Source organism: Paraburkholderia phenazinium (assembly GCF_900100735.1).
Taxonomy (GTDB): Bacteria; Pseudomonadota; Gammaproteobacteria; order Burkholderiales; family Burkholderiaceae; genus Paraburkholderia; species Paraburkholderia phenazinia.
In genome coordinates, this window is sequence record NZ_FNCJ01000006.1 from 276,927 (window position 1) to 392,269 (window position 115,343).

Annotated in this window: 90 protein-coding genes, 1 tRNA gene and 1 pseudogene (2 of these 92 cut by a window edge); 33 read left to right on the forward strand and 59 right to left on the reverse strand. The window is 62.7% G+C overall.

Annotation, left to right across the window (positions count from 1 at the left end):
* Positions 1–48, forward strand: partial view of a phasin family protein gene (locus BLQ92_RS16305; RefSeq protein ID WP_090685565.1) — the 3' end only. Its footprint begins 525 nt before the window's first position; the window shows 48 of its 573 coding nt (coding positions 526–573); its start codon lies off the left edge, out of view; the stop codon is at positions 46–48.
* Positions 49–533: 485 nt separating this feature from the next.
* Here BLQ92_RS16305 and lpdA read toward each other — a convergent pair whose 3' ends face one another.
* The 3 genes from lpdA to aceE form a co-directional block, all read right to left on the reverse strand.
* Positions 534–2,321: a dihydrolipoyl dehydrogenase gene (gene lpdA / locus BLQ92_RS16310; protein ID WP_090685566.1), complete on the reverse strand. Its 1,788-nt coding sequence runs from the start codon at positions 2,319–2,321 to the stop codon at positions 534–536.
* Between the two features lie 305 nt (positions 2,322–2,626).
* Positions 2,627–4,288: a dihydrolipoyllysine-residue acetyltransferase gene (gene aceF / locus BLQ92_RS16315; RefSeq protein WP_090685567.1), complete on the reverse strand. Its 1,662-nt coding sequence runs from the start codon at positions 4,286–4,288 to the stop codon at positions 2,627–2,629.
* A gap of 86 nt (positions 4,289–4,374) precedes the next feature.
* A complete protein-coding gene (gene aceE / locus BLQ92_RS16320; protein ID WP_090685568.1) occupies positions 4,375–7,071 on the reverse strand; it encodes a pyruvate dehydrogenase (acetyl-transferring), homodimeric type in 2,697 nt (898 codons plus the stop codon).
* Positions 7,072–7,346: 275 nt separating this feature from the next.
* On the opposite strand from aceE, the gene fixL reads away from it, so the two are divergent.
* The 3 genes from fixL (at position 7,347) to folD (ending at position 11,689) form a co-directional block, all read left to right on the forward strand.
* On the forward strand, positions 7,347–9,860 hold the full coding sequence (fixL, locus tag BLQ92_RS16325) for an oxygen sensor histidine kinase FixL (RefSeq protein ID WP_090685569.1): 2,514 nt from the start codon (positions 7,347–7,349) through the stop codon (positions 9,858–9,860).
* Positions 9,857–10,501 (forward strand): oxygen response regulator transcription factor FixJ, encoded by a 645-nt coding sequence (fixJ, locus tag BLQ92_RS16330; RefSeq protein WP_090685570.1) that lies wholly within the window; start codon positions 9,857–9,859, stop codon positions 10,499–10,501. The genes fixL and fixJ overlap by 4 nt, the downstream gene beginning before the upstream one ends.
* A gap of 330 nt (positions 10,502–10,831) precedes the next feature.
* Positions 10,832–11,689 carry a bifunctional methylenetetrahydrofolate dehydrogenase/methenyltetrahydrofolate cyclohydrolase FolD gene (gene folD, locus BLQ92_RS16335; RefSeq protein WP_090685571.1) on the forward strand — a complete coding sequence of 286 codons (858 nt, stop codon included), beginning with the start codon at positions 10,832–10,834 and terminating at the stop codon, positions 11,687–11,689.
* Here the strand turns inward: folD and BLQ92_RS16340 are convergent.
* A complete protein-coding gene (locus tag BLQ92_RS16340; RefSeq protein WP_090685572.1) occupies positions 11,686–12,786 on the reverse strand; it encodes an acyltransferase family protein in 1,101 nt (366 codons plus the stop codon). The two genes, folD and BLQ92_RS16340, sit on opposite strands and share 4 nt — an antisense overlap.
* 256 nt (positions 12,787–13,042) lie before the next feature.
* Between BLQ92_RS16340 and BLQ92_RS16345 the strand changes: the two genes are divergently transcribed.
* Positions 13,043–15,145 carry a M3 family metallopeptidase gene (locus BLQ92_RS16345; RefSeq protein ID WP_090685573.1) on the forward strand — a complete coding sequence of 701 codons (2,103 nt, stop codon included), beginning with the start codon at positions 13,043–13,045 and terminating at the stop codon, positions 15,143–15,145.
* Positions 15,146–15,220: 75 nt separating this feature from the next.
* On the opposite strand, the gene BLQ92_RS16350 is transcribed toward BLQ92_RS16345, so the two are convergent.
* Both BLQ92_RS16350 and dinB read right to left on the reverse strand, forming a co-directional pair.
* Positions 15,221–16,510, reverse strand: coding sequence for an amidohydrolase family protein (locus tag BLQ92_RS16350; protein ID WP_090685574.1), 1,290 nt, complete (start codon positions 16,508–16,510; stop codon positions 15,221–15,223).
* Between the two features lie 36 nt (positions 16,511–16,546).
* Positions 16,547–17,734: a DNA polymerase IV gene (gene dinB / locus BLQ92_RS16355; RefSeq protein WP_090685575.1), complete on the reverse strand. Its 1,188-nt coding sequence runs from the start codon at positions 17,732–17,734 to the stop codon at positions 16,547–16,549.
* Between the two features lie 15 nt (positions 17,735–17,749).
* Between dinB and BLQ92_RS16360 the strand changes: the two genes are divergently transcribed.
* Both BLQ92_RS16360 and BLQ92_RS16365 read left to right on the forward strand, forming a co-directional pair.
* Positions 17,750–18,133, forward strand: a complete 384-nt coding sequence (locus BLQ92_RS16360; protein ID WP_090685576.1) for a hypothetical protein — start codon at positions 17,750–17,752, stop codon at positions 18,131–18,133.
* A gap of 126 nt (positions 18,134–18,259) precedes the next feature.
* On the forward strand, positions 18,260–18,982 hold the full coding sequence (locus BLQ92_RS16365; protein ID WP_090685577.1) for an aspartate/glutamate racemase family protein: 723 nt from the start codon (positions 18,260–18,262) through the stop codon (positions 18,980–18,982).
* A gap of 27 nt (positions 18,983–19,009) precedes the next feature.
* Here the strand turns inward: BLQ92_RS16365 and BLQ92_RS16370 are convergent, their stop codons facing one another.
* The 3 genes from BLQ92_RS16370 to BLQ92_RS40010 form a co-directional block, all read right to left on the reverse strand.
* Positions 19,010–20,365 carry an ABC transporter ATP-binding protein gene (locus BLQ92_RS16370; protein ID WP_090685578.1) on the reverse strand — a complete coding sequence of 452 codons (1,356 nt, stop codon included), beginning with the start codon at positions 20,363–20,365 and terminating at the stop codon, positions 19,010–19,012.
* A gap of 92 nt (positions 20,366–20,457) precedes the next feature.
* Positions 20,458–22,209: an ABC transporter permease gene (locus BLQ92_RS16375; protein ID WP_090685579.1), complete on the reverse strand. Its 1,752-nt coding sequence runs from the start codon at positions 22,207–22,209 to the stop codon at positions 20,458–20,460.
* A gap of 212 nt (positions 22,210–22,421) precedes the next feature.
* On the reverse strand, positions 22,422–22,562 hold the full coding sequence (locus BLQ92_RS40010) for a hypothetical protein (protein WP_171029870.1): 141 nt from the start codon (positions 22,560–22,562) through the stop codon (positions 22,422–22,424).
* A 1,010-nt stretch (positions 22,563–23,572) separates the two neighbouring features.
* On the opposite strand from BLQ92_RS40010, the gene BLQ92_RS16380 reads away from it, so the two are divergent.
* A complete protein-coding gene (locus BLQ92_RS16380) occupies positions 23,573–23,818 on the forward strand; it encodes a hypothetical protein (protein WP_090685580.1) in 246 nt (81 codons plus the stop codon).
* A 91-nt stretch (positions 23,819–23,909) separates the two neighbouring features.
* The gene (locus tag BLQ92_RS16385) at positions 23,910–25,427 is read left to right on the forward strand and encodes a carbohydrate porin (RefSeq protein ID WP_090685581.1); all 1,518 of its coding nucleotides are present in this window, start codon (positions 23,910–23,912) and stop codon (positions 25,425–25,427) included.
* 111 nt (positions 25,428–25,538) lie between these two features.
* On the opposite strand, the gene BLQ92_RS16390 is transcribed toward BLQ92_RS16385, so the two are convergent.
* The 3 genes from BLQ92_RS16390 to BLQ92_RS16405 form a co-directional block, all read right to left on the reverse strand.
* Positions 25,539–27,437, reverse strand: a complete 1,899-nt coding sequence (locus tag BLQ92_RS16390) for a potassium transporter Kup (protein WP_090685582.1) — start codon at positions 27,435–27,437, stop codon at positions 25,539–25,541.
* A gap of 590 nt (positions 27,438–28,027) precedes the next feature.
* Positions 28,028–28,104 (reverse strand) — tRNA-Met (locus BLQ92_RS16400).
* Positions 28,105–28,173: 69 nt separating this feature from the next.
* The gene (locus BLQ92_RS16405) at positions 28,174–28,461 is read right to left on the reverse strand and encodes a hypothetical protein (protein WP_090685584.1); all 288 of its coding nucleotides are present in this window, start codon (positions 28,459–28,461) and stop codon (positions 28,174–28,176) included.
* Between the two features lie 122 nt (positions 28,462–28,583).
* Here BLQ92_RS16405 and BLQ92_RS40015 point away from each other — a divergent pair, with 122 nt between their 5' ends.
* Positions 28,584–28,754 carry a hypothetical protein gene (locus BLQ92_RS40015; RefSeq protein ID WP_175772576.1) on the forward strand — a complete coding sequence of 57 codons (171 nt, stop codon included), beginning with the start codon at positions 28,584–28,586 and terminating at the stop codon, positions 28,752–28,754.
* Positions 28,755–29,088: 334 nt separating this feature from the next.
* Here BLQ92_RS40015 and BLQ92_RS16410 read toward each other — a convergent pair whose 3' ends face one another.
* Together BLQ92_RS16410 and BLQ92_RS16415 are read right to left on the reverse strand one after the other, a co-directional pair.
* Entirely contained in the window at positions 29,089–29,820 is a 732-nt protein-coding gene (locus BLQ92_RS16410) for a nucleotidyl transferase AbiEii/AbiGii toxin family protein (protein ID WP_425194937.1), read from the reverse strand.
* Between the two features lie 128 nt (positions 29,821–29,948).
* Positions 29,949–31,028, reverse strand: a complete 1,080-nt coding sequence (locus tag BLQ92_RS16415; RefSeq protein WP_090685585.1) for a type IV toxin-antitoxin system AbiEi family antitoxin — start codon at positions 31,026–31,028, stop codon at positions 29,949–29,951.
* A 294-nt stretch (positions 31,029–31,322) separates the two neighbouring features.
* Between BLQ92_RS16415 and xth the strand changes: the two genes are divergently transcribed.
* Complete coding sequence (gene xth, locus BLQ92_RS16420; RefSeq protein ID WP_090685586.1) at positions 31,323–32,099, forward strand: exodeoxyribonuclease III; 777 nt, start codon at positions 31,323–31,325, stop codon at positions 32,097–32,099.
* Between the two features lie 84 nt (positions 32,100–32,183).
* On the opposite strand, the gene BLQ92_RS16425 is transcribed toward xth, so the two are convergent.
* The 4 genes from BLQ92_RS16425 to glnA form a co-directional block, all read right to left on the reverse strand.
* Positions 32,184–34,322, reverse strand: coding sequence for a prolyl oligopeptidase family serine peptidase (locus BLQ92_RS16425; protein ID WP_090685587.1), 2,139 nt, complete (start codon positions 34,320–34,322; stop codon positions 32,184–32,186).
* An 82-nt stretch (positions 34,323–34,404) separates the two neighbouring features.
* Positions 34,405–35,919 (reverse strand): nitrogen regulation protein NR(I), encoded by a 1,515-nt coding sequence (gene ntrC, locus BLQ92_RS16430; protein WP_090685588.1) that lies wholly within the window; start codon positions 35,917–35,919, stop codon positions 34,405–34,407.
* Between the two features lie 34 nt (positions 35,920–35,953).
* Positions 35,954–37,096, reverse strand: coding sequence for a nitrogen regulation protein NR(II) (gene glnL / locus BLQ92_RS16435; RefSeq protein WP_090685589.1), 1,143 nt, complete (start codon positions 37,094–37,096; stop codon positions 35,954–35,956).
* Positions 37,097–37,287: 191 nt separating this feature from the next.
* Positions 37,288–38,703 carry a type I glutamate--ammonia ligase gene (gene glnA / locus BLQ92_RS16440; protein ID WP_090685590.1) on the reverse strand — a complete coding sequence of 472 codons (1,416 nt, stop codon included), beginning with the start codon at positions 38,701–38,703 and terminating at the stop codon, positions 37,288–37,290.
* 444 nt (positions 38,704–39,147) lie between these two features.
* On the opposite strand from glnA, the gene BLQ92_RS16445 reads away from it, so the two are divergent.
* Positions 39,148–39,612, forward strand: a complete 465-nt coding sequence (locus tag BLQ92_RS16445; protein WP_090685591.1) for a rhodanese-like domain-containing protein — start codon at positions 39,148–39,150, stop codon at positions 39,610–39,612.
* Between the two features lie 302 nt (positions 39,613–39,914).
* Here the strand turns inward: BLQ92_RS16445 and BLQ92_RS16450 are convergent, their stop codons facing one another.
* From BLQ92_RS16450 to BLQ92_RS16465, 4 genes are all read right to left on the reverse strand, one after another.
* Positions 39,915–42,866, reverse strand: a complete 2,952-nt coding sequence (locus BLQ92_RS16450) for a GH92 family glycosyl hydrolase (protein WP_090685592.1) — start codon at positions 42,864–42,866, stop codon at positions 39,915–39,917.
* A 404-nt stretch (positions 42,867–43,270) separates the two neighbouring features.
* Complete coding sequence (locus BLQ92_RS16455; protein ID WP_090685593.1) at positions 43,271–44,074, reverse strand: competence/damage-inducible protein A; 804 nt, start codon at positions 44,072–44,074, stop codon at positions 43,271–43,273.
* A 19-nt stretch (positions 44,075–44,093) separates the two neighbouring features.
* Complete coding sequence (locus tag BLQ92_RS16460) at positions 44,094–44,927, reverse strand: EI24 domain-containing protein (protein ID WP_090685594.1); 834 nt, start codon at positions 44,925–44,927, stop codon at positions 44,094–44,096.
* 289 nt (positions 44,928–45,216) lie between these two features.
* Entirely contained in the window at positions 45,217–46,230 is a 1,014-nt protein-coding gene (locus BLQ92_RS16465) for a YVTN family beta-propeller repeat protein (protein ID WP_090685595.1), read from the reverse strand.
* A gap of 558 nt (positions 46,231–46,788) precedes the next feature.
* On the opposite strand from BLQ92_RS16465, the gene BLQ92_RS16470 reads away from it, so the two are divergent.
* Positions 46,789–50,244, forward strand: coding sequence for a YadA-like family protein (locus tag BLQ92_RS16470; RefSeq protein WP_090685596.1), 3,456 nt, complete (start codon positions 46,789–46,791; stop codon positions 50,242–50,244).
* Positions 50,245–50,360: 116 nt separating this feature from the next.
* Here the strand turns inward: BLQ92_RS16470 and hrpA are convergent, their stop codons facing one another.
* Positions 50,361–54,701 (reverse strand): ATP-dependent RNA helicase HrpA, encoded by a 4,341-nt coding sequence (hrpA, locus tag BLQ92_RS16475; protein ID WP_090685597.1) that lies wholly within the window; start codon positions 54,699–54,701, stop codon positions 50,361–50,363.
* A 23-nt stretch (positions 54,702–54,724) separates the two neighbouring features.
* Between hrpA and argA the strand changes: the two genes are divergently transcribed.
* From argA to proP, 3 genes are all read left to right on the forward strand, one after another.
* The gene (argA, locus tag BLQ92_RS16480) at positions 54,725–56,113 is read left to right on the forward strand and encodes an amino-acid N-acetyltransferase (protein ID WP_090685598.1); all 1,389 of its coding nucleotides are present in this window, start codon (positions 54,725–54,727) and stop codon (positions 56,111–56,113) included.
* 143 nt (positions 56,114–56,256) lie between these two features.
* The gene (locus tag BLQ92_RS16485) at positions 56,257–56,532 is read left to right on the forward strand and encodes an oxidative damage protection protein (RefSeq protein ID WP_090685599.1); all 276 of its coding nucleotides are present in this window, start codon (positions 56,257–56,259) and stop codon (positions 56,530–56,532) included.
* 1,591 nt (positions 56,533–58,123) lie between these two features.
* On the forward strand, positions 58,124–59,626 hold the full coding sequence (proP, locus tag BLQ92_RS16495) for a glycine betaine/L-proline transporter ProP (RefSeq protein ID WP_244106293.1): 1,503 nt from the start codon (positions 58,124–58,126) through the stop codon (positions 59,624–59,626).
* Between the two features lie 82 nt (positions 59,627–59,708).
* On the opposite strand, the gene BLQ92_RS16500 is transcribed toward proP, so the two are convergent.
* Positions 59,709–60,188, reverse strand: a complete 480-nt coding sequence (locus BLQ92_RS16500) for a metallophosphoesterase family protein (protein ID WP_090685600.1) — start codon at positions 60,186–60,188, stop codon at positions 59,709–59,711.
* A gap of 233 nt (positions 60,189–60,421) precedes the next feature.
* On the opposite strand from BLQ92_RS16500, the gene BLQ92_RS16505 reads away from it, so the two are divergent.
* Positions 60,422–61,330, forward strand: a complete 909-nt coding sequence (locus BLQ92_RS16505) for a LysR family transcriptional regulator (RefSeq protein ID WP_090685601.1) — start codon at positions 60,422–60,424, stop codon at positions 61,328–61,330.
* A 91-nt stretch (positions 61,331–61,421) separates the two neighbouring features.
* On the opposite strand, the gene BLQ92_RS16510 is transcribed toward BLQ92_RS16505, so the two are convergent.
* The 8 genes from BLQ92_RS16510 to BLQ92_RS16545 form a co-directional block, all read right to left on the reverse strand.
* Entirely contained in the window at positions 61,422–64,274 is a 2,853-nt protein-coding gene (locus tag BLQ92_RS16510; RefSeq protein ID WP_244106292.1) for an ATP-binding protein, read from the reverse strand.
* A gap of 295 nt (positions 64,275–64,569) precedes the next feature.
* Complete coding sequence (locus tag BLQ92_RS16515; protein WP_090685603.1) at positions 64,570–64,941, reverse strand: cupin domain-containing protein; 372 nt, start codon at positions 64,939–64,941, stop codon at positions 64,570–64,572.
* Between the two features lie 92 nt (positions 64,942–65,033).
* Positions 65,034–66,428, reverse strand: a complete 1,395-nt coding sequence (locus tag BLQ92_RS16520) for an FAD-containing oxidoreductase (protein WP_090685604.1) — start codon at positions 66,426–66,428, stop codon at positions 65,034–65,036.
* Between the two features lie 93 nt (positions 66,429–66,521).
* Positions 66,522–66,710, reverse strand: coding sequence for a hypothetical protein (locus tag BLQ92_RS16525; protein ID WP_090685668.1), 189 nt, complete (start codon positions 66,708–66,710; stop codon positions 66,522–66,524).
* 156 nt (positions 66,711–66,866) lie between these two features.
* Positions 66,867–67,481 carry a glutathione S-transferase family protein gene (locus BLQ92_RS16530; RefSeq protein ID WP_090685605.1) on the reverse strand — a complete coding sequence of 205 codons (615 nt, stop codon included), beginning with the start codon at positions 67,479–67,481 and terminating at the stop codon, positions 66,867–66,869.
* Positions 67,482–67,554: 73 nt separating this feature from the next.
* On the reverse strand, positions 67,555–69,876 hold the full coding sequence (locus BLQ92_RS16535; RefSeq protein WP_090685606.1) for a putative bifunctional diguanylate cyclase/phosphodiesterase: 2,322 nt from the start codon (positions 69,874–69,876) through the stop codon (positions 67,555–67,557).
* A 136-nt stretch (positions 69,877–70,012) separates the two neighbouring features.
* Positions 70,013–70,999, reverse strand: a complete 987-nt coding sequence (dapD, locus tag BLQ92_RS16540; protein ID WP_090685607.1) for a 2,3,4,5-tetrahydropyridine-2,6-dicarboxylate N-succinyltransferase — start codon at positions 70,997–70,999, stop codon at positions 70,013–70,015.
* Between the two features lie 138 nt (positions 71,000–71,137).
* On the reverse strand, positions 71,138–71,911 hold the full coding sequence (locus tag BLQ92_RS16545; RefSeq protein WP_090685608.1) for an SH3 domain-containing protein: 774 nt from the start codon (positions 71,909–71,911) through the stop codon (positions 71,138–71,140).
* Between the two features lie 229 nt (positions 71,912–72,140).
* Between BLQ92_RS16545 and BLQ92_RS16550 the strand changes: the two genes are divergently transcribed.
* Positions 72,141–72,848: a lysozyme inhibitor LprI family protein gene (locus BLQ92_RS16550; protein WP_090685609.1), complete on the forward strand. Its 708-nt coding sequence runs from the start codon at positions 72,141–72,143 to the stop codon at positions 72,846–72,848.
* A 210-nt stretch (positions 72,849–73,058) separates the two neighbouring features.
* On the opposite strand, the gene BLQ92_RS16555 is transcribed toward BLQ92_RS16550, so the two are convergent.
* From BLQ92_RS16555 to BLQ92_RS16595, 10 genes are all read right to left on the reverse strand, one after another.
* Complete coding sequence (locus BLQ92_RS16555; RefSeq protein WP_090685610.1) at positions 73,059–73,655, reverse strand: PqiC family protein; 597 nt, start codon at positions 73,653–73,655, stop codon at positions 73,059–73,061.
* Complete coding sequence (locus BLQ92_RS16560) at positions 73,655–75,301, reverse strand: PqiB family protein (protein ID WP_090685611.1); 1,647 nt, start codon at positions 75,299–75,301, stop codon at positions 73,655–73,657. The genes BLQ92_RS16555 and BLQ92_RS16560 overlap by 1 nt, the downstream gene beginning before the upstream one ends.
* Positions 75,294–76,580, reverse strand: a complete 1,287-nt coding sequence (locus tag BLQ92_RS16565; protein ID WP_090685669.1) for a paraquat-inducible protein A — start codon at positions 76,578–76,580, stop codon at positions 75,294–75,296. Before BLQ92_RS16565 ends, BLQ92_RS16560 begins: the two co-directional genes overlap by 8 nt.
* A gap of 50 nt (positions 76,581–76,630) precedes the next feature.
* The gene (locus BLQ92_RS16570) at positions 76,631–77,293 is read right to left on the reverse strand and encodes a DUF3313 domain-containing protein (RefSeq protein WP_090685612.1); all 663 of its coding nucleotides are present in this window, start codon (positions 77,291–77,293) and stop codon (positions 76,631–76,633) included.
* Positions 77,294–77,533: 240 nt separating this feature from the next.
* Positions 77,534–78,154 (reverse strand): TetR/AcrR family transcriptional regulator, encoded by a 621-nt coding sequence (locus BLQ92_RS16575; protein WP_090685613.1) that lies wholly within the window; start codon positions 78,152–78,154, stop codon positions 77,534–77,536.
* A 172-nt stretch (positions 78,155–78,326) separates the two neighbouring features.
* Complete coding sequence (locus BLQ92_RS16580) at positions 78,327–79,874, reverse strand: efflux transporter outer membrane subunit (RefSeq protein ID WP_090685614.1); 1,548 nt, start codon at positions 79,872–79,874, stop codon at positions 78,327–78,329.
* Complete coding sequence (locus BLQ92_RS16585; RefSeq protein WP_090685615.1) at positions 79,871–80,938, reverse strand: HlyD family secretion protein; 1,068 nt, start codon at positions 80,936–80,938, stop codon at positions 79,871–79,873. The genes BLQ92_RS16580 and BLQ92_RS16585 overlap by 4 nt, the downstream gene beginning before the upstream one ends.
* 25 nt (positions 80,939–80,963) lie before the next feature.
* Positions 80,964–82,580: an MFS transporter gene (locus BLQ92_RS16590; RefSeq protein WP_090685616.1), complete on the reverse strand. Its 1,617-nt coding sequence runs from the start codon at positions 82,578–82,580 to the stop codon at positions 80,964–80,966.
* Positions 82,577–82,729 carry a hypothetical protein gene (locus tag BLQ92_RS40020; protein WP_176860757.1) on the reverse strand — a complete coding sequence of 51 codons (153 nt, stop codon included), beginning with the start codon at positions 82,727–82,729 and terminating at the stop codon, positions 82,577–82,579. The genes BLQ92_RS16590 and BLQ92_RS40020 overlap by 4 nt, the downstream gene beginning before the upstream one ends.
* Positions 82,730–82,841: 112 nt before the next feature.
* On the reverse strand, positions 82,842–83,768 hold the full coding sequence (locus BLQ92_RS16595) for a LysR family transcriptional regulator (protein ID WP_090685617.1): 927 nt from the start codon (positions 83,766–83,768) through the stop codon (positions 82,842–82,844).
* A gap of 159 nt (positions 83,769–83,927) precedes the next feature.
* On the opposite strand from BLQ92_RS16595, the gene BLQ92_RS16600 reads away from it, so the two are divergent.
* Both BLQ92_RS16600 and BLQ92_RS16605 read left to right on the forward strand, forming a co-directional pair.
* Positions 83,928–84,422: a universal stress protein gene (locus tag BLQ92_RS16600; protein WP_090685618.1), complete on the forward strand. Its 495-nt coding sequence runs from the start codon at positions 83,928–83,930 to the stop codon at positions 84,420–84,422.
* Entirely contained in the window at positions 84,415–85,062 is a 648-nt protein-coding gene (locus tag BLQ92_RS16605; protein WP_090685619.1) for a flavin reductase family protein, read from the forward strand. Before BLQ92_RS16600 ends, BLQ92_RS16605 begins: the two co-directional genes overlap by 8 nt.
* A gap of 32 nt (positions 85,063–85,094) precedes the next feature.
* Here the strand turns inward: BLQ92_RS16605 and BLQ92_RS16610 are convergent, their stop codons facing one another.
* From BLQ92_RS16610 to BLQ92_RS16630, 5 genes are all read right to left on the reverse strand, one after another.
* On the reverse strand, positions 85,095–85,655 hold the full coding sequence (locus BLQ92_RS16610) for a shikimate kinase (protein WP_090685620.1): 561 nt from the start codon (positions 85,653–85,655) through the stop codon (positions 85,095–85,097).
* Entirely contained in the window at positions 85,640–86,563 is a 924-nt protein-coding gene (locus BLQ92_RS16615) for a hypothetical protein (protein WP_090685621.1), read from the reverse strand. The genes BLQ92_RS16610 and BLQ92_RS16615 overlap by 16 nt, the downstream gene beginning before the upstream one ends.
* Positions 86,547–87,719 carry a prephenate dehydratase gene (pheA, locus tag BLQ92_RS16620; protein WP_176860758.1) on the reverse strand — a complete coding sequence of 391 codons (1,173 nt, stop codon included), beginning with the start codon at positions 87,717–87,719 and terminating at the stop codon, positions 86,547–86,549. The genes BLQ92_RS16615 and pheA overlap by 17 nt, the downstream gene beginning before the upstream one ends.
* Positions 87,720–87,762: 43 nt before the next feature.
* A complete protein-coding gene (locus BLQ92_RS16625; RefSeq protein WP_090685623.1) occupies positions 87,763–88,929 on the reverse strand; it encodes an acyl-CoA dehydrogenase family protein in 1,167 nt (388 codons plus the stop codon).
* Between the two features lie 76 nt (positions 88,930–89,005).
* Entirely contained in the window at positions 89,006–89,416 is a 411-nt protein-coding gene (locus BLQ92_RS16630; RefSeq protein ID WP_090685624.1) for an acyl-CoA thioesterase, read from the reverse strand.
* A 276-nt stretch (positions 89,417–89,692) separates the two neighbouring features.
* On the opposite strand from BLQ92_RS16630, the gene BLQ92_RS16635 reads away from it, so the two are divergent.
* Both BLQ92_RS16635 and BLQ92_RS16640 read left to right on the forward strand, forming a co-directional pair.
* Positions 89,693–90,784, forward strand: coding sequence for a 3-deoxy-7-phosphoheptulonate synthase (locus tag BLQ92_RS16635; RefSeq protein WP_244106291.1), 1,092 nt, complete (start codon positions 89,693–89,695; stop codon positions 90,782–90,784).
* A 637-nt stretch (positions 90,785–91,421) separates the two neighbouring features.
* Positions 91,422–92,255, forward strand: coding sequence for an autoinducer binding domain-containing protein (locus BLQ92_RS16640; protein ID WP_090685625.1), 834 nt, complete (start codon positions 91,422–91,424; stop codon positions 92,253–92,255).
* Between the two features lie 107 nt (positions 92,256–92,362).
* On the opposite strand, the gene BLQ92_RS16645 is transcribed toward BLQ92_RS16640, so the two are convergent.
* Together BLQ92_RS16645 and BLQ92_RS16650 are read right to left on the reverse strand one after the other, a co-directional pair.
* Positions 92,363–93,019, reverse strand: a complete 657-nt coding sequence (locus BLQ92_RS16645) for an acyl-homoserine-lactone synthase (RefSeq protein WP_090685626.1) — start codon at positions 93,017–93,019, stop codon at positions 92,363–92,365.
* A 91-nt stretch (positions 93,020–93,110) separates the two neighbouring features.
* Positions 93,111–94,043: a PAS and helix-turn-helix domain-containing protein gene (locus BLQ92_RS16650; protein ID WP_143016601.1), complete on the reverse strand. Its 933-nt coding sequence runs from the start codon at positions 94,041–94,043 to the stop codon at positions 93,111–93,113.
* Positions 94,044–94,172: 129 nt separating this feature from the next.
* Between BLQ92_RS16650 and BLQ92_RS16655 the strand changes: the two genes are divergently transcribed.
* From BLQ92_RS16655 to BLQ92_RS16665, 3 genes are all read left to right on the forward strand, one after another.
* The gene (locus BLQ92_RS16655; protein ID WP_090685628.1) at positions 94,173–94,499 is read left to right on the forward strand and encodes an antibiotic biosynthesis monooxygenase; all 327 of its coding nucleotides are present in this window, start codon (positions 94,173–94,175) and stop codon (positions 94,497–94,499) included.
* A gap of 107 nt (positions 94,500–94,606) precedes the next feature.
* Positions 94,607–95,827 carry an FAD-dependent monooxygenase gene (locus BLQ92_RS16660; RefSeq protein WP_090685629.1) on the forward strand — a complete coding sequence of 407 codons (1,221 nt, stop codon included), beginning with the start codon at positions 94,607–94,609 and terminating at the stop codon, positions 95,825–95,827.
* Between the two features lie 31 nt (positions 95,828–95,858).
* Positions 95,859–97,466: a flavin-containing monooxygenase gene (locus BLQ92_RS16665; protein WP_090685630.1), complete on the forward strand. Its 1,608-nt coding sequence runs from the start codon at positions 95,859–95,861 to the stop codon at positions 97,464–97,466.
* 76 nt (positions 97,467–97,542) lie between these two features.
* Here BLQ92_RS16665 and BLQ92_RS16670 read toward each other — a convergent pair whose 3' ends face one another.
* The 5 genes from BLQ92_RS16670 to BLQ92_RS16690 form a co-directional block, all read right to left on the reverse strand.
* Positions 97,543–98,640 (reverse strand): 3-deoxy-7-phosphoheptulonate synthase, encoded by a 1,098-nt coding sequence (locus BLQ92_RS16670; RefSeq protein WP_090685631.1) that lies wholly within the window; start codon positions 98,638–98,640, stop codon positions 97,543–97,545.
* A gap of 348 nt (positions 98,641–98,988) precedes the next feature.
* Entirely contained in the window at positions 98,989–99,357 is a 369-nt protein-coding gene (locus tag BLQ92_RS16675) for a VOC family protein (protein WP_090685632.1), read from the reverse strand.
* A 212-nt stretch (positions 99,358–99,569) separates the two neighbouring features.
* The gene (locus tag BLQ92_RS16680; RefSeq protein WP_090685633.1) at positions 99,570–100,199 is read right to left on the reverse strand and encodes a pyridoxal 5'-phosphate synthase; all 630 of its coding nucleotides are present in this window, start codon (positions 100,197–100,199) and stop codon (positions 99,570–99,572) included.
* A gap of 105 nt (positions 100,200–100,304) precedes the next feature.
* A complete protein-coding gene (locus BLQ92_RS16685; RefSeq protein ID WP_090685634.1) occupies positions 100,305–100,640 on the reverse strand; it encodes a hypothetical protein in 336 nt (111 codons plus the stop codon).
* A 67-nt stretch (positions 100,641–100,707) separates the two neighbouring features.
* Positions 100,708–102,162: an FkbM family methyltransferase gene (locus BLQ92_RS16690; RefSeq protein WP_218133038.1), complete on the reverse strand. Its 1,455-nt coding sequence runs from the start codon at positions 102,160–102,162 to the stop codon at positions 100,708–100,710.
* 540 nt (positions 102,163–102,702) lie between these two features.
* Here BLQ92_RS16690 and BLQ92_RS16695 point away from each other — a divergent pair.
* The 6 genes from BLQ92_RS16695 to BLQ92_RS16720 all read left to right on the forward strand — a co-directional run bounded on the left by BLQ92_RS16695 (position 102,703) and on the right by BLQ92_RS16720 (position 109,517).
* Entirely contained in the window at positions 102,703–103,431 is a 729-nt protein-coding gene (locus BLQ92_RS16695; RefSeq protein WP_143016602.1) for an autoinducer binding domain-containing protein, read from the forward strand.
* Positions 103,432–103,524: 93 nt separating this feature from the next.
* A complete protein-coding gene (locus tag BLQ92_RS16700; RefSeq protein WP_143016603.1) occupies positions 103,525–103,929 on the forward strand; it encodes a DUF4440 domain-containing protein in 405 nt (134 codons plus the stop codon).
* A 1,119-nt stretch (positions 103,930–105,048) separates the two neighbouring features.
* Positions 105,049–106,974, forward strand: coding sequence for a S53 family peptidase (locus BLQ92_RS16705; protein WP_425312442.1), 1,926 nt, complete (start codon positions 105,049–105,051; stop codon positions 106,972–106,974).
* 140 nt (positions 106,975–107,114) lie between these two features.
* Entirely contained in the window at positions 107,115–107,411 is a 297-nt protein-coding gene (locus BLQ92_RS16710) for a cupin domain-containing protein (protein ID WP_090685671.1), read from the forward strand.
* Positions 107,412–107,458: 47 nt separating this feature from the next.
* Positions 107,459–107,710, forward strand: a complete 252-nt coding sequence (locus BLQ92_RS16715; protein ID WP_090685639.1) for a hypothetical protein — start codon at positions 107,459–107,461, stop codon at positions 107,708–107,710.
* 265 nt (positions 107,711–107,975) lie between these two features.
* Entirely contained in the window at positions 107,976–109,517 is a 1,542-nt protein-coding gene (locus tag BLQ92_RS16720) for a methyl-accepting chemotaxis protein (protein WP_090685640.1), read from the forward strand.
* A gap of 2 nt (positions 109,518–109,519) precedes the next feature.
* On the opposite strand, the gene BLQ92_RS16725 is transcribed toward BLQ92_RS16720, so the two are convergent.
* The gene (locus BLQ92_RS16725; protein ID WP_090685641.1) at positions 109,520–110,419 is read right to left on the reverse strand and encodes a LysR substrate-binding domain-containing protein; all 900 of its coding nucleotides are present in this window, start codon (positions 110,417–110,419) and stop codon (positions 109,520–109,522) included.
* Positions 110,420–110,570: 151 nt separating this feature from the next.
* On the opposite strand from BLQ92_RS16725, the gene BLQ92_RS16730 reads away from it, so the two are divergent.
* Both BLQ92_RS16730 and BLQ92_RS16735 read left to right on the forward strand, forming a co-directional pair.
* Entirely contained in the window at positions 110,571–111,890 is a 1,320-nt protein-coding gene (locus BLQ92_RS16730; RefSeq protein WP_090685642.1) for an MFS transporter, read from the forward strand.
* Between the two features lie 29 nt (positions 111,891–111,919).
* A complete protein-coding gene (locus BLQ92_RS16735; RefSeq protein WP_090685643.1) occupies positions 111,920–112,762 on the forward strand; it encodes a class II aldolase/adducin family protein in 843 nt (280 codons plus the stop codon).
* Positions 112,763–112,883: 121 nt separating this feature from the next.
* Here the strand turns inward: BLQ92_RS16735 and BLQ92_RS16740 are convergent, their stop codons facing one another.
* The 4 genes and pseudogenes from BLQ92_RS16740 to BLQ92_RS16755 all read right to left on the reverse strand — a co-directional run.
* A complete protein-coding gene (locus BLQ92_RS16740; RefSeq protein ID WP_090685644.1) occupies positions 112,884–113,537 on the reverse strand; it encodes a hypothetical protein in 654 nt (217 codons plus the stop codon).
* Between the two features lie 159 nt (positions 113,538–113,696).
* Complete coding sequence (locus BLQ92_RS16745) at positions 113,697–113,888, reverse strand: hypothetical protein (RefSeq protein WP_090685645.1); 192 nt, start codon at positions 113,886–113,888, stop codon at positions 113,697–113,699.
* A 238-nt stretch (positions 113,889–114,126) separates the two neighbouring features.
* Positions 114,127–114,561: pseudogene (locus BLQ92_RS16750) on the reverse strand (hypothetical protein); the annotation flags it as partial.
* 165 nt (positions 114,562–114,726) lie between these two features.
* Positions 114,727–115,343, reverse strand: partial view of an alpha/beta fold hydrolase gene (locus BLQ92_RS16755; protein ID WP_244106290.1) — the 3' portion only. Its footprint extends 283 nt past the window's final position; 617 of the gene's 900 nt are visible here — the last part of the coding sequence; the start codon falls outside the window, past its right edge; the stop codon is at positions 114,727–114,729.

A 115,343-nucleotide genomic window follows, 5' to 3' on the forward strand; every position in this document is an offset into this window, starting at 1 on the left:
TCGCAAGCTGCAGCTCAAGCTTCGCGCTCGGCCAAGAAGGCTGTTTAAGTTTCAGTTTGATAACGGTTGCAACGCAGGCTTGAACTGAGGTCTCGCAGGTCTCGACGGGAGGCATCAAATCGGGGCTCAACGGAAGTTTCGGATATGGCGGAAACAGCGCCTGGAACAACAGTTGAGATGTCCTGCGCAACCACATGCGCCGGTGGGTTCGCCCCGCTGGCGCATGTCACAGCAACAGCGGCAGCAGCAACGCCGTGCAGTCTCGCGCGTGCTACACGCGCACTGCGCGGCCCAACGCTCCGATACGTTAAACAGCGTATCGTTTGCCCGGCGACGGCCGGGATTTTTTTGCCCGGATGCAAGCGTCCCAATATCCAGGCAGAGGAACGGAGCACGTGATCTGAGCCTGAGAAACAAGCGTGGTGAGTGCCCGGCCCCGCTAAAAAGAAAACGGCGCGCCCTTTGCGGGGCGCGCCGTTTTACTTTGCGGCTGATCGGGGCTTTGCTCTAGCTACGCGCAAGCCCCCACCGCCCTACTTCTTTTTCTGCGGCGGCAGATCGGTACAAACGCCTTCGTACAACTCGGCGGCCATGCCGATCGATTCACCCAGCGTCGGGTGCGGATGGATGGTCTTGCCGATATCGGTAGCGTCCGCGCCCATTTCGACGGCGAGACAGACTTCGCTGATCAGGTCGCCGGCGTTCAGACCGACGATACCGCCGCCGATCACGCGATGCGTTTCTTCGTCGAAGATCAGCTTGGTGAAACCCTCATCGCGACCGTTGGCGATGGCGCGACCCGAAGCAGCCCACGGGAACACGGCCTTGCCGTACTTGATGCCTTCGGCCTTGCACTGGTCTTCCGTCTTGCCGGCCCAAGCCACTTCCGGATCGGTGTAGGCCACCGACGGAATCTGCAGCGCGTCGAAGTATGCTTTCTCGCCGTGCGCAACTTCAGCCGCGACGTGGGCTTCATGCACGGCCTTGTGCGCGAGCATCGGCTGACCGACGATATCGCCGATCGCGAAGATGTGCGGCACATTGGTGCGCATCTGCTTGTCGACCTCGATGAAACCGCGATCGGTCACGGCAACGCCCGCCTTGTCGGCACCGATCTTCTTGCCGTTCGGGCTACGGCCCACGGCGACGAGCACGAGATCGTAGCGCTGCGGCTCAGCCGGAGCCTTCTCGCCTTCGAACGATACGTAGATGCCGTCGTCTTTGGCCTCAGCAGCGGTGGTCTTGGTCTTCAGCATGACGTTAGCGAAACGCTTGCTGTTGTATTTCTCCCAGACCTTGACGAGATCGCGATCGGCGCCGGCCATCAGGCCGTCGAGCATTTCGACGACATCGATCTGCGCACCGAGCGTCGAGTACACCGTGGCCATTTCCAGACCGATGATGCCGCCACCGATCACGAGCATGCGCTGGGGAATCTGACGCAACTCGAGGGCGCCGGTCGAATCGACCACGCGCGGATCTTCCGGGATAAACGGCAGCTTGACCGCTTCCGAGCCGGCCGCAATGATGGCCTGCTTGAACTTGACGACCTTCTTACCGCCGTCCGTGACGACTTCCATGTGATACGGATCGACGAACGAGCCGGTACCGGTGACGACTTCGACCTTACGCGCCTTGGCCATGCCGGCGAGACCGCCGGTAAGCTTCTTGACGACGCTGGACTTGAAGTCACGCAGCTTGTCGAGATCGATCTGCGGCTTGCCGAACGTGATGCCGTGATGCGAGAGCGCGTCGGCCTCATCGATCACGAGCGCCGTGTGCAGCAACGCCTTGGACGGAATACAGCCCACATTCAGGCAGACGCCGCCGAGGGTCGAATAACGTTCGACGAGCACGGTCTTCATACCGAGATCGGCAGAGCGGAACGCAGCCGAGTATCCGCCCGGGCCCGAGCCGAGCACGAGCGTATCGCACTCGATATCGGCCTGGCCGGAGAAGCTACCCGCTTGCGGCGCCGCGGCGGGTTGCCTGGGAGCAGCGGCTTGAGCCGCTTGTGGTTTAGCTTCCGCTGGTGCGGGAGCCTTCTCAGGTTCTTTGGCCGCCTTAGCCGGCGCAGCAGCGGCCGACGCTTCGACGATGGCGATGATGGTGCCTTCGGACACCTTATCACCGGGCTTGACGCGGACTTCCTTGACGGTGCCGGCGGTATCGCTGGGCACCTCGATGGAAGCCTTATCCGACTCGAGCGTCAGGAGAGCTTGTTCGTTCTCGATGACATCGCCCGGCTTGATATTGACTTCGATGACGTCGACATCCTTGAAATCACCGATGTCCGGCACCTTCACTTCGACGAGACTCATAGTGTCCCCTTCTCTTATTAACCATGATGATGAGCGGCGCAACAGAACCAAAAAGTGGCCTAAAAGCAGCGCAAAAGCTGGCAGCGTGGCGGACAGAAACATCCTTTGCCGTCCGCCCAAGGACGCGCCTTTCTTTTGCCTACTTTTCTTTGGAAGACGACCCGAAGGTAGTCCCTATGGGACAAAGAAAAGTAGGTGCCGCCCCGCACAGGGGCAACGCTAATAAACCGACATGAAAACAAGTTCAACGAGAGACGTGGATCACAACCAACCCACGTCTCATCAGCGCCAGCGTCAACGTCCGATTAAAGAATCACACGCCGAAAATCGGCAAGAATCGCACCCAGATACGCATTGAAGCGCGCAGCTTCAGCCCCATCGATGACGCGATGGTCATAGGAGAGCGAAAGCGGCATGGTAAGACGAGGCACGAACTGCTTACCATCCCAAACCGGCTTCATAGCGCTACGCGACAGCCCCAGAATAGCGACCTCAGGCGCATTGATGATCGGCGTGAAGTGCGTACCACCAATCCCACCCAGCGACGAAATCGAGAAGCACCCACCTTGCATCTGATCCGGCTTGAGCTTGCCCTCGCGAGCGGCCTTGGACAGATCAGCCATCTCTTTAGCGATATCAACCAGCCCCTTCTTATCCGCATCGCGAATAACAGGCACAACCAGACCATTCGGCGTATCAGCAGCAAACCCAACGTGGTAGTACTGCTTGAACACGAGGTTGTCGCCATCGAGGCTGGCATTGAACGTCGGGAACTTCTTCAAGGCCGAGACAACCGCCTTGATCACAAACGCCAGCATCGTGAACTTCACGCCAGCCTTTTCGTGTTCCTTGTTCAGTTGCACGCGTAGCGCTTCGAGCTCGGTGATATCCGCTTCGTCGTTGTTCGTGACGTGCGGAATCATGACCCAGTTGCGATGCAGGTTCGCGCCCGAAATCTTCTTGATACGCGAGAGCGGCTTCGGATCGACCGGACCGAACTTGGTGAAATCGATCTTCGGCCACGGCAGCAGGTTCAGCTCGCCACCGCCGGCAGCAGCAGGCGCGGCCACCGGAGCCGCACGCTGGCCCGTCATCACACCCTTGATGAACGCGGTCACGTCAGCCTGGGTAATGCGGTTCTTCGGACCCGTACCCTGCACACGCGAGACATCCACGCCCAGTTCGCGCGCGAACTTGCGCACCGACGGCGAAGCATGGCTTGCCTTGCGCTCACCGCCTTCACCGGCAGGAATCAGCGGCGCCTGAGCCAGCGCGGACGGCTGTGCCGGAGCCGGGCTCGGCACGGCCGGCGCATCGGACGGTTTTTCTGCAACCGGCTTGGCCGCAGGTGCGGGCGCCGCAGCAGCTGCGCCGCCTTCCGCTTCGATCACAACGATCACGGAGCCTTCCGACACCGTATCGCCAATCTTGACCTTCAATTCCTTGACGACGCCGGCGGCCGTGCTCGGCACGTCCATGGTCGCCTTGTCGGATTCGAGCGTGACCAGCGACTGTTCCTTCTCGACGCGATCGCCGACCTTCACCGCGATCTCGATCACGGGAATGTCCTTGTAGTCGCCGATATCCGGAACCTTCACTTCCTGCACGCCGCCACCGCCTGCAGCGGGCGCGGGTGCAGGCGCCGGCGCAGCAGCAGGCGCCGGTGCAGGAGCGGCAGCAGGAGCCGCCGCAGCGCCATTCGGCTTAGCCGCAGCCGCACCGCCCTCAGCGCCTTCCAGCACGACGATCAGCGAGCCTTCCGACACGTTGTCGCCCACCTTGACCTTCACTTCCTTGACGGTCCCGGCAGCCGAGCTCGGCACGTCCATCGTCGCCTTGTCCGATTCCAGCGTGACGAGCGACTGCTCTTTCTCGACGGTATCACCCGCCTTCACCAGCACCTCGATCACAGGGATGTCCTTGTAATCGCCGATGTCCGGCACCTTCACTTCGATCGCTTGACTCATTGTGGGTGTCTCCTGGGCCGCGCACGCCACCTGCCCCTGGTCATCAGGAGCAGGCGCGCACGCCGTGGCACACGGGGAATGATGCCTTAGACGGTCATCGGGTTGGGTTTGGCGGGATCAAGGTTGTACTTCTTGAGCGCCTCGGCGACGACCTTGCGTTCGATCGTGCCTTCATCTGCCAGTGCATTCAACGCGGCAACCGTGACCCAGTAGCGGTCCACTTCGAAGAAGTGACGCAGCTTTTCACGCGTGTCCGAACGGCCGTAGCCGTCCGTGCCCAGCACGACGAACTTCTGCGGCACGAACGCGCGGATCTGCTCGGTCAGCGCGCGCACGTAGTCGGTCGATGCGATGACCGGGCCTTGTGCGTCCTTGAGCAGCTTCTCGACGTGCGAGAGCTTCTTCTCTTCGGTCGGATGCAGCAGGTTCCAGCGCTGCACTTCGTGGCCTTCGCGGGCCAGTTCCGTGAAGCTCGGCACGCTCCAGAGGTCGGCAGCGACGCCCCAGTCGTTCTTCAGCAGGTCGGCAGCAGCGATCACTTCATTGAAGATCGTGCCCGCACCCATCAGTTGAACGCGCGGCGCCTTCGCGTCGGCATCGGCCTTCTTGAACGCGTACATGCCCTTGATGATGTCGGCGGCCACCGAATCACCCTGCGGAATCGCCGGGTGCTCGTAGTTCTCGTTCATCACCGTGATGTAGTAGTACACGTCTTCCTGATCCGCCACCATGCGGCGCAGACCGTCCTGCATGATGACGGCGAGTTCGTAACCGAACGTCGGGTCATAGCTGATGCAGTTCGGCACCGAAGCCGCCCACAGCAGCGAGTGGCCGTCTTCGTGCTGCAGGCCTTCGCCGTTGAGCGTCGTACGTCCAGCCGTGCCGCCCAGCAGGAAGCCGCGCGAACGCATGTCGCCCGCGGCCCAGGCCAGATCGCCGATGCGCTGGAAGCCGAACATCGAATAGAAGATGTAGAACGGGATCATGATCTCGCCGTGCGTCGAGTACGACGTGGCGGCAGCGATCCAGTCCGACATACCGCCGGCTTCGTTAATGCCTTCCTGCAGGATCTGACCGGTTTCCGACTCACGGTAGAACATGAGCTGGTCGGAGTCTTCCGGCACATACTTCTGGCCTTCCTGATTCCAGATACCGATCTGGCGGAACAGACCCTCCATACCGAAGGTGCGCGATTCATCCGGCACGATCGGCACGACGCGCTTGCCGAGCGCCTTGTCCTTCAGCAGGATGTTGAGAATCCGCACGAACGCCATCGTCGTGGAGATCTCGCGGCCTTCGCCCGTGCCCTTCAACAACGGTTCGAACACGTCCAGACCCGGCACCGGCAGCGACTCGGCCTTCTGACGGCGCGCCGGCAGATAGCCACCGAGGTCCTGACGGCGGGCACGCATGTACTCGAGTTCCTTCGAACCTTCTTCGAACTTGAGGTACGGCACGTTGACGAGGTCTTCGTCGGAGATCGGCAGGCGGAACTGGTCGCGGAATTTCTTCAGCTGATCGACGTGCAGCTTCTTCTGCTGGTGGGTGATGTTCATCGCCTGACCAGCTTCGCCCATGCCATAGCCCTTGATCGTCTTCGCGAGGATGACGGTCGGCTGGCCCTGCGAGTTCGATGCTTCCGTGAACGCCGCGTAAATCTTGTGCGGATCGTGGCCGCCGCGATTCAGGTTCCACACGTCTTCGTCAGACCAGTCGGCGACCAGCGCCTTCAGTTCCGGCGTGTTGAAGAAGTGCTCGCGCACGAACGCGCCGGATTCCGACTTGTACGTCTGATATTCGCCGTCCACGACTTCCATCATCCGGCGCATCAGCGCGCCCGACTTGTCGCGCTGGAACAGCGCATCCCAGCGGCTGCCCCAGATCACCTTGATGACGTTCCAGCCGGCGCCGCGGAATTCGCTTTCGAGTTCCTGGATGATCTTGCCGTTACCGCGCACCGGACCATCGAGGCGCTGCAGGTTGCAGTTGATCACGAACACCAGGTTGTCGAGACGTTCGCGGCCGGCCATGCCGATTGCGCCGAGCGATTCCGGCTCATCCGTTTCGCCGTCGCCAAGGAAGGCCCAGACCTTGCGGCCTTCGGTCTTGGTAATGCCGCGCGCCTGCATGTACTTCATGAAGCGGGCTTGATAGATCGCCATGATCGGGCCGAGGCCCATCGAGACGGTCGGGAATTGCCAGAAGTCCGGCATCAGCCACGGGTGCGGATACGACGAGATGCCCTCGCCGCCCACTTCCTGACGGAAGTTGTCGAGCTGGTTTTCGGTCAGACGGCCGAGCAGGAACGCGCGCGAGTAGACACCCGGCGACGAGTGGCCCTGCACGAACACGAGGTCGCCGCCGTGCTTGTCCGAAGCTGCGTGCCAGAAGTGGTTGTAGCCGACGTCATACAGCGTGGCCGCCGACGCGAACGAGGCGATGTGGCCGCCGACGTTGGTGTCCTTGCCCGCGCGCAGCACCATGGCGATGGCGTTCCAGCGCGTGTACGAACGAATGCGGTGTTCGATGTCCTGGTCGCCGGGAATCGGCGCCTGACGCGACACGGGAATCGTATTGATGTACGGGGTGTTGGCGGAGAACGGCAGGTGTTCGCCGTGTACGCGAGCAAATTCGATTTGCTTTTCGATCAGATAGTGGGCGCGATCGGGGCCCACAGCAGAAATCACGCCATCCAGCGCTTCCAGCCATTCGCCGGTTTCCTGGGGATCGTCGTCTTTCTCGGCGGCGACATATTTCATGACTTCGTCGGGTACAGCGGACATGCTCGTCTCCTGGGGATAAGGAACGCTCTTTGAACAGACGACGCGGACGAGGCCCGGCCGCGGCAGCTTCGGGCCGATTGTAATAAGGCGCTCGCGGTCTGCGCAACAAAATTTTCGAATTACGAGATCGTTTCTCATAATGCGGAAAATTGTTGCGGCGCACCCTGGTTTCGCTGCGAATCAACGGATACGTCGGCTAGTTTGCTCCGATTACCGGTCCTTTCAGCGCTTTTTTGCGCCATTTGCTAGTCACACGCTGCGCTACAATGCCAGCCATGTTGACCGAACGGCTTTTCGCACGCTCGGCGCGGCCCGCCGGAACGCCCGCGGATTCGTCGCCGTCCCGCTGGCACCATGGACCATGGTGGTCGAATTCCTATTTGCTGACGCCGCTCCTGTCGATCCTGGTGTTCCTGGTCGTCATGAGCCTGATTCTGTGGAGCCTGAACCGGCGCGAGCAGCAGCAACAGGAAGACACGCTCTACCGTAACGTCGCGTGGGCCCAGCAACAGATTCGCCTGTCCATGACGGGCGCGCAGGAACAGATCCAGGCGCTGGCGCGCGACCTCGCCGCCGGCCACGCCGATCCGCATTCGTTCCAGGTGTCTACCACGGACATCATGCAGGGGCATCCCGAAATCCTCTACATGAACTGGTACACGAGCCAGCAGCAGCCGCGCTGGCCCAATACCGCGCTGCCGGTGGCCGGCCAGCGCCTCGCCAAGCCCAGCGACGAACAGATGGACGAAGCCGTCAAGGCCGCGTTCAACGACGCGCGCACCTCGCGCCGCCAGGTGTACTCCCCGCTCATCTATGACGACCTCGGCAACGGCTATTTGACGCTGCAGACGCCGGTGTACCGCGACCGCGAGTTCCTCGGCTCGATCGCCGCGGTGTTCTCGATCGAAGGGGTGCTCAAGCACGACATCCCGCCCGAGCTGTCGGCGAAGTACAAGATCTCGATCATCGACCTGAACAACCGCGAGCTCGCCACCACTTCGACACGCCCGCGCCTGCCGCGCGACATGTTCTACGACCTGCCGCTCGACCCGCCGGGCCAGGGCATCTCGGTGCGCGTCTATGCGTTCCCGCAGATGACCAACTTCACCAACAACACGCTGGTGTGGCTGGTCGCGGGTTTGTCCTGCTTCGTGTTGTGGAGCTTGTGGAGTCTGTGGAAGCACACCCGGCAGCGCTTCGAAGCGCAGCAGGCGCTGTACGCTGAGGCGTTCTTCCGCCGCGCGATGGAAAACTCCGTGCTGATCGGCATGCGCGTGCTCGACATGCACGGGCGCATCACTCACGTGAATCCGGCCTTCTGCCGCATGACCGGCTGGGACGAAAGCGACCTCGTCGGCAAGCAGGCGCCGTTCCCCTACTGGCCGCGTGACGCCTACCCCGAAATGCAGCGCCAGCTCGACATGACGCTGCGCGGCAAGGCGCCTTCGTCGGGCTTCGAGCTGCGGGTGCGCCGCAAAGACGGGTCGCTGTTCCACGCGCGGCTTTATGTGTCGCCGCTGATCGACAGCTCGGGCCGCCAGACCGGCTGGATGTCGTCGATGACCGACATTACCGAACCGAAGCGGGCCCGCGAAGAACTCGCCGCTGCCCACGAGCGCTTCACCACCGTGCTCGAAAGCCTCGATGCAGCCGTTTCCGTGCTGGCTGCCGACGAAGCCGAGCTTCTGTTTGCCAACCGCTATTACCGCCATCTATTCGGCATTCGCCCCGACGGCCATCTCGAACTGGCCGGTGGCGGCTTCGACAGCGCCCAAGCTTCGTCCGACTCGATCGACATGGTCGATGCCTACGCCGGCCTGCCCGCCGCCGCGCTCACCGAAAGCACGGCCGACGCTCAGGAAGTCTATGTACAGGGCATCCAGAAATGGTTCGAAGTGCGCCGCCAGTACATTCAGTGGGTGGACGGCCATCTGGCGCAGATGCAGATCGCAACGGACATCACCACCCGCAAGCAGGCACAGGAACTCGCCCGCCAGCAGGACGAGAAGCTGCAGTTCACCAGCCGCCTGATGACGATGGGCGAAATGGCCTCCTCGCTCGCTCACGAACTGAATCAGCCGCTCGCCGCAATCAATAACTATTGCTCAGGAACCGTAGCACTGGTTAAATCTGGGCGGACAACGCCTGACAATCTGCTGCCCGTGCTCGAAAAAACCGCGCAGCAGGCGGTGCGGGCAGGCATGATCATCAAGCGGATCCGCGAATTCGTGAAACGCAGCGAGCCGAAGCGCCAGGCCACCCGTGTCGCCGATATCGTGGCGGACGCGGTCGGGCTTGCCGAGATCGAGGCACGCAAGCGCCGCATTCGCATCGTCACGGATCTGCGTTCGCGGCTGCCGGTGATCTACGTGGACCCGGTGCTGATCGAGCAGGTGCTAGTGAACCTGCTGAAGAACGCAGCCGAAGCGATGCATGACGCACGGCCTGACGCGGTCGATCCGGTGATCCGCGTGGTCGTGCGGCTCGACAGCGGCTTCGTGTGCATTAGTGTGGTCGACCAGGGCCCGGGTGTCGACGAGGCCACGGCCGAGCGTCTGTTTGAACCGTTTTACAGCACCAAGTCCGACGGTATGGGCATGGGGCTGAACATCTGCCGTTCGATTATCGAATCGCATCGCGGTCGTCTGTGGGTGGTCAACAACGTCGAGTCCGACGGTCACATCACAGGCGCCACGTTCCATTGCAGTCTGCCTATTGGAGAGCCCGACGGCCCGAGCAACGGCGGGTCAGAGGCGCCGACACCACAAACCGTTACGGGAGAGCTATGAACAGCCCAGTCACCACACAGGAAACAGTCTTTGTCGTCGATGACGACGAGGCCGTGCGAGATTCGCTGCGCTGGCTGCTGGAGGCGAACGGCTACCGCGTGCAGTGCTTCTCCAGCGCCGAGCAGTTCATCGACGCCTGGCAGCCGCACACGCACCCGGGCCAGATCGCGTGTCTGATCCTCGACGTGCGGATGTCCGGCATGAGCGGTCTCGAGTTGCAGGAACGCCTGATCGCCGACAACGCATCGCTGCCGATCATCTTCGTGACGGGCCACGGCGATGTGCCGATGGCGGTGTCGACGATGAAAAAAGGCGCGATGGACTTCATCGAAAAACCGTTCGACGAAGCCGAGTTGCGCAAGCTGGTCGAGCGCATGCTCGACAAGGCGCGCAGCGAAAGCACCAGCGTCCAGCAGCAACGTGCCGCGGCCGAGCGTCTGGGCAAGCTGACCGCGCGCGAGCATCAGGTGCTCGAGCGCATCATCGCCGGCCGCCTGAACAAGCAGATCGCCGACGACCTCGGCATCAGCATCAAGACGGTCGAGGCGCACCGCGCCAACATCATGGAAAAGCTGAACGTCAACACTGTCGCGGATCTGCTGCGACTGGCGCTGTCGAACAAGCCGCAACAGGCGCAGTAACTGGCGCAATAAGAGGCGCAACAAGCGCCTTCGCAAACGCACGACTACGGCATGCGGTACGCGGCTCAACTCGTTGCTGCGTACCATTCAGCAAGATTTGCGCACCAGGGCTCGCCGTTGCAGCGCCCACCCACGAGCCCCGCAAGCTTGCTCGCCTGACTGCCGTGCCGGCATCGATATCCCGCGTCCCGCCGGCACGCACCTCCTCCCGACCGAAAGACCTTCAGGCCGCAACGGTATAATGCTGTCCTTCGTTGCAGCGTCAATTGCGCGCCGCACACTCAGGCGCGCCGCACGCCCCGCATTCCGAACACCCTATCTCGACCGACCATGACAGCCAAACTGATCGACGGCAACGCCCTCTCCAAGACCTTGCGCGCCGACGTCGCGACCCGCGCCGCCGCCCTCGCCGCCCGTGGCCACCAGCCCGGCCTCGCCGTCGTGCTGGTGGGCGACAACCCGGCCAGCGAAGTCTATGTGCGCAACAAGATCAAGGCCTGCGAGGACAACGGCCTGCATTCTTCGTATGACCGCTACCCGGCTACGCTATCGGAAGCCGACCTGCTCGCGCGCATCGACGCCCTGAACAACGACCCGAAGATTCACGGCATCCTCGTGCAATTGCCGCTGCCCAAGCATATCGACAGCCACAAGGTGATCGAAGCCATCGCGCCGGAAAAGGACGTGGACGGCTTCCACGTCGCCAACGCCGGCGCACTGATGACCGGCAAGCCGCTGTTCCGCCCCTGCACGCCGTACGGCGTGATGAAGATGTTCGAGGCCTACGGCATCGACCTGAAGGGCGCGAATGCGGTGGTGATCGGCCGCTCGAACATCGTCGGCAAGCCGATGGCCCTGCTGCTGCTCGAAGCGGGCGCAACTGTCACGATCTGCCATAGCAAGACCCGCGATCTGGCCGCGCACACGCGCAACGCCGACGTGGTGGTCGCCGCCACCGGCCTGCGCAATATCCTGACGGCTGAGATGGTGAAGCCGGGCGCGGCGGTGATCGATGTCGGCATGAATCGCGACGAGGCCGGCAAGCTGTGCGGCGACGTCGATTTCGCGGGCGTGAAGGAAGTGGCGGGCTTTATCACGCCGGTGCCGGGCGGCGTCGGTCCGATGACCATCACCATGCTGCTGGTCAACACGATCGAAGCGGCCGAACGCGCGGCCGGCAACGCCTAAGGGGCCATCGCCACCCCAACCGGGCGCGGGGTGCGGGCGAGCCGCCGCCTAGACCATACCAGCACCGGCCGCTCCACAAAGCGCCACGACAACGCCGCGCACAGCAGGATGAAAGGTGCGGCGATCAGCGCCGCAGTCTGATGGCTCAGATGCGGCGCGATACTCGCCACGCATTGCTGCATCATGAAGCCGTACAGATAGATGCCGTAGGAGTAATCGTTACGCGGCGCGAAGCGGCGCAGCAAGGGCGTCGTGCCGATCCACAGCACGACGTACACGAAGGCGAGATAGAAGAGCGGCTGAGCACCGGCCGTATCGCGGAACACCAGAAACACCATCACCATACCGAGCGCCGCGAGTCCATGAATCGCGATGCGCTCGCGCCAGCCATACAGCAGCATGCCGAGAAAAAAGAACGGCTCCGGCCAGAACGAATAGCCGCCCGGCTTTTCGGCAAAGTCGCGCCAGCCGATTTGCAGATGCGGCGACAGGTGTAGGCGCAGCGCAAAGGCCGCGACAGCGAGCGCGACAGCCAGCAGCACACCCCGACGGCTCGACAGCAGGCCCGCCATCCCTGTCAGCAGCACAATCAGATAGCAGCGCACTTCGATTGGCAGCGTCCATAGCGGCGCGCACACATCGCTCACGAAGCGGTTGTGTTCGAACACGCCGGGCAGGACCCAGCCGGACTTGAGCACGATGGTCGAAAAGTTGTCGAGGTTGGCCCACGTCATGCCGGAGGCGAAATACTCGCGCAGCGGCAGCGTCGTAAAGAGCGGCCCGATCACGAAGATCGTCACCAGCGAGCCGCCGGCCACCGCCGGCCAGATCCGCGCAATGCGCAGGGCGACGAAGCGCGGCGCCGAGCGCTGACGGTCGAAACTGGCGGTCACCAGCATGCCGCTCATCAGGAAGAACGCATAGACGCCGAATGCGCCGAAACCGTCGAAGCCGAGTGCGTTCTGGACCCAGTCAGTGCTGCCATCGGGCAGCTGCACCAGGTAGGAGTGCCCGTAGACCACGGCGATCGCCGCCAGCAGCCGCACCAGGTCGAAGTTATTGCCGTTGCGCGATAACGCGTGCGATAGCGGATTCATCGAAAGCACTCCCCGATCTGTCTGCATGCAACTTGTTGCGGTCGACGACAAAGCACGACGATGCCGCATAGCAGCAAACCTGACCGTTCGCTTTCGCACAATGAGGGCGGAATACGCACAAGACGAACTTCTGATAATTTGTGCCGTAGCCCAATTGGAATCGCAGCCCTCTGCCCCAATAATGTCGATATCGGGCGCCGCCACAAGCCGCGTCCGCCTATTAACGCCTATTCACCCGCGTCAGACAGGAAGCCTTATGTCCACTACACAACCGGCACACGACAACCCGCTCCTCGATTTCTCCGATCTGCCGCGCTTTGGCGACATCCGCCCCGAACACGTCACCCCCGCGCTCGACGTCCTGCTCGCCAATGCGACGGCCGCCGTGGCGCGCGCCGCCGAGCCGGCGACGCCTGCCTCCTGGGCCGACGTCGTCGAACCGGTCGAACGTGTCACCGAACCGCTGTCGCGCGCCTGGGGCGTGATCGGTCACCTGAACGCGGTGGCTGACACCCCGGAACTGCGCGCCGTCTACGGCGAAAATCTGCCGCGCGTGACCGAATTCTGGACGAGCGTCGGGCAAAACCTCGCGCTCTTCGAAAAGTACAAGACGCTCACCGCCAGCAGCGATTTCGCCTCGCTGACCGGTGAGCGCAAGAAGATCCTGCACAACGCACTGCGCGATTTCCGACTGTCGGGCGCGGAACTGCCGGAAGACCAGAAGCCGCACTTCGCCGAATTGCAGGAACGTCAGGCCAATCTGTCGAAGGCGTTTTCCGATCACGTGCTGGACGCCACCAACGCCTACGCCTATCTCGTCGAAGACAAGGCACAACTGGCGGGCCTGCCGGAAGACGTGATCGAAGCCGCGGAAGAAGCGGCCGAGCGCGACGGCAAGAGCGGCTGGAAATTCACGCTGCATTTCCCGTCGTACTTCCCGGTCATGCAATACGCGGAAAACCGGGCCATGCGCGAAACGATGTACCGCGCGTATGTCACGCGCGCCTCGGAACTGGGCGGCACCTATGGCGGCGGCAAGGCCGAGTGGGACAACACCGCCAACGTCGCCGAGCAACTGAAGCTGCGCGCCGAAGAAGCGCACATGCTCGGTTATCGGAACTTCGCTGAAGTGTCGCTCGCACCGAAGATGGCCGAATCGCCCGCGCAGGTGATGAGCTTCCTCGAAGACCTCGCCACCCGCGCCCGTCCGCATGCGGAACAGGATTGGAAGGAACTGCGCGAATTCGCCGCGAGCGAACTCGGCATGACCGAACTGCAGCCGTGGGACATGACCTTCGCGGCCGAACGCCTGCGCCAGAAGCGCTATTCGTTCTCGGAAAACGAGGTCAAGCAATACTTCCCGGAAGACACCGTCTTCAAGGGGCTGTTCAAGGTCACGGAAACGCTGTTCGGCGTGAAGATCCGCCGCGACGAAGCGGCCGTATGGCATCCGGACGTGCGCTTTTTTCGCATCGAGAATCAGGACGGCGCGCTGGTCGCGCAGTTCTACGTCGACCTGTATGCGCGCGAAGGCAAGCGCGGCGGTGCGTGGATGGACGATGCGCGGGCCCGTCACAAGCATGCGCACGGCGGCGTGCAAACCCCGGTTGCGTACCTGACCTGCAACTTCTCCGCGCCGGTCGGCGGCAAGCCGGCCTGCTTCACGCACGACGAAGTGATCACGCTGTTCCATGAGTTCGGCCATGGGCTGCATCACATGCTCACGCGGGTCGATGAACTGGCCGTGTCGGGCATCAACGGCGTCGAATGGGATGCGGTCGAACTGCCGTCTCAGTTCATGGAGAACTTCTGCTGGGAGTGGGATGTGCTGAGCGACATGACTTCGCATGTCGAGACCGCCAAGCCGCTGCCGCGCGACCTGTTCGACAAGATGCTGGCCGCCAAGAACTTCCAGAGCGGCCTGGGCACGCTGCGGCAGATCGTGTTCTCGATGTTCGACATGAAGCTGCATACGGACTTCGACGCAGCCGGTGCACAGAGCGCGAACGATCTGGCTCGCGAGATCAACGAGCGCTTCCATGTGGTGCCGCAAGCGGCCTTCTCGCGCTGGCCGAATACGTTCAGCCATATCTTCGCGGGCGGTTATGCGGCGGGCTACTACAGCTATAAATGGGCGGAAGTGCTGTCGGCCGACGCCTATGCTGCCTTCGAAGAAGCGGCCCAGGCCTCGAGCGGCAGCGTGCTCGACGCGGCGACCGGCACACGGTATCGCAGGGAGATTCTCGAGGTAGGCGGCAGCCGTCCTGCGATGGAATCGTTCAAGGCGTTCCGTGGCCGTGAGCCGAATATCGACGCGCTGCTGCGTCATAACGGCATGACGCCGGCGACGACGCATTAAGCCGTGCGCCTGCGGCGCGACTGGTAAAGAAACCGGTGCCCTGCTCACGCAGGCACCGGTTTTTTGTTGCCTTCCTCAGCCGCGCTGCAGCTTGAAATCGATCTGCTGCGGACGCCCTTCGAGCGCAAGCGTCGCCCGCGCCGCGGGCGAGCGCGCCACCACCTTGCCCCGCCGCACCACCGCGAGCCGGGCCGCACGCAAACGAATCGCTTCGACCGGGTCGCGCGCATCGAGCAGCACGAGATTCGCTTCGCAACCCGGCGCGACGCCATACCCCTCTAGCCCAAGGATGCGCGCCGCATTCACTGTCACGGCGTCGAAGCACGCATGCATCGCGTCGATGCCGGTCATCTGCGCGACGTGCAGTCCCATATGCGCCACTTCAAGCATGTCGCCCGAGCCGAGGCTGTACCACGGGTCCATCACGCAGTCGTGGCCGAACGCGACATTGATGCCCGCCGCCATCATCTCCGGCACGCGCGTCATGCCGCGCCGCTTAGGGTAGGTATCGCTGCGGCCTTGCAAAGTGATGTTGATGAGCGGATTGGCAATCGCCGCCACCCCCGACTCGCGCATCAGCGGCAGCAGCTTGCTGACGTAGTAGTTGTCCATCGAATGCATCGAGGTCAGATGCGAGCCGGTGACGCGTCCCTGCAAACCGAGCCGATGGGTCTGCGCCGCCAGCGTCTCGATGTGGCGCGAGAGCGGGTCGTCCGATTCGTCGCAATGCATATCGACGCGCAAGCCCTGCTCCGCTGCGTATTCGCACAGGATGCGCACCGACTCCGCGCCGTCCGCCATAGTGCGCTCGAAATGCGGAATACCGCCCACCACGTCGACGCCGAGCGCAATCGCCCGCTTCAGGTTGTCGAAAGCGCCCGCGCTGCGCAGCACACCGTCTTGCGGAAACGCCACCAGTTGCAGGTCGAGGTACGGCGCCACACGGCGCTTCACTTCGAGCAGCGCCTCCACCGCCAGCAAGCGCGGATCGCATACGTCGACGTGGCTGCGAATCGCCAGCAGACCGCGCGCCACCGCCCAGTCGCAGTACTGCAGCGCCCGCTCGATCAAGGCCTCCTGGGTCAGTTGCGGCTTCAGTTCGCCCCACAGCGCAATGCCTTCGAGCAGCGTGCCGGACGCATTGACGCGCGGCAGGCCATAGGACAGCGTCGCGTCCATATGAAAGTGCGGGTCCACGAAGGGTGGTGTGACGAGCGAGCCGGCAGCGTCGATTTCTTCCGGCGCGCTCGCCGCCAGATGCGGAACGACCGCGACGATGCGCCCCGCTTCGATGCCGATATCGACCAGCTCTCCATGCTGGGATGCGCTACGCGGCAGGCTGGCACGGCGGATGATCAGGTCCATGTCTCGCTCCTTTGACTGCCATCGATTCTATCGGCGTCAGAAAGCGTTTGGGGAGATCACTTCATCCGCAGGCTCGTCGTCGAACAGCGTGAACTGGCCGTTCTGAGCCAGATGCTCCTCTTCGAGCCGCACGCCCACGCCCAGGAGCCGCACCGGCTGGTTGCGGCGCGCGAAACCCTTCTCCAGCAGCGCGAGCAGCGTCGGCAAATGGGTAACCTCGCCCACGCATTCGACAGTCGTACGCTGAAAATCGGCGAAGCGGATCTTCACGAACAGCTTGCGCACCGCCGCGGCCGCGTCGGCCCGCGCAATGCGCACGTCCAGTTGTTCGGCAAGGCGCCGCAGTTCCGCCGCGCACTCTTCGAGCGTGCGCAGGTCGGTAACATAGGTCGTCTCGACACTCACCGACTTGCGCTCCTGATCGGCGCGCACGGGCCGCTCGTCGATGCCGCGCGACAGCTCATAGAGCCGCTTGCCGAATACGCCGAACTGCCGGTGCAGATCGACCAGCGCCCAGTCGCGCAACTGGGCGCAGGTCGTCAGACCGAGCTTTTCGAGCTTGGCCGCCGTCACCTTGCCCACGCCGAAAATCTTGCGTACCGGCAAGGCGGCAACAAACGCATCGACCTCGTGCGGCCGCACCACATAGAGACCGTCGGGCTTATTCCAGTCGGAGGCAATCTTGGCGACGAACTTGTTCGGCGCCACCCCCGCCGACACCGTCACGCCGACTGTGTCCCGAACCCGCTCGCGAATCTCGTTGGCCATCAGTGTCGCGCTGCCTTTGCAGCGGTCGGTGCGGGTCACGTCGAGATAGGCTTCGTCGAGCGAGAGCGGTTCGACCTCGGCGGTGTAATCGCGGTAGATCGCCATGATCTGGCGCGAGGCAATCCGGTACTTCTCCATCGACGGCGGCATGATCAGCAGCTCGGGACACTTGCGCAACGCCAGCGCCGACGACATGGCCGAATGCACCCCGAAGCGCCGCGCCTCGTAATTGCAGGTGGCTATCACGCCACGATGGTCGGGCCGCCCACCCACGGCCAGCGGCCGACCGCGCAGCGACGGGTCGTCGCGCATTTCGACCGAGGCGTAGAAACAGTCGCAGTCGCAATGGATGATCTTGCGCAAGGACGGTGGGGCTAGAGGAAGATCGAGCAGGTTCACGATGCATATACTGTACAAAAATACAGTAGTATTATCAAGACGCCCACGAACCTTCATGCCACCTTCTCGCCCATGCCATCGTCCATCCGCAACTCGCTCGTCTGGATCTTCGACGCATTCGAGCGCGATCCAACCTACATCGGCAAACGGATGTTCGGCTCCGACGCCGCCTATATCGACGGCTTGCTGTGTCTGATCGCGGCGGACCGCGATCCGCCGTGGAACGGCTTGCTGGTATGCACATCGCAAGACCGCCACGCCGCGCTCGTCGATGAAATACCCGCTTTACGGCCGCATCCGGTGCTCGGCAAATGGCTGTACGTCCCGCAGGACGATCCGGCCTTCGAAACCGTTGCCGAAGAGCTGACGGCGCTCGTGCTCGCGCGCGATCCGCGCGTGGGCGTCGAGCCGAAGCCACGCAAGGGTCGCAGCAAATCCACGCTGCCAAAGACGTAAGACCGGTCTGCCACTTCCACCGGGACCGTACCGGCGCAATCCCGCCGATCCGTACCGCTGCCCGCCTCCCTGCCCAGCCTATACTCGACGCTCACGCAACCGCACCGGCACGTCAGGGACACAGATATGAAAACAATCGGCATCATCGGCGGCATGAGCTGGGAATCTTCCGTCGAGTATTACCGGCTGCTCAATCGCTATGCGAAAGCGCGCCTCGGCGGCCACCACAACGCACGCAATCTGCTGCTGACGGTGGATTTCGCCGAAGTGGAAGCGCACCAGCGCGCCGGCGACTGGGCCGCGCTGGGTACGCAAATGGCCGCAGCGGCACGTCAACTCGAACGCGGCGGCGCGGACCTCGTGATCCTCGCCACCAACACGATGCACAAGGTCTACGAATCGATCGAGCAGGCCGTCGCGGTGCCGTTCCTGCATATCGCCGACCCAACCGGCAGCGCCTTGCGCGCAGCGGGCATCGAACGCGTCGGCTTGCTAGGTACGCGCTACACGATGGAGCAGGCGTTTTATACGGGGCGGCTCGCCGAACGCTACGCACTCGAAACGCTGACGCCGAACGAAGCCGATCGCGCCGATGTGCATCGCATCATTTTCGACGAGTTGTGTCATGGCGTGGTCCACGAGGAATCACGGCGCGTCTATCAGCGCGTGATCGCGGAGCTCGCCGCGCGCGGCGCGCAGGCGGTGATTCTCGGCTGTACGGAGATCACGCTCCTCATCAAGCCGGAGCACGCCGTCTTGCCGGTATTCGACACCGCCGCGCTGCACGCGCAGGCGGCGGTGGACTGGGCAATCGAAGCGGATCGTCAAGGCGCAGCAGCGGCGGACTGATTCCGCCGCGCCCCTGACTGCCCGTGCTTAGGACTCCACGTCTTCCAGGCTGAACAGTTCGGTCTGGTCGTTGTACGAGAAGATCTCGCCGTAGCGGCCCCAGTTGATCACCGCGTCGAGCGTGTCTTCCGCGGCGCTGTCGGTCAGGAAGTCTTCCAGTTCCTGCTCGAAACGCACACGCGGCGCGCGATGGCCCGGGCGCTCGTTGAGCACCTTCTTGATCCGGGTCGCGAGCGGCACGTGGCGCAGCAGATGCTCGGCGAACATCATCTTGCGTTCCTGCGTGCCGAGTTCGGCAAACACGCGCGCCGGCGGCGTCAGCAGGATGTCGCCTTCGCGCACTTCTGCAAAGCCCAGATACTGCAGCACTTCGGCAACCGGGAACAGGTCGTCCACCTCGAGATGCAGCGAGCGGGCGATTTCCGGCATGTCGGCGCGGCCGTTATACGGTGCAGCCGCCAGCATTTCGATCAGACCAGCCATCAGGTTGGTCGACACATGCGGCAGCCAGCTACCCAGCTCCAGACCCTTGCGGGTCGATTCGTCGTGCTGGCGCGAAGTCATCTTCGCGTAGATGTCATCGACCAGCGCGCGAAACGCCGGGTCAAGCCGGTTGCGCGGGTGCTGGAACGGCACCTTGATCTCGGCGATCACTTTGCCCGGGTTCGACGACAGCACCAGAATCCGGTCGCACATGAACACCGCTTCTTCGATGTTGTGCGTGACGATCAGCACCGACTTGATCGGCATGCGGCCCTGGGTCCACAGATCCAGCAGGTCGGTACGCAGCGTTTCGGCGGTCAGCACGTCGAGCGCGGAGAACGGCTCGTCCATCAACAACAGGGTCGGGTCGACCACCAGCGCCCGGGCAAAGCCCACGCGTTGACGCATGCCGCCCGAGAGCTCGCGCGGGTAAGCGTTTTCGAAGCCGTCCAGACCGATCAGGTCGATCGCCGCCAGCGCGCGTTCGCGACGCTCGCGGGCGCCCACGCCCTGGGCTTCGAGACCGGCTTCCACGTTCTGCAGAACGGTCAGCCACGGAAACAGCGCGAAGGTCTGGAACACCATCGCCACGCCCTTGGCGGGACCGTCGAGTGGCTTGCCGAGGTAGGTCACGTCGCCGCCGGTCGGTTCGATCAGGCCGGCGATGATACGCAGCAGCGTCGACTTGCCCGAGCCCGAACGGCCCAGCATGCCGACAATCTCGCCTTCGCGCAGCGACAGGTTCACACCGTCGAGCACCAGCAACTCGTCCTGGTTCTTGTCGAAGCCGCGGCTCACGTCCGTCACGCGCAGCACTTCTTCGCCGAGGCGCGCAGGCGCGGGCTGGGTCTGGGACGCCGTCGGGAGAAGATCGGCCGATACAACTTTAGGATTTAGCATCGTGGTTACGCTCACAATAAAACTACCGGGTCGCCCAATTTTTGCAGGCCCCCTTCACGGGGCCTGGGGCGAAACGTCAGGTATAGGGCCGCTCAGTCGAGCCGCAGCTTGGATTCGGCGTAGGCGTACATCGGACGCCACAACGTGCGGTTGAACAAGGTGACGAACAGGGACATCACCGCAATGCCGAGAATGATCTTCGGGAAGTCGCCCGCGGCGGTGGTCTGAGCGATATACGCACCCAGGCCATGAGCCTGAACCTTGGTATCGCCCCATTGCACGAACTCGGCCACGATACTCGCGTTCCACGCACCGCCCGAGGCGGTAATCGCCCCCGTCACGTAGTACGGGAAAATGCCCGGCAGCATCGCCTTGCGCCACCACTGCCAGCCACGGATGCCGAAGTTGGTGGAGACTTCGCGGTAGTCGTTCGGATAGGCGCTGGCACCCGCAATCACGTTGAACAGGATGTACCACTGGGTGCCGAGCACGATGAGCGGCGACAGCCAGATATCCGGATTCAGATGAAAGCGCACGATGACGATCACGAATACCGGGAACAGCAGGTTGGCCGGGAACGCCGCGAGGAACTGCGCGAGCGGCTGGATCTTTTCGGCGAGCGCCGGGCGCAGCCCGATCAGCACGCCGATCGGCACCCAGATCACCGAGGAGATGGCGATCAGCAGCGCCACGCGCAGCAGCGTGATCAGGCCGAGCACCAACACGTGGCCCACTTCGTCGAGCGTCACACCCGTGCGCACATAGGCCACCACGCGATAGACGACATACACCGTGAGGAGAATCACGAGGATCCCCCAGACGATGTCGCCTGCCAGCGACGGCTTCTGCCGACGCGGCATGCTGAACTTGAGCCGCCCCACGCCCGGCAGACGCACCGGCAAGCGCGCCGCGTTGGCGAAGATCTTGCCCAGCGGCACGAGGCTGCGGTGAATCAAACGGGTGCGGCGAATCAGGTCGAGCAGCCAGGACTCCGGCGCGTTGCCCGAACTGGTGGTTTCCATGCGGAACTTGTCGGCCCACGCCACCAGCGGACGGAACAGAAACTGGTCATAGGCAATGATCACGATCGTCATCGTCAGGATCACCCAACCCACCGCGTGCAGGTTCTTGTCCGAGATCGCCTGGGCCAGATACGCGCCGATCCCCGGCAGCGTGATCGTGTTGTTGCCCACCGTGATCGCTTCCGAAGCCACCACGAAAAACCAGCCACCCGACATCGACATCATCATGTTCCAGATGAGGCCTGGCATCGAGAACGGCACTTCGAGCTTCCAGAAACGCTGCCAGCCGGTCAGGTGAAAGCCGCGCGAGACTTCGTCCAGGTCGCGCGGCACCGTGCGCAGCGACTGGTAGAAGCTGAACGTCATGTTCCAGGCCTGGCTCGTGAAGATCGCGAAGATCGCTGCGAGCTCCGCGCCCAGCACCCGGCCCGGGAACAGCGCGAGGAAGAACGTGACCGTGAACGAAATGTAGCCCAGCACCGGCACCGACTGCAGGATGTCGAGAATCGGCACCAGCACTTTTTCGGCGCGGCGGCTCTTGGCGGCGAGCGTGCCGTAGATCAGCGTGAATGTCAGCGAGGCGACCATCGCCGCCAGCATGCGCAGCGTGGTGCGCAACGCGTACTCGGGCAGGCTCGCCGGGTCGAGCGAGATCACCTGGGTCTTGAGCGTCGACATCGGCGCGAGCGTCTGGTGAAAGCCGATCGCCGTGAAAGCGATCACGCAGATGATCAGCGGGAAGGCGACGAAGTCCCAGCCGTTGGGCAGCAATCGCCACGCTGACGCATTGGCGGTGCGGTTTAGATTGAAACTGAAATTCATCTGGCGTCTCCCCGGTCACGGGTTTCAGGAACATACGGAGCGACGCCTAAGCGATGCGCGGCAGCAGGGTTAAATACTCGCGACGGAAAGCTGAAATGACTCATGGCTAAACATAGGCGAACAAAGGAACAGCACACGCCTGCACCATTGACTCGGGGCACTTCATCGCGAGCGACGAAACGCACCTTGCAATGACGCAAGCGCGAGGAAACTTACGAAACGAGGGACTTCAGGGTGTGCCAGAGCGCGGCGAACCGGTGCGGTTCGCGGGCTTGCAGAGAAAGCATGGCGTCGTAGTGGACGCGCGATTCCTGGACGTGCGGGAGTTGCGACAGGAGGAGGCCGAAGTTCATGGTATTGCTCCGAGCGTTGGCTTAACGCATTCGTTGGAAGCCAGCAGACCCGGAGTGCCCGCGCATCATGCGCGTGGCGGAGAAGATCTACTCGCTTCCTTCAGACAAAGGAAAGGTATGGCGCCATATGGGACAACTGTCAGGGTCTGGCATGGGGTACTCCTTATCGCTGCAAGGCAGCGCGCGTCCGCGACGCACGCTGCCTTGATTTATCCACGCGCAAGGCTGCGCCCCGGATTGCCGAGGCGCGCGCGAGCGCCGCCGCGAGCGAGGCTCGCGACACGGGTGCCGTACGAACGCGCGAGATCGCCGCGTTCTAACGACGCTGATAAAGGTGCACGGAGGGTATGACTACGGCGCGCACCGTCTGCCTGCTGGCAAGACGGCGGCTAGAGAATACAGCGCGGGCGTCCTGCTGGTCAGGCAAAGAAACTGATCGAAGATCGACTACTGCTACTGTCCAAGGCATTAGCCCCATTTGTGACGACGGCAGAATTCTAGACATTTTAAGACTCAAAAGTCAACTTCATTCGCTAAGCAGAGCCAACATAATAAAAATCCCCTCCTCGGCGGCGCCCGGCTGAACGATAAAGCTTCATTGGCCTTTCATCCGGTCTTGAGGGAAAGGTCCGTGCAAGTGACATGTCATGGCCATCAGGCCCCATCGGAGCATGTTGCCTTTACGATTTTTTTACTTGCGGTTTCGCGAGAGAGGCGAATACAATCCGCCCGTCTCATCAAAAGGAGTCCCTCGTGGACGCATGCTCTAGTAGTGGAAGTCCGATGCCGGCCCGTGCCGGCAACACAACCGCGAGTTAGCCGCCGCAGGATCCCTCCTTCGCCGCTAACTCGCCCTAGTCGGGTTAGCGCGCTTCATCTCTGACTGGCACTGCCGCCAGTCCGTCAGCAGCACGCTCCCTTGTTCGACCGCCTTTCGCAAGATTGCTTGCGAGACGCCGTCACGTCTTCGTACGTCGCTTGATCTTGTCAGGCTGGACGGGAGTTGGCCTATGTTCGTCTTTTCGTTTTTCAGCTCGGTTCTGAGCGCAGGGGCCGGCGCCTCGCTGCGCCGCGCCAGCAAGCTGGTTGCGCGCGCCGCGCTGCGGGCCGCTTACGTCGGCAATCCATTGACACCTAGCGGCTACGCGATTCTGGCGATGACTGTTGTCGCCGTGGCGCTGGTCGCAATGTTGTCCACCACATCCGCCAGTACCGAACTGGAGAGTGCGTTACGGGTGAGCTGGTGGTTCTCCTGAACGGGACAGGTTCACAGTCCCGCCTTTTTTGAAGCGTTAGATCGACAAAACATTCAAGCGGCTACGCCGCGATAACTTCGCCCCACTCGCCATGAAAAAAAATCTGAAAACCAAACTGCTGCTGTCCAGCGGACCCATCAGCCTGAGCCTGTTGTTCTCGCTCGGGATCGTGCCGCCGGCGCTTGCCCAGGCGAGCAGCGACGCCACGCCAGCCGCCCCAGCTCCCGCGACCGGACAGAGCGATGCACAACCGGCCGCGCCCGCCAGTCCCGACGCCGCCGCGGCCAAACCGGATCAGACGCCACCCGCGCCGACCGGCTTCTGGGAACGCTCGAATCTGCTCGGCGACATGGGCGGCTTGCGCCCTTGGCTCGGCAACTATGGTGTGACCTTTGGTCTGCAGGAAACCAGCGAGTATCTGAACAACCTGTCGGGCGGCACGCGGCGCGGCGGGGCGTACGACGGCCTGACCCAGTTCGGGATCGGGGTGGATACGCAGAAAGCCTTCGGTCTGCCAGGCGGCATCTTCAACGTGTCGGGTCTGCAGATTCACGGCACCAACCTGACCTCGCGAGACCTGCAAACGCTGCAAACCGCGACCGGCATCGAGGCCAACGCGACGACGCGCCTGTGGGAACTGTGGTACCAGCAGTCGCTGCTCGGCGGCAAAGTGGACGTGAAAGTCGGCCAGCAAAGCCTCGACCAGGAATTCATGGTGAGCCAGTACGCCGGCACGTTCATGAATGCGACCTTCGGCTGGTCGGTGCTGCCGTCTGTCGACCTGCCCGCAGGCGGTCCCGCCTATCCGCTCTCGTCGCTCGGTGCGCGCCTGCGCGTCACACCGTCGGACAACTGGACCGTGCTGGCTGGCGTGTTCGACGGCAACCCATCGGGCAATAGCGTGGGCGATCCGCAGAAGCTGAACGCGCATGGCACCAACTTCAACCTGCATGACGGAGCGCTCTTCATCGGCGAAGTGCAGTACGCGCTCAACCCGGCACCGTCCGATCCGGCCGCGGCAAAACCCAGCGGCCTGCCCGGCACCTACAAGCTCGGCTTCTGGTACAACACGCAGCAGTTTGCCGATCAGGGCTTCGACACCACCGGCCTGTCGCTCGCCAACCCGGCCAGCAACGGCATCGCCCAGAACCATCGCGGCGACTACAGCTTCTACGCTGTGGCCGACCAGATGGTGTGGCGCCCGAGCGTGGACAGCCCGCAGTCGGTCGGCGTATTTGCACGGGTGATGGGCGCACCGGGCGATCGCAACCTGGTGGACCTGGGGATCAATGCAGGGGTGACGCTGAAGGCGCCGTTCAAGGGCCGCGACAACGACGTCGTCGGGCTGGCGGTCGGCTACGCGCAAATCGGCTCGCATGCGCAGGACTTCGCGAGCACGTCGGCCATCTATACGCCGGGATACCCGTCGCGTAGTGCAGAGACAATCCTTGAAGCGACCTATCAGTATCAGGTCACGCCGTGGTGGCAACTGCAGGCGGACTTCCAGTATGCGTTCCGTCCGGCCGGCGGCATCCCCAATCCGGAGAATCCGTCGCAACGCATCGGCAACGAAGCGATCGTCGGCCTGCGCACCAACATCACGTTCTAAGCAGGATGGTATGCGCCGCCGGGGCACCGGCGGCCGTATTGCAACGACACGACGCGGCTGGCGGCTCAGCTAGCAGCCTGCAGCCGCGCCGCGCCGCGCCGCGCAACAAGCCTACAGATTGATCTGCCCGCCCAGTTCGACCACGCGGTTGGCCGGCAAGCTGTAGTACTCGGCCGCTTGCGCCGCATTGCGTCCAAGGAAGGCGAACAGCTTCTCCCGCCACAGCGACATGGCCTTGCTCTCACCGGTGGCGAGCACGGTATCGCGGGCAAGGAAGAACGACGTGTCCGCAGGCTCGTATTCCCAGTCGGGGATCGCCTTGGCGACCAGCAACAGGATGGCCGGCACGTTGGGAATCTCCATGAAGCCATTGCGCACGCTAACCGAATAGCAGCCGTGGCCGAGGTTCTCCACCGTCACTTTCTGGTCGTCATGCACGTGCGGAACGTTATCCGTGATGCCGGCCATGAAGATGTTGATCCGGTGCATCACGCGGTTGTGCTTGAGGTTGTGCATGAACGCGGACGGCGTCATGCCGGCGACACCGCCCGGAAACACCGCCGTGCCGTCGACGCGCGGCGGCGGATGCGAGCCGCCGCATAGCGACTGGATCAGTCCGGCGAGCGGAATATTGTCGCTCTTCATGCGCTCCACCACCACCTCGCGGCCTCGATGCCAGGTGGTCATCACCGTGAACAACACACCGCCAGCCAGCAGCGGGAACCAGCCACCGTCCATCACCTTGCCGATATTGCTCGAGACGAACACCGCGTCGACCAGCGCCAGCGGACCGATTACCACAAAGGTGGCGAGCGGCTTCCACTTCCACAGTGAGTGCGTGATGAAATACATCAGCAGCGTGGTCAGCAGCATGGTCGAGGCCACGGCGATACCGTAGGCTGCGGCCAGATTGTCTGAAGATTTGAAGAACACGACGAGAAACACCACCGCGGCATACAGCGACACGTTGATGAACGGCACATAGACCTGGCCGACCTCATGCGTCGAGGTATGGACCACCGGAATGCGCGGCAGGAAGCCGAGCTGTACCGCCTGCTTGGTCATTGAGAAAGCGCCGGAAATCACTGCCTGCGAGGCGATGATGGTGGCAGCGGTTGCCAGCACGACCAGCGGCACCAGCGCCCAGCCCGGCGCCGACTCGAAGAACGGCTGCTCGATGGTCGACGGCTTGGCGAGCACCAGGGCGGCCTGACCGAAGTAGTTGAGCACCAGACTCGGCAGCACCAGAAGCAGCCAGGCAAGGCGAATCGGTTTTTTACCGAAGTGCCCCATGTCCGCGTAGAGCGCCTCGCCCCCCGTCAAGGCGAGGAACACCGAACCGAGTACCACGAACGCGGTGCCGGGCGCATGAGCCACGAAACTCACGGCGTAAAGCGGCGAGACCGCCTTCATGATCGTCGGGCCGGCGACGATATGCAGCAGACCCAGCGCCGCCAGCGTGATGAACCAGACGATCATCACCGGTCCGAAGACCTTGCCGACCGTTCCGGTGCCGCGCTTTTGCAGCTTGAAGAGACCGGTCAGGATAACAAGCGAGATGGGCACGATCCAGGCCGTCAGCTTGGGGTCGACCAGCGTCACGCCTTCCACCGCCGAGATGACCGAGATGGCCGGCGTGATCATCGAATCGCCGTAGAACATCGCCGCGCCGAATACGCCGAGCGTGAGCAGCACCTGCGACAGGCGTGCCGGCGCGACACGCGAGGCGAGCGCCGTGAGTGCGAGAATCCCGCCCTCGCCGTCGTTGTCGGCGCGCATCACGAAGCTCACATACTTGAGCGTGACCACGATGATGATCGACCAGAGGATCAGCGAGACGATGCCGAACACGTTCTGCTGGGTGATGCCGCCCGCGGCCTTCAGACATTCGCGCAGTGTGTACAGCGGACTCGTGCCGATATCGCCGAACACCACGCCGATAGCGCCCAGCACGAGACTGGGCGCGGCGTTGACAGTCTGAGAGGAAGGACTGGTGACAGTTGAGGACATAGGGTGTCGTAAGTAAAATGAAATTAACGGCATGCCTGACCGTATTGGCGCCTGACGCAAATACGGCCCTCGCACCAGCGGAAGATCTAGCTTCTAGCAGGTTCTTGATACAGCGCGATGAAAATATTGCGCGCCGAGGAGATTTTCGGGGAAGTCACAGTCCGTGCCGGCAACGTCTACCTCAGTTTCCAGATGCCCCATAGCGCGATCGCAAGAGCCAGTCCAAAACCGCCGCCCAACAGGATGTATGTCGCCATTTCAACGTCCTCGAAACAAGGGGTGTCTCACAGGGCGCGCGCCGAGGCGAGGCGCACACCTCTTATGCGCCGAATACTACCTTCGCTTCCTTTCAGAAGCCAACGCGGTTCGCGTCCGTAATCGCCACCACCACCCTCCGCACGCGCTTTCACGGCCACCGCTGGACGTTTGAGGCACCCAAATACTTCGGATAACGTATCAGTTTCGAGATGCACCAGGCTCGATCTCTCGTCGACGCGCGGCTCAAAGCGAGCCTTGAGACCGGTGCCCTGGCGCGTGACACCAAATGAAAAAGCCCGCGTGGCAATCGCCAGCGGGCTTCCCATAATGCTTGGTTGCGGGGGTAGGATTTGAACCTACGACCTTCGGGTTATGAGCCCGACGAGCTGCCAGACTGCTCCACCCCGCGTCAGAGAAAACGGATTGTATAGAGATGTCGGCAAATCGTCAAACAATCAGGCGAATTATTTTTTTGGCCTCATAGATCGGCAACTGAGGCACCGTCGACCTTGCCGTCGATGATGTCTGCGCCGTACTGGCTGGCGCTGCGCTTGGCGATGCCGAAATCGGAAAACGTGGCAGGACGCACAAGGCGAAACACCCGGCTCGCCTTCGAGCCGCTGATCGCGCCAGGACGGCAGACGCGCACCGCAACGTCATAGCCTTCGGCATGCCGCTTGTGGCCATCGAACTTGTCGAATTGCCGCGAGAACACCAGCGGATGCACTTCGAAGTCCTTATAGAGGGCAGGATAGAGTTCAGCCACGGCATTTCCCCGATACGTGAGTATCGTCCCACTATACGCTGGGCAATGAAGTCGCCAGCTATTTATTTTCCCGTCTGCCGCCCGGGTGGATCGGACCCCACCGGGCACCGACGTCCTGCCACATGCTGACGGCACAATCGGCGCCCAGAGTCACGGTGTGGCGTCTGCCGCGCCCCGCGTCGTCGCAGAACCCGCTATTGACGATTGCCGACGACGACCCGCTTGCGTGCGATCACGACCGCTTGATCGGGGTGATCCGGGAATATCTGCAGCCGCGGCGGTTGCCGCTGTAGTCTTTGGCATGTAAAAAAAGCCGCGACATCGTCGCGGCACAAACACACATCGCGCGGGAATCACCGCGCTGACTGCATCGTAACCAAGCCATGGCTACGCGCAATCGGGTATCTGGTCTGAGGGTTGGGCCGCCGGCGGGAAACCCGCGCCGGGTCGGCGCTTCAGCGTCGTCAAGGGCGTGTGGGCAGCGTTGCGAAATCGCAACGAGGACAGTGTGATGTGCATTCCACTCAGGCCCAATCGTTTCGCGACGCACGCCCTCTCAGCCCGTATCACAATTCAGGATACCTATGTGTTTCGGAGTCTGAACCGTCCCCATTGTCATCATGAATATCAGCTACGAAGACCTAAAGCCCGCAACCAGGCATCGACCTGCCCGAAGGCATCCTGTTGCCACTGCTCCGGACTACGGTCCCCCAGCACATTCGTGTCCTCGACAAAGCGGCGTACGCAGGTTGGCCCGAAACCCTCGACGACGTCGAATTTTTTCGCTATGAACCCGTAGCCGGCCGCACCACTGGGATGATCAAGCAACGGCCGACACGCCTCGGCTAGCGGTTCCGGTCCACCGGGATAGTTACGGATGCAGTAATAGATGTCGTAGGCATCCTTTTGCTTGTAACGCCCCTCTATTGCATGCCCTTTCATGGCGAGCAGCGCGGGGATCGAGCACACTGCGACTTCGACGCGGTTCGTACCGCCTGCGGGCATCGGACCTGCAATCGCCACCATCTGATAAAACCGAACCGCGAGATCGGCACCATCTGCGCGCTGCACCGCGAAATCGCTGATCAGCGGCGGGACATTCTTGACGATCGCCGCATCTCGCGGCATCAGAGAGTCGATCACGATGTCAACAGACGCGCCACCATCGCGTACCGCCACGTGGCGAACCAGTTGAAAACGCCGAAGCTCCTGGCGTTGTGCGTATCCGTGCCGGCGCAGCGCATCGACCAGCGTGACATATTCGCCATCGCCCAAGGCCTCGGCATCCAGTCCAACATCGACATCGAGCGTGCCGACGTGCGGCATGTCTTCGTTACTACCCAGCAGCAGCCAGGGCACAGCGCCGCCAACGATGGCGAACTTGCCCTTGAAACTGCCAAGGATCTGACCGATTTCGATCAGTACCGCTTTGACGGCCGCCGTTGTGCGATCGTCATAGTCAGCGGCAGATTACGGTTCCCCCAGAGTCATTTCTGCCATGTCAGTTTTTCCTTGCGTAGATGTTCAGCCGCCTCTTGCCCGCGTTCACCGGCCGCGGCGAGATCGAGATAGGTCTGAACGGGACTTGTACAAAAAACGCCGGACGCAGGTTCCACCGTATCGAGAAACAGACCCGGGGTTTCGAGAACAGTCACCGCGACGTTCTCCCCCTTCGCGGTCGAAGATAACTTTAATACCGACCGCAGTTGTTCAAGTCCCTCGTCGTCAGCATAGAAATACTGCGTTCCCGTGCGACCGTATGGAGCGAGCCACTGTGCGGCCGAAAAGGATGCCAGTACCGCGCGCCCTGCCGGGGCCCGCACGCGCATCATGTCGCGCACGGCGTCCGCAAACCCGCTGCCATGCAAGGTTGTGTAAAAGCCAAGGTTCTTGCCGGCCGGAGCGTCGTATGCATCGCGCCACGCATCCAACAATGCGTCGGGATCGGATACAAACAGACCGTCGCGGGATAACTGCGCCCACTCGCGATCAAGCAGGCCGCTCCGCACGTTGCTCACGTGCCCTAGACTGACCTCTGCGGCATCCGCCAGTTCCGCGACTCGCCATGCATGGTGGGGATCGCGCAGTAGCACGCGTAACACCTGGGCGGATTTCGGCTTGAACAGCGAGCGCAGTTCGCGCCGCTCGGCAACTGGTTTGCTCGCAACCTGACGCTCAACGAAGATGCTGCCAAACGCGATGCAAGCATTCCCCTCAAGGTCGAGAAAACCTGCCCCGTACTCGCGACATAGCGCTTGCGCCTCGGACGACAGATACGGTGCGATAAAAACGGGGATAGCATCCGGCCCCTGATGTGCCACGTAGTTGCGAAGCTGAAGCAAACCCGTGCGGACATGACGGGGCTGGCCACCGGACTTCACTTCGCAGACGAGTGTATAGCGCCTGCCCGAGACGTCGGCATGCGCGACGATGTCGATCTCACGATCGACTCCCGGCGCCTCACATTGAACGTCCAGATGGTCGATCACAGGCACCCGCTCCAGCAGCAGTCGTAGTGCCTCCGCCGCCAAATGCTCAATTTTCAGTGAATGAGGTATTTTCAACATTTGTTGAAAATAGCATTTTCAGTGAAACTGTCAAGAAAATTTTCACTGAAACCATGGCTTTCAGCGAATGCTGAAAATATGCTTATACAGTGAAAATATGGAGTTCAGCCAAGTGGACCTGATGCTCCCAGTTTCTGCTGTCTACACTGGGGACAGGTCCACTGCTGTAACATTCGCCGCCGAAACCCAAAATGCCTGCCGCCACCAAAGTGACTGGCCAGACGGGTAGCCAGATCGAAACGCGCCGGGACATCCCCTCCGCAAAGCCCTATCCAGTAAGGATGTGAGAACTCTATGAAAATAGCCACCTGGAACGTCAACTCGCTGAAAGTCCGCCAGCAGCATGTGATCGACTGGCTCGAGACGAGCCACACCGAGGTCCTGTGCCTGCAGGAACTGAAGCTCACCGACGACAAATTCCCCCGCGCCGATCTCGAAGCAAAAGGCTATCGGAGCTGGTACGCCGGCCAGAAGACCTATAACGGTGTCGGCATCCTGGTGCGCGAGGGCCTGAACGTCGACGAAAGCACGATTGTGCGCAATATCCCCGGCTTCGAAGATCCGCAGCAACGCGTGATAGCCGCGACCATCGAGGGCGTGCGCGTGATCTCGGCATACTTCCCCAACGGTCAGGCGCCCGGCACGGACAAGTTCGCCTACAAGCTGCGCTGGCTCGCCGCGCTGCACGACTGGGTGGCGAGCGAACTCGCGCAGTACCCGAAGCTCGCCCTGCTCGGCGACTACAACATCGCCCCGGAAGATCGCGACGTCCACGATCCGAAAGCCTGGGAAGGACAGAACCTCGTATCACCGGAAGAACGCGCCGAATTCGTGCGCCTCGTCGGACTGGGGCTCGTCGATGCCTTCCGCCTGTTCGACCAGCCTGAGAAAGTGTTCTCGTGGTGGGACTACCGCATGCTCGCGTTTCGCCGCAACGCCGGCCTGCGCATCGATCACATCCTGTTGTCGAAACCGCTTGCCGACGCCTGCACGTTCTGCGACGTCGACAAGACGCCGCGCAAATGGGATCAGCCGTCCGACCACGCACCGGTGGTCGCGCAGATCGACTGAGGCGTGACTAACGTCTATTGAGCGCGGCAGAGCCGCCCTGCGCTAAGCGGGGCGGCTCTGCCCTGCTGCGGACTGGGCGCCATCCTACCCCGCGCTGTTGCCCGGCTCCGAACCGTTCAGGCACGTCCACAGAAACTCATACACCATCGCATCATGCACGGCCTGTTCCAGTTCATCGGAACCGCCGCCGTGGCCGCCGTCCGTATTCTCCCGATACCACACCTGCTGCGCCCCGAACGCCTGCATGCGCGCCACCATCTTGCGCGCATGTCCGGGGTGGACCCGGTCGTCGCTGGTCGAGGTGGTGAACAGCACCGGCGGATAAACCACTTCGCCGCGCACGTGATGGTATGGCGAGTAAGTCGCGAGCACACGGGCTTCATCGGGCTCGTCGGGATCGCCGTATTCGTCGATCCATGACGCACCCGCATGCAGCAGGTGATAGCGGCTCATATCGAGCAGCGGCACCTCGCACACCACCGCACCGAACAGTTCGGGCCGCTGCACCATGCACGCCGCCACCAGCAGGCCGCCGTTGCTGCCGCCCTTGATGCCCAGTTGCGCCGCCGTGGTCACGCCATCGGCGATCAGCGTCTCTGCAACGGCGATGAAATCGTCGAACGAACGCTGCCGGTGCGCGCCTTGCGCCGCGAGATGCCAATCCGTGCCGAATTCGCCGCCACCGCGAATATGCGCGACCACAAACACCCCACCCTGCGCGAGCCAGCCGATCCCAGGACCGGTCAGATAGCTCGGCGTGAGCGGAATGGCGAAGCCGCCGTAGCCGGTCAAGAGACACGGGCGTGCCGCGGATGCTCCATTCTCCGGCTGATCGCCCTCCAGCAGCGCGCGCGGACCGATCACCGTGTACGGCACCCGCGTGCCGTCAGCCGAGTGCGCGTGGCCGCGCTTCACCGCATAAGGCGCCGCGTCGAACTGGGTCGGCCAGCGGTCGAGCAACTCCCATCCGGTCAGATCGTCACGCGCCAGATCGGTGAGCCAATACTCGGGCGGCTGAAGATAATCGTCGACATCGACATACACCTCGTCGTTGAGCGTCGGCTCGATCGGCGACACGTCGACCTGCGAACTCGCGCGTGCCGGGAAGGCTCGCGAGGTCCACTCCCATGCACCACCCTCGCTCTGCTGCGGTTGCCACAGCACTGTCTTGCCCTGCACATCGTCCAGATACGAGACGATCAGATGATGGCGCGTGTGCGTCCAGTCGCACGCCGAGGTCTGCGCGCTCGGCATGAAGAGCGGCACGAAGCGGCGCTCGCCGGCCAGAAACTCGCGCTCGCGGATCGCCAGCAGCGCGCCGCCCGGAAAGTGCGCGCCTTCGCAGGACCAGTCGAGACGCGGTTCGAGCAGCAACCACCCTTCCCAGCCGCCCACCGCCACATGCTCGGGCACGTCGTACTGCTGCCACGCACCGGCGGCATCGAGGTAGAACGTTTCGGAATCGAAGAAGTCGACACTGCGCACCACCGTGTGCCGCAAATCGATCGGGTCGTAATTGGCATCGACGCTGATATCGCCAAACTCGCCACGAAACACCACCGGCGCTTCGGCGAGCGCCGTGCCGCGCGACCAGCGCCGCACTTCGCGCGGATAGCCGGAACGCGTCAGTGTCTTGCCGCCTTTGTCCCAGCCCACATAGACCGTATCGCGATCGATCCACGAGACCGTATGCTTGCCCGCCTTGGGGACGATAAAGCCTTCGCTCAGAAAACGTTGTTCGTCGATATCGAATTCGCGCACCACCACCGCGTCCGAGCCGCCCGGCGACAAGGTCACGAGTGCGCGATCGCCGTCAGGATAGAGGATGTCGAGTTCGACGCAGACCCATGGCGTACCCTCGGCCGCGCCGAGGGCGTCGAAGTCGAGCAGGTTCTGCCACGCCGGAGCGCCTGCACGCCAGCTCGCCCATGAGGTGCGGCGCCAGATGCCTTTGGGATTGCGCTCGTCCTGCCACAGATCGTAGGCCCAGTCCTGCCAGCGATCGGGAATCACCGGCCGCTCGTGCGGCAGATAGGCTGCAGCGAGGCGCTGCGTGAGGCTATCGAAGCGTGCCCCCTTGCACCACGCGACACGGGTGCGCGCGTTCTGCTGCTCGACCCAGGCCATCGCGGCAGGCTCGTCGAGCGACTCGAGTGACAGGAAAGGATCAGGAGAAAGCGGCCAGAAAACTGAAGTCGGTGAAGTCGAAGCGGATGCGGGCATGGTGGACCGTCGTAACTGAACAACGACGATTATGCCTTGTGATCCGCCCCGCCCCCTTTAAGTCCCCCAGATCAAGCCAACCTCAAGGTTCGAGGTTCAGTTCCTGAATCTTGCGCGTGATCGTATTGCGGCCGATACCCAGGCGCTCAGCCGCTTCCACCTTGCGGCCGCGCGTGAAGTCGAGCGCTTCGCGAATCACCGCCGCTTCGAAACGCCGGGCGAGTTCGTCCATCACATCGGGCGCGTTCTCGCGCAGCATCCGTGCAACCTCGGTGCGCAGGCCGCTCTCCCACGCGGCGACGGCAGCCGCGACCGGCATGCCAGGCATCGACGCCACGTGCGCCGGCAGCGTGGTCCCGTTCGCCGCCGCCTGCCCCGCGACGCCGCCGGTCGCATCGGCGCCCAGCACGCCGCCCGCGGCGATCTCCGCCGAGCCGGCCTGAGCCGGCACCAGATCGGGCGGCAGATCCTTGATCTCGATGGTCTGCGCCGGCGCCATGACGGTCAACCAGTTGGCGAGATTCTCGAGCTGGCGCACATTGCCTTGAAACGGCAGCGATGCGAGGTACGCCAGCGCTTCTTCGGAGACCCGCTTCGGCTCGACGCCGAGATCGCGCGCGCTCTTCTGCAGGAAGTGCCGCGTGAGCAAGGGAATGTCTTCGCTGCGCTCGCGCAGCGCCGGCAGGCGCAGCCGGATCACATTGAGGCGGTGATACAAGTCCTCGCGGAACAGGCCTTGACGCACGCGCGATTCGAGGTTCTGGTGCGTAGCGGCAATCACCCGCACGTTCGCGCGCAACGGATTGTGGCCGCCCACCCGATAGAACTGCCCATCGGAGAGCACGCGCAGCAAACGCGTCTGCAGATCGAACGGCATGTCGCCGATTTCGTCGAGAAACAGCGTGCCGTTCTCGGCCTGCTCGAAACGCCCCTGGCGCATCGCCTGCGCGCCGGTGAACGCGCCGCGCTCATGGCCGAATAGTTCGGACTCCAGCAAATCCTTCGGAATCGCTGCCGTATTCAACGCGATGAACGGACCGTTCGCGCGTGGGCTATGCCGGTGCAAGGCGCGTGCGACCAGTTCCTTACCGGTGCCTGATTCGCCGGTAATGAGCACGGTCGCCGCAGAATGGGACAAGCGGCCGATGGCGCGGAACATATCCTGCATCGCCGGCGCCTGGCCGAGCATTTCCGGTGCATCGGCAACGCGTTCGTCCCACGTCTGCTCGCCGCGCATGCTTTCGTCGACGGCGCGGCGGATCAGTTCGACCGCCTTGTCGACGTCGAACGGCTTGGCGAGATATTCGAAGGCGCCGCCCTGAAACGCGGCTACCGCGCTATCGAGATCCGAGAACGCCGTCATGATGATGACGGGCAAGCCCGGCACCTTGTCGCGTACCGTCTGCAGCAATTCGAGGCCCGAACCGCCGGGCATGCGAATGTCGGACACCAGCACTTGCGGGCTGTCGTGATCGAGCGCGACTGCTGCATCGCGCACATTCGCGAAGCTGCGCGTCGCGAAGTTCTCACGGGCGAGGGCTTTCTCGAGCACCCAGCGTATCGATTGATCGTCGTCTACTATCCAGATCGGCTTCATATGGTCGGTCAGAAGTCTTTAGGTGCGTGTGGTATTAGCAGTCGAGCGGCAGCAGAATCTGAAACTCGGTGTGGCCCGGACGGCTTTCTACTTCGATCAGTCCATCGTGCTGCTGCACGAAAGTCTGCGCGAGCGTGAGACCCAGACCGCTGCCATCTTCACGCCCCGAAACGAGCGGATAGAAAATGCGGTCGCGGATATCTTCTGGAATGCCAGGTCCGTTGTCGATGATATGCAAGTCCAATGCCAGCTTACATAAGCGTTTCGCAATGGTGATCTTGCGTGCAATGCGGGTGCGCAATTCGATGCGCGCGTCGCCTTGCGAAATCCGTTCGCGCAACGCTTCAGCCGCATTGCGCACGATGTTGAGCACCGCCTGAATCAGTTGTTCCTTGTCGCCGCGCAGATCGGGTACGCTCACGTCGTAGTCGCGCTCAATCGTCAGGCCGCGCGGAAACTCCGCCAGAATCACGGCCCGCACGCGCTCGCACACTTCGTGAATATTCACGTCGCCCACGATATGCGGATGACGGTGCGGCTCGAGCAGCCGGTCGACCAGCGTTTGCAGCCGGTCCGACTCCTTGATGATGACCTGGGTGTACTCGCGCAACTCATCGCGCTCGCGCACACCCAGTTCGAATTCCAGCAATTGCGCCGCACCGCGAATGCCGCCGAGCGGATTCTTGATCTCGTGCGCGAGATTGCGGATCAGTTGTTTGTTGACCGCGGTCAGGTCGTTGATGCGTTCTTCGCGGTCGGTGCGCAAGTGGCGCTCGTTCTCGAACAGTTCGAGCAGCACGAAGTCCGGCGCGCCTTCGAGATAACCCACGATCGCATGCACATGCAGCGGTTCGTGGCCCTGGCGCTCCAGCACCGCGTCGAGATGCGTCGCGTGAAAACGGTGAGCGGCAATCGAGGCGACCGTCGCAATCAGCTCGTCCGAGTTCGCGAAGATGTCCGGCCACGCCATCTGCGTCAGTTGCCGGCGCGACAACTCGAGCATCGCCTCCGCGGACGGATTGGCAAACGCTACGCGCAGGGTGCGTTTTTCGAGCACGAGCACGACCGTCGGCAAGGCCTCGAACCCCGTCAGCAAGCCGGAATCCACCAACTGTGCGTTTTCCGACAGCGGCTCGGCATGCCCCTTTCTTGCTTTAATCAGATTCTTCAGAACCATCTTGCAGTCTGGCCGATGAGAGATGGTGGTAAAACAAACCGCCCGCGCTTCGCGAACGGCATCGCAAACGCCAACACTAGGGCCTAACAAAAAAGGGACGGCGCCGCCGTCCCTTTGTGACCCGCATTCGACCAGTCACGAGCGTCGGGCGCGCGCTTCGCCACACCTGGGAGGCGAAGCGCCATCGCCGCTTACAGCGAGTAGTACAGTTCGAACTCGACCGGGTGCGTGGTCATACGCACACGTTGCAGTTCCGCTTCCTTCAGTTCCAGGTAAGCGTCGATCATCGAATCGGTGAACACACCGCCGCGCGTCAGGAACTCGCGGTCGTTGTGCAGCGCGTCCAGTGCCTGGTCGAGGCCGGCGCACACGGTCGGGATCTTTGCATCCTCTTCCGGCGGCAGGTCGTACAGGTTCTTGTCGGCTGCTTCGCCCGGATGGATCTTGTTCTGCACGCCGTCCAGACCTGCCATCATCAGTGCCGAGAAGCACAGGTACGGGTTAGCCATCGGATCCGGGAAGCGCGTTTCGATACGGCGGCCCTTCGGGTTCGACACGTGCGGAATACGGATCGATGCCGAACGGTTGCGCGCCGAGTAAGCGAGCTTGACCGGTGCTTCGAAGTGCGGCACGAGACGCTTGTACGAGTTCGTCGTCGGGTTCGTGATGGCGTTCAGCGCGCGAGCGTGCTTGATGATGCCGCCAATGTAGAACAGCGCGAATTCCGACAGGCCAGCGTAGCCGTTGCCTGCAAACAGGTTCTGGCCGTCCTTCCAGATCGACTGGTGAACGTGCATGCCCGAACCGTTGTCGCCCACTACCGGCTTCGGCATGAACGTTGCCGTCTTGCCGTAGGTGTGCGCCACGTTGTGCACGATGTACTTCAGTTGCTGCGTCCAGTCAGCGCGTTGCACCAGCGTCGAGAACTTCGTGCCGATTTCGTTCTGGCCCTGGCCTGCGACTTCGTGGTGATGCACTTCGACCGGAATGCCGATCTGTTCGAGCAGCAGACACATTTCCGAACGGATGTCCTGGAACGAGTCGACCGGCGGCACCGGGAAGTAGCCGCCCTTGACGCCCGGACGGTGACCGGTGTTGCCACCTTCGAATTCCTTCGCCGACGACCACGGAGCCTCTTCCGAGCCGATCTTCACGAAGCAGCCCGAGATGTCCGTGTTCCACTGGACCGAGTCGAAAATGAAGAATTCGGGTTCCGGACCGAAGAAAGCCGTGTCGCCAAGGCCCGTGCTCTTCAGATAGGCTTCTGCGCGCTTGGCGAGCGAACGCGGGTCGCGTTCATAGCCCTTGCCGTCCGCCGGTTCGACCACGTCGCACGTCAGAACGAGCGTCGATTCTTCATAGAACGGGTCGATGAACGCCGTGTTTGCGTCCGGTACGAGCAGCATGTCCGACGCTTCGATGCCTTTCCAGCCGGCAATCGACGAACCGTCAAACGCATGGCCGCTCTCGAACTTGTCTTCGTCGAATGCCGACACCGGCACCGATACGTGTTGCTCTTTGCCTCGCGTGTCGGTGAAACGGAAGTCGACAAACTTGACGTCCTCGTCCTTGACGATTTGCATGACGTCGGCCACGGATTTACTCATAACCTATCTCCTGATTAACGAATTCGGCGGATTGAGCCGCCGCCCAAATCTAGCTGACCCGTCCCGGCACGTCTACCTCGCATTGAGACCACACGAAAGCGGACGCCGAAAGCCGGTGATCGAATCGATCGGCACCTACTAAGCAGCTTCTGTGCCATGTATGCGCCAAGCCGGCGCAGAAGCCTCCGCCACGCGCGTTTGCGGGGAATCGGCGCACCTCGACAGGCGTGAACGAGACCTCTTTCTTGAAACAGAAGCACCATCATAGGGCAATCCAGAAATGCGCATCGGATTGAATCCCCGTTTTGGGGCATTATGCCCGGTTTGCACCTTTTTGGCGCAATTCTCGTCTGACGGATCGGCGTGTCGCGCCGTGCCGGCGCAGCGCGCACGATGAGGCCGCCGCGCTAGAATGTTCATTTGGTCCGAAGGAGAGTTGCTGTCATGAGTACGCTCGAACAGTTGTATGCGCAGGCCGAAAAGCGCCGCCTCGAGAACCAGTTGCCCTACGCGGGCGCCCTGTCGCCCGCCGAGGCCTTCGAGCTGCTGCAACTCGATCCGCACACCCGCCTCGTCGACGTGCGCACGCGCGCGGAACTCGATTGGGTCGGCCGGCCGGTGGTCGGCGACGGCCAGTACGCACACGTCGAGTGGACCCGCTATCCGGGGGCGGTACCGAATCAGGAATTCCTGCAGCAGTTGGGCACGGCCGCAACGGCCGATACGCCCGTGCTGTTTCTGTGCCGCAGCGCCGCGCGCTCGAAGCTCGCCGCCATCGCCGCAACGCAAGCCGGTTTTACCAAGGCCTTCGACCTGCTGGAAGGCTTTGAAGGCGACAAGGACGGCCAGGGGCATCGAAAGACGGTCTCGGGGTGGTGTTTCCGCGGTTTGCCGTGGATCGGCGCGTAAGGGCCGCTTACGCTTAGGCCTTCCTATGCTTAGGCCTTCCTATGCTTAGGCCTTCCTACGCTTAGGGCCCGCTTGCGCTTAACGGCTGCTTACGCGTAACGCCCGCTTAAAGCCGCGCCCGCATATGAAAGCCAGCGGAGCGTGACAGCCGCAACCCGCTAGAAACGGCACGCGCCGACGACACATTGACTGCATCGTCGGCGCGCGATGTGACACTGCGATGATGCGGCATCGTGAACACCCAACTGCCGCACGACGACCGCTTCGCTGATTGGGTGCCGCTCTAAAGACGCCCTCTCAACTCAAGGCGCGGCGGCAATACCGAACACATGTAGCTTGCCGGCACTCACCTGTCTCGGCAAGGTGACGCTCGCGACCAGTTTGCCGGGTGTCAGCGGCACTTTCTGCGCAAACAGATACGTCTTGACGGCGTTGTTGGTGCCATCGCCGGCATTGCGGTACGTGGTCGTCAGCGCAATGGGGTCCACCGGCGCCGCACTGCCGCCATTCAAGGTCCAGTCGTCGAAGGCAAGCGTGAACGGCGTGGTCGTGCCGTCGGCATAGGTCACGAGCGCCGCGCCGGAGCCGGGGCCGTTATTGGCCGAACCCAGCAGAACCAGCGCGCTGCCTCTCGTGCCCGCCGGCGTCGCGATGGTCTGCCCCACCGCCACGGCGTTATCCAGCGGACCGCCGGACAGGGTAAAGCTGGCGCCACCGAACGCGAACGGCTTGCCCGGCTGCGCGCCAGCCGCCGTCAATGCCTGCGACGAGTAGCTATAAAGCGAGCCGTCGAAGTCCGCACCCAGACCATCGGTATTGGTGCTGCCGTCCGTGCTGATGCCGTGGTTGTTGAAGGCATCCGCCACATTGAGCGCGACCGGCACGCCATATGACGGCGGCGCGTCGCCAGGGTCTGCGCCCCACTGCGAAGGAGACGAACCCATCGCGAAGTCCAGCGTCGCTCCGTTGGCGAGCGCGTCGACATCGAGCCACGAACTGTTGTGCGCGGCGCCGTTGACGCGCAGGCTTTGCACGTAATTCGCGGCGGGCGCGCCGCGTGCCCTGATTCGCAGCGTCTTGCCGTTCCCGAGGTGAACGGTAATGGACGAGAACTGCGGACTGCCGATCGCAAAGCCGCCGACACCCGGAATCTCCGGATAGAGACCCAGTGCGCCCCACACATACCACCCTGATACAGCGCCCAGGTCGTCATTGCCGGGCAACCCGTTCGGCCCGGTGCCGAAGGCGCTCGCCATGATCTGCTGGACGACATTCTGCGTGCCCGACGGCGAACCGGCCCAGTTATACATCCAGGGCACCTCGAAGGTCGGTTCGTTGCCCATGTAGAAATTGGGCAGGCTCGTCCCGGCGTTCAACACCGTGAAGAACGTGTTCAGGCGCGGCACGACGGTCGTATTGCCGCCCAGTTGCGCAAAGAGTCCGGCCGGATTGAACGGCACCATCCATGTGTACTGCTCGGCGTTGCCTTCCACGTAGTTGTCGGTGCTGCTCTGTGTCTCCGGAATCCAGCTGCCGTCCGAATTGCGCCCGGCGATCAGAGGCGGCGTCAGCGACGTGTTGAGCAGGTTTTGCCAGTAAGCCGAGCGGCTGCGCAGCATCTTCTGAATGCTTGTATTGCCCAGTGCGCCGGCAAACTGCGAAATGGCGAAATCGCTGCTGCCGTATTCCAGCGTGGACGATGCCTGCCCCCATTCGCCGCTCGTGATATAGCCGAACTGCAGATAACTGGCGCGCCCGCCGTTGGTCGTCACGCCGTTGCACGCGGTACCGGGAATGTTGGCCATCCGGATCATGTGGCTCAAGGCGCCCGCGGTATCGAAATTGCGCGCGCCGAAGCCGTACGCGCCCGCCACGATCAACGATCCGGCATCGCCCGGCATGACGCCGTCTTCGACGTTGTCATTGACCCAATGCGGAATCGCGCCGCACTGGTCCGCATCGTTCACGAGCGACTGCGCCATGTCGCTGGTCTCCTGCGGAAACAGCGTGGCCTTGAGCGGAATCAACGAGCGGTAGATGTCCCAACCCGAAAAGCTGGTGTACTGCGCCGCATGGCCCGCGCTGACCTGATGGACCTTCTGGTCGAAGCCGATGTATTGACCATTCACATCGCTGAATACGCTCGGCGCCCACGACGCGTGATAGAACGCGGTATAAAACTTCGTCAGCGCGGCGTTATCGCGGCTGCTTACCTGAATCGTATTAAGGCGCTGATTCCAGATCGAATCGGCTAGCGCCTTCACGCCGTCAAAATCCCAGAATCGATTTTCCTTCTCGAGATTATCCCTGGCATTGGCAACGCTGACGTACGAGATACCGATTTTCATCAGGACAGTCTTGCCTTTACCGAAATTCAGCACGGCGCGGCCATTGGTAAACGCAGACGTCGACGCAAATGGCTGGCTGAACTGCGCATAAAAGTACACCGGCACGTTGGTCGCGTTGCCGCAAAAATGCCCGCCGGTGGTACTGCCTGAAACCGTGCGAGCGTCGACCTGGGTGACCGAGCCGGCCACGCTCGATTGCGTATTCGTATAGGTCGTATTGAGCACGAGAGTCGACGGCTGCCGATCCGGATACGTGAAGCGACCGAAGCCGGTGCGCAGGGTCGCCGTCAACTCGACCTTGATCTGGTTGTCGAGCAGCACGGAATAGGCGCCCGCTACCGCCTTCTCGTTGGTGTGGCTGAAGGTCTGCGCGAGCGGCTTGCTGGCATCCAGCGTCGGCATAACCGGGAATTCTCCGTCGTTGCCTGAACAGCCCGCGCCGCTCATATGCGTGAGGCTGAAGCTCTGGATCGAGCCGATGTCGTAGTAGTAACCGGCCGGCGAACCCGGTTCCGCGCTATTCGACGGCGCCGGGGTGGTATTGGTATCGGGAGCCCATTGCACCATGCCGTTCGGCAGGCCCGCTGCGGGCACCACGCTGCCGGCCTGCCCAGCGGGCACCGGATTCGGAGAGTTGCTGGCCAAGGTGCCGATCAACGGATCGACGTACTGGGTCAGGCGCAGGACGCGGCGATCGTCAGCGGGCGCTTCTTCGTCGTTGTTTGTAGCGGCCGTGTTTGCGCCGTTAGAACCGGCGCCTGCACCACTCTGCCCCGTCGCGTCACGCTGGTCGGCCGCGACCACAGCGCTCCCGGAACCGGACTGACTGCCCGGACCATCTCCGCCACAGCCCGCCAGAGCACCAATGGCGATTAGAACAACCGCAAGACGGCGTAAATCCATCATGGCTGTCTCCAGAATATTGTTTAGTCATGCGAACTATCCATTTGACGATGCGTCAATGGCTGGAGGCCATGCTATACGAGGCGCTCAAATCGAGTCAACTGATTATCTATTGATGGTTTATGTTTATTTGAATTTACTAAACAAACTAAAATCGAATCGAAACGTTAAATAATCGGTTCAATCGGATGCGCCGGATTGGCAGGCGCATCCGGCTATGCACGGTGCATTTTATTTAACGGATATCCGGAAAAGATGTCACTGCTGCGGATGAATGGAATGGATGGGAATCCGTATGAATTACCGACTATCCCCATGGCTACCGGCAAGCGGCGCTCAGCCCCGGGCGGTGCCGGCCGGCCCCGCCCCTCTCGGTGACTTGATTCGCCCCTCGCCAGCGACGCCGCTTACGGCTCGACGATATCTCCGCCCAGCAGATGCACGCCCTCGCGCAGCTTCACGAACGCCGCGGCGACCGCTTCCGGCTCGCCCTTCACGCCCAGGTCGATGTGCCGCCGCGCATAAATACCGCCGCGCTCCGCATCGCCGACGCTCGGCAAGCTAAACACCCGCACGTTGGGGAAGTCGTGCTCGATCTTTTCCATCAGCGGCGTGAGCGTCGACTCCGGCAGTTCGAACACCAGCAAGGACTTCTCTGCATGCGGCATGGCGTGATGCAGATGCGCGTACTTCGTGTCCAGCACCCACTCGATCATCGGCCAGGCCATCACCGGAAAGCCAGGCACGAAGTGATGGTCAGCCACCGAAAAGCCAGGAATCTTGTTGTAGCCGTTCGGAATGATCGAGGCGCCGCTCGGGTACGTGCCCATGTTGAGCCGGTGACGGTTGTCCGGCGACTCGAGGTCGACTGGCGTGGCCGAATTCGCCGGATGCGTCTCGCGAATCCGCTCGCGAATCAGTTCCGCCGCCTCGGGATGCAACTCGAGTGGCACACCGAGGGCCGCCGCCGCGCACTGGCGCGTGTGGTCGTCAGGCGTGGCGCCAATGCCGCCCGTCGAGAACACGATGTCGCCCGAGGCGAAGGTGCGCCGCAGCGTGGCCGTGATGCGCTCGGGCTCGTCGCCGATGTACTCGGCCCAGCCGAGCGACAGGCCGCGCGCGGTCAGCAACTCGATGACCTTCGGCAGATGCTTGTCGACGCGTCTGCCCGACAGGATTTCGTCGCCGATGATGATGACGCCAAATGCCATTGCAGCCTCTCAATTGAATTCAGTAGGGAACCACCGGCGCCGCCTGACGCGCGCCTTGCTCTTCGGCGCGCATGCGCTGCAGTGCGCGCAGACAGTAATAGCCGAACCACAGCGCGGAAAAGACGAGGATGAACGCGTAGATCCAGATCGTCACCGCCGTGATCACGGGGAACAGCACAATCAGCCAGACCGACGACGCCCATAGCAGCGTGGGCAGCGAACTGAGCAAACCGCTCGCCACGCCGATCAGCAGCAGGGGCAGACGATAACGCCGCACCAGCGCGCGCCGCTCGTCGCGGCTCGCATGCAAGGCGAGCGCGTCGTAAGTCATCACGCGGTAGGTCAGCCAGCCCCACAGCAGCGGTGGAATCAGCGCGAAGAACGGCGGAATCAGCCACAGCGGCAAAGTGACGATCAGCAACACGAGACAGATCAGCGTGGTCCACAGCGCTTGCCCGAGACTACCGTACCACGTTCCTCCGCGCCGCATCTCCAGGCCCGCGAACTGCCGCGCGGACAGATGGCGGATCACACCTGGCATCGATAGCGTGGCGATCAGCAGCAGGATCGTCACAACGATCAGCGGAATCGCCATGGCAATCACGATGAACGGTGCGAGCACCGAGTGCAGCGAGGAAAAACCGACCCAGTCGAACAGGTGATAAACAGTGTTCGTGAACGACCAGCCGTCGAGCCACGCGCGCGTGGCGCCAATCAGCGTCTGCCAGGAAAACCACAAAGTCACGCCCCAGACGACCGTTGCCGCCAGAAACGGCAGGAAGGTCAGCCAGAGCATGCGCGGGTGGAGCGCGCTTGCCAGCGCGCGTCCGAACGAGCGCAACAGATCATTCATGCGAGTCAGTGCGAGTGAACGAAACGATGGGACACCGGAAAGCGGCGAAAGATTCAGCCGAACGTGCACTAAATCAGGACAGGATAAACCACGAGACGCGCCGCCGGTAGCACCGGCGGCGGAAGCGGAGGAAAACGGGGCGAAATGCGGAACTGAAATCCGCAGCCGGGATGCGGGCTGGAGGCACGGACGTAGCGCGAACGCGAAACGCGGATTCGAAACAAGCACTCGAAGCACGGCGGCCGCTCCCGGCGCGCCGCCCTGCTCGCCCAAGCTCGCTTAAGCTCGCTTACGCGCCGTTGGGCGCCGTCACCGGCGCGCGGTCGTAGAAATAGATGCCGTGCGGCGAGCGGCCCACCGCAATCGTCTGAATCAGCTTGCGAGTGCTCAGATCGATGATGCCGACGTGCTTCGCAAAGCGGAACGTCACCCACAGATAACGCTTGTCGGCGGAGAGTTCCATATCGTCGGGGCCCGCCATCAGGCCGGTGATGTTGCCGACATTGGTGAGCGACTCTTCGTCGATGATGCTGATCGTGCTGGCGACGCGGTTTGATACCGCGACGTGCTTGCCGTCCGCGAGCGAACGGAAGTTGTGCGCGCCGTTGCCGGTCTGGATCGTCTTCACGACCTTCTGGTTGCGCCAGTCGACCACGGCGACGTAATCCGCACCGGTCATGCCAATGAGCAGATATTTGTCGCCCGGGGTCATCCACAGGCCGGCCGGCACCTTACCCACCTTCATCTTCCACTTGACCTGCTGGGTGGCGAGATCGATCGCGGCCAGTTCGCCCGACACCTGCAGCGTGACGAACACGGTTTTGCTGTCGTTCGTGAACGCCATGTGGCTCGGCATCACGGCGAGCGGCAAGCGCTTGGCGAGCGTCATGTCGCGGCCGTCGTAGTGGTAGATGTCGAGGCGGTCGAGGCGCAAGCCCGTCGTCACGACCCACTTGCTGTCGGGCGAGAAACCGATCTGATAGGGATCTTCGATGTTCTCGACCCAGCGCTGCACCTTGCCGGTTTTCGGGTCGACGAACATCAGGTTGTTGGAGACCGAGTTGGCGACGATCAGCGAACTGTTGTCCGGCGTCGCCATCAGGTGATGGGGCTCCTTGCCGGTCGGCACGGTGCCGACCACCTGGTGCGTGGCCTGGTCGATCAGGCTGAGCGTGGCTTCGCCGGAGTTGAGGACGATCACATTGTTGGCGTGGGCGGCCGGTGAGAACAGGCCTGTGGCGGCTGCCAGCGCCGTGCCGGCAGCGAACGCGGCGCTCAGGCCGCGGAAAGAAAATTTGCGCATGGAAGCTCACTTCAGAGAACAGCGGGCATTGTAGACCGTTTGTAAGCATGCGCGGTTGATGCAGGTCGGGGTTGATTACACGAAAGCGTGTCCAGCGGCTAGCTCCCACCTCGTCGCCCGTTTTCAAGCTTCGAAACCAACAAGATTCACATCTCGCAGATTAACGAGAAATCACCAAATTATTACATTCTTATACGCCACCCGTATCAATAAGAACCGATGAGACAATTCTCTATTCATCCTGTTTTAAAACATTTATTTTCAATCAAAAATGGAAAAATCACTATTTACACAAGTTTTAAGAATTAACTTATATCGGCACATCCCCACCCCGCCTGACAATCGCGCCGATCATCGCCCGTGCCTTTCAACCTCGTGGTTCCGATGAGCAAGACGCACTCGAACTGGACGCGCGGAAAATTTCAACTGAATGCAGAACGAAATAACCGCCATCGTTATGTCAAATTTCGCGCGACATATAGGGGCGATGACGCCTTACCAGACCAGAATGCATTTATGCGCCGGCCACGCAAGCAATACCGCGGAGTTTTATAAACCATGAACAAAATCTACAAATCAGTTTGGAACGACACGACGGGTACGTGGGTCGCCACGGCAGAGACCGCTCGCGCGAAGACGAAGCGCGGGGTGTCGCGCAAGCTGATCGTGGCGCAGGCTGTGCTGGCAGGTGCCGCCCTGTTGGGAGGGGCATCGGCGCATGCAGCGAACGCGCAGTACTACTTTGATGTGAATGGGGGTGGGAGTGGTGCCGACAACGCGGTAGCAGTTGGGGTCAACGGTGTTGCGGCAGGTGTAAATGCCACGGCCAGCATGAAAAATTCGATCGCAATTGGAACGGGCGCGAGCGGAAACGGTGCTGGAGCCACGGCGATTGGCGCCGCTTCCACTGCCAGCGGTCGAAATTCGATTGCCTTCGGCAGCACCGCAAACGCAACCGCCAATGACGCCGTGGCGATCGGTAACAGCGCATCCGCTACGGACGACAGTGCGTTCGCGGCAGGCAGCTACTCCTCAGCCGCCGAATCGGGCACGGCGGTTGGCACCGGCGCTACTGCCGGGGTCAACGCGACTGCGGTGGGCGTTGACGCAGAAGCGTCGGGCGCCAGCTCGGTCGCTCTGGGCAATGGTGCTACAGCCAGCAAGGCCAACAGCGTCGCCTTGGGCGCCAACTCAACCACGAACGCTGATCTGACCACAACCGCATACACGCCGACCGGCCTGGGCGCCACGCCAATCGCAGCCACTACGGCAAAGGGCGAAGTCTCCGTCGGCTCCGCCGGCAACGAACGCCGCCTCACCAACGTCGCCGCCGGCGCAGCCGCGACCGACGCGGTGAATGTCAGCCAGCTAAGCGCCGTCGACAGCAAGGTCGATTCGCTCGCGAACAACGCTGTCCAGTACGACACCAACCCCGACGGCACGGCGAATAAGGGTAGCGTCACACTTGCGGGCCCGACGTCAACCGACGGCGGCGCCACGGGTGGCACAACGATCACGAACGTGCACCAGGGCACGGTCTCCGCGACCAGCACCGACGCCATCAACGGCGCGCAACTCTATAGCATCGCCGGCGACACGAATAGCGCTTATACGTCGAAGAATGGTAGCGGCATCAGGTATTTCCGCGTCAACGATTCCGGGAATCCGCAGGGTGACGCCTACGCCACGGGACCCGATGCGACGGCAGTCGGTTACGACGCGCAGGCGAGCGGTGCGCGCGCGATCGCGATGGGCCCACTTTCGATTGCGAGTGGCGCGGGTTCGGTCGCAATCGGAATGACCGCGTCGGCAACGGGCACCACCTCTGTTGCCTTGGGGGGCGATGCAACGGCCTCCGACATCGACGCGGTGGCGATTGGTAACGGCGCCGCCGCAACGGCAGCCAATAGCGTGGCCCTCGGCGCCAACTCGACCACCACCGCCGATCTGAGCAAGCCAGCCCAGACCTTTGGCGCGGACCCCGCAACGATCGCAGGCGCCGCTGCAGCAGGCGAAGTGTCCGTGGGCTCTGCCGGCAACGAACGACGCTTGACCAATGTCGCAGCCGGCGCCGCTCCCACCGACGCAGTCAACGTCAGTCAGTTGAACGCGGTCGCAAATAGCAGCACCATGCACTACTTCAAGGCTGACGGTCTCGAAGACGGCACCGACGACGCCGTCGCCAGCGGCGATCATGCAGTCGCGATGGGCAGCGGCGCCGGGGCGTCAGGCGCGAAGTCGCTGGCCGCCGGCACATCGTCGTGGGCGGACGGCACACAAAGCACCGCGGTCGGCACGCTCTCCACGGCCATGGGGGAAGAATCGACGGCCCTTGGCGCCCAATCGCTTGCCGGCGCTACGGGTGATACTGCAGCCGGTTTTGGCGCGTCTGCAACCGGCACAAGCTCCACCGCGATCGGCACCAACGCCACGGCAACGGGCCTTGGCAGCGCTGCATTCGGCAATCTGGCCAACGCCAGCGCCGATGGCTCCGTCGCCCTCGGTCAAGGCTCCGTGGCCGACCGTGCCAACACCGTTTCGGTTGGATCGCCCGGCAGCGAACGCCAGATCACCAATGTCGCGGCCGGCACCCAGGGCACCGATGCAGTCAATCTGGATCAGTTGACTGCCGCCACGGCCGGCATCGGCAGCACATCGCACTACTTCAAGGCAAACGGCGCGGAGGACGGCTCGGACGACGCAGTCGCCAGCGGCGATCATGCCGTCGCAATGGGCAGCGGCGCAGGGGCATCGGGTGCGAAGTCGCTGGCAGCGGGGACCTCGTCGTGGGCCGCCGGCGATCAAAGTACCGCTGTAGGCACGCTTTCTACTGCAGCCGGCGATAACTCGACGGCCCTCGGCGCAAACTCTGTCGCAGGCGACCTGGATGATCCAACCGTCACCGCCACGACTGCAGTCGGCTCCTACGCTCAAGCCACGGCCCAAAACGCCACCGCCATCGGCAACCAGTCGATCGCCAACGCAGCGAACTCGGTGGCGCTCGGCCAAGGTTCGAGCGCGGTCGCCGACGGCTCCGTCGCCCTCGGCCAAGGCTCGGTTGCCGACCGCGCCAACAGCGTCTCGGTGGGCTCTGCCGGCAACGAACGCCAGATCACCAACGTCGCTGCCGGCACCGCCGACACCGATGCGGTCAACGTCGCGCAGTTGAACGCAGTCGCTAGCCAGGCCGCCAAGGTCGACGGCGCCGTGATGTACGACACCAACGCCGACGGTTCGGTCAACAAGAACAGCGTCACGCTGGGCGGTGACGGCGGCACGGTCATCCACAACGTCGCCGACGGCGTGGCCGCAACCGACGCGGTCAACCTCGGCCAGATGGAAGCCGCCATCAGCGGTGCGATCCAGAACATCGCACCGAGCGGCGCCAGCCCGTTCTTCAGTGCTGACGGCAACACGAACACCGAAGCGGCGCAATCGTCCGGCACCTATTCAGTCGCCGCCGGCGCCAACGCCCAGGCAAGCGGCACGAATGCGGTCGCCGTCGGCGCAAACTCGGTCGCCAGCGGCAACAACACCACGGCACTCGGCACCGGCGCAAACGCCAGCGCCGACAACTCCGTGGCATTGGGCCAAGGCTCGGTGGCAGATCGCGCAAACACGGTATCGGTTGGCGCGGTCGGCAGTGAACGCCAGATCACCAACGTCGCAGCGGGTGTGCAAGGCACGGACGCCGTCAACGTGAACCAGTTGAACTCAGGCATCAGCAGCGCCGTCGGCCAGGCCAACAGCTATACCGACGACCAGATCCGTTCGGCACGCCGCGATGCCTACGGCGGCACGGCCTCGGCGCTCGCCGCAGCCGGTCTGCCGCAAGCGGTCCTGCCAGGGCACGGCATGGTGGCGGTCGCGGGTGGCACGTATGCCGGTCAGTCGGCCGTCGCGCTTGGCGTGTCGCAATTGTCCGAGACCGGCAAGTGGGTCTACAAGGTGCAAGGCACGAGTGATTCGCGCGGTCAGTTCGGCGCGTCGATCGGCGCCGGCATGCACTGGTAAAAGGAGGTCAAACCTGGGCCTATAACGCGAGCAGCGAGTGGATGCAGGTCCGGGCGGACCTGCATCTTTTGCGCGGCATCGATTTCCAAGGGATCGATGTCGCGCTTTTTTATGCCTCAGCGCTGCATCGATTCCCACACCTTGTACAGGCGCTTCACCGACACCGGCATCGGCGTGCGCAGCTCCTGCGCAAACAGCGAAATGCGCAGCTCCTCCAGCAGCCAGCGGAATTCCGACAGCCGCGCATCCATCACGCCACCGCGCTGCGCCAGCGCGCGCTGATAGTTCTGCAGCAACGGATGAAACTCGGCAAACTGCCGGGCGTCGCGGGCCGAGTCGGCTTTCAGCTTGTCGACGCGCAGCACGATCCCCTTCAGGTAACGCGGGAAGTGCGCAAGCTGCGCATATGGCGTGTCGATCACGAAGCGTTTGCCGATCAGCGCATCGAGCTGGTTCTGCATGTCCGCATAGGCTGCCGTGAACGGCTTCGCCTGCACCAGCTTCCTGGTCACGCTCGCATATTCGCTGAGAATCTGCCCCACCAACCGGGCGATTTCCTGCGCGAGCAAGGTCAGGCGGCTGCGGCCCTCGTCGCGGCGCGTATGGAACGCGACGTCGTCGGCCGGCAGCGGATCCTGCAAGCAGGCGCGATCTAGCGCGGTATCGATCAACTGGTCGCGCAGCTCCTCCTGGGTGCCGCGCGGCATGAACTGCATCGCCATCTCGCGCAGACCCGGCAGGTTCTTCTCCAGATACTTGATCGGCTCCTTCAGTTGCAGCGCGAACAGCCGCCGCAGCCCCGCGCGATGAATGCGCGCGGCTTCGTCCGGCGAATCGAATACCTCGACATCGCAATGCGTGCCGCGATCCACCAACGCGGGATAGCCGAACAGCGTCTGCCCGCCGCGGCGGATTTCCAGCAATTCGGGGAGCTTGCCGAAATTCCACGTCGTCAGGTTCTCGTAGAGCGCAGTCGTGGCCGGTGCGTCTGCCGAGGCGGTCTGCGGTACCGGTACACCACCCGGCCCGCGTGCACCGCGGCCCGCTCCCGCTTCACGTGACGTTGCGCTCGCAGTACCGCTCTGGCCGTCCCGTAGATTGCCGCCTTGTCCGGCTCCCTGCCCCGCCGCACCGTCATTGCCAGCCCCGCCGACGCCGCTCGCCCCCGCCAGCGCCACACCCGCCGCCCCAGACGCGATCTTCTGGAAATGCTGCTGCGCCTGGCCGCCCAACTCCGCGCGCAGTTGCGCGAGATTGCGCCCCATCGCGAGCTGCCGCCCGTGCTCGTCCACGACCTTGAAGTTCATGAACAGATGCGCGGCCAGGGTCTCGAGTTTGAAGTCGGACTGCTTCATCGCTACCTGGGTCTGCTCGCGAACATCGGCAATCAGTGCCTCGAGCAAGCCCCCCGCGCCGAAGCGCGGACCACCGTTGCGATCCACAAATCCCGCGGCATATTCCGGCAGCGGCACGCAATGCCGGCGCAGCTTTTGCGGCAAGGACTTGAGCAGCAGTTGCGTCTTCTCCTTCAGCATCCCAGGCACCAGCCATTCGCAGCGCCGCGCATCGACCTGGTTCAGGGCGTACAGCGGCACCGCGAGCGTCACGCCGTCGCGTGGCGAACCCGGCTCGAAGTGATAGGTCAGCGCCATCTCGACGCCGGACATCGTCATGCGCTTCGGGAACAGGTCCGTCGTGACGCCGGCTGCCTCGTGGCGCATCAGATCGTCGCGCGACAGGTACAGCAAACGCAGCTTGTCCTCGGGCTGGCCGCTCTTCTTCAGTTCGTCGCGATACCAGCGCTCGAACGCCGCGCCCGTATAAATGCCTTGTGGCAACGCCTGATCGTAGAACCCGTAAATCAGTTCATCGTCGACCAGCACGTCCTGGCGACGCGATTTGTGTTCGAGCTGCTCGATATCGGCGAGCAGCTTGCGGTTGTGCGCGAAGAAGGCGAGCTTGGTATCGAACTCGCCCTCGACCAGCGCGCCGCGAATGAACAGCTCACGCGCCCGCGCCGGGTCCTGCTTGCCGAAGCTCACGCGCCGCCGGTGGTAAATCGGCAGACCGTACAGCACGGCACGTTCGTAGGCCGACACCTGCGCCGCGCGTTTTTCCCAATGCGGCTCGGAGAGCGACTTCTTCAACAGATGCGCGCCGATCCGCTCGATCCATTCCGGCTCGATCTTCGCAATACAGCGGGCGTACAGACGGCTTGTCTCCACCAGCTCGGCCGCCATCACCCACTTGCCGGCTTTTTTCACCAGGGCCGAACCCGGCCACAGATAGAACTTTATGGTGCGCGCGCCCAGGTAGTAAGGCTCGTCGTCGGCCTTCAGGCCGATATTGCCGAGCAATCCGGTCAACAACGCCAGATGGATCTGCTCGAAGGTCGCTTCGGCGTCGTTCAGGCGCCAACCATGTTCGCGCACCACCGTCAGCAGTTGCGAGTGCACGTCGCGCCATTCGCGCAGGCGCAGTTGCGAGAGGAAATTGGCGCGGCACTCGTCGTGCAACTGCCGGTTCGACTTCTTGTGGGCGATCGCCTCTTCGAACCAGTTCCAGATCTTCAGCCATTGCAAAAACTCTGAGCGCTCGTCGGCGAAGCGCCGGTGCGCCTGGTCGGCCTGCTCCTGCGCTTCGATCGGCCGGTCGCGCGGATCCTGCACCGACAGCGCACTGGCGATGATCAGCACTTCGCGCAGCGCTTGCTGATCGCGCGCGGCGAGAATCATCCTGCCCACACGCGGATCGAGCGGCAAGCGCGCGAGTTCGCGGCCAAGCGGCGTCAGTTCGTTGTCGTCGTCGACGGCGCCGAGTTCGTTCAGCAGTTGATAGCCGTCGGCAATCGCGCGCCCGGGCGGCGGTTCGATAAACGGGAAGGTTTCGATCGCGGTCAGGTGCAGCGACTTCATCCGCAGAATCACGGACGCCAGCGACGAGCGCAGAATCTCCGGATCGGTGAAGCGCACGCGCCCCTGGAAATCCGTTTCTTCATACAGACGGATACACACGCCATCGGCGACCCGGCCGCAACGCCCGGCGCGCTGATTGGCGGCGGCCTGCGAGATCGACTCCACCTGCAACTGCTCGACCTTGTTGCGATACGAATAGCGCTTCACGCGGGCGAGACCCGTATCGACGACGTAGCGAATCCCCGGCACCGTCAGCGAGGTTTCCGCAACGTTGGTCGCCAGCACGATGCGCCGCGCGTTCGAGGAACGGAATACGCGCTCCTGCTCTGCGGCCGAGAGGCGTGCGAACAGCGGCAGAATCTCGGTATGCGGCGGATGGTGCTTGCGCAGTGCTTCAGCCGCATCGCGAATCTCACGCTCGCCGGGCAGGAAGACCAGCACGTCGCCGGGGCCTTCGCGGCACAGTTCGTCCACGGCGTCGATGATCGCGTCCATCAGGTCGCGATCGGTTTCGCGCTGCGTTTTGGGGCGCTCGCGCGAAGACGACGCCTGCGACGAGCCTTCGGCGGACTTCACCGCAGGACTGTCTTCCGCCACCGGCCGATAGCGCACCTCGACCGGATACAGCCGCCCGCTCACCTCGATCACCGGCGCGGGTTTATCCTCGCTGCCGAAGTGACGCGCGAAACGGTCCGCATCGATGGTCGCCGAGGTCACGATCAGTTTCAGATCGGGGCGTTTCGGCAAGATCTCGCGCAGATAGCCAAGCAGAAAATCGATGTTCAGACTGCGCTCGTGCGCTTCGTCGATGATCAGCGTGTCGTAGGCTTTGAGCAGCGGATCGGTCTGCGTCTCAGCGAGCAGAATGCCGTCCGTCATCAGCTTGACCGAGGCGCCCGGCGACAGATTGTCGGTAAAGCGCACCTTGTAGCCGACCACTTCGCCGAACGGCGTGCCGAGTTCCTCGGCGATGCGCCGGCCGGTTGCGGACGCCGCGATCCGGCGCGGCTGCGTATGACCGATCAGGCCCGAGCCGCCGGCGCCAAGGCCACGCCCCAGCTCAAGACAGATTTTCGGCAACTGGGTGGTCTTGCCCGAGCCGGTCTCGCCGCAGACGATCACCACCTGATTTTCGGCAATCGCCCGCGCGATTTCCTCGCGGCGCCCGGAGACCGGCAGCGCTTCGGGGAAGGTGATCGGCGGAATCGGATTTGGCTCGACGACGCGCGCGGGACGAGCTGGACGTTCAGGGCGGGTTTCGCGCGGCTCACGTTCTGCGCCGGCGCGGCGCGGCGCCGACGACTGCGATGACGGCTTTTGCGGCCGTGCCGTCTTCTGTGACGCTTTCGCGTCGGCGCCTGGCGAGCGCTCGGCGGCACCGCCTCCGGGCGCGGACTTTGCCGCTCGCGACGGTCTCTGCGCGCCGCCAGCGGGCCGCGCGCGGCGCTCTACCTCGCCGTGCGACTCGCGCGATGGGTCTGATCCGGCGTCTTGCGCCGTTTTCTCGTTCGCCGGAGCGGGACTTTTGGGTACATTCGACATGGGGGCGCATTATAATCCCGGGCATGAATTCCCAAACCGACCTCGTCCCCACGCCCGCGAGCGCTCCGGCCACGTCCGGCGCTGCGGAATCCGACTCCCAACATGCGCAATTCGTCGACTGGATGCGCTCGGTTGCCCCCTATATCCACGCGTTCCGCAACAAGACGTTCGTCGTCGGGTTCGGCGGCGAGGTGGTGCATCAGGGGCTGCTGAACGCGCTGGTGTCCGACATCGCGCTGTTGCAGGCCATGGGCATCCAGATCGTGCTGGTGCACGGCTCGCGACCGCAGGTTGAAGAGCAGATGAGCCTGCACGGGGTGGAGTCCGAGTTTTCGCACGGCATGCGCATCACCGATGCGCGCGCGCTCGAATCCGCCAAAGAAGCGGCGGGCGAAGTGCGTCTGGACATCGAGGCGGCCATCAGCCAGGGCTTGCCGAACACGCCGATGGCGCACGCGCACATCAGCGTGGTGTCGGGCAACTTCGTGACGGCGCGGCCGGTCGGCATTCTGGACGGCGTCGATTTCGCCCACACCGGCGTGGTGCGCAAGATCGACGCGGATTCGATCCGCCATTCGCTCGCGAGCCGCAAGCTGGTGCTGCTCTCGCCGCTCGGCTTCTCGCCCACCGGCGAGGCGTTCAATCTGTCCATGGAAGACGTCGCCTCGGCAGCGGCCATCGCGCTGCGCGCCGACAAGATCGTGTTCCTGACCGAAACGCCGGGCCTGATGGAAAACGGCGAAGAAGGCCCCGAACTGATGCGCGAACTCTCGCTCGACGACGCGTACAAGCTGCATGAAAGCGGCGAAGTCACCGGCGACGCCGGTTTCTACCTGAAGCACTGCATCCGCGCCTGCCGCGGCGGCGTGGCGCGGGCGCACATCATCCCCTACGCGCTCGACGGCAGCCTGCTGCTGGAACTGTTCCTGCACGATGGCGTGGGCACGATGATCTCGTACGAGAACCTCGAAAGCCTGCGCGAAGCGACACCGGACGACGTCGGCGGCATTCTGGCGCTGATCGAGCCGCTCGAATCGGACGGCACGCTGGTGCGGCGCGGCCGCCACCAGATCGAACGCGACATCGACCATTTCTCGGTGATCGAGCACGATGGCGTGCTGTTCGGTTGCGCGGCGCTCTATCCGTACACGCAGGAACGCATCGGCGAAATGGCGTGCCTCACCGTGGCCCCGGAAGCGCAAGGCACCGGCGACGGCGAGCGGCTCTTGAAACGCATCGAGCAGCGCGCCCGGGCCCGCGGCCTGACGCGCATTTTCGTGCTGACGACACGCACCGAACACTGGTTCCTGAAACGCGGCTTTGTGAAGGCAACGGTCGACGACCTGCCGGAAGATCGCCGCCGCCTCTATAACTGGCAGCGCAAGTCGCTCGTGCTGATGAAACAGCTCTGAGCGGCCTTCTCACGCGACTGCCCGAAATAACGCAAAAACGCGCAACTGCGCGCAACTGCGTCCCCATTGATACAGTAACTATTTTTATGGGACCGGAGTCAGTGCTAAAACACTGACTCCGGTCGACAAAGGAGAAGCACAGCATGGCTCGTATGGTTCAATGCGCGAAGCTCGGCAAGGAAGCCGAAGGCCTCGATTTCCCGCCGCTGCCGGGCGAACTCGGCAAGCGGATCTACGAAAGCATCTCGAAGGAAGCGTGGCAGGCATGGCTCAAGCAGCAAACCATGCTGATCAACGAAAACCGCCTGAACATGGCCGACCCGCGCGCCCGCCAGTACCTGATGAAGCAGACCGAGAAGTTCTTCTTCGGCGAAGGCGCCGATCAAGCTTCGGGCTACGTGCCGCCGTCGCAAGGCTGATCTGATAAGCGCCCGCAAGGGCGTACGGCGCCAAAGCCAATACTCACGGTGGGCGTCGTAAATCAAGGGCGGCGTGCCACGCGACGTCCGTCGGATCTTGCGGTCAAAAATATTAAAATAAGGCCGTCTGTTAAGGGGGGACCCGTCATGCCCAGCAAGACATCCAGCGCCGCGTCAGCCAAGACGCCCAAGCCCCCCCCCAAAAAGCTTCTGCCAAGTCAATAGCCAAGTCGGGCAAGGCTTCCATGCACGCGAAAGACAAGACTGTGCGTGTCATGACGCTCAATGAGCGATTGGCAGATATGCGTGCGCACGGAGCGCAAATGCGAAAGACGAAAGCCTCTGCACTCGCCTTTTTGAAGCGTGCAGGGATCGTGGACGACAGCGACGAGCTCGCGCAACCTTTTCGGAATTGAGGTCTGCTATCTGGTCGGTCTACGAATATCAACCTAGTTTCGTGCTTGGATTCCACGGCTGCGATCAAAAAATCGGCGAGCGGATTCTCGGTGGCAAGGAACCACACCTTTTGCCATCGGAGAAAAAATATGACTGGCTTGGGCACGGCATCTATTTAAGTACCTGAGCAAGGCAAAGCAGGATGTACCGAAAAACGTCGGCAAGACGGCAGACAAGGCAGGACGCGCGCTGGACTGTGCAGTCATGAATGCACTACAGCAATACAGGAAAGACCGTCATGAAACGGAATACGATTCGGTGCGCGGTCCTTTCCTGGAGGGAGAGCCGATCTATTCCTGACGCGGGTTTTCGCAGCGAAACCACATCCAACTGTGCGTTCGCAACACCGCATGCATCAAGGGGGACTTCCGGCCTTTGCAAAGCAGCTCGGCCCGGTAGCGGACTATTGCCGTCCACCTCTCCGGTTTTTCTGGCGCTCTGAAATCCAGGTGCTCACGGTGAACGTTGTGTCGAGGGGTTACGACGCGATGCGCTACACCCCCATCCGTCCGACGAAAATCCGCGCCGTGCGCGCGGATTTTTTTTCGCCTGTCCGAATCCGCTTGCCCCCTTGTGGGTCGCTGCAAGCCCCACTTTTAAACCCTCGCTTCAAATTTTCCAGCTCCCTCGGATCCCCCACCCCGCAAGGGATTCAGCCGCTTCGGCGAGATCCGCCGGCCACCCCGTTTGCACGATCCTCTGTCATCGTGCTATCATGTGCATCGTTCCAACAGTAATTCACCATCATTCGCGTTCAATTCACCATGCGGCGCCGTGTGCGACGCATCGCGTTTTGAGCAGTTTTTATACAAGAAGGCTTGTCGGTCACGTCGCGGATTCATCGCGGTCATCACCGGCCTTTTTCGTGCCAAGCCTTTCAGCGGCGTGCAGGCGGTTTCCAACTGTCCCAGCGTCCTCATGCATCTGCCCCCCTTCCACGGCCACGCAGATGCAAACAATCAGCAGCACCTAGATCAGTGCAATTCCGCGAATGCGCGCAAGCGAGAGGCGGACGGCACGGCGTTTGGTTTTTCTTTGCGCGCCGGCCCTACCTTGTCGCCCCCCTCGCCCACGCCCGGTTCGCGAAACTGCACTTTTTCCCAGCACCCGTGGCGGAACGTTCATGCGCGTTTTCATGAGTTTCGTCGCAGTCATTGGAGTTTTCACCTTGACCGCTTCCAGCAACGGCTTCTGGCGACACCACAAACAAGAACAGCGCCTTACCCTCGACGACATCACGGTCGTCGACAAATCCCTCCTCAAACGTGCAGTCGGCGCGATGGCGCTCGGCAATGCGATGGAATGGTTCGACTTCGGCGTGTACAGCTACATCGCCGTCACGCTCGGCCAGGTGTTCTTCCCGTCGAGCAATCCGTCGGCCCAGTTGATCGCCACCTTCGGCACGTTCGCGGCGGCCTTCCTCGTGCGCCCGCTCGGCGGCATGGTGTTCGGGCCGCTTGGCGACCGCATCGGCCGGCAGCGCGTGCTTGCCATGACAATGATCATGATGGCCGTCGGCACCTTCGCAATCGGCCTGATTCCGAGCTACGGCTCGATCGGCATCTTCGCGCCCATCCTGCTGCTGGTCGCGCGTCTGGTGCAGGGCTTCTCCACCGGCGGCGAATACGGGGGCGCCGCGACCTTCATCGCCGAATTTTCGACCGACAAGCGCCGCGGCTTCATGGGCAGCTTCCTCGAATTCGGCACCTTGATCGGCTATGTGCTTGGCGCGGGCACCGTGGCGTTGCTGACGGCCACGCTGTCGCACGATGCGCTGCTGTCGTGGGGCTGGCGCGTGCCGTTCCTGATCGCCGGGCCGCTGGGTCTGGTGGGTCTGTACATTCGTATGAAGCTCGAAGAAACGCCCGCGTTCAAAAAGCAGGCCGAGGCTTATGAGGCGCAAGACAAGGCGCGGCCGAAGCAACGCCTGCGCGAGCTGATCGCGCAGCAATGGAAGCCGCTGCTGCTGTGCGTCGGCCTCGTGCTGATCTTCAACGTGACCGACTACATGGCGCTGTCGTACCTGCCGAGCTATCTGTCGTCGACGTTGCATTTCGACGAGACGCATGGCCTGTTTCTGGTGCTGCTGGTGATGGTGCTGATGATGCCGATGACGCTGTTCGCCGGGCGCCTGTCCGACACGGTCGGCCGCAAGCCGGTGATGCTGTTCGGCTGCATCGGACTGTTCGCGCTGGCGATTCCGGCGCTGCTGCTGATCCGCACGGGGGCAATGTTGCCGGTGTTCGGCGGCCTGCTGATTCTCGGCGTGCTGTTGTCGTGCTTTACCGGCGTGATGCCCTCGGCGCTGCCGGCGCTCTTCCCCACCCGGATCCGCTACGGCGCGCTGGCGATCGGTTTCAATATCTCGGTATCGCTGTTCGGCGGCACGACGCCGCTCGTCGCGGCATGGCTCGTCGAGCGCACCGGCGATCTGATGATGCCCGCTTACTACCTGATGGGCGCATCGTTGATCGGTATCGTCTCGGTGCTCGCCTTGCGCGAAACCGCTCGCAAGCCGCTGCTCGGCTCGGGACCGTGCGTCGCCACGCGGGCCGAAGCGCACGCCGTGCTGCGCGGCGAACGCGAGGCTGAAGAGATGGACGAGCGCTACGCCGCCGGAGCGACTGCGCGGGCGTAAGCAGAAACAGAGGAAGTAGCAAGACGCATCAAGCGTCGCCCCAAAACGGACCGCCCATGTCTCGGCATGCGCGGTCCGTTTTCTATTCCAGCAACGCCTGCCAGGTAGCGGTGGCGCGCGCTCCTTCCACAATCAGCAGCCCCGCCGACACCGGCAGCTTGAAGCGGCGCGGCCCGGCACTGCCCGGGTTGACGAACAGCACTCCAGCGCGCTCCTCGATCAGCGGCTTGTGCGAATGCCCGCTGACGACCACCGCAATCCCCTGCGCACGCGGATCGCCATCCAGATCCGCGATGTCGTGCACGACCCGGATCTTCACCTGCTGCGCACTCAGCGTGGCGTGCGTCGGCAACTCGCGCGCCCACGTGCCGGTGTCGTTGTTGCCGCGCACGGCGGTAACGGGCGCGATGCGCTCGAGCGCGTCGAGCACGGCTCGCTCACAGATATCGCCCGCGTGAATGATCGCGTCGCAGCCCGCGAGATGCCGCAGGGCTTCCGGCCGCACCAGGTTGTGGGTGTCGGAGATCAGACCGATGCGTGTCAGTGTGGAATGGGTCGTCATGATGGCATGCGTCGGAGAATCGTTTTGCGCCGCACACTGCGGCGCAGGTCATTCAGTGTGCCATGCCGCTAAAGCATGTGAAGGCCTGAAATTCCCTGTGACAATCTGAATAATTCTTAAAGAACAGACTCGTCGGTCCGCGTTTCAGTTACATACATGGCCGTCGCGGAAGATACTTCAAAAACAGCGCCTCATGCGCACCGTGGCAACTACTACAAAACGGAAATTAACCTATGAAGCTGTCATTCGAAGCGCTCGAAGCACTGGATGCAATCGATCGCACCGGCACCTTTGCCGAAGCCGCCGAACTGCTGCACCGCGTGCCGTCCTCGCTCACGTACCTGGTGCAAAAGCTCGAGAGCGATCTCGATGTCGTGCTGTTCGACCGCACCGGCAGGCGAGCCCGGCTTACCCACGCAGGCCGGGTGGTGGTCGAGGAAGGCCGGCACCTGCTCTATGCCGCCGAACAGCTGGAACAGAAAGCTCAGCGGATTCAGGAAGGCTGGGAAGCGGAGTTGCGCATCTGCGTCGACGAGATCCTGCCGCTCGACGCCCTCTGGCACTACGTCCACGCCTTCTACGATCTGAAGATGGAGACCCGCCTGCGCATCACGCGCGAGGTGCTCGGCGGTACGTGGGACGCATTGATCACGCGGCGCGCCGACCTCGTGGTCGGTGCGGCGGGCGAGCCGCCGCAACTGCCGCATCTGGTGGCGCGTCCGGTCGGCTCGCTGCGCCACGTCTTCGTGGTGGCGCCGGAGCATCCGCTCGCCCGCCTGCCCGAACCGCTCACGAGCGAAACCGTGGCGCGCCATCGCGGTGCAGTCATCAGCGACACCTCGCGCGAACTGAAACCGCGCTCGGTGGCGACCGAGAGCGCGCAGGAATGCATCGCCGTGCCGACGCTTGCTGCCAAACTCGCCGCGCAGTGCGAGGGGCTCGCCGTCGGCACGGTCCCCGAGTGCCTCGCCGCAGGGCCGATCGCGCAAGGCAAGCTGGTCGCCAAACGCGTCGCCGGCATGCGGGAAGTCACGCAATGCTACGTCGCATGGCGCGACGACGAGACCGGCCGCGCGCTGCGCTGGTGGGTCGAGCAACTGAATCAGCCCGATCTGATCGATCAGTTCATCGCGCGCATCTGAAGAAAGCGCCCCTTGTCGCAACGCCACGCCCGGATCGGCGCGTGAGGGCACGCAAAGGCGCCCGCCGATGCAAGTGCAGTCGGCCGCCGCCCTAGCCTTCCTGCTTCACCGCGCCAGCCACCGGGTAGCCGCCCGCCCCCGGCAGCAAATGCGGCAGCGTCGGCCGATGCCCTTGCGAATGCAGCAGCAGCGAACCCGGCAAATGCGCGACACTCGCGGCACGCTGCGCTTTCCTGAACTCGCCCATGCTGGCGGCCGCCCGCCGTTCGAGTTCGCCGGCGCCCTGGCGTCGCGCGCAACCGAGCGCCGCCGCAAACCAGGATTCGGCTTCAGCCATCTGGCTCGCCGCAAGCGCAATTTCGCCGCGGATGCGGCAAAGCTCCGCGTAGAACCAGCGCTCGCCGGTTTGCTCGCAATCGCGCAGCGCCTCGTCAATCACGTTAGCGGCGTCGTCCCGGCGGCCGCACGCGAGCAACACACTGCCGAACTGCGCCAGCATCATCATCATCGGCGCCTTGAAACGCAGCGCGCGCAGCGCATCGAGCGAGTTGCGAAACTGCGGCAGGCGGCCCAGCTCCGAGCGCGACAGCAGGTATTCGTCGAAGCAGTCGCAGCAGGCGAGCCAGATCGCGAAGCCCGCCTGCGACGCACGAGCGCGCAGCATGCCGATACCATGCCGGGCAATGGAGGCTTCATTCATTAGCAGTGCGACAGGAATTACCGCTTCGACCAGCACGTAGCAGGTCACCATGTCGTGCTCGTATTGCTGCGCGGCGCCCAGCGCCTGCTCGGCGAGCGCCAGCGCCTTGCCGGTCTCGCCCTGCAGCCATAGCACGCGTGCCAGCGTGGCGTTCGCGACGATCCCATGGTCGATCCGGAAGCCGACGGTGCGCCAGCGATGCGCGGGCCGGACATAGGCGCTCAGCATCGCCTCGAGCTGGGCGCGTGCGGCGCTCTGCTCGCCGGCATAGTGCAGTGCGATACCTTCGATGCGGCGCGCGATCACCCGCTGCGTCAGATTCTCGCCGCGTTGGGCAAGCGTGCCAAAGCGGCGCGCCAGCAACAACGCCGCCTGCGTCTCGCCGCCGTACTGGCAGGCGTTCCACAAGCCCCACAGCGCGCGCGATTCGAACTCCGTATCGCCGCTCGCCTCGGCCAGCGACAGCACCTCGGACCACCCGTCATGCACGGCCCGAACCGGGCCATGCGTGTAGACAAGCGCTGCGGCGTACGACGCGATCAGCCACAGCTTGGCGCGCAGCGGCACCGGTGCAGTGTCGGCCTCTGCGTCGGGGGCCGCTTCCGCCGCCTCGGCCTCCTCGAGCGCATGTAGCGCCACGCGCGAGCGTTCGCAACATTCGTCGACCAGCGAGACGTCGAACAGATACGGCACCGCCACGGCCGCCAGCTCGACGCCGACGCGCCGGTCGCCGTGCGGCGAGAAGGCCCAGTCGAGCGCGGCGCGCAGGTTGCCCAGTTCATGACGGAATTCGGCGAGCCATTCGCCAAGGGGGCATTCGATGCGCCGATGCGGCGCACGCTCGAAGAACGTGCAGAAATACGCGGCGTGTGCGAGCGACGCGGCATCGCGCTCGCCATTGTCTTCGAGCTGCTGCAGCGCGTAGGCCCGGGTCGTTTCGAGCAGGCGGTAGCGCGCGCCCGCAGCATTGCTCTCCTGCACCACCAGCGACTTCGACACCAGCCCGCCCAGCGCATCGAGTATCTCGGTGCAGGAAAAGCCGTGGCCGGTCATCACGTGGCAGACCGCCTCGAAGGCGAAGCCGTTGAGAAATACGCCGAGCCGGCGCAACAAGCTGCGCTCGGTATCGTCGAGCAGGCGGTAGCTCCAGTCGAGCGTCGCCTTCAAGGTTTGATGGCGCGGCAAGGCGCTGCGAAAACCGCCGCCGAGGATGCGCAGGCGCTCGTCCAGATGTCCGGCCAGCACTTCGATGCCGAGCACCGCGGCGCGCGCGGCCGCCAGTTCGATGGCGAGCGGAATGCCATCGAGGCGCCGGCACACCAGTCCCGTCAGGAAGATGCTGCGCTCGTCCGAGGCAAACTGCGGATCAATGCCGCGCGCCCGCGCCAGGAAGAGCCGCACAGCGCTCGCCTGCAAGATCGCCTCGCTAGCGCAGTCTTGCGCGGGCACCTCGAGCGAAGGCACACGCTGCAGCACCTCGTCCTTGATGCGCAGCGCCTCACGGCTCGTCGCCAGCACGCCGAGCAGCGGATTGCCCGCCGTCATCGCGCTGGCGATCTCCGCCGCGGCATCCATGATGTGCTCGCAGTTGTCCAGCACGATCAGCACGCGGCGGCCCGCCATGCACGCCGCGATATCGCGCAGCAGGCGGCGGCCGGCCGGCAACTTCATGCCGAGCGCGTTCGCCAGTTCATCGACGGCAAAGCGCGCATCCGATACCGAGGCAAGCGCAACGAACACCACGCCATCGGGAAAGCGGGCGCGCGAGCGGCCCGCGACCTCGAGCGCGATGCGCGTCTTGCCGATCCCGCCCGCGCCAACCAGCGTCAGCACGCGGGCCGAATCGAGTGCGGCGCTCACTTCGTCGATCAGGCTGTCGCGGCCGATCAGCGGCGCGCCGCCATGCGGCAGATTCGATACTGGCAGCTCGTCGCGCTCAGCGGTATCCAAACGCGGCACGGCGGGCGCGGCCTGCGGCGCCTGCGCCACGATCAGCCGGTAGCCGCGGCCCGGTACAGTGCGGATCATGTCGCGAGCGTCGCCGAGCACCTTGCGCAAGGCCGCAATATGCACCTGCAGATTGTTCTCTTCGACCACGGTGTCGGGCCAGACCCGCCGCATGACCTCGTCCTTCGACACCACCTCCCCATCTGCCCGGATCAGCAATTCGAGAATGTCGAACGCACGGGTGCCGATGCGCAACGCCTCGCCGTTCCGCTGGATTTCCCTATTCTCTAGGGACACGTATAGCTGTCCTATCCGGACCATCGCGAGCTCAATATGCCGAAGTTGATCGGGGAAGAAACAAGATCCAACGTGAAGCAAATCAGGCGATCGATGTTACGGCACCCTCAACTGTTAAATATTGAAAAATTTCGAACCGACGCTTCTGATTTTTTGATCGGTCCGGCTTGTTTGACCTCGTCTGCAAGCCATGGGCACGGAGTGTCTACGTGAGGCGGCGGCTGTTTATGCATCGAGCATAGAGCTTCCCTCGGCAACGCATTGGCTGTTCGAAGCTAGAAGTTGGCGCGTGAGTTCAGCCAGGCGGAACAACCTGGGACGCCTCGAGACTGCCGCTGTCCTGGGCCAGGTGAACCGCCAGCCATACCGTCGGCTCCGTGTCATGGGTCCACGCGACCCGGTGCTTGCGATGGGCCTCGATCAGCAGATAGTCGCCCGGCTGCATGACATGCGGATGAGCGTCGCCGGCGAACTCGAGACTCGCCGCACCGCTCAGCAATACGACCCATTCGGCGCGCGGACTGTCGTACCAGAAGCCGGGCGCGCTAGCCTGCCCGGTCGAGACGATGCGCTCGATCGTCGTGCCTGCCTGTTCGAGCAACGTATCGAAGCGCTCGCCCTCGGCCTCGGTGGATGGAAGACGAAACAGATTGCCCAGACTCGGCATGACGGCTCCTGTGGTCAGCGGTGATCAGCAGTGGTCAACGAAGCGATGGCTGCGCCCGTACCGCAACCCGCCGCAAGCTCAAGCCATCTGCCTTACTGCAGCGGCTTCAAACGGTCCAGCAAAGTCGGCACCAGTTCGCTGATGGTCGGATGGATGTGCATGGCGTACTGCAGCGTCGGGTACGGCGCGCCGGCGGCCATGATATCGATGAATGTATGAATCGCTTCATCGCCCTCAATGCCGAGAATCGCCGCACCGAGTATCTGTTTGCTTTGCGCGTCCACCAGCACCTTCATGAAGCCGTCGGTCTCGCCGCGTTCGCGCGCGCGGCCGACCCGCGTCATGGGCATCGTCGCGATCAGCGCGGGCCGGCCCGAGGCGCGCACCTCGGTCTCCGAGAGGCCCACTCTGGCAAGCGGCGGATCGACGAACACTGCGTACGCCATGATGCGGGTATCGGCACTGCGGGCGCCGCCGTCGAACAGGTTGGCGGCCACGATCTGGTAGTCGTCGTAGGACGTATGCGTGAATGCGCCGCGGCCGTTGACGTCGCCGATCGCCCACACGCCCGGCGCCTGGGTGCGCAAGGCGCCGTCGACCGCGATCATGCCGTGCCGGTCGGTGTCGATGCCGGCGGCGGCGAGGCCGAGGTCGTCGGTATTCGGCTTGCGGCCGGTGGCGAACAGCAGGTGCGACGCTTCGAGCGCGGCCTCACCGCCTTCGAAGCCGATGCGCACGCCGTCGCCGGCGAGCGGCTCGACGCGTTGCGGCTGCGCGCCGAAGCGAAAGCTGACGCCTTCGCGTTCCAGCACAGCCTGCACGGCCTGCGCAAAATCGGCATCCTCGCGGGCCAGCAAGCGCTCGCCGCGCACCAGCACCGTGACCCGGCTGCCGAAGCGGCGGAACACCTGGGCGAATTCGAGCGCAATATAACTGCCGCCGACAATCGCCAGATGCTCGGGCAATTCGGTCAGTTCAAGCAGCGACGCGTTAGTGTAATAGCGGATCCGTTCGATGCCGGCGAGCGGCGGCACCACGGCACGCGTGCCGGTATTGATGAAGATCTCGTCGGCTTCGATCTGCTCGATGAGCTGGCCGTCGTGGCCGCTGATGCTCAGCGTGCGCGGGCCGGTAAAGCGCGCATGACCGTTGAACACGGTGAGATTGCGCGTACCGCGCAGCCATTTTTCGACGCCGCTGCGCGACTCGCCGATGATCCGGTCTTTACGCGCCTTCACCTGCGCCAGATCGACCGTCACCGGGCCGGCCACCTGCACGCCGTAAGCGGCTGCGTGACGTGCCACGTGGGCCGTGCGGGCGCTTGCCACGTAGCTCTTGGTAGGAGTGCAGCCGACATTCACACAGGTGCCGCCGAACGCGGCCCGCTCGATCACGGCGGTCTTGCGGCCGCTCTCGCCAAGCCGCACCGCGAGCGGCGAGCCGCCTTGTCCGGTGCCGATCACGACTGCGTCGAAGTGCTGGGGCATGGCAGGTCTCCCGAGGGCCGATGACACGGTGCTGCCATCTTACGCCTGCCCTCGCTGGGCCATGCCGGTGTCGTTTCAGGAGTTCGCTGCAGTTCAGCCGTGGCAATGATGCGCGCAGATCAGCGCGCGCGAACGCTGCAGCGCCGCCTGGGCGCCCTTCGTGGCCATCATGAGGCCCACCTGGCTCAGGTTAAAGTCCTGCGCCACCATCATTTGCATCAGCGCCACCATCGGCAGGACCACTGAGGGGTGATATAGCTGTCGTTCGATCAAATCTCGCATGCCCGGCTCCCGCTGCATCGCGCCGCTTCGGCACGACGCTACTTACGTTTCGATGGTGGGATTCTAGGCATCCGCGCCACGCGGATAAATAGCGCAAACGCGAAGTGAGTTGTTGCGGAAAGCGAACAATCGACAGCCTCCACACTCCGGACAGGGTTACTCGAGCGGCGCGCCGATAAACTCGGGCAACGCTTCCGCCCGTTCGGAGAACGCTGCCAACGCCGGGTAACGCGCGTCGTCAAGCGCACCGGGCAACATGAACTGCGTGAAGCGCCACGCCACCGCCACTGTAATGTCCGGCTGCATCAGGCGCTCGCCGCACAGCCAGCCCCGATGTCCGGCCAGACGTTCCTCCAGCACCCCAAATGCCGCGTGCATCTGCTTCTGTACCCGCTCGATCCACGGCTCGTACTGCGACTCCTGCGGGCGCAGATTGCGCTCGTACACCTCCTGCATGGCCTTCTCGGTAGCGGCGAGCGCGAAGCCGATCAGGCTCAGCGCCTGCAGCCGCGCGGCGGGCTCCTCGGGCAGCAGACGGCAGGCCGGCGCGACCTTATGGTCGATGTGATCGAGGATCAGGCTCGAGTCGATCAGCACCGTGCCGTCGTCTTCGATGAAGGTCGGCGCCTTGACCACCGGATTGACCTTCGCAAACTCGTCGAAATGGCGAAACACCGACACGCTGCGATGCTCGAAAGGCAAGCCGAGCACGGCCAGCGAAATCGCGACGCGACGCACATAGGGGGAGTCCAGCATGCCGATCAGTTGCATTCGATGCCTCGTGGTTCGAGATAGAAGGAATGCATGACTTTAGCTCAAGCGTGCTGCATACAGCGTGCCTTCATCAATCGATTTGCCGCAGCGGCGCCGGCTCCTGGTGCGCCTCGCCGCTCTCCTGCATGCCGCGTGCATAAGCACTCGCCGCCACCGGGCGGCTGAACAGATAACCCTGCTGCTTGTCGCAGTCGATCGTGCGCAGGAACGACGCCTGCGCCGGCGTCTCCACGCCTTCCGCGGTGACGTTCATGCCGAGCGAATGCGCCATCGCCACCACCGCCTGGGTAATCGCGATCGAGTCGCGATGGTCCGGCAAGCCGGCCACGAACGAGCGGTCGATCTTGAGGTTGTGCAGCGGAAAGCGCTTCAGATACGACAGCGACGAATAGCCGGTGCCGAAGTCGTCGACGGAAATGCGCACGCCCATCTCGCTCAGCGCGCGGAGAATCGGCAGCACGGTATCGCTGTCGTTCATCAGCAGCCGTTCGGTGATCTCGAGCTCCAGCGCATCGGCGCTTATGCCGCAGCGTGCCAGACAGCGTTCGATGCGCTCCACCAACCCGTCGCTCACCTGGCGCGGCGACAGATTGACCGCAATCACGAGATCTGGCGCCAGCGTGCGGCGCCATTGCGCGATTTGCTCGCAGGCGTGTTCCAGCACCCAGTTGCCGATCGGCACGATCAGCCCGGTATCCTCCGCGACCGGGATGAACTCCACCGGCGAGACGTCGCCCAGTTCGCGGTTGTACCAGCGCAGCAACGCTTCCGCGCCGACTGTGCGGCCGCAGCGGCTATCGACGATCGGCTGGTAGACGAGACTCAGCTCGCCCGCCGCCAGCGCGCGCCGCAGCAGTTGCTCGATCGCAAAGCGCCGCTGCAGATGCTGGTTCAGCTCGGCAGTAAAGAACTCGAAGTTGTTGCGGCCGCGCTGCTTGGCCGAGTACATCGCCGAATCTGCATTGCGCATCAGGGTCGGCACATCCTGGCCGTCCTCGGGAAACAGGCTAATGCCAATCGACGCCCCCAGGTAGTACTCGTTGCCGGCCACCGCGAACGGCACGGCCACCGTTTCGAGGATCTGGCGCGCAAGGGCGATCAGGTCGTCGGTGGTGTCGTAGCGGCTCACGACGATCACGAATTCGTCGCCGCCCACCCGCGCGAGCGTGTCCTTCTTGTCGACGCAGGAGGCGAGGCGCCGCGCCACGTTACACAGCAGCGCATCGCCCGCTTCATGGCCGGCGGTATCGTTGACCTTCTTGAAACCGTCGAGATCGACGAACAGGACTGCGACACGCGCGAGTTCGGTGGACAGACCCGCGGGTTCGAAGAGGTCGCGCATCCGGTCAGCCAGATACGCGCGGTTATAGAGGCCCGTGAGGGAGTCGCGGGTGGCAAGATATTTGAGTTGCTGCTGGGCCGCGCGCACCGGGCCGATATCGGTAAACGAGATCAGTAACGAATCGGGTTCGCGCTCGCCGGGCTTGATGATCGGCACCACATTCTGGGTGATCCAGATGGTCTCGCCGTCGGCCAGCTCGAGGCCGATCGTCAGACCGAACAGCGGCTTGCCGCTCATCAGCACGCGCGCGGTCGGGCGGTCCGCCTGGGTGATCGGCGTGCCGTCCTCGTACAGGGCGCGCCGCATGACCGTCAGGATGTCCTGGCCGATCAGGTCCGGCTTCGCATGCAAGATGCGCAGCGCACTCGGATTGCATGCCAGCACCACGCCGCTGCGCGATTGCACCACGATCCCTTCGTTGAGGTGATTGACCACCAGGCGATGGTGCTCCTCGCTTTGCGCGAGGCGCTGCGCAATGGCGTCCTGATGCACGGCGAGACCGACGCTGTGGCCGATCTCGCGCAGCATGGCTTCCTCTTCGGCACCCGGACGGCGTGGCGTGCGATGGTAGACGGCAAACGCGCCGAGCACCCGGCCCGCATCGTTTTCGAACGGGATCGACCAGCACGCGCGCAAGCCGAGCGGCAAGGCGAGATGCTTGAAATCCGCCCACAGCGGATCGGTCTCGATGTCCTCGACCACCACCATACGCCGCAGATACATCGCCGTGCCGCACGAACCCACCTGCGGCCCGATGGCGACACCGTCGAGCGCCGCCGTGTACGACTTCGGCAGCGACGGCGCCCCGCCGGGGTGCGCATGCACGCCGTCGGCATCGAGCAGCAGGATCGAGCAACATGCGCCCTCGCCGAGCAGCGCTTCCGCGCGCCGGCAGACTTCGTCGAGCAACTCCGGCAGCGGCGTGTTGCGCGTGAGCAGCCGCAAGACACTGCGCTCCGACGCCAGCACCTGCTCCGCCAGCTCCGTCGGAATTCGGGTGCTGTCAGACGCTGCTCCAACCGAGTTACCTGGTGTCACCTGGCAAGTCATATCTGAGCCCCCTCACACGACATCGGCAGGTTTCGACCGGCAGCGCACTGGGGTTTACGCCTGGACCGCGTGGATTCATCCATGCGGCATGACCAGGTCGCGGTGCCCCCCCGCGGTGATCACCTGCGGCGGGCCCCTAGTTATGCGCGTGCAAGTCCGGATTCAGTTGTCCCCAAGTCTTGGTGCGGGAGATCGCCTCGACCGCACCGCTCTGCGAATTGCGCCGGAACAGCCAGCCGTTTTGCCCGCTCAACTCCGCCGCCTTGACGACCAAACCGTCCGGCAACCGCACTCGCGTGCCTGCCGTCACATAACAGCCGGCCTCGACGACGCAGTCGTCGCCAAGCGAGATGCCGATGCCCGCGTTGGCGCCCAGCAGGCAGCGCTTGCCCACCGACACCACCTGGGTGCCGCCGCCCGAGAGCGTGCCCATGATCGACGCGCCGCCGCCGATATCGCTGTGATCGTCGACCACGACCCCGGAACTGATGCGTCCTTCGACCATCGACGCGCCCAGCGTCCCCGCGTTGAAATTGCAGAAGCCCTCGTGCATGACCGTGGTGCCGGCAGCCAGATAGGCGCCGAGCCTGACGCGATCCACATTGGCGATGCGCACGCCCGCGGGCACCACGTAGTCGGTCATGCGCGGGAATTTGTCGACGCTCGTCACTTCGAACGGAATCCGTGCGGCGCGTGCCTTCAGGCGCACCTGGGCGACCGACTCCACCGCGCACGGTCCGAACGAAGTCCACGCCACATTGGCAAGCAGGCCGAACAGGCCACTCAGATTCGCTTCATGCGGCTGGATCAGCCGGTGACTCAGCAGATGCAACCGCAAATAGACGTCGTGCGCGTCGAGCGGCGGCTCGGCCAGCGAGGCAATCGCCGTGCGCACGCCGACCACCTCGACGCCGCGGCGCTCGTCGGGGCCGACGCAGTTGGCCGCGGCATCGCCGATCGCCCGCGAGACCTCGTCGTGCGACAGACGCAACGTGCCGCCTGCTTGCGGCTCGTCGGTCAGTTCCGGTTCGGGAAACCAGCTATCGAGAACGGTGCCGTCAGCGGCCAGCGTGGCCAGTCCGACCGCCGCTGCGCCACCCCTCCTGTGTTCGCCCAATGCCATCGTGCATCTCTCCGGTGAGATCAATGTGTGCCACCTCTGCGAGCGCGGATCGGTACGGGCCGGGAAGCGCGCTCATACAACCCCTCAGTCAACCCATCACGCAACCATCATGCAGCCTCGGCTCGCGACCGAACGCGTTCAGTTACCCGGCGGCGGCCTGCCCTGGTTGCCGCCCTGGCCGCCGCCCTGGTTGCCGCCTTGCCCGCCACCCGGCCGGCTTCCGCCGCCTCCGGGCGGGCGCCCACCACCGTTGCCCGGACCACCCGGGCGTTGAGCGCCAGGCGATTGTCCACCTGGCGGACGCCCGCCTGCGCCTGGCGGCTGGCCACCGGGAGGACGTCCTCCGGCTCCCGGCGGCGGTCCGCCCGGCGGCTTACCGCCCGGGTTGCCCGGTGGCGGTCCACCGGGAGGCTTCCCACCCGGATTGCCCGGCGGTCTGCCGCCCGGCCCACCCGGTGGTGGACCGGGCGGGCGGCCGGCGCCGGGACGCGGCGGCGGAGGCGGCGGGTGATGGGCCCAGCGCGACTGATCGCGATACCACGGGCGGCCGCGGTAATAGTTGCCCCAGTATGTGCCAATCGAGAAAGTCACGATCGGCAAGCCGATCACGGTTCCGTAACTCAGCACGGGAACCGGGCTGCCTTGATAAGGGTAGCTAAGACGCCCAGCGTAAACCCAACCGCGCAGGTTGGGGAGCGCGACGTCGCACCATGTGTAACCGGCGACGCACCCCATCACCGTGACCGGCAAGCCGCCCGGCAGTTGCGAAACGATCGGATAGTCGCGCGCAGGCCCCGCTCGCAGGTTCACCGGGCTGTTGGTGACGGCCTGCGTCTGTGCGAAGGCCGCGGCGGGTACGAGCAACAGAGCGCTCAACCCTGCATAACAGCACTGCATGAACTGTCTTCGCATTGCGGCCTCCTGTGGACGGGGCGGTTGTAATTGTCGCGGCAAGAACTAGCGTACCGCATCCCGATGAACGTCGCAGGTCATTAAGCGCGAGCCGCTGGTGCGGCAAATCCGCGCCGCATGAAACATCTGGTAAGCAGGTCGCAAACTCGTCCTTTTTTTGAGGGCTGCGGGATTCCAACTCAGACGATCATTCAGCGCACGACCGAACCTTTGTTTTGCCGGAACCGCCATGAAGATCTTCCGTACCGTCATTCTCGCGAGCTTGCTGCTCAACCATCCGTCGGCGCATGCGACCAGCTTCGACTGCAACAGGGGCCGCTCGGTCCCGGAGCAATTGATCTGCCATCGCGCCGATCTGTCGAAGCTCGATGACGAACTCGGCAAGCTGTACCGGCAAGCACGCCGCAGCGTCGCCAACCCCAAGGCGTTGCGCGCCGATAGCGATAGCAAGTGGGCGTGGCGCGAAGCGAACTGCGCCGACGAGGCGTGCCTGCGTACGTGGTACAGCGGGCGCATCGAGGAATTGCAGCGCTTGCTGGCGAGCCTGCAGCAAGGCGAGCCAGCTCAACCGGACGCCCCCGATCAGTCGGGCGCACCGGCGCCGCATCTGCGCGAGCTGCCGCGCGATCCGGGGCGGCGCGTACTTGCCCGTGCTCAACCGGATGCGAGCGCGGTCGAATCCGCCGCGCAAACCGAGGCTGCCGTCGCGGCCGCCCCCACGGCTAGCCCCGTGGCTGAACACGCGAGCACCCCGCTGCCTCGCCACGCACTGCCGTTGCAATGCACCGCCGCCGATCCCGGGATGGCGTGGCATGACCAGTGTGCGACCGTTCTGAAGCAGGACACGCGCTGGCAATATCCTTCCCATAGCGGCGACTGGTTCTGCAAACTGGCGACGCTCGCGCAGTCACCCGCAGAACCGCTGGCCGAACAGTAAACACCGCCGGCGGCGCGAGCGGCTGTTGGCGAGGAGGTCGGGCAAGCGCCGCAAGCACGCAACGCCAGGCTGGCCGCCCTTACCAAGGTCATGCTATGCAGTCAGGATGCCGTGTCAGAGAAGCGCCTCCCTGCAGACGATCTTTAGCGTCGCTGCCCTTGCGCTTCCCTGGCACTGCACACGGTATATCGGCAGGAAAAGATGCAGGCTTTATAGCGGATTAACCCTGATCGCAGCCGCGATCTCACCCGCCACGGATGCAAGCGCCCGACTGTATGCCTTCACGAGCGGGTCGTAGCCCGGCCCGCTCACCGCTTCCTGCGCGACCGAGCGACCGCTGACGGGCTGCCCGTGCCGTGGCGGCAAGACCGTCCAGATCGCAGCCAGCATGACGCTGCCTTGCACCGACGCGTCGAACTCCTGGACATCGACCGAGACGCGGTAAGCGTTGTCGTCCACGCGCTGCGGATAGGTCGAGACGATTGCTCCCGGTATGAGCTGCTGGAGATCCGCCCCGAGCACGCGAGGAATCTGGCTCGTCAAAGGATCGGCCCAGCGCGCAAACTCGTCGATGGAAACGCGGTTCGCGTCCACCCGCGTGACGATCTGCGCACGATCGACCAGTTCGGGCACCGTGACCGGGCCGATTGCGATCATGATGGGCGTGGCGGGGCGCACGACGGCCGGCGACGGCTCAGGTAGCTGAATCGCGTTCAAGGTGTAGAAGCTCGAAGCGGGCGACGTTGCGCACCCGCTGCTAAAGCTCAGCAGCAGCATGGTCAAAGCCAGCAAGGGAACTCGACGCATTACTTGTCCTCGGTTTTGCCCCGGAGCAAGGCTTCCGGATGCCGTTCCAGATACTCCGCGAGCGAGCGGAACGAGACCGCCGTTCGTGACAGCTCGCGCATGGCGTCGGCAGTGCTTTGCTGCAATGGCGAGTCGCTTTGCAAGGTGCGATTTGCGGCGGTGAGCGCTTCGCGTGCCGAACTCAACGTGGCCTTCGCCTCGGGCGCCACTTCCGTGTTGATGGTATTGAGCAGCGTGTCTGCGTCCCCGAGTGTCTTGCGCAGGTCCTGGCTGATGCCCTCAAACGGAATCCGGTTCAACCTGGCGACCAGACTCGTAATGGAGTCCTGCAGGCTCTGCAGGTTACCGGGCACGCTCGGCAGTTGCGGCGTCGCCTTGCTCCAGTCCACCGTGGCCTTCGGCGCAGCGGGGAAGAAGTCGATCGCGATATACAGTTGTCCGGTCAGCAGACTGGCGGTCCGCAGTTGCGCACGCAGTCCTTTCGATACCAGGTAGTCCGTAAAGGCTTTGCGTTGCGCCGCGATGTCCCCGCCTTTGCCGCCGCTTTGGCCCCCGCCGTCGCCCCATTCGTTGCGCGAGATCACCCGCTCCGGATAGATGCTGACCTCGACCGGGATGCTGAATTGCCGGGTCGCCCGATCGAAGTGCGCAGAGATGCGCGACACTTCTCCGATCACGATGCCGCGGAAATCGATGGGCGCGCCCACGGTCAAGCCGCGCACCGACTCGGTAAAGTTCAGGACATACTTGTCGACGATCGCGTCGTGCCGCTTCATGGCCTCGGCACGATCGGCGAACAGCGAGTACGCGTGGCGCGCCTCGGCTTGCGTCGTGCTGGTCGTGTCGGGCGGACTTTCGAATGCCAGGCCGCCGATCAGAATGGACACCAGCGATTCGGTGTCGACCTTCACACCGGTCGCATCCAGCGTCACGTCGACGCCGCTCGCATGCCAGAAGCGCGTATCGTTCGTAACGTACTTGTCGTAGGGCGCGTTGACAAACACGTGAATCGACATGCCTGCCCCGTCGGGGTCGAGCGCGTAGGAGACGATCTGGCCGACCTGCAGGCGGCGGAAAAACACCGGTGAGCCGATATCGAGCGAGCCGATAGTCGCGCTCTTCAGCACGAACTCGCGCCCGGGCGTGCCGGTGGCCAAAACCGGCGGCGACTCGAGACCGACGAAATCACGCCGCGCCTTTGACGATGTGCCGATGTCCATGCCGATATGCGAGCCGGACAGCAGCGTGCCGATGCCCGATACGTTGCCCCCGGCAATGCGCGGCCGAACCACCCAGAAGCGCGTATCGTCGACCAGCATGCTGGCCGCACTGCGCGACATCTCGGCGCGGGCCAGCACGGTCTTGTGATCGTCGGAAAGCACCACGCTCTTGATCGTGCCGATATCGACGTTCTTGAACTTGATCCTGGTTTTGCCCGCCTCGATGCCGTCACCCGTGACGAAGCTGATGGTGATGGTGGGGCCTTTCTGCATGATCGACTGCGCCGCCAGCCACCCCGCGATCAACACTGCGACGAGCGGCACCAGCCAGACAAGCTGGATGCGCCATCTCGACCGATCGACAGCAACGGCGGTTGGAAAGTCTGCGGCGTGGGCGTCATCTATCCCTCCGGACTGCTTACTCATCGTCCGGCTCCACTGCATCCCAGATCAGGCGCGGGTCGAACGACAAGGCGGCGAACATGGTCAGCACCACGACCGCGCCGAATGCCAGCGCACCGGGCCCGGCGTCGATGCTTGCCACCGTGCCGAACTTCACGAGCGCGACGAGAATCGTGATCACGTAGACATCGAGCATCGACCAGCGGCCGACCCGTTCCACCATCCGATAGATGTGCGATCGCTGACTTGGGAGATGCGCGGAACGCAACTGGGTGCTCCAGGCGAGATAGGCTAAGGAAAGAATTTTGAGCATGGGCACGACGATACTGGCGATAAAAACCATGGCTGCGAGGGGCCACGCTCCCGAGGTCCAGAGATACACGACCCCACTCAGGATCGTGTCCGCCTGGGCGCCGAACAAGGTGCTCGACACCATGACCGGCAAGAGAACGGCGGGGACGTACAGCACCATGGCGGCGCCCAGGAAGGCCCAGGTGCGCGCCAGACTGGCGGGCTTGCGTAGATGCAGCGCAGCCCGGCAACGTGGACAACGTGAAGCGCCCCAGGCACGCCCAGCGTGAGCATGGGCAGGTGGCGATGAAAGCAGGCCGCAGTCGTGACAAACGAACAAGCCCGCACGCGCCGCCGTAGCGCTCGCGGAGCGAGGCGGCAGCACCAGCGTCACACCACCCTCTCCTCTGCCTGGATCCACCCGCGCCCAGAGGTCGCGCGAATTGAACGCCGTCGACGCTGCGGCAAGCAGCACCATCACCGCGCCGAATGCTCCCATCGCAATGCCGGGGACGACCGTTGCGATGTGCTGCAGTTTGACGAGCGCAACCAGCATGCCGAGCATGAGTACTTCGATCATTCCCCAGGGGGCAATGTGCCTGAGCACACGCAACGCGTTCTCGGGCCTGCGGGGAAAACCGCCAAGCTGCAACGGCAACAGCAGATAGATCAGCGCCACAATGTTCAACGACGGCATCAATAGCGTCGTCACGAAGACGAGGCCCGCGATCGGCCACATACCGCCGGCATACAGCGACGAAGCCGCCCCGAACAGCGTGGTGTCGACACGCGTTCCATTCACCTCAAGTCCGACGACCGGAAAGCAGTTAGCTACTGCAAACAGGACGGCAGCCGCGACGGCGAGCGCCAAGACATGCCCGTGCTTCGCCGGCGAGCTCCGGTAGAGGACGGCGCGGCAACGTTGGCAACGCGCGGTGCCGCCCTCAGCGAGCGGCGTCTCCCATTGGAGAAAGTCGCACTCGCGACAGGCAATCAGGCTGGTGGCATTCATGTTCGGCATCCACACGCGAGAGCCCGGAGCGAGCGCCGCCCCGGATCCGGTTATTTGAATTGCGCAACCAGTGCGTCAGCACCCTTCTCGATCCCGGTCTTCGACGCGCTCAACGAGCCCAAGCTCGCGCCGATGTTGTACGGATTCGGGTATTGCTTGGTCACATAGGCGCTGAGCAGGCGATTGCTCGACGAGTCGTAGATCTCGACCGCGTAGATCACGGAACCGGTGAAGGCGCCTTCCTTGCCGCGCACGGTTTGAGTCACGTTGTACAAGCCGCCGGCGATATCGAAGCGTGAAAACGTGCTGAGCACCGGGGTGCTGGTTTTCGCGCCCGTCAGGATGAGCCTCAAACGCAGCGTGTTGGGACCGGCCTCGGTGGCCGGTTCGAAGCGGCTGCGCAACTTCTCCGCGAACTCGGTTTGCATGTAGCTCGCGAGCGCGGCCTTGTCCGTATCTTGCATGTCGCCGAACTGGTTGTCGGCGCCTTGGTAGATCGTTACAGGGTCGATGATCAGCCTGGTGTACTTCTGCCACTCGGTCTGCGGCGCAAACCGGTATGGCATCCGGCCGGAGTCGTCTTGCTGGTTGGGCCGCAAATAAGGCGCCGAGGCAAGGCCTGAGTACGCGACGGGGGTCACGCTGGCGCAACCTATCAGAATGGTGCAGAGGACCGCTAACAACAGGTGCTGCGGCTTGATTGACTTGAGCATGTGTTTCTCCGGTTCCGGTCTCGCCCCTGCCCTCTCTCGGAGATCCAGGAACGACAGTTCGTATTGAGGCGCCAGACTAACACTGTCAATTCAAGATGTAAACCGACCAGACGGTTTGTTTCTTGGGAACACTTCGGGGAAATAGCCTGGAGGTGGTGCTGGAGATCCTGCCAGGAGCGCCCGCCAGTGAGGCGCCCCGTTCACTGGCAGCTTAAGGCCTGTTCACGCTTATAACAGGCCCTAGGTGCGGCGTGGTGCGCGGGTAGCACGCGGCTTCTTTGTCGCCGCGGCTGGCGCCTCGGCGCACGGCGCCCACTGGCTCTCGTCGAGCAGGCGCTCGAACAGACGGGCGCGCTCCTTGTCGGAGAGCGGGCACATGCCAAGTCGCGCGGTGAACAATAGCCCCCGCGCGGCCGCCCAGCGCAGAAGCGCCAGATCGGGGTCGGCCGCCTCGGCCTTGATATGTTTGACCTTTGCTCCGCTGCGCTCGCGCGTAGCAGCGAGGAGCGCGGGATCTTCGACCATCGCGGCAAGAATGGCAAAGCCCGCGGCGGTATGGTTGTCGGTCGCTTCGCGCATGGTCGCGATTTCGGCGGCGAGATTCGCCTCGGACTTCGTCGTGCCCTCGGTCGCCAGATAGTGCTGGGAAAACTTGTCGAAATGTTCGATTTCGTGTTCCAGCAAGGCCTTCAGCACGTCGCCTTTGGTGCGGAACTGATGCATCAACCCGCCTTTGCTGATGCCGCTTTCCCGCGATATCGCATCGAACGTGAGCTGTCCCGGCCCGTCGCGCGCAATGATGGCGAACGCCGCCTGAATGGCGGCCTGGCGGGAACGTTCGGAACGGGTTGCGTTATCCATAGTGTCGGTCAGGAGTGGCTGCGCCGGTCACGCAGCCAGACGGGAAACAGCCGGATGCGCCAGCGGCTGTTCAGGCGGGACGGCGCTTCATATGAGGCGTCAGCCTAACACTACGGGTCGCACAGGTAAACCGGCCGGGCGGTTTGTATGTTGGCCGGGTCAACCCCGCCGGTCAGCGCGCGGCGTACCCAGCCTCACCAGTCCCGGCGCGCCACGTGTCCGCAGGCACCTGGCTCACGCGTGCCGCGCCGTCCTCAGCCGGCGCCGGCGGCACGGCCGGGAACGTCGTCTCCCACCCCCCACCCAGCGCCTTGAACAGGCTCACGAGCGAGACGGACACATCCGTCGAACTCGCCACCCAGGCCTGCTGCGTCGCCAGCAAATCGCGCTGCACAGTCAGCACATTGAGGAAGTCGGTGGCGCCCGCCACATACTGGCGTTGCGCGTTGTCCAGTGCGATGCGGTCCTGCTCGACGGTTTCGGCCAGTTTGTCGCGACGCAACTGGCGCGTGTCGTAGTCGCTCATCGCGTCGTCGACCTCATGCCAGGCCTTGAGAACGGTGCGCTGAAACTGGATCATCGCCTCCTGCTGCTGCGCCTTGCGCAAAGCCAGTTGCCCCTTCAGACGCCCGCCTTCGAAAATCGGCACGGTGAGCGACGGCCCCACGCCGAACACGCGCGAACTCCATTCGGCGAGATCGCCCAGATGCATCGCCTGCAGACTGAGATTGCCCGACAGCGTGACGCGCGGGTAAAAGTCCCCCACCGCTACGCCGATATCGGCCGTCGCCGCATGCAGGCGCGCCGCTGCCTGGCGGATATCGGGGCGGCGCTCGGCGAGTTCGGACGGCAGCCCAGCCGGCACGCGCGGCGGCACCGGCGGAATCGGTTTGACCGCTTGCAACTCCGCCTCCAGCGCACGCGGCGGCAGCCCAAGCAGGAAACCCAGCGCATTGACCAGTCGCAAGCGCCGGTTTTCGAGCAGGGGCTGTTGCGCCTCGATCGTGCCGACCTGGCCCCTCGCTTCGGCGATTTCCAGTTGCGTCGCCACGCCGTCGGCGAAGCGCACGCGCGTCAGTTCCAGGCTATGGCGGGCGATCTCCAGATTCTGCTGGACGATGGCCTGCTCCGCCTGGACCCCGCGTAGCTGGACATAGTCGCTCGCGGTTTCCGCCAGCGCCGCGAGCAGCAAGTCGCGCCGCAGATCCGCACTGGCCTCCACCGAAGCGTCGGCCGATTCGATTTCGCGCCGCACCCGTCCCCACAGATCGAGTTCCCATGAGGCATCGAGGCCCGGCTGCCAGACGTTGTAGTCGGCCTTGCCGTTCAGCCCGGAGATATCCACGAGGCCGTTCTGGCTACCGCGCGCATGCTCGTAGGAAGCCGAACCATTTACCGACGGAGCAGCGTCCGCACCGACGATCCGTCGCGCGGCGCGGGCCTCGGTGAGCCGCGCCGTGGCTACCTTGACGTCGAGGTTGGCGGTGGCCACCCGCGCGATCAGCGAGGATAGCTCGGGGTCGTTAAACGCATTCCACCATTGCGGGTCGAGACTGCCGTCTGCCACCCGGCTCGGCGGCGTGGCCGCTGCCTGGGGTGCAGCGGGCGTCCAGCGTTGCGGCAAGGCCGCTTCCGGGCGACGGAAATCCGGACCGACGGCGCAACTCGACAGACCGACCAGAAACCACGCAACGGCAAGCTTGGGAAGAAGGCGGTTCATCGCGCAGCGACCTCACTGACGGCTGCGCCCCGTGCACCGGACGTGTGAATCGTCGCTTCGACCGACATGCCTGCACGCAGGCTGTCGAGCGCACGCTGCCCCGGCTGCAGGACGATTTTGACCGGAATGCGCTGGACGACCTTGGTGAAGTTGCCGGTCGCGTTATCGGGTGCGATAGCCGCAAAGGTCACGCCGGTGGCCGGCGCCAGACTCTCGACGGTGCCGTGCAACACCACGCCGGGGAAGGTGTCGACCCGGATATCAGCGGCCTGCCCGGGCCGGACCTCGGTAAGCTGGGTTTCCTGGAAGTTCGCGAGCACATAGGCCTGTTGCAGCGGCACGACCGCGAGCAAGGGCGAGCCTGGCGTCACGTAAGCGCCCACCCGCACCGCGCGCTGCCCGACCATGCCGTCGATGGGCGCCACAATGCGCGTCCACGACAGGTTCAGGCGCGCCGTATCGAGCGCAGCCTGGGCGTGCTGAAGCGCGGCCCCGGCCTTCTCGCGCTGCGTCTGCAATACCGCAATCTGCTGTTTGGCCGCTTTCAGCCCCGCTTCGTTGCGCTCCACATCCGCTTGCGCCGTATCGACCCGCGAGCGGGCCTGCTGCGCATTCTGCAGGCTGCCGGCGCCGTGACTGGCCAGATCCGTATAACGGGCGGAGTCCGCATGGGCAAACACATAACCCGCGCGGGCCGAGGCCAGCGAGGCGCTCGCCTGATCGATCAGCGATTGTTGCTGGGCGATGCTTGCCGAAACGTTATCGATCGTCGCCTGGGCCGCCGACACATTAGCCTGCGCGGACGCTTCCGCGGCCAGGTAGTCGCGGTCGTCGATCTGCGCGAGTAGCTGACCCTTGTGAACCACTTGATTGTCGTCGACCGTCAACGCGCTGACCTGCCCTGCCACGCGTGGGGCGACCACGGTGAAGTCGGCGGTCACAAACGCATCGTCGGTGCTCTGCCCCGGGGACACCATGGCGCGGTAGGCGAAAGTAGCCGCGAGGACCACCAGCAGGACGGCCCCGGCAGCGATAACGTAAGTCTTTTTTCTCGATTCGGACATGGGTAGGTCAAACCATTTCAAAGCATTAACGAACAGGGGTATCCGCAACGGGGCGCGGCGGATAAACGCGCGTGGGCACAACGAGAATCAGCAGGATCAGGCCGACGGCCACCACCGCCATCACGCGGAACACATCCGCCGAGGCCAGCACGAGCGCCTGTTCGCGGATATGCGAGGCGAGCAGCGCGAGCGACGCGCTCTGATCGAGTCCCAGCCGGGCCGTCAGGTCGTGTTGCATCAAAGCCATGGTCTGCGGCCGGTTGCCGAGCTGGTCGATGAGCACGTTGGAATGAACGTGCTCGCGCATCGTCGTGAGACCTTCCGTCACGCCGCCTCCAACCACGACCGCGAAGCCCTTGATCGTGTTGAACCACGCCGACGCGAACGGGCCTTCGGCAGGGGTCATGCCGTTGGTAGCGAGCATCAGCAGCGGAATCACCGCCATCGGTTGCGCGAAAATCTGCAAGATCTGCAGTGCGTAGAAATTTTCGCGGGTCCAGTCCGAGGTCATGAAGCTGCCCAGCACGCACGAGAGCGCGATCAACGCGAGGCCGGTGGCGAGCACCCACCGGCAATCCACGCGCCGCACGTTGCATAGTGCGGCGACCGCCGGTAAGGCGAGCAGTTGCGGCAGCGCCACGCACAGCGCAAGCGGCGCCAGCTCGAGCGGCCGGTAGCCGTGCACCTCGGCGAGATAGCCGGCCGGCACGCCGGGCACCGCCACCAGGATCAGCAGCACGCCGGCGAGCGTGATCAGCGCATGCGTGAGGTTGCGGCGGGCCAGCAACTGGATTTTGAAGAACGGCAACGGATGAAACCATTCGTTGACGAGAAACAGCACCAGCATCGCCACGCCACCCACGAACAGTGCGCAGATCAACGGCGAATCGGTCCAGCCGAGCCGCGTGCCCTGCTCGAGCGCAACCACCAGCATGGCAATCGCCGGAAAGCCGAGCAGCACGCCACGCCAGTCGAACTGGCGAAAACGTTCGAGACGCAAGGGGTCTTGCGGCAAGCCCCACGCAATCATGCCGATCGACAGCAGCGCGAGCGGCACGATTTGCCAGAACAACCAGTGCCAGCCCACATACTCCATCCAGAGCGCCGCCAGCGGCGAGCCAAGGTTGGGTGCGAAGGTTGCGGTCAAGGCATAGGCGCCGAGACCATAGAGTTTCAGACCCGGCGGCAGGAAGCGCAACGCGACCGTCATCAGCATGGGCGGCAGACAGCCACCGGCCAAACCCTGCAGTGCGCGGATCGCGTACATCGACCCGAGCGCCGACACGAACGGGAACACCGCGCCGAGCAGCGCGAACATCACCACGGCGCCGATCGTAAAGCGTCGCAGCGAGAAGGTCGCGGAACACCAGGGGGCAAACATCATCGCCGACACCTGGGTGACCTCGTACACGGTGGACAACCACGAGCCGTCGTCACGGGCGATCCCCATTGCGCCGCGAATGTCGGGCATGGCGATGGCCGTTACGCGGTCGTTGAGCTGGGCGATGACGACTGCGAGCAGTACGCCTGCCAGACCGACGATCACCCGCAGGCCCCACGCACCGGGTGCCGGCGCCGCCTTCGGCGCGGCGGCCGCAGCGACCGCAACGGGTGGGGCCGGCGGTGCGGCGACCGTGCTCACGCTGCCGCTCCGCGCGGCGTATGCATGTCGTCAACCGGGATCGAGCCGGCGCTGCGATTCAGCAGATGAACGACCAAAGGGTCGACCAGGGGGGCGACCAGCGGATCGGCCGGATGAGCGATCCGAAGATCGGTGAAGAGGCACCGCATACAGCCTTCCTTGTGCTAAACGAATGAAGGCAGTGTATGGACGCCGCATCAGTCCGAAAATTGAAATCTTTGCACTCGACCGGTGCGCGCAACGCACTGGACGACGCGTGCGTTAAGCGGAACGAGCCTCCGCGACCGGTGAGCCGGCCGAACAAACCTCGCGAATCACGCGCCGCAGCCATTGGTGCGCACCGTCGCTCTGGTAGCGCGGATGCCAGCCCTGTACGATCACGACGGTCTGCAAGGGAATCGGCAGCGCGAACGGCTGCGCCCGGATGCCCATGCGCTGCACGGCCCACGCGACGTGCTCGGGCAGCGTCAGGATCAGATCCGAGTTGCCCAGCATGAAGACGCCCGAATGGAAGGTCGGCACGACCATCGACACGTGGCGCGCGAGGCCGAGCGCCTGCAGCGCCACATCGACCGGCCCGGACACGCGGCCGCGCCGCGACACGCTGATCTGGTCGTACTGCGCAAAGCGCTCGGGTGTGATCTCGCCGCGGAAGATCGGATGGTCGTCCCGCGCGAGTCCGACGAACTTGGTGGTGAAGAGCGACTGCACATGGACCTCGGTGCCCATCGGCCGCATGGCGCTGATGTACAGGTCCACCTTGCCTTCGCGCAACACCAGGTCCTCCGAATCGCCTTCCGGGACGAAGCGCAGCAAGACGTTGGGCGCCTGCTGCCGCACGCGCTCGAGCAGCACCTCGCCGAACGCGCTGATGAAGACATCGTTGGCATGCAGGTTGAAGCTGCGCTTGAGCGACGGCAGGTCGACTTCGCGCGCCGGTAACAGAAGCCGCAGCGCGCTTTCGACCGAGTCGTGTACCTGGTCGCGCAGCTCGAGTGCCCGCGGGGTGGGCACCATCTTGCGCCCCACCTTGACGAGGATCGGATCGCCGACGGTTTCGCGGATCCGCGAGAGCGTGCGGCTCATGGCTGGCGCACTCAGGTTCATGCGTCGCGCCGCGCCCACGACAGAGCCCTCTTCGAGCAGCACGTCGAGCGCCAACAGGAGGTTGAGATCGGGTGATTGCATAGGACGCAATTCTAACGGCCTGATGCTATCGGGTGCTGCATCGATTCATGCGTTCAACGCAGTACTCGCGTGCAACATGCGGTATTTCCCATTGCGTGCAGCACAGGCATCATACTTTGATTCGTTAATCCGACCTTGAATCCCACCTTGAGCCAAGCCATGTTCGACATCGTGCTGGTCCCCCTGGACGGCGCGCCCCAGCGTGCGCATGTCATCGATCTCGCCGCCCGCGCAGCGACACCGGGCAGCTCGACGCTGCATCTGCTGTGCGTCGTCGATCCTTCTTATGCGCAGCCGCCGGGCGACCCAATCCGCATCGAACCCAGCCTTCGCGAACCCGGCAGCATCCAGGCGGACGGCCTCGTCTACCCGTATGCCGTCGAGCAGACTGGCGATGCGGAACGCATCCTCGCGGCCGCCGCTGAACGGCTGACGGCACACGGCTTCGCGGTCGAGCGCCATGTTCGCGCGGGAGCGCCGGGCGACGTGATCGTCGACGAAGCGCGCCGCATCGCCGCCGACGTGATCGTGATGGGCCACCGTCACCTGTCGCGGCTGCGCCGCTGGGCCAACCCTTCGACCGCGGGCGAGGTGATCGAACACGCACCCTGCCCGGTCCTCGTCCAGACTCGCGACGGTGGCGGCCATGCATAACACTGATATGTATCGCGACAACGGCGAGGAAACTGTGAACATGATCGAAGTCCCCGCGCGCAGCATGTACTACGGCACGCCCGTTGCGCTCATCACCACGTCGAACGCCGACGGCTCCGAGAACATCACGCCGATGTCGTCGTCGTGGTCGCTGCGCAACCGTATCGTGCTCGGCATCGGCCTCGCCTCGCAGGCCGCTGAAAATCTGGCCGCGCGCCCCGAACTCGCGATCGGCTTGCCCGACGCCTCGCTTTGGAGTCACGTCGAGAAGCTTTCCGCGCTGACCGGCAAGCGCGAAGTGCCTGCGCACAAAGCCGCCCTGTTCCACTCCGAGCCCGACAAGTGGAGCGCCAGCGGTTTCACGCGCCTCGCGTCTCAGCACATCGGCCCCGGGCGCATCGCCGAATGCCCGCTGCAAATGGAGGCCGTCGTGGAAAGCATCACGCCGGTCGCCGACGACCCGGAGGGCTTTGCGATGATCGTGGCGCGCGTGCTTGCCATGTACGCGCACGAGTCGGTCGTGAAGACGGATAGCGCCACCGTCGATCCCGCGCGCTGGACGCCGCTCGTCTTCAGTTACGGCAGTTATCGCAGCGCCGGCGTCGAAGTCGGCAAGATGAAGCGGGCGGTGCGTCGCTAGGTTGAACTCGAAGTCGCATGCGCCCTGCCAACCTAAGTCGCGGCTGTCACCCGCATGGAGTGCCATAGACTATCGGCCACCTCGGTGGCGGAACGCCCTGCGGTCTCGACGATCAAACCGGCACAGTCGCGATACAAAGGATCCCTGATCGCATACAGCGACTCGAGCGTCTGCCGCGGATCCTGGACGTTGAGCAGCGGCCTGCCGGTGTCCGTGCGCACACGCTCCCACAGCAACTCCGGCTCCGTATGCAGATAGACCACCAGCCCGCGCGAGCGCAGCCGCTCGCGGCTCGCCGCATCGAGCACGGCACCGCCGCCGGTTGCGACGACAATGCCGGTGCGCGCAGTCAGCTCGTCGAGCAACAGCGCCTCGCGCTGGCGGAAGGCCGGTTCGCCCTCGTCGTGGAAAATCTCGCGCACCGTCTTGCCGACGCGCCGTTCGAGTTCGCGATCGACGTCGACGAAATGGAGTGCCGAGAGCGCCCCGAGGCGTGCGCCAATCGTGGTTTTGCCCGCCCCCATCATGCCGACCAGAACGAGGCGCCGCGCCTGCGAAAAAGCGCCGGCCGCGGCACTCAGAGACTTGACCATAGCGTTCCTCGTGGCCGCGTCGCGAAGGCGGTCCGGCGTTGCCGCACCGAGTTCGCAAGAATATCGAGCAGTGCCTCGACCGCGTCGATGTTCGGCGCGCTTGCTGCCGCATCGACGCCGCTATCGGGGCACGCGAAGGCGTGTGGCGCGGCGCTGTCGTAGCCGAGATCGGCAAACGCGCCGACAATCCGCGTGGCGCCCTCCCGGATCGCATCGCCGATGCTGTGGGCGAGCTGCTGGCCGTAATCGCCGCGCCCCGGCCGGTGCAGCATTTCGACGAGCATCGGATCCTGCGGGCCTCCATGCGCGCGCGCCTGGGCAGGAGTGCCAACGACAGCGCCCGCCTGAACCGGAGCGGCGCTCCATGAGCCGCTTGCCGCACGCGTGGCGCCGCCGTTCAACAGCCCCGGCGGTACGACAATGCCCGGCCGCAGGCCGGTGCCGGCGAGCGCGCCGCTGCGCTCGCCGCGCGTGGCTGCGCCGCTCGCAAGCGGCCAGCGCGGCCCCTCTGCGGACCCCACCGGTTTGCCGGGCGAAGCGAGCAGCGTCGTGGTGTCGAAGCTCCAGCGCACAGTCCACGCGGCCAGCGCCTCGAGCCGCGCGTCACGCCGTGTGGCGCCAACCGCGAAGGCGACCGGTAGCGCATCGTGTTGCAGCCGTGTGGCGAATTCGACCAGTTCCTCGCCACCGGTCGCACCCGCGGCGCCCGCCGCTCCGCCGACCGGGCACGCATAGACCAGAATCTCAAGGTCGTCCTCGTAGCTGCGCAGCAGCGAGCGCAACCAGTCGAGCAGCGGTTGCTGCGCCAGCAAGCGCGACTCGCAGCGCAACAGCACCACCAGACGATCGTCGCGCCCGTCGAGCACCGCGCCGATCCGCTTGCGCACCAGCTCAACGTTGAGCGACATCGCCGTCCTCCACAAACCAGGCCTGATGCAGCGTATCGATCGAAAGCATTTCCTTCTCGAAGCGAGGATACGAACCGAGCACCCGGTAACGCTCCACGACGCGTTCGAGATCGGCAAGCACTGCCCTGATCTCCGGATCGTCGCGATGTCCGGCGATATCGACGAGGAACCGGTAACTCCACGGCGCGGCGCGCTGCGGGCGCGACTCCATCCACAGCACCGAGACCTCATGACGGCCGATCGGCGTAAGAAAACGTGCGAGCGCGCCGGGGCTATTGGGAAGATCGACCGCCAGCGTGGTGCGGTCGAAACCGGTCGACGCCGCCGCATGCTGCCCGAGCACGAGGAAGCGCGTGCGATTGTCGGCAACGTCCTGAATCGCTTCCGCGACGATGCGCAGTCCATACTTCACCGCTGCATGGCCGCCGGCAATCGCCGCGTAGCCCGGCTTGCCGGAGGCCCGCCGGGCGGCATCCCCGTTGCTTGCGGTTTCCTCGCGGCGCGCGCCGGGCAGATGCCGCGCGAGCCAGCCACGGCACTGCGCCAACGCCTGCGGATGGCCGCCCACGCATTCGATCTCCTCGAGCGAGGTACTCACCGAGAGCAGCGTGTGGCAGATCGGGATGACCACCTCACCCGTGATCGAAACCGGCGAGTCGAGCAGCAGATCGAGGGTCCGCATTACCGGACCCTCGGTCGAATTCTCGATCGGCACGACGGCGTGTTCGAGGCCGCCCTGCACCACCGCGTCGAAGACTTCGTCGAGCGAGGCACACGCCTGGGTATGCACCGCTTCGCCGTAGTAGGTACGCAGCGCATCCTCCGAGTAGGTGCCCGTCGGCCCGAGATAGGCAACGGTCCCATGCGCCTGCAGTTCGCGGTTCGCGCGCATGATGGCCTGCCAGATCGACTCCAGCTGGCCGTCGCGCAACGGGCCGCGATTGAGCGAAGCAATCCGCTCGAGCACGTGCTTTTCACGCGCCTGCTGCCAGGTTGCGATGCCGCCCGCCGCCTTGGCGCGGCCGATCGACATCGCACACTCGGCACGACGGCTCAGCAGTTCGATGAGCTCCGCGTCGATCCTGTCGATCGTATCCCTGCATTGATCGATCTTCTGGTCGCAAGCGGCTTGCACATCGACTGAAGCGTGGTCCATTAAGCGTCTCCTCCTGGCTACCCTGACTACCTTGATAAAACTGTTACGCGGCCGCTTCCTGCACCTGCTGCGAGCGCTCGCGCAGACGCACCATCTGATTGAAGATGTTCTTGCGGTGCATCTCCTCGGTTCCGCCCACGCTCGCAAAGCCGAGCGCATCCCGTGCCAGCACCGAGAGCACGCCCTCGTGATAGCCGGTGCTGCCCTGCAGCTTCATCAGGCTGATCGCCGAGTTGACGAGGTCGTCGGCGCCGACCAGCTTGGCGATCGAACACAGCATCAGGCTATCGGGTTGCTTGCCAAGCAGCCGGTCGAGCGCCGCATAAGCGAGCCAGCGCGTGCGCTCGATACCGATGCGAACGTCGACCAGACGCTTCTGCACATACTGATGCTCGGCGATGGTCTCGTTGAAGCTGTGGCGCGCGCTGGCGTAGTCGAGCGCGTCGTCCAGATACGGCTCGACCAGCGCCGCGCTCACCAGCCCGTAATACAGGCGGCCCAACGAAATGATGTTGATGAGCTGCTGCAGGCCGCGCCCCGGCGTACCGAGGATCTGATCGCGCCTGACCGGCACGTTGTCGAACGTGATCGGGCCAGTCGGCAGGTCGCGATTGCCGAACTTCTGGTCCGGCTGCCCCAGCGTCATGCCGGCCGCGTCGTGGTCCAGCACGACCAGCGTGACGCCGTCCGCGTCCGTGCCGACGAGTTTCGTCACCACCAGCGTGAAGCTCGCAATCGGCGCATGCGCGATGTTGAACTTGTTGCCGGAGAGCCGGTAAGCGTCGCCGTCCGGAACCAGTTGCGTGCCGATGCTGCGCACGTCGGTGCCGGTGGTCGGCTCGGCAATGGCGGTCGCACTCAGCTCGCCCGCCAGGATTGCGCGGAAGTACTGTTCCTTCTGCGCATCGCGGCCGTACTCGGAGAACGCGCGGATCATGCCGGCCTGCGCGATTGCCGACAACAGCAAGGCGGGCGTGCGGATGCCTTGCGCCAGGCCGTCGAGGGCAGCGGTAAACGACCACCAGCCGCGTTCGTCGCCGCCGTATGCGCGCGGAATCGCCAGACGCCACAGGCCTTCCTCGCCGAGGCGCCGCCAGCCGGCGTGATCGAACCCCTCTGGCGCACCGCTGCGCTGGCGGGCAATTTCCGCGCCGATTTGCCGGAAGCGTTCGTGCAACACGCGCTCTTCCGTATTCCAGTCAAACTGCATGTGATGTTCCCTCAGGTGTGCCGTGTCGGCCGGACATGGACCTTGCGGACGTCGCGGCCGTTGCGAACGCGCAGCGTCAGAGTTCGCCCTGGAAGCTGAGCACCTTTTGCTTGAATTCTTCGGGAACCGGCGACGTCGCATTGCTGCCGTAGTCGAACATCACATGCGTCGACAGGCCACGCGCAACGATGCTCTGGTCTTCGCGCTCCATCAGATGCTCGATGTCGAAGCTCTTGGTGCCGAAACGGATCACGCTCGACTTGACCGTGACGTTGTCGCCGAAGAACGCGGGCGACACATACTCGCATTGCGTCTTCACCATGATGTGCGGCAGCTTTTCGCTGCGCGGCAGATCCAGCAGGTCGAACATATAGCTGAGGTAGGCATGCTGCAGGTAGTCGTAATACACGGGACTGCTCACATGTCCCATCGAATCGGTATCACGATACTTCACGACGATCGGGGTTTCATAATGCCGCTTAGCCATCTCTGTTCTCCTTGTTGGACTGAGTAGACCCATCGCGCATTCGCAAGCCTTGCGAATGCAAACGGGACGACCGAACAGTAGGTGATCGGGCATGGCCAAGTCCACTGCAAAACTTTATAGGGATGCGAAATAGTCCTTTAAAACAGGCACAAAACACAGCGCATCGTCCGAAGTCATTGTCCGGCTAGTAGTGTTTGCAGTTGCCCGCCCTGGACGCGGTCCTTATAACCGTCCCCATCCGCCCTCTTCCGGGGGCCAGCGTCAAGGGAGCCAAGCATGATGAGTGCATCACCGTCGGCCGGACTGAATCCGGTATCCCGTCTACTTTCACCGTTCGAGGTGCTCGCGGCGCAGCCACGCTTGCCTCACGTATCGACGGTCGTCGAGCGCGGGCGCGCCGCCGTCGCCGACGCGCTCGACGCGCGTAGCGACCGGCTGGTCGTCATAGTCGGCCCGTGCTCGATACACGACCCGCAGGCCGCGCTCGATTATGCGCAACGGCTGGCACGCGAACGCGCCCGTCTTGCGGACGAGCTCGAGATCGTGATGCGCGTGTACTTCGAGAAGCCGCGTACGACAGTGGGCTGGAAAGGGCTGATCAACGACCCGTATCTGGACGGCAGCTTCCGCATCGATGCGGGCCTCGTGATGGCGCGTACGCTGCTCAACGACGTCAACACGCTCGGTTTGCCGGCGGCGACGGAATTCCTCGACCCCTTCACGCCCGCCTATATCGCCGACCTGGTGTCGTGGGGCGCGATTGGCGCGCGCACCACCGAGTCGCAGACGCATCGCGAGATGGCCTCCGGCCTGCCGATGCCGATTGGCTTCAAGAACGGCACCGACGGCAATGTGCAGATTGCCGCCGATGCAATCCAGGCTGCGGCGCGAGCGCACCGCTTCATCTCGATCGATAGCGAAGGCTCGATCTGCACGGTCACATCGAAAGGGAATCCGCTTGGGCATGCGGTGTTGCGCGGCGGCAAGGAACCGAACTACGATGCCGTCAGCGTGCGCGCTGCGGCGGCGCGGCTGCATGCGGCAGGCGCCAGACAGCGGCTGATCGTGGATGCCAGTCACGCCAACAGCCAGCGCCAGTATCGCAATCAGATTCCGGTGTGCGCGGAGCTTGGCGCGCAGATCGCGAGCGGCTGCGAGGTGCTCGCCGGTGTGATGATCGAATCGAATCTGGCCGAAGGCCGCCAGGATGCCGCGCCGGGCAAGACGCTCGAATACGGCAAAAGCATTACCGATGCGTGCCTGTCGTGGACCGATACGGTCGACGTGCTCGAGCAATTGGCGGGCTCGGTTCGGGCGCGCCGGCTCGCCCGAACCGCACTGTCCTGCGAGGCCGTTGCGGCAGTTTGAGCGCAACGCCGCATAAGGCGAGCAGAATCGCCGCACGGTTTGGCTTGCCGATCAATGCAGCAGGCAGTGCGAGATTCGGACCGAAGCATCCGATGTCGTTCTCGCGTATGCGCTTTCGACGCATTTGACCTTACACGCGACAGTGTAGCGTTATTGAGATAGCATCGTTAAACTGAGCGATTGCGCGCGTGACCGCTACGTCGAGAACTTCGCGACTCTCGCGACAGGCGATGTGGCAGCAAGCGTGCACGGCATCCAGCATGTGTTTATCATATGCGCCGGGCTAAGCATATTGGCTGCGTGCGTGTCAGGCGTCGGCATAGGGCGCCCTGAAGAGGACGCAGCCTGCCCGCCTCCATGCATGCTGACTGAAGACCGATCGGTAGGCGTGCTTCGCGTCGTTGTTTTGATCGAAGCGCGCTGTGGGATCGCCCCTGCCTGTCGGGGACACGCAACGCCGGCTGCGAGAGAGCGCGTGCCGGCTGAGAGTGCAGAAGATGTTTTTAGACCAATAACATCCTTCCATATCAGCACCCCGGTGGAGACAGCAGCCCGATAAAGCGCATATCATGCGCCGCGCGTGTCGCCCTGTTTGCGCGCGAATACCAATCTCATTGCTTGCTGACTCGAGGAAAAAATGGATAACTGGCGCGAGAATGTCATGGGCCGGATCGAACAGGCCCGCGACAGTGCAGAGGTGTTTTCGGTGGTCGCAAGGAGTGCTCTCAGCCTTGGCTTCGAATATTGTGCGTTCGGCATGCGCATGCCGATCCCGCTGTCGCGGCTGCCGATCTATCTGAGGAACAACTACCCGCTGCGATGGCAACAGATCTACCGTGAGAGCGGCTATCTGCGCGCCGACCCCACCGTCTCGCGCGGCCTCGGCTCGACGCTGCCATTCCTTTGGCCGGCGCCCACGACAAACGGCAGCGAGTTCTGGCAGGCGGCGTGGTCGCATGGCCTCGCGCACGGCTGGGCACAGTCGGCGCGCGACCCGTCCGGCGCCATTGGCATGTTCACCTTTGCTCGCAGCCACACGCCCATTGAGCGCGCCGAGCTGGACGCGAACGAATCGCACCTGGAATGGCTCGCCCATTTCGGCCATACGGCGATGGCGCGTGCACTCCTGCCCAGCACGCTACCCGAGGTCTCGAATGGCTTGAGCGAACGGGAACGTGAAGTGCTGCTGTGGAGTGCGGAAGGCAAGACCGCTGCGGAGATCGGTTCGATCCTCGGAGTCGCCGAGAGCACGATCAACTACCACGTGACCAACGCAGTCAAGAAACTGCGCGCCTCGAACAAGATTCACGCGGTTGCGAAAGCAGCGTTGCTCGGGCTGCTCTTCACGGGGTTTGTGGGCACCGACGCGTCGATCGGCGCCAGCATGCCAGGCGAGCCGATGCGGCCCGTGACGGCTCGCCGCCCCAACGAAGTAGCGCGAGCCGCTTCAGAGACCTGTACGCCCGACTAAAGGGCACTGCGCAGAGCTGCGGCAGACTGCCTGCGCCCGGCGCGGCAAGGTTGCTGCGCGGTGGGTTTGCGCCGGGCCGTGGAGGCAGGTACTAGCGCGACTGGCTATTAGCGCAAATCGGGCCGATGCGCATCGGCCCCGGTTCGATATGCCGCAAGGCGCTCCGTCAACCCCGCATGCGCGCTCGGTGCATGAAGCGTCGAGCATTGGTTGACATCCAGCGAAAACACCCGCAGCGCCTCGCCTTCGAGGGTTAGGCCTGGACCTTCCGCTACCAGACGAATGCCTTTGCGGCTATAAAGACGCATCATGCCCGGCACGGCGAGTCCGATCAGACGGTCCACCTGCCGGTCAGCCGCCTCCGCGATCACCGCGCGCAGCAGCATCGTCATCCAGTCGCCTGCGTCGTTATCCGCAGACGCCGCCTCGCGCTCGTCCGACACCGCCACACGAGACAACTCCCACACACGCGGATCGACGACACAACGCGCATCGCCTGGGTCCGGCAGCAGCTTGGGCAGCAGATACGGCGCGGTGGTCGGCAACAAGCGTGCGCAACCGCGAATCGTTTGCGTGTCGTCGAGCAGCATGACGTAAAGCGTATTGGGGCCGTCGAACTCGTCCCATTCGGTGTCGTCGTGCGGCGCGACCATCGGCAATTGCCAGCCGAGACGCTTGACGAACACCTCGTGTCGATAACGGCCGAGGGCGTCGATCAGATGAAGAGGAAGGGTTAGGCGGCTACCTGAGATGACGGTCGGCATGGTCGTAAAGGCGCAGTTTTGACCTGCGTTACGATACCTGAGCGTAGCGCGTTGACGACTATGACTTCTTACAGGCGCGCGCTGCGTCCACTCACTCCGGGCCGAATAGCGTTGCCGGCGTGATGTAGAAATAGCCCATTTGAATAGCCTTTTCGATCAGCTCAGGCTTTGAGGCCACCATGAATTTGTCTTTCAGGGCATCAATGTGATGCTCCACGGTTCGCACCGAGATAGAAAGCAGATTTGCGATGCGCCGCGCCACCCCGCCGCGCAGCAAATAGAACAACACCTCCGTTTCGCGTCGTGTCAGATCCAACGCCTTTTCGCTGCCTTTAATCACAAACGTCCCACGCGGCATGGATCTCGACAAGCGCTGGCGTTGCTCGCCCTCGTCTGCTCTGAGCCGCAGAATGTCGCCGTTGATATGCGTGATGTCCGTGCCGTGCATCAGCACGCCGCGAGCATGCGTTTCGACATCGAAGAACGGCTTCTTCACCACCAGGTAGGCTTTCACCTGTTGGTCGGCAGCGTGATAGACGTTGATGCTTCTGATCGTGCCGCCGGTTTCGATCACAAACTTGTCCTGCTCCACGTATGAATCGTCGTATGAGCCGAATCCGGCCGGCAGATCCAGGTGGCGCAGCCCACGTAGCGAAACGTCTTCGTCCAGTCCCATGGACTTCTTGAACTCCGAGTTTCCATAGAGAAAAATCGAGCCGGCATCCTTGCACGCGCAAACGCCCGGCATCTGATCCATCAAACTCGAGAATGCCGAGCCGATCAGATTACTCATCGCGCCCCTCTCCTTAAACGGTAAACAGAACACTGGGTCCGGATCACTGCACAAATGACCCGCAGTCATGTTCTGCCTAGCATACACGCTAACAAGCTGCTCCGCACCCGCCCATCCCCTCAAGATGGGTAGAAAGTACTGAGGCGTTCCGGCAGACGAAGCGCTATCTTGGGACCAAGAGGCATGCGTACCCTTGGCATGGATTGAATCGCTCCATTGGCTGGCAGGCACGCAATTCTCTTAACCCGTTTATATCCCGTAACTAGTGCGACTCACACCGGTGGTATGCGACGCACGCGCCTCGCAGGCAGCTTGCATACGACCCGGCCGGGTCCACACGATTTCCGTTAGGAGCTAACCATGGCAAAGAACGAAGCGGTCATTAGCGCAGGCAAGGGCGTCACGTTCGTCAACATCATCGAAGTGACCCCGGACAACCAGGCCAAATTGATCGAGGTGCTCAACGAGGGGGTCGAGAAGGTGATCCGTCACAAGGAAGGCTTTATCTCCGCGAGCATCCTGGCCAGCAAGGACGGCACGAGCGTGATCAACATCGCGCAATGGGAAAGCCCGGCAAACGTGGCAGCCGTTCGCGAAGACCCGGCGGCTCAAGAGTACGCGAAGAAGACCGCAGCGATCGCAAAGGCCGTGCCTAACCTCTACTCCGTGGTTTCCGTGCATGCCTGATGCATCGCTAACTACGGCATCCTGAGAAAAATCAGGCAAGTCACGCCCCCGTTCGATTACGGGGGCGTCATTGCGTTCGACCGATCCACTATGAAGCGCGCCAAGTCATGACAACTACCATTGATACCGACGTTTTGATAGTGGGAGGAGGAATCGGTGGGCTTTCTACAGCGCTAGCGCTGCATGCCCAGGGAGTTCGCGACCTGCTCGTCATCGAGGCTGCCAACCCGATCCGCCCCTTAGGTGTAGGCATCAACATTCAACCCGCGGCTGTCGCCGAGCTCTACGCGCTCGGCCTGAACCGGGCGCTGGAACGCTCCGGCATCAAGACCGAGCGCGTCGCCCATCTGGACGAGAACGGCACGCTCCTGTGGAGCGAACCTCGCGGTCTGCCGGCAGGCAGCCCCTATCCGCAGATTTCGATTCACCGCGGCGCGCTCGAGATGTTCCTGCTGCGAGCCGTCAAGGGCAGGCTTGGGCGGAACTCGGTTCGCATGGGCATCCGGCTGCTGTCCTTTGTCGAAGACGGCGACGACTCGGTGCGCGCGATCGCTATCGATCAATCGACCGGCAAGGAAGTGCAGTTTCGCGCCAAAGGACTGATCGGGGCCGACGGCATCCATTCCGCCGTTCGGGCTCAACTCCAGGGCGATGGCAACAAGGTGAATCCCACGCCGGTCATGATGTGGCGCGGCGTAACCGAAGTCGACCGCTTCCTCGACGGCCGGACCATGATCGTCGCCAACGACGTGTATAGCACGCGGCTGATCGCCTACCCGATCTCCGGCGAGCATTCGCGGCGCGGCACCGATCTGATCAATTGGGTCTGCATGGTATCGGCGGACGCGCGTGCGCAACTCAATCGCCCCGACTGGACCGAACTCGGCAAGCTGGAAGACATCCTGCCGTATTTCTCTCACTGGAACATCGAGTCGCTCGACATCGCAGACATGCTGAGCAGAAGCCGTGCCATTCTGCAATACCCGATGGTAGACCGCGACCCACTGGAGCAATGGGGAGGCAATCGGGTGACGCTGTTGGGCGACGCCGCCCATCTGATGTATCCGGTTGGCGCGCACGGCGCGTCCCAGACGATCCTCGACGCATCCACGCTCGCCTTCGAGATTGCTCATCAGAAGGATATTGGAACCGCCTTTGCAAACTACGAAAGCGCGCGGCGCCCGATCACCAGCAAAGTCGTGATCGAGAACAGAAACAGAGACCGGGCCGAGCGAGCCTCGTCCGTATCCGGCTCGAGCAACGAAGAAAAAACTGCAGCTGTGAAAGACCTTGTGAGCCGCTATAAGCAAAACGTTGAAGGCCGATAAATCTTTCTTGAATCCCCCTAAGGAGACAGACTTGAGCAAACCCCAACAGCGTCTTGACGCCGTAGTGATCGGCGCAGGCTTCGCCGGAATCTATGCGTTATACAAGCTTCATGTTCAGCTCGGGCTGAGCGTCCGGTGTTTCGAGAAAGGCAGCGGTGTCGGCGGGACCTGGTTCTGGAACCGCTACCCGGGCGCCCGCACGGACACGGAAACGCGTGTCTACCGGTACTCGTTCGACAAGGAAATCTACGACGCTTGGGACTGGCGCAGCCGCTTCGCCAACCAGCCCGAAGTATTGAGCTATCTCGAGGCCGTTACCCGGCACTACAGGCTCGACGAACATATCTCCCTGAACACCTTCGTCAAGTCCGCAATCTACGACGAAAGCGCGCAGGAATGGACCGTCACTACCGCCGATGACGACACGTACATCTGCAAATATCTCGTTAGCGCGATCGGCGTGCTTTCCAAGCTGAACACACCGGATATCCCCGGCCGCGAGAAATTCCGCGGCAGTATCGTGCACACGGGAAACTGGCCGAAAGACCTCACCGTCGATCAAAAGAAGATCGGGGTGATCGGCACCGGGTCGACCGGCGTTCAGCTCATTTCCGCCGCGGCGAAATCGGCTCAGCATGTGACCGTGTTTCAGCGCTCCGCGCAATATTGCGTGCCCGCTGGCGACGATCTGATCGACGAGCAGGAAATCGCCGACTATAGAGAAAAGTTCGAAGACGTGTGGAAGGACATCAGAGACACGCGGGTGGCCTGCGGCTTTCCTGAGAGTCAGGTGCCGGCGCTCAGCGTTTCGCCCGAAGAGCGAGAAAGGGTGTTCGAGGAAAACTGGCGGATCGGAACCGGATTCCGCTTCATGTTCGCCACCTTCTCGGACATTGCCAGCAATGAGGAAGCCAACCGCGAAGCGACGAACTTTATAGAAAGAAAGATCCGTGCGATCGTCAAAGATCCCGAAACGGCGCGCAAGCTCATTCCGGACGAACTCTATGCCAAGCGGCCGATCTCCATCAACAACTACTATCAGGTCTACAACCAGCCCAACGTCTCCCTGGTCTCGTTGAAGGACACCAAAATCGTCGAGTTCACTGAAACCGGCGTACGTACCGACGATGGGCAGGAGCACGAGCTGGACATTCTGGCTCATGCGACCGGCTTCGATACGATCATCGGCAGTTTCAAGGACATCGAAATTCGTGGCCTGAACGGTCTCGAGCTACAGCACCACTGGAAGGATGAAGCGACCAGCTATATGGGCGTCGCAACGGCGAACTTCCCGAATTTCTTCATGGTTCCCGGCCCGAAGAGCGTCTTTTGCAACATCCCGACTGGGATCGAAGCGCAGCTCGACTGGATCGCACAGTTGATCAAGAAGGCCGAGGCAGATTCCATCACAGCGATTCGCGTCACCCCCGATGCGGAACAGGAGTGGACAACGGTCTGCAATACGTTTGCGGCATACACGCTGTTGCCCAAGGTCAAGTCGTGGATCTTCGGCGCCAACATCCCGAACGCCAGGAGTCAGACCTTGTTCTATTTCGGCGGCCTCAACAGCTACCGTCAGGCCTGGTCTGAGTTGTCGAAGAATAGCTTCAAAGGCTTTCTCTTCGAGAGCGGCAAGTAGTCCAGGCTTTCTGTAAAGGTATGGCGCCCTCCCGTTTTCTTCGGGAGGGCGCCATACGCTCAGCGAATGATCAGGGTTACGCAGAGACCTGATCGTATTGCGCGGTACTAGCCCGTTCCCGCCCACGCCGGCGCTCCCGCACGGCGGAGGCCAACGCATCGAGACACTCGACCGTGTCGCCCCACCCGATACAGCCGTCCGTAATGCTCTGCCCGTATACGAGCGGAACATCGGTTGCGACAACCTGTTTGCCCGCCACCAGGTTCGACTCGATCATGACGCCCGCGATACGCCTGTCGCCCCCGGTCACCTGCGCTGCAATGGACGCGCACACCGATAGCTGATTCTCGTGGTCCTTCCCGCTATTGCCGTGACTCGCGTCAATGACCAGGTACGGCGGCAATCCAGATGACTCGAGAGAATGACAGGCTTCCTGGACGCTTTGCGCGTCATAGTTCGGTTGCTTGCCGCCGCGCAGGATGATGTGACAGTCCGGGTTGCCCGCCGTTTGCGCCCTGACGAACTCACCGCCTGCGTCGGCCGCGAGGAATACATGTTCCCGGCTTGCTGCGCGGATCGCATCAATTGCTACCTGCACGTTGCCCTGCGTGCCGTTCTTGAAGCCGATCGGACATGGCAGTCCCGACGCCAGTTCGCGATGGATTTGCGATTCCGTCGTGCGCGCCCCGATTGCGCCCCAGCTCACCAGATCGGCCAGATAGTGCGGTGTCGCCAGATCCAGAAACTCGCACGCAACCGGCAAGCCGGTTGCCGTGATATCGAGCAGCAGCTGGCGCGCAAGCCGCAGCCCATGGCCGATGTCACAGCTTCCATCCAGAAAGGGGTCGTTGATCAAGCCCTTCCATCCCACCGTGGTCCTCGGCTTCTCGAAGTAGACCCGCATCAGGATCTCGAGATCGTCACGGAATTGGTGCCGCCGTTCCACGAGACGCTTTGCGTATTCCCGTGCACTGTACGGGTCGTGGATCGAGCAAGGCCCAACCACCACCAGCAGCCGGTCGTTTTTTCCGTGCAAGATCTCCGCAACGTCCTTGCGCGAATGGGACACCCGCTGCTCGCCCGTTGCGTCGCCACTGAAGAGCCGTTTCAGTTCCGTTGGTTGTTCAACCTTGCTACTTTTCCCCCACCGCCGATTGCTCGTCGTTGATAACATTTGAACTACTCCCGGTATCGAAAAACATCATTAATAGCGGCTCAATCTCTATAGTTGTGCGTACAACTATATGGTTTTAAAAAGGAAGATTTTGCCGAGGGCATTCCAGAGCTGCGTGATGGCCATGCCGGCGCGCAGTGAAGACGGATTTTCACGAGCAAGACGTAAATAGACGACGCGCGGACTATCCCGGCGACAACTCATTGTCGGCGCGTTGGGCGACTCAACGCTAGTGCTGAGGTGTGGGTTTTCACCAGGACACCCCGTACTTTCACTAGGGTGCCGCTATCGTTGTATGGGGATCGTTAGGGCTGCAACGGCGCCGAGCGGAATTTCGATATTTTCCGCTCAATTGTCAGGAGTACAGACCCTGATTCGATGCTGATCCGGATCGAGTGCCACAAAGCTCAAGCCAAAGACGGCGAACGCAGGCGGCTGTTCGATTGTCACGCCGTCGGCGCACCATGCCTCGTACAGCCGGTCGACCTCCGCGTCGTCCTTGACGATGAAGGCAATTTCGGCGAGATTGCCGATCCCCGTCGACACAAAGTCCGGCGCCCTGGTGGACCAGAGCCCCAAGGTCAAGCCGTTGTCGAGTTTAAATGCGACATAAGCGGGAGAGGACGCAACCGGTGCTTTCTTGAACAGTTTCTCGTAGAAGCGACTGCTCCTCGCGGGATCCTCGACGTACAGCAAGACAAGATTGAGTGTCGGCATGATAGGTGCGCTATGGTGAACGCACGTCGTTTGAGCAAGGTGTCGTGTGGCCCGGACTTCGGTTTCTGCGCGACGTGCTGCGGATGCGCCGCTTCGAGCCCAGCGGCGTCGATCAAGACCGCCGCCGGGTCAGCCATCGTCAGGTGGGTCGCTGCATGCTGCGGCAACGGCCGGTCTCGCTGCCGTCGCTGCCGTCGTTGCCGGCGCACTCGCTACGGGTGAAGTCTGCGGGTGCTCCATCCGGATGGCGTCGCGTCGTAACGCAGGCGGCCATGCAGCCTGTCCCGCGCGGCCTGCCAGAATTCGATAACCGAAGGACGCAGTGCATAACCGATCCAGTTCGCCGGCCTGGGTAGCGGGGTACCCAGACTCGCCAGACGCTGTGCTTCCAGACGCAGCGCCTCCTCGTCCTCCAATGTCTCGCTCTGACGTGAGACGCTGGACATCGGATGAGTGTCGGATGAGCGCCTGGCCCACAGGACATCGGATTCTTCGTCCGAGATCGGCGCAATCGAGCCGGACAGGATCACCTGCTGCTGCGTTTCGCGCCAGTACAGCACACCCGAGGCCCAGCCCAACGCGGCGATTTCGCGACCCTTCTGACTTTGCGCGTGAGTCGCGAAAACGAGAGCGTCACCTCTGATATCGAGCACCTGGACGATGCGATTCGACGCATGGGCGTCGGGACCTGTCGTGGCCAACGCCAAGGCGCCGGGTTCCCGCACCTGAAGCTTACGGGCCCGGTCGAGCCATACCTGGAGAAGCGCAATGGGATCATCCGGAGCGTCGTTGAAAATGGATGTGTCTAGTTGGTCATCGAGGGTGTCGTCGTATCGATCCATAAATAAAGTGTCCTCATGTTGATAATCTCTTTCATAATTCGGGGCGACGAAGCCAGCGTTGCCGGAAGTCAAAACACATAGGCAACCCGGGGGCGCCGCGGCTCATCAAGGAACGTCCTTGAGGGCTTCGTCCACCAGCCAGTGCCGCGTAATGTTTTCTTCAATGAGCGCCTCCACATCGAAGGTCACGCGTACGCTCGGTGGATAGCCAATCAGTTCGGTCGCCCGGTTGGGCGGCAACGGCTGGCTCATCGCTTCGGCGCAGTCCCAGATCACCACCGCGCCCCACCGGTTGCTCGCCCGATCCGAGATCCATGCCTTGGAATGCATACCGGCTACGGCTTCCCATGGACTCACGCCTTCCGCCGTCAGGTAGCCCCGCAGTGAATCGACAGTCTGTGCGGATTGGTCCAGATTCCACCAACTGATCGTCGCTTTCATTTGACACGTATCCTTTTGATACTGACGGCAATGTTGTGCAAGCCTGTATGGGTCGGCAACGACCGCTTCATGCGATCTCCTCGTTCCTGGTGACGCTCGCAGCATTCCAGTTCGTCGCATGGAGGGCGTCGAGCAACGCTTTACCTCCATGCTTCGGGTCCCTGTCAGTCACACCTGAATCATCGCCGCCTCGTCTGGCGGTTCGATCCACGCTTCGACCGGCACTTCGGCCAGACCCATCAGTCTCGCGGACCAGTACATGCGGATAGGCGCGTAACGCCTGCGCGAGGCGCTGCTCGATTGCGGCGGGAAAGCCACTTGGCATAGATGCGATAAACCCGGCGGACGACGGGCAGATCATCACGATCAACTGCTCGCGAGACGTCAATGCGGTCCTGCTGCAAATACGGGTCAGCACCCGAATGCCTTGCTGCATCGTCGCTTCGTGCCGTCTGGTTGCATTGCGGCCGGCTCCATCGGCACGACGGCCGTAAATGTTGCAGCGTCCCGAGTCACACAGCATCGGCTCCCCGGCGAGCGAAACCGTGAAGCCTTTGCGCGCGAGCAGATCCCGCACCCGTGCGCCAACGCTCTCATCGCGCTCGTCGAGCTCAACGGCGATCTGCCTGATCCGGCTCCAGTCGTCCGGTTCGATACCGGCGAGAATGGCCTCTTCGCATTTTTCCGCATCGATTTTCAGCAGATCGATTCTCTCGATGCCGTACTCGCGGATCAGGCTCGAGAGCGAGCGCAACTGGCAATGGTAGGTTTGCCTCTCGAAACGACGCTGCAGGATCGCTTCAACATGCTCGCTGATGTCGAGGCCGCGCAGCTTCTCGTGCGCGCCCAGTTCGCTAGTGATGATCGCCCTCAGTGCCGCCTGGCCTCTCTCATCGGGATGGAATCCGGAAAACACCGAAGAGTGCGGGTAAAAGGTGAAATCGCCCGACCGGTCCCTGTCGTCAATCCCGACGGGCAGCGCAATGGCGTCCGGGACATGACGTTCGAGGTTCGCCCGCAGAACCTGAAAGGTCACCGGCGACGGCTCGAACGCAAAGATCCTCGAGCCCTTGCACCGCTGGCTGACAAACAATGAAAAGAGGCCAATATTGGCGCCAATATCGAACACCACATCGCCGTCGCGAAGCTCGATCCCGTTCTTCACGTAGTTCTTCTGAAGAAAAACCTCGTCGTACAGGTAGCGGGTCTCATACGCCTTCAGATGAAATATCTCCATCTGGTTGGGCAACGTGTAGCAGGTCAGATCTTCTTCGCTGTCCGGCTTGTGGCTCGCTGCAGGCGCGGCGAGTTCCGCCAACGATGCGATGCTGATCAGATCCTCCGCGCGCAGTAGCACTATGCGCCCTCCTCGCCCCTTGCCCCGCTGCGCCCCTGCTCGATCTATGCACGCATCATTGACGGCGCCAAGCGGCGCGAAGGCAACCTCCGGAAACATCCCAACGCAAGCGGCCTGAGCTTCAAGATCGCTGCGCAGCGCATCGTGCTCCAGGTCCGTATACACGACCCAGTGTTCCTGTTCGAGCGTTGGTGCTGTCACTTTGCCCCCTGCCATGGCGTCGATACGGCGTCTGCGTCGAGCGGCCCGTTTGTTAGATGACGAAAACCATTGCATGGTCGCAGCTAAGTATCGATATGCACATGCTGTCACGACGCTAGCACTATCAGTGTTGATAGGGGCTTGTGATTCGGTGCCAGACCGGTGGCAAAATATCTATGCCGTGCGGATTTAACGCGGCGCGAATGCAAATGCGAACGTGAATACAAAAGGTATGTCTGACATGTACGTGCTAACGCGAAATCGGCTGGCCCGGCTGTCATATTTCTGACGTCGCTATTCATGCACTCTATTCGCACTATTTGCATGATAGATTCGCGTTCTGTGCGATAAACCTATTCCCTGCTCTCCTCATTCGATGCATGAGGAGAGGAACATATTCGTCCAGCATTTTTAAACGATAAAAGATGCCGGATTCATGTTTCAGGATATCTAATTTTCATAAAGGAAGTGCGTTCGGATAACGAACTTTTCAAGGAGCGCAATGTGAATGCTGACTTATCGCTGTGGTGGCGTGATGTGTCTACCAGCTTCAGTCAAGTGGTCACCGAGGCGTCGCTGCTCGAACAGATGCACCACTTTGGAAAGCGACTCGGATTCGACTACGTCGCGGTTGGCGCAAAAGGCATGGCGATTACGGGAAAGCAGGATGCCGCGCTGATCATCTCCAACTACCCGTCTGCATGGCTGGAGCGCTACATGCATGCGGGATACCTGGCGGTAGATCCGACAGTGCGAATTGGCACACGCAGCCGCAACGCAATTATATGGAGCGACGCAATTTTCTCGAAAGCGCAGGATCTATGGTCCGAAGCGCAGGATTTCGAATTGCGCGCTGGCGTGGCGCAGTCGTCATGGGCAAGAGGTGGCGTATTTACATTACTATCGCTGGCGAGAAGCCAGAGCCCGGTTACGCCGGTGGAAGCACATGAATTGCAACCTCATTTATTGATGCTTGCTGAATTCGTTACGTCAAAGCTGCAAAATCTGATCGACAGTGAGAATTCGAAACGATATCGGCACCAGTTGTCGCCGCGGGAGATCGAGGTGTTGAAATGGAGTGCGCAGGGAAAGACCACCTATGAGCTATCGGCCATGCTGGGCGTAGCAAGCGCCACCGTGCAATTCCACGTGCAGAACGCCAAGCGGAAGTTGGGCGTCACCACGAAAACTCAGGCCACCGATTATGCAAGGCGTTTAGGCCTCATCGATTGAGGCTCGGGCTCGGGCTCGGGCTCGGGCTCGGGCTCGGCGTAGCGCGATTGATTCAGTATGATGCGCAAACCATCGGTACAACAGGGCAGTCACATGGACCATTCGTTGGGCGAGATCGATGAACTGATCGCAGCTTTCTACGCTGCATTTGACAACCGCGGCGGGCGGGCGCCCACCACCTCTTCGCTGTCCAGCATGTTCACGCCTCACGCGACAATCGCCCGACTCGGGCCGAACGGCGTGGATGAGTGGAATCTGGAGTCGTTCCTCGCGCCCCGGCAAAAGCTGCTGACAGACGGCAGCTTGCGTGATTTCCACGAATGGGAAATAGAGGCGAAGACCACCGTGTCGCGCGAGCTTGCCTCCCGGCACTCCCGCTATCAAAAGAAGGGCACGCTCGAAGGAGCCGCGTATGCCGGAGAGGGGACCAAGTTCATCCAGCTCTGCAAGGTGGCGAGGACGTGGAAGATCAGTTCTATCCTTTGGCAGGATATCTAAGGGTCGTTCACCACCTGTTCCGAAGGACAGCCCTCTTGCGGGCGATGAGTTCGTCGCCGCCACACACTTCTCCCCTGCCGGCGCCATGCAGCGCGCTCTCTGCTGCATCACGATGCTATCGACATCAGCGCTAACACGAAGTCAGCCGTTAAGAGCGCATTCGGCAAGGCGACAAGGCGTGCCGCTCTGATATGGATTTAACAATTTCGCACGACTTCTTTGTGCAATTACCTTGATTTCGCATATGTTTACATTTTACTTTCCGATTATTACAAAATTCACCGAAGAATCTTTCAAAAAATTCAAAAATCTATCAAAAAAAGTTTGACAGTAAGATTTCTTCCTCCTATCTTTTGAGCACTCAAATCCCATTTGTTATCTCCTTATTAGAACCTGTACCTGCCAGCGAGGCTCACCCATAACCCATGCACTACGCATTGCTGTACGGACAGATGACATCCCGGAAAGTTTTTCCAGATTGGCGGCAGCATTTACCGAGCCGACTTCTTTGTCGTGGTGCTATGTATCAAATCGTAAATAGAGAATATTGATCTTCTGAATAACGATATACCCGGTTTTGCTTTGGCGTGCTCGCCGTGCGGCGGCGAACGCAGAGAGCATCCGGCTTGCCAGCCGGACGTTTGAGCAGGGTGCGAGCGGAGAAAAGTTGCGCAGAACAGCGCAGCAGAAAGTAGCGGATTCGAATCTGAAGATCATATTTCGGCCAGGCTTACCAGGTTAAATGGCGGTTCGACGCGAGAATATATCATCGGAAAATATTAGCTTAATTCAATTTCAGATTTATCGATAGTATTCCTAATTACTTGGAAACGGTCGTCAATTGATTTGTTATTCATGGTGAATGACTGGAAACCGGTGTGCATGGACTCGAATGAATGACCTTATCTCTGCCAAACTGGTCAGTTAGGCATTTATTTTACACATATTACAATTTCATTAAGGAGACAGCCTATGGCGAGTTGAGGTACCGGGCAATTGTCACGCTAATGCGTGGGATTTCCTGTTTCCGTGTGCGCTATACGAATTGCATCATGCTTTCAATGTACTGATATGTCGGTTGTTCGCCACTATCCTGGAGCTTAAACAATGAAGAAGGTTATGCAAGTCAATAGTGTATTTTCCAGAGACTTCGCCAGGGCGCTACTCCCCCTGGCCATTGCCGCAACCCTGATCCCGATGTCCGCCCAGGCGGCAGACTCGTGGGTATCGACCCGGACCGGTGCTTTCCTCGTGCCCTCGGCACCCGCCGCCAGCACGGCAGTGCAATCCGGAGCCAGCAATGCCGCCGCGGCGCCCACCGGTTATGCGCTCGGCAATACCGAGGCCGCACTCACCAACACCCTGGTGACGCCGCTTGAAATCAGCCAGCCGTTGCATATCACGGTGGTGTTGAAAGGCCGTAATGACGATCAGCTCGACACCTTGATAAGCCAGCTCAATCAGCCGGGCAGTGCGAATTACCACAAATATCTGACGCCGCAGCAATTCAACGCCCGTTTCGCACCGACCGATGCCCAGGTTCAGGCGGTGGTCGCTCACCTGAAGGCCAACGGTTTCAGCAACATCACGGTCTCGTCGAATAACCGGCTGGTATCGGCGGACGGCAACGCCAATAATGCACAGAACGGTTTTCATACGAGCCTGAAGCGCTTCACGTATCGCGGCAAGCCGGTTTTCGCCAACGACACGGCTGCGTTGATTCCGGCGTCGTTGAGCGCGTCCGTCGATTCGGTGCTCGGTTTGCAGAACGCAGTCGTGCCCCATCGCCTGATTCACCGTATTGCCTCGACCAATGCGGCAATTCAACCCGATAAAACCAAGAAGAGCGCCGCCGCGCAGGTCGGGCACCAACCGACCGACTTCGCCAGTATCTATGATGCAGCAGGCTTGCCGGCCGCCACCAACACCACGGTGGGCATCATCACCTGGGGTGATATGACCCAGACGATTTCGGATTTGAACACCTTCACCTCGAATGCCGGTCTGCCTACCGTGAATACGGCGGTGGTAGCGGGAGGCCAGGGTACGCTTGCCGACGACGGCGATCCGAGCGAGTGGGATCTGGATAGCCAGGACATCATCGGCACCTCCGGCGGAGTCAAGCAGCTGATTTTCTACGCCGCCATCAATGGCGACAGCAATGACAGCGGGCTGACCGACGCGACCTTGACCGCGGCCTATAACAAGGCCGTGACCGACGACCTGGCCAAGGTCATCAACGTCTCGCTAGGCGAGGACGAAACGGCGGCGAACTCGGATGGCTCACTGGCGGCCGACGATGCGGTCTTCAAGCAGGCGGTGGCGCAAGGTCAGATCTTCTCGGTGGCTGCAGGCGACGCCGGCGTGTATCAGTGGTCCACCTCGCCGCAAGGGGCGCCGGGCTACATCGGGACCTACGACGGTAGCAGCGTCACGACGACCATCAACCTGTCGCACTACAGCGTCTCGCAGCCGGCAAACTCGCCGTATGTGGTCGCGGTAGGCGGTACGACCTTGTCGACCACCAATACCACCACATGGGCCGGCGAGACGGTGTGGAACGAAGGCGTGGCCTATGCCGACCTCGATAGCAATGGCAACCCCGTCGACGACGCCGTGCGTATCTGGGCAACGGGCGGCGGCGTCAGTCTGTTTGAAGCCGCGCCGACGTGGCAAACCAAGGCGTTGGGGAGCTCGGTCACCAAGCGGGTGGTGCCGGACGTGGCGTTCGATGCGGCCCAGGCGACAGGTGCTTACATTGTGATCGATGGCCAGCCGAATCAACTGGTTGGCGGCACGAGCCTCGCATCGCCGATTTTCGTCGGCGGTTGGGCCCGTGTCGAATCGGCCAACAACAACAGCCTGAGCTTGCCGACGGCCGGCTTTTATCAGACCTTCCCGAGCAACAAGTCGTCGATCCACGACGTCACCTCAGGCAACAACGGCTATAGCAGCCATGGTTACAATGCCAAGGCCGGCTTTGACGACGACACCGGTTTCGGCAGTCTGGACTTCACCAAACTTAGCGCGACCTACAGCAAATAACGGCAGTACGCCGTTAGCTGTTCCTTCGTCCCGGAAGGAACAGCTCATGTGGATTAAAGTATGCTTGCAGGAGTGAACACCCCTTTTCGAAGGGGTGTTTTTTTGTGCTCATTCCCGGTATCCCAGTGGAGATGCGTGTCATGCCTTTACTCAATTTCGACTTGCTGGCGAACGAATTGCCCGCCGCATGGAAATCCGCGATTGTCGGCTCGGTGGGCACAGCCCGAATCAAGGTCCTGAGGATGGACGGGACGGCCTATGAAGCGGAGACACACGACTACGACGAAGGACTGCTGGTCATGTCCGGTCAGTTAATGCTGGAGGTTGCGGGCGACGTGATCGAGGTGGGGGCCGGGCAAATGTACCTGGCCCTGGCTGGCACGCCACATGCCGTGCGCGAGGGTAGCCACGGCACGCTCGTCATCGTCGACGTTTGATCCCGATTGCGTGCTACGATTCCTTCACATTCCAGATGGAGACTGCCATGTGGGACAAGATCGAACACGACGGATACGAAGTGTGGGTGCTGCCGATCCTTGCATACGGTCCACCGGCTCCGGATACCTTGTGGCATTACACGGGATACTTCTGTCGCCATGGCGCGGACGCCCACCTTGCTGGGCAAAGCATTCGCTTTGAGGAACTGGTCGCGACGTTTCGCAGTGAAGAATTAGCCCGCGAAGCCGGATATGTTGAAGGCAAGCGGCGCATCGAGTTGATCCGGAAAGGCAATTGACCCATACGTCGCACTGACAGTCTGGTCCAATCTGGCTGGTTCGTGCCCGCCTGCGCGGACCAGCGTCTTTTCTCATCGATCTCTCTGCTGAAACGCCCTCTCGCGAACGCCTGATAAGACAGCGTTTGCACTCAATCTGTCCCAACCGCTCATGCGACCCGAAATCCGGCTGCAGGAAAGGGTTTGCCCTGGGTTCTCGCGCCTGAAGAAATGTCCCAACCGTGCCGATAAACGTTCTAGTTAGTTAACATTTCAAGGCGTCGACGTGAAACTCTCTACGAAGTTATTGGCGTTGGTGATCGCGGCGCTGTTCGGCGTCGCGCTTCTGACGGTGACAGCGGTTCAGACCTTGCGCAGTTCGCTGGTCGACAGCCGGCGCGAACAGATCGTTATTCTTCTGACCAAAGCCGAGCATATGGTCAACTATTACCGCGATTTGCAGGCGCGTGGCGTCTTGACCCGCGATCAGGCGCAACAGGCCGCCAAAGACGCGGTTGCGCAACTCAACGCCAATACCCAAAGCTACTATTGGGTCACCACGTCGGACGGGATCAATCTTGTCCATCCGATTGCCCGCTTCATCGGCACCAAAGCGAAGGGCAACCAAACCACCACGGGGCTGACCGACAGCGAAGCGTATCGCCAAGGCATGGCGGCTGCGCATATTGCCCTCGTCGACGTGCTCGTGAAGCGCACCCCGGACGCGGACCCCGTGCCCAAGCTACAGGGCGTCGTCGCGATTCCGGATTGGGACTGGTGGATCGGCACGGGCTTCTTCTACGATGACATCAATGCGGCCTTCAACAAGCTGGCGACGCTTCTCGGTTCCCTTGCGGCGCTCATTTTCGCAGCCATCGGTGTGCTGGCCTGGGCGGTGACACGTAGCGTCGGCAGGGCGCTTGGAGGCGAACCAGCCTACGCCGCGCACATCGCATCGCAGATCGCGGGCGGCAATCTCGACATCGAAGTGGAGGTGCGTCGCGCGCACTCGGGAAGCTTGCTCGGTGCGCTGAACGACATGAAATTGAAACTGTCCGCGATCGTTGCAGAAATCCAGGCCACCAGCCATTCGATTGCGACAGGCTCCAGTGAAATCGCGCAGGGCAACCTCGATCTGTCACAACGCACCGAGGAGCAAGCGGCATCGCTGCAGGAAACGGCGGCCAGCATGGAGCAGATAACCGCGACCGTTAAGCAGAATGCGGACAATACGCGGCAGGCCAACGCGCTCGCCGCTCAGGCGACTGAAGCGACTGCCCGCGGCGGCGCGGCGGTGATGGAAGTGATCGGCACCATGCGGCAGATCGCGAGCGAGTCGGGCAAGATTGCTGAAATCACGTCGATGATCGAAACGATTGCGTTTCAGACCAATATCCTCGCGCTCAACGCGGCCGTCGAAGCGGCGCGAGCCGGCGAGGACGGCCGCGGTTTTGCGGTCGTGGCGAGTGAAGTGCGGGCGCTTGCGCAACGCAGTGCCGCAGCGGCCAAGGATATCAAGAGCCTGATTCAGGCATCGGTCGCCAATGTTGCTGACGGTACGCGGCTCGTCGAGGTGGCCGGTGACCGTATGAGCGAGATCGTGCAATCGATTAGCCGGGTAACCGACATCATGGGGGAGATTTCTACCGCGTCGGACGAGCAAAGCACCGGTATCGAGCAAGTCAGCCGGGCCGTATCGCAGATGGATGAAGTCACGCAACAGAATGCGGCTTTGGTGGAGCAAGCGGCCGCAGCGGCTTCATCGCTCGACGAACAGGCGGGGCGCCTGCGCTCGGTTGTCGGCGTGTTCCGGTTGGCGGTGCGCTAGCGTCAATCATCCCTGGATAGCGCACGCGATTCACGCAAGAGCCAGTCGTGGAACTGCTGTATCTTCCGTGACGAACGGTCAGCAGCGCGATAGCAAAAGAAGTGAGTCTCGCGCTCGATCGGACTGTATAGCCCCTCCCCGACGATCACAAGTTCGCCGCTCGCCAGCTCACGCTCGGCAAACCTCACGCTCTCGAGCGCCACACCAAGCCCGTCGACTGCCGCGGCAAGAACCAACGCGGCGCGGTCGAACGAAGGTTGCGGCTTGTCCGGCATCTTCAGGCCATTTTGCTTGAACCATTCACGCCAACGCACCGGGTTGAGCTTCGATTCGATAAGCGTCAGCTTTGCGATGTCCTCGCGCTCGAATCGCTCGCCGACAAGCTTTGGTGAGGCCAGCGGCGCGGTTCTCTCCGCGCCAAGTGCCTCGATGACGACACCCGCCTGAGCTCGCACCGACCCATAGGCTATCGCCACGTCCAGGCCCTCCTCCTTGAGCAGATCGACCGGTTCGGCGCTAGACGACATCCGGATGGTGAGGCTCGGGTACTCCCGCATGAAAGCCGGCAGGCGCGGCCCCAGCCATTTCGACGCGAAGCTGGGTGTGCAGTGAACCGAGAGCGACTCTGCGGCCGCCTTCGGCGACAGATCGCGGCAGACCTCCTCGATCATATCGAACGCCGTGGACAGCGTCGCCAACAACCGTCCCCCCGAATCGGTCAGCTCGACCCGGCGGTTGCTACGGTTAAAGAGCTTGTGTTCGAAATAGGCCTCCAACCCTCGCACCTGATGGCTGATTGCCGAAGGCGTCAAATGTAACTCCTCCGCCGCCAGCAGAAAACTCTGCAGCCGCGCAGCCGCTTCAAACGCCCTCAAGGCCTGCAGTGATGGCAGCTTTCGCATGGGTTTTCGGGTGAAATAGATTCATCTTTTCGTGAAAACTCATCGTTTGTCAACTTTTCCCTGCGCGGCGATCATCGTCTCTAACCAGCCGCCACATGGAGATGACGGCGCCCACAGCGGCCGGCGGAACGGCCGTCAATCTGGAGGAGACATGTCTCACGCATCCGCCCCCTTGCCACGGCGTTCGTTCGAATCCGTCGCGATAAACGAATCGAGCGTCTATGCCAAAGTCGCATGGCGCCTGATCCCATTCCTGTTCCTTTGTTATGTCGCTGCGTACCTCGACCGGGTCAACGTCGGGTTCGCCAAACTTCAGATGTTGTCGGATCTCGGTTTCAGCGAAACCGTCTATGGCCTCGGCGCTGGTGTGTTTTTCATCGGATATTTCCTCTTCGAGGTTCCCAGCAACATCATTCTCCACAAGGTCGGCGCGCGCCTCTGGATAGCACGCGTCATGCTCACCTGGGGACTGATATCGGGCGCGATGATGTTCGTCAAAACGCCGACGATGTTCTATGTGATGCGCTTCGCACTTGGGTTGGCTGAGGCGGGACTCTTTCCCGGCGTCATTCTCTATCTGACGTACTGGTTTCCATCTGAGCGCAGAGGCAAGATCACGGCCCTCTTCATGACGGGCATCCCGATGTCCGGTGTGATTGGCGGCCCGCTCTCGGGATGGATCCTGCACGCCCTGTCCGGTGCGCATGGCCTCGCCGGCTGGCAGTGGCTGTTTCTGCTGGAGGCGCTGCCTTCTCTCGTGATGGGCATCGCAGTCATCGCTTACCTGGACGACGGGATCAAGCACGCCCGCTGGCTCTCCGAATCCGAAAAGACCTTGCTAGCTGCAAACATTGCGGCGGACAGCAGTCAGGCACAGTCGCATTCGCTGCGTGATGGCTTTACGCAGCCCATCGTCTGGCTGCTCAGTGGAATTTATTTCTTCTTCATCATGGGCCTCTATGGCGTCGGCTTCTGGCTGCCCACCCTCATCAAGGGATCCGGCGTCACCGAGCCGCTGCTGATCGGCGCGCTGACGACGCTGCCCTACGCAGCGGCGGCCATCGCGATGGTCATGGTCGGACGCAGTTCAGACAAGCGGCGGGAACGCCGTTGGCATGTGACCGTACCCGGCCTGATCGGCACGGTGGGGTGGTTGGTCAGTGTTGCCACGGGTCATACAAGCGTCGCCCTGTCGATCGCTGCGCTCACGGTCGCGACCATGGGTGTCATGGTGACGCTCTCCCAGTTCTGGTGTCTGCCGACAGCCGTACTGAGCGGTGCTGCGGCCGCCACCGGCGTCGCGGTCGTCAACTCCGTGGGCAATCTGGCCGGATTCGTCAGCCCGTATGCGATCGGCTGGATTGTCGACAAGACCCATTCGACGGACCTCGGTGTGTACACGCTCGCCGCCTGTCTCACGGTCGGTGGCTTGCTCGCCCTGACCATGCCCAAACGCCTCGTCAATCGTTAAAGCTTGCCCCCAAAGGCCAAGGAGAAATCATGTCTGAAACCATCGAACACCATGCAGTCCAGCCCACTGCTAAAAAGCGCATCTCCCTCTATCAACCTAAACAGGAAGGTCTGAAGTTTCCGGAAATTCCAGAGTTCGCGACGTCGGCTGAAGAGCGTCTCTACCGCAAGAAGCATCTGGTCGCCGCCTGCCGGGCTTTTGATCTTCACCATTTCGACTATGGTTTTGCGGGCCATCTTACGGTGCGCGATCCCGAGCACCCGGAGTTGTATTGGACCAACCCCATGTGTGTCCACTTCTCGGAAGTCAAGTTGTCGAACCTGATTCTGGCGGATCACAAAGGCCACGTGGTGGAAGGAGACTATGCGATCAATCAGGCGGGGTTTGTCCTGCATGCCGCCGTGCACGAAGCGCACCCGGATATCGTAGCGATGTGCCACGCGCATACCGTCTATGGCACCGCGTGGGCCACGACAGGCCGTAAGCTCGATCCGATCTCGCAGGATGCTTGCGCCTTCTTCGAAGACCACGTGGTGATCGACGACGAGGCGGGCCAGGTCGCGGTCGAAGAAGAAGCCGGAGGCACAGTAGCGGCATGGTTCAAGAATGTGCGCGCGGCGATCCACAAGAACCACGGGCTGCTGACGGCGAGCCGCCACAGCATCGACGAAGCGGCGTTCTGGTTCATCGCCCTCGAGCGCGCTTGCCAGCAACAACTGCTGGTTGAAGCGTCAGGCATCAAGCCGACGATGGTAACGCCCGAACGGGCACGATACAGCCGTGAGCACGTGGGCAGCCCTTTCATCGGCTGGCTGCATTTTCAGACGATCTATGATCAGTTGGTGGCGCAGCAGCCGGATATGTTTGAATAGAAGCAAGGAGCGGCAGTCGCGGTTCGCCAATACAAGGCGATTGGTTCGTCCGCCGTGCACTGCCGTACTACGGCCCAACCCTGTCAAAAGTGAGGCGCCATCGCCGTCAAGCGCAGGAGCATCAGCGAACCCCATTCTCGCTGTTTTCCTCGCAGTCTTGCCAGTATTGAAACGGATCGCGATGCTGCGGGTAGCGTAAGTCGAGCCACACGGACAGTCTGGTCCAATCTGGGTGGTTGGTGCCTGTCTGCGCGGACCAGTTCGACGAGCGCTCAAGAATCTGGCCCTTCGCGCGATCGCGGACAAGCAAACTGCCGAGTCCGCTCGTGCTATTCGACTGCGATTCCACCCGGTAGCGCGGCAGAATCCTGAGCTCGGCGTCCTCTGCCCAACCGTACACGCCTCGAACAATGCCTGCTGAATCTCGCAACTCCACGGGGCCCGTTTCGGGACGAACCGCCGCCCATCCTTCCGGGAATTCAGTCACGAGCTCGTTGTTGCCTTCCCTCACCCACTTTACGCGCCACCCCCGCTCCATAGCCTCACGCACTTGCGAGACCGACTCATAGCCCGGCGGTAGCTCTACGCCCACCGGCAGGGAGATGAGGTTCTCTTTCCAGATGGTGCTTTCGTCCTGATTGCGCTGAACCGCTTCGAACGGTCCATCCTGGAACGGATTCTCAGATCGACCCACTGAACTTCCACCCGTCCTCTTCAGATCAGGAAACAGGTTGTCCGCGTCTTGACGGCTTTGCTTGGCTTTATCTTTTCTCATCGATCTCTCTGCTGAAACGCGCTCTCGCGAACGCCCGATAAGGCAGAGTTTGCACTTAATCGGCCCTAACCGCCCGTGCGATCCGAAATCCGGCTGCGGGAAAGGGTTTGTCCTGGGTTCTGGCTGCGGGCAGATCGCGGGAAATGCCCGGCCGGTGGCTCACGGGTTGGGGAGGTCAATCACAATCCCGGGTGCCCGCTCGTCCTGGGTCGTCTTCAGCCGGCGTTGTCCGGCGCGACTGAGATTGTCTTTGAATCGCAGGAACGGCAACTCGATCACCCAGTAGCTCAACGTTGCTGCAGCCAGCGCCCCGTCAATTCCTTTGTGCGATTGTTCACGAACGCCACCCATAATTATGTCGTGCGGATTTTGTCTAGCCGATCTTGACACTGGTGGGCGGAAAGAAATTGAAAAAAAACCGGAAAAAATCTCTCAGCTCGGAATAGCCGCAGTGACAAGAAGAAGGGCCGTCCTGGTCGACGGCCCGATACAGATATTTCAGCCGCCCTCGCGCGAACTGTGCGTGACCCAGTTTTCAGTTGGATTGGTAGGCCACGTGGTTTGCCAGCAGGGTGGCGCACTCCCGCAAGTGGTTACGCTCGGTTCCTCCCACATACACCGTGACCCACGCGACGACAAAGCGCGTCTTGTCGCGCGGCACGCCCATATGCTGCTCGAACCACTCCCGATAGAGCGGCTGGATGAACTCGACTTCACCATGCGTGTAGACCTCATACACCAAGGTCGTCAGCAGGCCCTGCAGCAGGTCGCGATTACGCACCCGTTGATGGTCGGTCGAGTCCTTGAAGCTCTGCGCCGATGCCAGGCAATTCGATTTCAGCAGCAATTCGTCATCGCCGCAAATCGTGGTCGCCATGTTGTAGAACAGATCGGAGTGCAAGGTGCCGCCGAGCGCGCCGAGATCTTCATCGGTAATGCGCTGCAGGCGATCGCAAACCTCGTAGAGCTGCTTCGAGGCGGCAGAGTGGGCATCGCAACGCGCGAGCAGCGTCACGCGATTAGCGCGCCAATCCAGGCAGACAATCCCAGGCCTCTGAGGATGTTTTTCCTCTGGCTTGCCCTTTAAATTATGTCTATTGACTAGGTCCGAATACCTCGCCATCACTAATGGCGTCAAGAAGCCCGCAAAGATCGCGCTCGAACGGATAGCGCGCGCTCGATGCCCGCGTCAGATGAAGAACCCAGCCAACGCACGAGCCACTGCGGCAGCGTCGTTTTCCATCGGAATGTGGCCCGCCTTGGGAATCCGGACAAGCTGCGTGTTCGGGATCTCTTTGGCAAAGCGCTCCGCGTGCTCGACGAGCTGGAAGCTGTCGTCTTCGCCCCATACGAGCAGCTTTGGCGTCTGCGACGCGCGAAGGCTCGGCAACAGTTCCATCGTGTAACGATTGTCCGCCGCACCGGCAAAGGCGAGCCACGACCGTGCCACGCGCGGGTCGGTCCAGGGTTCGAGATACTCGGTCACTTCGCTTTCCGTTGTTGGTCTCGCCAGTGCCGTGAGGACTGACTTGCGACGAGCAGCAAGGATATCCTCCGTCGTCGTCGCAGCGGCCACCGCCGGATCGCGGAACCGGGCAACGCCGGGCACCGGCCACGAATCGAACATCACTGCATTGACGAGTGCGAGTTTGCTGACCTCTATCTTTCCATCGACCAGCACCTGCTGCGCAATGCCCCCGCCAATGTCGTGCCCGGCGACCCCCACCGGTCCCACGATACCGAGCGTATCGAGGAAGCGCGGCAGCCAATCCGCCAAAGCGGGAATCGAGGCATCCGCAATGGTCA

Excerpts from the sequence above, each read along its gene's own strand:
- BLQ92_RS16640 (WP_090685625.1), top strand. The coding sequence starts at position 91,422 with ATGGATAACTGGCGCGAGAATGTCATGGGCCGGATCGAACAGGCCCGC.
- BLQ92_RS16360 (WP_090685576.1), top strand. The coding sequence starts at position 17,750 with ATGCCATCGTCCATCCGCAACTCGCTCGTCTGGATCTTCGACGCATTC.
- BLQ92_RS16660 (WP_090685629.1), top strand. The coding sequence starts at position 94,607 with ATGACAACTACCATTGATACCGACGTTTTGATAGTGGGAGGAGGAATC.
- BLQ92_RS16700 (WP_143016603.1), top strand. The coding sequence starts at position 103,525 with ATGGACCATTCGTTGGGCGAGATCGATGAACTGATCGCAGCTTTCTAC.
- BLQ92_RS16730 (WP_090685642.1), top strand. The coding sequence starts at position 110,571 with ATGTCTCACGCATCCGCCCCCTTGCCACGGCGTTCGTTCGAATCCGTC.
- BLQ92_RS40010 (WP_171029870.1), bottom strand. The coding sequence starts at position 22,562 with ATGAACTTCGGCCTCCTCCTGTCGCAACTCCCGCACGTCCAGGAATCG.
- BLQ92_RS16725 (WP_090685641.1), bottom strand. The coding sequence starts at position 110,419 with ATGCGAAAGCTGCCATCACTGCAGGCCTTGAGGGCGTTTGAAGCGGCT.
- xth (WP_090685586.1), top strand. The coding sequence starts at position 31,323 with ATGAAAATAGCCACCTGGAACGTCAACTCGCTGAAAGTCCGCCAGCAG.
- BLQ92_RS16735 (WP_090685643.1), top strand. The coding sequence starts at position 111,920 with ATGTCTGAAACCATCGAACACCATGCAGTCCAGCCCACTGCTAAAAAG.
- BLQ92_RS16610 (WP_090685620.1), bottom strand. The coding sequence starts at position 85,655 with ATGGTCAAGTCTCTGAGTGCCGCGGCCGGCGCTTTTTCGCAGGCGCGG.
- BLQ92_RS16580 (WP_090685614.1), bottom strand. The coding sequence starts at position 79,874 with ATGAACCGCCTTCTTCCCAAGCTTGCCGTTGCGTGGTTTCTGGTCGGT.
- BLQ92_RS16375 (WP_090685579.1), bottom strand. The coding sequence starts at position 22,209 with ATGAATTTCAGTTTCAATCTAAACCGCACCGCCAATGCGTCAGCGTGG.
- BLQ92_RS16380 (WP_090685580.1), top strand. The coding sequence starts at position 23,573 with ATGTTCGTCTTTTCGTTTTTCAGCTCGGTTCTGAGCGCAGGGGCCGGC.
- BLQ92_RS16370 (WP_090685578.1), bottom strand. The coding sequence starts at position 20,365 with ATGCTAAATCCTAAAGTTGTATCGGCCGATCTTCTCCCGACGGCGTCC.
- BLQ92_RS16595 (WP_090685617.1), bottom strand. The coding sequence starts at position 83,768 with ATGCAATCACCCGATCTCAACCTCCTGTTGGCGCTCGACGTGCTGCTC.
- BLQ92_RS40015 (WP_175772576.1), top strand. The coding sequence starts at position 28,584 with ATGCTGACGGCACAATCGGCGCCCAGAGTCACGGTGTGGCGTCTGCCG.
- BLQ92_RS16470 (WP_090685596.1), top strand. The coding sequence starts at position 46,789 with ATGAACAAAATCTACAAATCAGTTTGGAACGACACGACGGGTACGTGG.
- BLQ92_RS16655 (WP_090685628.1), top strand. The coding sequence starts at position 94,173 with ATGGCAAAGAACGAAGCGGTCATTAGCGCAGGCAAGGGCGTCACGTTC.
- BLQ92_RS16670 (WP_090685631.1), bottom strand. The coding sequence starts at position 98,640 with ATGTTATCAACGACGAGCAATCGGCGGTGGGGGAAAAGTAGCAAGGTT.
- BLQ92_RS16385 (WP_090685581.1), top strand. The coding sequence starts at position 23,910 with ATGAAAAAAAATCTGAAAACCAAACTGCTGCTGTCCAGCGGACCCATC.
- BLQ92_RS16585 (WP_090685615.1), bottom strand. The coding sequence starts at position 80,938 with ATGTCCGAATCGAGAAAAAAGACTTACGTTATCGCTGCCGGGGCCGTC.
- aceE (WP_090685568.1), bottom strand. The coding sequence starts at position 7,071 with ATGTCCGCTGTACCCGACGAAGTCATGAAATATGTCGCCGCCGAGAAA.
- hrpA (WP_090685597.1), bottom strand. The coding sequence starts at position 54,701 with ATGTCGAATGTACCCAAAAGTCCCGCTCCGGCGAACGAGAAAACGGCG.
- BLQ92_RS16340 (WP_090685572.1), bottom strand. The coding sequence starts at position 12,786 with ATGAATCCGCTATCGCACGCGTTATCGCGCAACGGCAATAACTTCGAC.
- BLQ92_RS16520 (WP_090685604.1), bottom strand. The coding sequence starts at position 66,428 with ATGCCCCAGCACTTCGACGCAGTCGTGATCGGCACCGGACAAGGCGGC.
- fixL (WP_090685569.1), top strand. The coding sequence starts at position 7,347 with ATGTTGACCGAACGGCTTTTCGCACGCTCGGCGCGGCCCGCCGGAACG.
- BLQ92_RS16635 (WP_244106291.1), top strand. The coding sequence starts at position 89,693 with ATGATGAGTGCATCACCGTCGGCCGGACTGAATCCGGTATCCCGTCTA.
- BLQ92_RS16415 (WP_090685585.1), bottom strand. The coding sequence starts at position 31,028 with ATGTTGAAAATACCTCATTCACTGAAAATTGAGCATTTGGCGGCGGAG.
- ntrC (WP_090685588.1), bottom strand. The coding sequence starts at position 35,919 with ATGAAGCCGATCTGGATAGTAGACGACGATCAATCGATACGCTGGGTG.
- BLQ92_RS16710 (WP_090685671.1), top strand. The coding sequence starts at position 107,115 with ATGCCTTTACTCAATTTCGACTTGCTGGCGAACGAATTGCCCGCCGCA.
- BLQ92_RS16505 (WP_090685601.1), top strand. The coding sequence starts at position 60,422 with ATGAAGCTGTCATTCGAAGCGCTCGAAGCACTGGATGCAATCGATCGC.
- lpdA (WP_090685566.1), bottom strand. The coding sequence starts at position 2,321 with ATGAGTCTCGTCGAAGTGAAGGTGCCGGACATCGGTGATTTCAAGGAT.
- BLQ92_RS16625 (WP_090685623.1), bottom strand. The coding sequence starts at position 88,929 with ATGCAGTTTGACTGGAATACGGAAGAGCGCGTGTTGCACGAACGCTTC.
- glnA (WP_090685590.1), bottom strand. The coding sequence starts at position 38,703 with ATGAGTAAATCCGTGGCCGACGTCATGCAAATCGTCAAGGACGAGGAC.
- argA (WP_090685598.1), top strand. The coding sequence starts at position 54,725 with ATGAATTCCCAAACCGACCTCGTCCCCACGCCCGCGAGCGCTCCGGCC.
- BLQ92_RS16530 (WP_090685605.1), bottom strand. The coding sequence starts at position 67,481 with ATGCAACTGATCGGCATGCTGGACTCCCCCTATGTGCGTCGCGTCGCG.
- BLQ92_RS16485 (WP_090685599.1), top strand. The coding sequence starts at position 56,257 with ATGGCTCGTATGGTTCAATGCGCGAAGCTCGGCAAGGAAGCCGAAGGC.
- BLQ92_RS16535 (WP_090685606.1), bottom strand. The coding sequence starts at position 69,876 with ATGACTTGCCAGGTGACACCAGGTAACTCGGTTGGAGCAGCGTCTGAC.
- BLQ92_RS16425 (WP_090685587.1), bottom strand. The coding sequence starts at position 34,322 with ATGCCCGCATCCGCTTCGACTTCACCGACTTCAGTTTTCTGGCCGCTT.
- BLQ92_RS16565 (WP_090685669.1), bottom strand. The coding sequence starts at position 76,580 with ATGAATGCCACCAGCCTGATTGCCTGTCGCGAGTGCGACTTTCTCCAA.
- dapD (WP_090685607.1), bottom strand. The coding sequence starts at position 70,999 with ATGGCATTGGGCGAACACAGGAGGGGTGGCGCAGCGGCGGTCGGACTG.
- BLQ92_RS16455 (WP_090685593.1), bottom strand. The coding sequence starts at position 44,074 with ATGGCATTTGGCGTCATCATCATCGGCGACGAAATCCTGTCGGGCAGA.
- BLQ92_RS16715 (WP_090685639.1), top strand. The coding sequence starts at position 107,459 with ATGTGGGACAAGATCGAACACGACGGATACGAAGTGTGGGTGCTGCCG.
- BLQ92_RS16550 (WP_090685609.1), top strand. The coding sequence starts at position 72,141 with ATGAAGATCTTCCGTACCGTCATTCTCGCGAGCTTGCTGCTCAACCAT.
- BLQ92_RS16445 (WP_090685591.1), top strand. The coding sequence starts at position 39,148 with ATGAGTACGCTCGAACAGTTGTATGCGCAGGCCGAAAAGCGCCGCCTC.
- BLQ92_RS16570 (WP_090685612.1), bottom strand. The coding sequence starts at position 77,293 with ATGCTCAAGTCAATCAAGCCGCAGCACCTGTTGTTAGCGGTCCTCTGC.
- fixJ (WP_090685570.1), top strand. The coding sequence starts at position 9,857 with ATGAACAGCCCAGTCACCACACAGGAAACAGTCTTTGTCGTCGATGAC.
- BLQ92_RS16525 (WP_090685668.1), bottom strand. The coding sequence starts at position 66,710 with ATGCGAGATTTGATCGAACGACAGCTATATCACCCCTCAGTGGTCCTG.
- pheA (WP_176860758.1), bottom strand. The coding sequence starts at position 87,719 with ATGGACCACGCTTCAGTCGATGTGCAAGCCGCTTGCGACCAGAAGATC.
- BLQ92_RS16450 (WP_090685592.1), bottom strand. The coding sequence starts at position 42,866 with ATGATGGATTTACGCCGTCTTGCGGTTGTTCTAATCGCCATTGGTGCT.
- BLQ92_RS16630 (WP_090685624.1), bottom strand. The coding sequence starts at position 89,416 with ATGGCTAAGCGGCATTATGAAACCCCGATCGTCGTGAAGTATCGTGAT.
- BLQ92_RS16615 (WP_090685621.1), bottom strand. The coding sequence starts at position 86,563 with ATGTCGCTCAACGTTGAGCTGGTGCGCAAGCGGATCGGCGCGGTGCTC.
- BLQ92_RS16675 (WP_090685632.1), bottom strand. The coding sequence starts at position 99,357 with ATGCCGACACTCAATCTTGTCTTGCTGTACGTCGAGGATCCCGCGAGG.
- BLQ92_RS40020 (WP_176860757.1), bottom strand. The coding sequence starts at position 82,729 with ATGCGGTGCCTCTTCACCGATCTTCGGATCGCTCATCCGGCCGATCCG.
- BLQ92_RS16685 (WP_090685634.1), bottom strand. The coding sequence starts at position 100,640 with ATGAAAGCGACGATCAGTTGGTGGAATCTGGACCAATCCGCACAGACT.
- BLQ92_RS16515 (WP_090685603.1), bottom strand. The coding sequence starts at position 64,941 with ATGCCGAGTCTGGGCAATCTGTTTCGTCTTCCATCCACCGAGGCCGAG.
- BLQ92_RS16545 (WP_090685608.1), bottom strand. The coding sequence starts at position 71,911 with ATGCGAAGACAGTTCATGCAGTGCTGTTATGCAGGGTTGAGCGCTCTG.
- BLQ92_RS16345 (WP_090685573.1), top strand. The coding sequence starts at position 13,043 with ATGTCCACTACACAACCGGCACACGACAACCCGCTCCTCGATTTCTCC.
- BLQ92_RS16555 (WP_090685610.1), bottom strand. The coding sequence starts at position 73,655 with ATGCGTCGAGTTCCCTTGCTGGCTTTGACCATGCTGCTGCTGAGCTTT.
- BLQ92_RS16600 (WP_090685618.1), top strand. The coding sequence starts at position 83,928 with ATGTTCGACATCGTGCTGGTCCCCCTGGACGGCGCGCCCCAGCGTGCG.
- BLQ92_RS16705 (WP_425312442.1), top strand. The coding sequence starts at position 105,049 with ATGCAAGTCAATAGTGTATTTTCCAGAGACTTCGCCAGGGCGCTACTC.
- BLQ92_RS16465 (WP_090685595.1), bottom strand. The coding sequence starts at position 46,230 with ATGCGCAAATTTTCTTTCCGCGGCCTGAGCGCCGCGTTCGCTGCCGGC.
- BLQ92_RS16745 (WP_090685645.1), bottom strand. The coding sequence starts at position 113,888 with ATGGGTGGCGTTCGTGAACAATCGCACAAAGGAATTGACGGGGCGCTG.
- BLQ92_RS16645 (WP_090685626.1), bottom strand. The coding sequence starts at position 93,019 with ATGCCGACCGTCATCTCAGGTAGCCGCCTAACCCTTCCTCTTCATCTG.
- BLQ92_RS16390 (WP_090685582.1), bottom strand. The coding sequence starts at position 27,437 with ATGTCCTCAACTGTCACCAGTCCTTCCTCTCAGACTGTCAACGCCGCG.
- BLQ92_RS16575 (WP_090685613.1), bottom strand. The coding sequence starts at position 78,154 with ATGGATAACGCAACCCGTTCCGAACGTTCCCGCCAGGCCGCCATTCAG.
- BLQ92_RS16350 (WP_090685574.1), bottom strand. The coding sequence starts at position 16,510 with ATGGACCTGATCATCCGCCGTGCCAGCCTGCCGCGTAGCGCATCCCAG.
- BLQ92_RS16605 (WP_090685619.1), top strand. The coding sequence starts at position 84,415 with ATGCATAACACTGATATGTATCGCGACAACGGCGAGGAAACTGTGAAC.
- aceF (WP_090685567.1), bottom strand. The coding sequence starts at position 4,288 with ATGAGTCAAGCGATCGAAGTGAAGGTGCCGGACATCGGCGATTACAAG.
- folD (WP_090685571.1), top strand. The coding sequence starts at position 10,832 with ATGACAGCCAAACTGATCGACGGCAACGCCCTCTCCAAGACCTTGCGC.
- BLQ92_RS16680 (WP_090685633.1), bottom strand. The coding sequence starts at position 100,199 with ATGGATCGATACGACGACACCCTCGATGACCAACTAGACACATCCATT.
- dinB (WP_090685575.1), bottom strand. The coding sequence starts at position 17,734 with ATGAAGGTTCGTGGGCGTCTTGATAATACTACTGTATTTTTGTACAGT.
- BLQ92_RS16740 (WP_090685644.1), bottom strand. The coding sequence starts at position 113,537 with ATGAGAAAAGATAAAGCCAAGCAAAGCCGTCAAGACGCGGACAACCTG.
- BLQ92_RS16500 (WP_090685600.1), bottom strand. The coding sequence starts at position 60,188 with ATGACGACCCATTCCACACTGACACGCATCGGTCTGATCTCCGACACC.
- BLQ92_RS16460 (WP_090685594.1), bottom strand. The coding sequence starts at position 44,927 with ATGAATGATCTGTTGCGCTCGTTCGGACGCGCGCTGGCAAGCGCGCTC.
- BLQ92_RS16560 (WP_090685611.1), bottom strand. The coding sequence starts at position 75,301 with ATGAGTAAGCAGTCCGGAGGGATAGATGACGCCCACGCCGCAGACTTT.
- BLQ92_RS16365 (WP_090685577.1), top strand. The coding sequence starts at position 18,260 with ATGAAAACAATCGGCATCATCGGCGGCATGAGCTGGGAATCTTCCGTC.
- proP (WP_244106293.1), top strand. The coding sequence starts at position 58,124 with ATGAGTTTCGTCGCAGTCATTGGAGTTTTCACCTTGACCGCTTCCAGC.
- glnL (WP_090685589.1), bottom strand. The coding sequence starts at position 37,096 with ATGGTTCTGAAGAATCTGATTAAAGCAAGAAAGGGGCATGCCGAGCCG.